This is a genomic window from Myxococcales bacterium (assembly GCA_016703425.1).
Classification (GTDB): Bacteria; Myxococcota_A; Polyangia; order Polyangiales; family Polyangiaceae; genus JADJCA01.
In genome coordinates, this window is record JADJCA010000031.1 from 173,015 (window position 1) to 288,357 (window position 115,343).

At 68.4% G+C, this 115,343-nt stretch carries 92 protein-coding genes and 3 pseudogenes (2 of these 95 running past the window's edge); 49 read left to right on the forward strand and 46 right to left on the reverse strand.

What is annotated here, in order from left to right; genetic code table 11:
- From IPG50_39175 to IPG50_39220, 10 genes are all read left to right on the forward strand, one after another.
- A protein-coding gene (locus IPG50_39175; GenBank protein MBK6698165.1) for a hypothetical protein crosses the window boundary here: on the forward strand, window positions 1-1,018 show its 3' portion. The gene continues 941 nt to the left of window position 1, outside the view; 1,018 of the gene's 1,959 nt are visible here — the last part of the coding sequence; its start codon lies beyond the left edge, outside the window; it ends in the stop codon at window positions 1,016-1,018.
- Window positions 1,015-2,856, forward strand: a complete 1,842-nt coding sequence (locus IPG50_39180; GenBank protein ID MBK6698166.1) for a transglutaminase domain-containing protein — start codon at window positions 1,015-1,017, stop codon at window positions 2,854-2,856. Before IPG50_39175 ends, IPG50_39180 begins: the two co-directional genes overlap by 4 nt.
- Window positions 2,853-6,620, forward strand: coding sequence for a hypothetical protein (locus IPG50_39185; GenBank protein ID MBK6698167.1), 3,768 nt, complete (start codon window positions 2,853-2,855; stop codon window positions 6,618-6,620). The genes IPG50_39180 and IPG50_39185 overlap by 4 nt, the downstream gene beginning before the upstream one ends.
- A 51-nt stretch (window positions 6,621-6,671) precedes the next feature.
- Complete coding sequence (locus tag IPG50_39190) at window positions 6,672-7,601, forward strand: hypothetical protein (GenBank protein ID MBK6698168.1); 930 nt, start codon at window positions 6,672-6,674, stop codon at window positions 7,599-7,601.
- 148 nt (window positions 7,602-7,749) lie between these two features.
- A complete protein-coding gene (locus IPG50_39195) occupies window positions 7,750-8,508 on the forward strand; it encodes a YebC/PmpR family DNA-binding transcriptional regulator (GenBank protein MBK6698169.1) in 759 nt (252 codons plus the stop codon).
- A complete protein-coding gene (gene ruvC, locus IPG50_39200; GenBank protein ID MBK6698170.1) occupies window positions 8,505-9,062 on the forward strand; it encodes a crossover junction endodeoxyribonuclease RuvC in 558 nt (185 codons plus the stop codon). The genes IPG50_39195 and ruvC overlap by 4 nt, the downstream gene beginning before the upstream one ends.
- A 92-nt stretch (window positions 9,063-9,154) precedes the next feature.
- On the forward strand, window positions 9,155-9,871 hold the full coding sequence (locus tag IPG50_39205; GenBank protein MBK6698171.1) for an outer membrane lipoprotein carrier protein LolA: 717 nt from the start codon (window positions 9,155-9,157) through the stop codon (window positions 9,869-9,871).
- A 50-nt stretch (window positions 9,872-9,921) separates the two neighbouring features.
- Complete coding sequence (locus IPG50_39210; protein ID MBK6698172.1) at window positions 9,922-11,310, forward strand: hypothetical protein; 1,389 nt, start codon at window positions 9,922-9,924, stop codon at window positions 11,308-11,310.
- Between the two features lie 46 nt (window positions 11,311-11,356).
- Window positions 11,357-11,668, forward strand: coding sequence for a (2Fe-2S)-binding protein (locus IPG50_39215; GenBank protein MBK6698173.1), 312 nt, complete (start codon window positions 11,357-11,359; stop codon window positions 11,666-11,668).
- A 202-nt stretch (window positions 11,669-11,870) separates the two neighbouring features.
- Complete coding sequence (locus IPG50_39220; protein MBK6698174.1) at window positions 11,871-12,554, forward strand: hypothetical protein; 684 nt, start codon at window positions 11,871-11,873, stop codon at window positions 12,552-12,554.
- Between the two features lie 100 nt (window positions 12,555-12,654).
- Here the strand turns inward: IPG50_39220 and IPG50_39225 are convergent, their stop codons facing one another.
- From IPG50_39225 to IPG50_39240, 4 genes are all read right to left on the reverse strand, one after another.
- Window positions 12,655-14,052 (reverse strand): hypothetical protein, encoded by a 1,398-nt coding sequence (locus IPG50_39225; protein ID MBK6698175.1) that lies wholly within the window; start codon window positions 14,050-14,052, stop codon window positions 12,655-12,657.
- Between the two features lie 463 nt (window positions 14,053-14,515).
- A complete protein-coding gene (locus tag IPG50_39230; GenBank protein MBK6698176.1) occupies window positions 14,516-14,653 on the reverse strand; it encodes a hypothetical protein in 138 nt (45 codons plus the stop codon).
- Window positions 14,654-15,585: 932 nt separating this feature from the next.
- Window positions 15,586-16,764, reverse strand: coding sequence for a hypothetical protein (locus IPG50_39235; GenBank protein MBK6698177.1), 1,179 nt, complete (start codon window positions 16,762-16,764; stop codon window positions 15,586-15,588).
- 122 nt (window positions 16,765-16,886) lie between these two features.
- Window positions 16,887-17,729 (reverse strand): alpha/beta hydrolase, encoded by an 843-nt coding sequence (locus IPG50_39240; protein ID MBK6698178.1) that lies wholly within the window; start codon window positions 17,727-17,729, stop codon window positions 16,887-16,889.
- Between the two features lie 28 nt (window positions 17,730-17,757).
- On the opposite strand from IPG50_39240, the gene IPG50_39245 reads away from it, so the two are divergent.
- Window positions 17,758-18,435, forward strand: a complete 678-nt coding sequence (locus IPG50_39245) for a DUF882 domain-containing protein (GenBank protein MBK6698179.1) — start codon at window positions 17,758-17,760, stop codon at window positions 18,433-18,435.
- 47 nt (window positions 18,436-18,482) lie between these two features.
- Here IPG50_39245 and IPG50_39250 read toward each other — a convergent pair whose 3' ends face one another.
- Together IPG50_39250 and IPG50_39255 are read right to left on the reverse strand one after the other, a co-directional pair.
- The gene (locus IPG50_39250; protein ID MBK6698180.1) at window positions 18,483-19,889 is read right to left on the reverse strand and encodes an alginate export family protein; all 1,407 of its coding nucleotides are present in this window, start codon (window positions 19,887-19,889) and stop codon (window positions 18,483-18,485) included.
- A gap of 54 nt (window positions 19,890-19,943) precedes the next feature.
- The gene (locus IPG50_39255) at window positions 19,944-21,332 is read right to left on the reverse strand and encodes an HD domain-containing protein (GenBank protein MBK6698181.1); all 1,389 of its coding nucleotides are present in this window, start codon (window positions 21,330-21,332) and stop codon (window positions 19,944-19,946) included.
- Between the two features lie 20 nt (window positions 21,333-21,352).
- Between IPG50_39255 and IPG50_39260 the strand changes: the two genes are divergently transcribed.
- Together IPG50_39260 and IPG50_39265 are read left to right on the forward strand one after the other, a co-directional pair.
- Entirely contained in the window at window positions 21,353-22,546 is a 1,194-nt protein-coding gene (locus IPG50_39260) for an acyl-CoA dehydrogenase family protein (GenBank protein ID MBK6698182.1), read from the forward strand.
- On the forward strand, window positions 22,543-23,094 hold the full coding sequence (locus IPG50_39265) for a hypothetical protein (protein ID MBK6698183.1): 552 nt from the start codon (window positions 22,543-22,545) through the stop codon (window positions 23,092-23,094). The genes IPG50_39260 and IPG50_39265 overlap by 4 nt, the downstream gene beginning before the upstream one ends.
- Window positions 23,095-23,123: 29 nt before the next feature.
- Here IPG50_39265 and IPG50_39270 read toward each other — a convergent pair whose 3' ends face one another.
- Window positions 23,124-24,773 carry a hypothetical protein gene (locus IPG50_39270; GenBank protein ID MBK6698184.1) on the reverse strand — a complete coding sequence of 550 codons (1,650 nt, stop codon included), beginning with the start codon at window positions 24,771-24,773 and terminating at the stop codon, window positions 23,124-23,126.
- A gap of 163 nt (window positions 24,774-24,936) precedes the next feature.
- Between IPG50_39270 and IPG50_39275 the strand changes: the two genes are divergently transcribed.
- On the forward strand, window positions 24,937-25,479 hold the full coding sequence (locus IPG50_39275; protein ID MBK6698185.1) for a hypothetical protein: 543 nt from the start codon (window positions 24,937-24,939) through the stop codon (window positions 25,477-25,479).
- 116 nt (window positions 25,480-25,595) lie between these two features.
- On the opposite strand, the gene IPG50_39280 is transcribed toward IPG50_39275, so the two are convergent.
- Window positions 25,596-27,461, reverse strand: a complete 1,866-nt coding sequence (locus tag IPG50_39280; protein ID MBK6698186.1) for a 2-hydroxyglutaryl-CoA dehydratase — start codon at window positions 27,459-27,461, stop codon at window positions 25,596-25,598.
- A 10-nt stretch (window positions 27,462-27,471) separates the two neighbouring features.
- Window positions 27,472-31,230 carry a CoA activase gene (locus IPG50_39285; protein MBK6698187.1) on the reverse strand — a complete coding sequence of 1,253 codons (3,759 nt, stop codon included), beginning with the start codon at window positions 31,228-31,230 and terminating at the stop codon, window positions 27,472-27,474.
- Window positions 31,231-31,740: 510 nt separating this feature from the next.
- Here IPG50_39285 and IPG50_39290 point away from each other — a divergent pair.
- The gene (locus tag IPG50_39290; GenBank protein ID MBK6698188.1) at window positions 31,741-32,628 is read left to right on the forward strand and encodes a hypothetical protein; all 888 of its coding nucleotides are present in this window, start codon (window positions 31,741-31,743) and stop codon (window positions 32,626-32,628) included.
- A gap of 64 nt (window positions 32,629-32,692) precedes the next feature.
- Entirely contained in the window at window positions 32,693-33,571 is an 879-nt protein-coding gene (locus IPG50_39295; GenBank protein MBK6698189.1) for a dienelactone hydrolase family protein, read from the forward strand.
- 31 nt (window positions 33,572-33,602) lie between these two features.
- Here IPG50_39295 and IPG50_39300 read toward each other — a convergent pair whose 3' ends face one another.
- A complete protein-coding gene (locus tag IPG50_39300; GenBank protein MBK6698190.1) occupies window positions 33,603-34,328 on the reverse strand; it encodes a hypothetical protein in 726 nt (241 codons plus the stop codon).
- Between the two features lie 469 nt (window positions 34,329-34,797).
- On the opposite strand from IPG50_39300, the gene IPG50_39305 reads away from it, so the two are divergent.
- Window positions 34,798-36,849: a hypothetical protein gene (locus tag IPG50_39305; GenBank protein MBK6698191.1), complete on the forward strand. Its 2,052-nt coding sequence runs from the start codon at window positions 34,798-34,800 to the stop codon at window positions 36,847-36,849.
- 87 nt (window positions 36,850-36,936) lie between these two features.
- Window positions 36,937-37,530, forward strand: coding sequence for a TetR/AcrR family transcriptional regulator (locus IPG50_39310; GenBank protein ID MBK6698192.1), 594 nt, complete (start codon window positions 36,937-36,939; stop codon window positions 37,528-37,530).
- Between the two features lie 325 nt (window positions 37,531-37,855).
- On the opposite strand, the gene IPG50_39315 is transcribed toward IPG50_39310, so the two are convergent.
- Complete coding sequence (locus tag IPG50_39315; protein MBK6698193.1) at window positions 37,856-38,014, reverse strand: hypothetical protein; 159 nt, start codon at window positions 38,012-38,014, stop codon at window positions 37,856-37,858.
- A 461-nt stretch (window positions 38,015-38,475) separates the two neighbouring features.
- On the opposite strand from IPG50_39315, the pseudogene IPG50_39320 reads away from it, so the two are divergent.
- The 7 genes and pseudogenes from IPG50_39320 to IPG50_39350 all read left to right on the forward strand — a co-directional run bounded on the left by IPG50_39320 (window position 38,476) and on the right by IPG50_39350 (window position 44,860).
- Window positions 38,476-39,961, forward strand: a pseudogene (locus IPG50_39320) (HAD-IG family 5'-nucleotidase).
- Window positions 39,962-40,064: 103 nt separating this feature from the next.
- Window positions 40,065-40,793: a hypothetical protein gene (locus IPG50_39325; protein MBK6698194.1), complete on the forward strand. Its 729-nt coding sequence runs from the start codon at window positions 40,065-40,067 to the stop codon at window positions 40,791-40,793.
- Window positions 40,688-41,911, forward strand: a complete 1,224-nt coding sequence (locus IPG50_39330; GenBank protein MBK6698195.1) for a tRNA pseudouridine(13) synthase TruD — start codon at window positions 40,688-40,690, stop codon at window positions 41,909-41,911. The genes IPG50_39325 and IPG50_39330 overlap by 106 nt, the downstream gene beginning before the upstream one ends.
- Entirely contained in the window at window positions 41,908-42,657 is a 750-nt protein-coding gene (locus IPG50_39335; GenBank protein MBK6698196.1) for a MotA/TolQ/ExbB proton channel family protein, read from the forward strand. The genes IPG50_39330 and IPG50_39335 overlap by 4 nt, the downstream gene beginning before the upstream one ends.
- Entirely contained in the window at window positions 42,657-43,130 is a 474-nt protein-coding gene (locus IPG50_39340) for a biopolymer transporter ExbD (protein ID MBK6698197.1), read from the forward strand. The genes IPG50_39335 and IPG50_39340 overlap by 1 nt, the downstream gene beginning before the upstream one ends.
- Window positions 43,131-43,142: 12 nt before the next feature.
- Window positions 43,143-44,021 (forward strand): energy transducer TonB, encoded by an 879-nt coding sequence (locus tag IPG50_39345; GenBank protein MBK6698198.1) that lies wholly within the window; start codon window positions 43,143-43,145, stop codon window positions 44,019-44,021.
- Complete coding sequence (locus IPG50_39350; GenBank protein ID MBK6698199.1) at window positions 44,018-44,860, forward strand: uracil-DNA glycosylase; 843 nt, start codon at window positions 44,018-44,020, stop codon at window positions 44,858-44,860. The genes IPG50_39345 and IPG50_39350 overlap by 4 nt, the downstream gene beginning before the upstream one ends.
- Window positions 44,861-44,883: 23 nt before the next feature.
- Here the strand turns inward: IPG50_39350 and IPG50_39355 are convergent, their stop codons facing one another.
- Window positions 44,884-46,686 (reverse strand): DUF3570 domain-containing protein, encoded by a 1,803-nt coding sequence (locus IPG50_39355; protein ID MBK6698200.1) that lies wholly within the window; start codon window positions 46,684-46,686, stop codon window positions 44,884-44,886.
- A 198-nt stretch (window positions 46,687-46,884) separates the two neighbouring features.
- Between IPG50_39355 and IPG50_39360 the strand changes: the two genes are divergently transcribed.
- The gene (locus tag IPG50_39360) at window positions 46,885-47,778 is read left to right on the forward strand and encodes a methyltransferase domain-containing protein (protein ID MBK6698201.1); all 894 of its coding nucleotides are present in this window, start codon (window positions 46,885-46,887) and stop codon (window positions 47,776-47,778) included.
- 35 nt (window positions 47,779-47,813) lie between these two features.
- Here IPG50_39360 and IPG50_39365 read toward each other — a convergent pair whose 3' ends face one another.
- From IPG50_39365 to IPG50_39380, 4 genes are all read right to left on the reverse strand, one after another.
- Entirely contained in the window at window positions 47,814-48,683 is an 870-nt protein-coding gene (locus IPG50_39365; protein ID MBK6698202.1) for a trypsin-like serine protease, read from the reverse strand.
- Between the two features lie 243 nt (window positions 48,684-48,926).
- Window positions 48,927-49,283: a hypothetical protein gene (locus IPG50_39370; GenBank protein ID MBK6698203.1), complete on the reverse strand. Its 357-nt coding sequence runs from the start codon at window positions 49,281-49,283 to the stop codon at window positions 48,927-48,929.
- Between the two features lie 75 nt (window positions 49,284-49,358).
- Entirely contained in the window at window positions 49,359-51,530 is a 2,172-nt protein-coding gene (locus tag IPG50_39375) for a diguanylate cyclase (protein MBK6698204.1), read from the reverse strand.
- Between the two features lie 68 nt (window positions 51,531-51,598).
- Window positions 51,599-52,051, reverse strand: coding sequence for a hypothetical protein (locus IPG50_39380; GenBank protein ID MBK6698205.1), 453 nt, complete (start codon window positions 52,049-52,051; stop codon window positions 51,599-51,601).
- A gap of 91 nt (window positions 52,052-52,142) precedes the next feature.
- Here IPG50_39380 and IPG50_39385 point away from each other — a divergent pair, with 91 nt between their 5' ends.
- Window positions 52,143-53,090, forward strand: a complete 948-nt coding sequence (locus IPG50_39385) for a rhomboid family intramembrane serine protease (GenBank protein MBK6698206.1) — start codon at window positions 52,143-52,145, stop codon at window positions 53,088-53,090.
- Window positions 53,091-53,117: 27 nt separating this feature from the next.
- On the forward strand, window positions 53,118-54,746 hold the full coding sequence (pruA, locus tag IPG50_39390) for an L-glutamate gamma-semialdehyde dehydrogenase (GenBank protein MBK6698207.1): 1,629 nt from the start codon (window positions 53,118-53,120) through the stop codon (window positions 54,744-54,746).
- A 16-nt stretch (window positions 54,747-54,762) separates the two neighbouring features.
- On the opposite strand, the gene IPG50_39395 is transcribed toward pruA, so the two are convergent.
- The 11 genes and pseudogenes from IPG50_39395 to larB all read right to left on the reverse strand — a co-directional run bounded on the left by IPG50_39395 (window position 54,763) and on the right by larB (window position 70,358).
- On the reverse strand, window positions 54,763-55,620 hold the full coding sequence (locus tag IPG50_39395) for a hypothetical protein (protein MBK6698208.1): 858 nt from the start codon (window positions 55,618-55,620) through the stop codon (window positions 54,763-54,765).
- A 227-nt stretch (window positions 55,621-55,847) separates the two neighbouring features.
- Window positions 55,848-58,202, reverse strand: coding sequence for a hypothetical protein (locus IPG50_39400; protein ID MBK6698209.1), 2,355 nt, complete (start codon window positions 58,200-58,202; stop codon window positions 55,848-55,850).
- Between the two features lie 134 nt (window positions 58,203-58,336).
- Window positions 58,337-59,749: a carboxypeptidase regulatory-like domain-containing protein gene (locus tag IPG50_39405; GenBank protein ID MBK6698210.1), complete on the reverse strand. Its 1,413-nt coding sequence runs from the start codon at window positions 59,747-59,749 to the stop codon at window positions 58,337-58,339.
- Window positions 59,750-59,841: 92 nt separating this feature from the next.
- The gene (locus tag IPG50_39410) at window positions 59,842-60,222 is read right to left on the reverse strand and encodes a hypothetical protein (GenBank protein MBK6698211.1); all 381 of its coding nucleotides are present in this window, start codon (window positions 60,220-60,222) and stop codon (window positions 59,842-59,844) included.
- Window positions 60,219-62,643 (reverse strand): annotated as a pseudogene (locus IPG50_39415) (ATP-binding cassette domain-containing protein). The gene IPG50_39410 and the pseudogene IPG50_39415 overlap by 4 nt, the downstream one beginning before the upstream one ends.
- Window positions 62,540-63,181, reverse strand: a pseudogene (locus tag IPG50_39420) (FHA domain-containing protein). Before IPG50_39420 ends, IPG50_39415 begins: the two co-directional pseudogenes overlap by 104 nt.
- A gap of 30 nt (window positions 63,182-63,211) precedes the next feature.
- On the reverse strand, window positions 63,212-64,414 hold the full coding sequence (locus IPG50_39425; GenBank protein ID MBK6698212.1) for a serine/threonine-protein phosphatase: 1,203 nt from the start codon (window positions 64,412-64,414) through the stop codon (window positions 63,212-63,214).
- Window positions 64,415-64,430: 16 nt separating this feature from the next.
- Window positions 64,431-64,901: an FHA domain-containing protein gene (locus tag IPG50_39430; protein MBK6698213.1), complete on the reverse strand. Its 471-nt coding sequence runs from the start codon at window positions 64,899-64,901 to the stop codon at window positions 64,431-64,433.
- Window positions 64,902-66,864: 1,963 nt separating this feature from the next.
- Window positions 66,865-68,040: an FHA domain-containing protein gene (locus IPG50_39435; GenBank protein ID MBK6698214.1), complete on the reverse strand. Its 1,176-nt coding sequence runs from the start codon at window positions 68,038-68,040 to the stop codon at window positions 66,865-66,867.
- Between the two features lie 214 nt (window positions 68,041-68,254).
- Window positions 68,255-69,595: a nickel pincer cofactor biosynthesis protein LarC gene (gene larC / locus IPG50_39440; protein MBK6698215.1), complete on the reverse strand. Its 1,341-nt coding sequence runs from the start codon at window positions 69,593-69,595 to the stop codon at window positions 68,255-68,257.
- A 1-nt stretch (window position 69,596) separates the two neighbouring features.
- A complete protein-coding gene (larB, locus tag IPG50_39445) occupies window positions 69,597-70,358 on the reverse strand; it encodes a nickel pincer cofactor biosynthesis protein LarB (protein MBK6698216.1) in 762 nt (253 codons plus the stop codon).
- A 138-nt stretch (window positions 70,359-70,496) separates the two neighbouring features.
- Between larB and IPG50_39450 the strand changes: the two genes are divergently transcribed.
- From IPG50_39450 to IPG50_39460, 3 genes are all read left to right on the forward strand, one after another.
- A complete protein-coding gene (locus tag IPG50_39450; protein MBK6698217.1) occupies window positions 70,497-71,063 on the forward strand; it encodes a hypothetical protein in 567 nt (188 codons plus the stop codon).
- 72 nt (window positions 71,064-71,135) lie between these two features.
- Window positions 71,136-72,164, forward strand: coding sequence for a zinc-binding dehydrogenase (locus IPG50_39455; protein MBK6698218.1), 1,029 nt, complete (start codon window positions 71,136-71,138; stop codon window positions 72,162-72,164).
- Between the two features lie 44 nt (window positions 72,165-72,208).
- Window positions 72,209-72,658, forward strand: a complete 450-nt coding sequence (locus IPG50_39460; protein ID MBK6698219.1) for a hypothetical protein — start codon at window positions 72,209-72,211, stop codon at window positions 72,656-72,658.
- A 21-nt stretch (window positions 72,659-72,679) separates the two neighbouring features.
- On the opposite strand, the gene IPG50_39465 is transcribed toward IPG50_39460, so the two are convergent.
- The 3 genes from IPG50_39465 to IPG50_39475 form a co-directional block, all read right to left on the reverse strand.
- A complete protein-coding gene (locus IPG50_39465; GenBank protein ID MBK6698220.1) occupies window positions 72,680-73,108 on the reverse strand; it encodes a hypothetical protein in 429 nt (142 codons plus the stop codon).
- 48 nt (window positions 73,109-73,156) lie between these two features.
- Window positions 73,157-73,342: a hypothetical protein gene (locus IPG50_39470; GenBank protein MBK6698221.1), complete on the reverse strand. Its 186-nt coding sequence runs from the start codon at window positions 73,340-73,342 to the stop codon at window positions 73,157-73,159.
- Between the two features lie 92 nt (window positions 73,343-73,434).
- Window positions 73,435-73,986 (reverse strand): NUDIX domain-containing protein, encoded by a 552-nt coding sequence (locus tag IPG50_39475; GenBank protein MBK6698222.1) that lies wholly within the window; start codon window positions 73,984-73,986, stop codon window positions 73,435-73,437.
- A 179-nt stretch (window positions 73,987-74,165) separates the two neighbouring features.
- On the opposite strand from IPG50_39475, the gene IPG50_39480 reads away from it, so the two are divergent.
- The 9 genes from IPG50_39480 (at window position 74,166) to IPG50_39520 (ending at window position 86,997) form a co-directional block, all read left to right on the forward strand.
- Window positions 74,166-75,020 carry a VWA domain-containing protein gene (locus IPG50_39480; protein ID MBK6698223.1) on the forward strand — a complete coding sequence of 285 codons (855 nt, stop codon included), beginning with the start codon at window positions 74,166-74,168 and terminating at the stop codon, window positions 75,018-75,020.
- Window positions 75,021-75,121: 101 nt separating this feature from the next.
- Window positions 75,122-76,108 (forward strand): MoxR family ATPase, encoded by a 987-nt coding sequence (locus IPG50_39485; GenBank protein MBK6698224.1) that lies wholly within the window; start codon window positions 75,122-75,124, stop codon window positions 76,106-76,108.
- Between the two features lie 9 nt (window positions 76,109-76,117).
- The gene (locus IPG50_39490; protein MBK6698225.1) at window positions 76,118-77,089 is read left to right on the forward strand and encodes a DUF58 domain-containing protein; all 972 of its coding nucleotides are present in this window, start codon (window positions 76,118-76,120) and stop codon (window positions 77,087-77,089) included.
- Window positions 77,086-78,117, forward strand: coding sequence for a hypothetical protein (locus IPG50_39495; protein MBK6698226.1), 1,032 nt, complete (start codon window positions 77,086-77,088; stop codon window positions 78,115-78,117). The genes IPG50_39490 and IPG50_39495 overlap by 4 nt, the downstream gene beginning before the upstream one ends.
- On the forward strand, window positions 78,114-79,271 hold the full coding sequence (locus IPG50_39500) for a VWA domain-containing protein (protein MBK6698227.1): 1,158 nt from the start codon (window positions 78,114-78,116) through the stop codon (window positions 79,269-79,271). The genes IPG50_39495 and IPG50_39500 overlap by 4 nt, the downstream gene beginning before the upstream one ends.
- Before the next feature lie 32 nt (window positions 79,272-79,303).
- Window positions 79,304-80,395 carry a VWA domain-containing protein gene (locus IPG50_39505; protein MBK6698228.1) on the forward strand — a complete coding sequence of 364 codons (1,092 nt, stop codon included), beginning with the start codon at window positions 79,304-79,306 and terminating at the stop codon, window positions 80,393-80,395.
- Window positions 80,392-81,354, forward strand: a complete 963-nt coding sequence (locus tag IPG50_39510; protein ID MBK6698229.1) for a tetratricopeptide repeat protein — start codon at window positions 80,392-80,394, stop codon at window positions 81,352-81,354. The genes IPG50_39505 and IPG50_39510 overlap by 4 nt, the downstream gene beginning before the upstream one ends.
- Window positions 81,351-84,062, forward strand: a complete 2,712-nt coding sequence (locus IPG50_39515; GenBank protein ID MBK6698230.1) for a BatD family protein — start codon at window positions 81,351-81,353, stop codon at window positions 84,060-84,062. The genes IPG50_39510 and IPG50_39515 overlap by 4 nt, the downstream gene beginning before the upstream one ends.
- A 67-nt stretch (window positions 84,063-84,129) precedes the next feature.
- Window positions 84,130-86,997 (forward strand): hypothetical protein, encoded by a 2,868-nt coding sequence (locus IPG50_39520; GenBank protein ID MBK6698231.1) that lies wholly within the window; start codon window positions 84,130-84,132, stop codon window positions 86,995-86,997.
- 27 nt (window positions 86,998-87,024) lie between these two features.
- Here the strand turns inward: IPG50_39520 and IPG50_39525 are convergent, their stop codons facing one another.
- Together IPG50_39525 and pilB are read right to left on the reverse strand one after the other, a co-directional pair.
- Window positions 87,025-88,137: a type IV pilus twitching motility protein PilT gene (locus IPG50_39525; GenBank protein MBK6698232.1), complete on the reverse strand. Its 1,113-nt coding sequence runs from the start codon at window positions 88,135-88,137 to the stop codon at window positions 87,025-87,027.
- Between the two features lie 48 nt (window positions 88,138-88,185).
- Window positions 88,186-89,895, reverse strand: coding sequence for a type IV-A pilus assembly ATPase PilB (gene pilB, locus IPG50_39530; GenBank protein ID MBK6698233.1), 1,710 nt, complete (start codon window positions 89,893-89,895; stop codon window positions 88,186-88,188).
- Between the two features lie 240 nt (window positions 89,896-90,135).
- Here pilB and IPG50_39535 point away from each other — a divergent pair, with 240 nt between their 5' ends.
- Together IPG50_39535 and IPG50_39540 are read left to right on the forward strand one after the other, a co-directional pair.
- Entirely contained in the window at window positions 90,136-91,227 is a 1,092-nt protein-coding gene (locus IPG50_39535) for an FHA domain-containing protein (GenBank protein MBK6698234.1), read from the forward strand.
- The gene (locus IPG50_39540) at window positions 91,224-92,438 is read left to right on the forward strand and encodes a serine/threonine protein kinase (GenBank protein ID MBK6698235.1); all 1,215 of its coding nucleotides are present in this window, start codon (window positions 91,224-91,226) and stop codon (window positions 92,436-92,438) included. Before IPG50_39535 ends, IPG50_39540 begins: the two co-directional genes overlap by 4 nt.
- A gap of 174 nt (window positions 92,439-92,612) precedes the next feature.
- Here IPG50_39540 and IPG50_39545 read toward each other — a convergent pair whose 3' ends face one another.
- Window positions 92,613-93,869, reverse strand: coding sequence for a DUF882 domain-containing protein (locus IPG50_39545; protein ID MBK6698236.1), 1,257 nt, complete (start codon window positions 93,867-93,869; stop codon window positions 92,613-92,615).
- Window positions 93,870-93,966: 97 nt separating this feature from the next.
- Between IPG50_39545 and IPG50_39550 the strand changes: the two genes are divergently transcribed.
- The 3 genes from IPG50_39550 to IPG50_39560 are packed head-to-tail and all read left to right on the forward strand — an operon-like array spanning window position 93,967 to window position 95,320.
- Window positions 93,967-94,410 carry a hypothetical protein gene (locus IPG50_39550; GenBank protein MBK6698237.1) on the forward strand — a complete coding sequence of 148 codons (444 nt, stop codon included), beginning with the start codon at window positions 93,967-93,969 and terminating at the stop codon, window positions 94,408-94,410.
- Window positions 94,410-94,868: a D-tyrosyl-tRNA(Tyr) deacylase gene (locus tag IPG50_39555; protein ID MBK6698238.1), complete on the forward strand. Its 459-nt coding sequence runs from the start codon at window positions 94,410-94,412 to the stop codon at window positions 94,866-94,868. Before IPG50_39550 ends, IPG50_39555 begins: the two co-directional genes overlap by 1 nt.
- On the forward strand, window positions 94,865-95,320 hold the full coding sequence (locus tag IPG50_39560; GenBank protein ID MBK6698239.1) for a hypothetical protein: 456 nt from the start codon (window positions 94,865-94,867) through the stop codon (window positions 95,318-95,320). Before IPG50_39555 ends, IPG50_39560 begins: the two co-directional genes overlap by 4 nt.
- A 9-nt stretch (window positions 95,321-95,329) precedes the next feature.
- Here the strand turns inward: IPG50_39560 and pdxA are convergent, their stop codons facing one another.
- The 3 genes from pdxA to tldD all read right to left on the reverse strand — a co-directional run bounded on the left by pdxA (window position 95,330) and on the right by tldD (window position 98,672).
- Window positions 95,330-96,370: a 4-hydroxythreonine-4-phosphate dehydrogenase PdxA gene (gene pdxA, locus IPG50_39565; protein ID MBK6698240.1), complete on the reverse strand. Its 1,041-nt coding sequence runs from the start codon at window positions 96,368-96,370 to the stop codon at window positions 95,330-95,332.
- Complete coding sequence (locus IPG50_39570; GenBank protein ID MBK6698241.1) at window positions 96,345-96,797, reverse strand: winged helix-turn-helix transcriptional regulator; 453 nt, start codon at window positions 96,795-96,797, stop codon at window positions 96,345-96,347. The genes pdxA and IPG50_39570 overlap by 26 nt, the downstream gene beginning before the upstream one ends.
- A gap of 426 nt (window positions 96,798-97,223) precedes the next feature.
- A complete protein-coding gene (gene tldD / locus IPG50_39575) occupies window positions 97,224-98,672 on the reverse strand; it encodes a metalloprotease TldD (protein MBK6698242.1) in 1,449 nt (482 codons plus the stop codon).
- A gap of 308 nt (window positions 98,673-98,980) precedes the next feature.
- On the opposite strand from tldD, the gene IPG50_39580 reads away from it, so the two are divergent.
- On the forward strand, window positions 98,981-101,461 hold the full coding sequence (locus IPG50_39580; protein MBK6698243.1) for a tetratricopeptide repeat protein: 2,481 nt from the start codon (window positions 98,981-98,983) through the stop codon (window positions 101,459-101,461).
- Here IPG50_39580 and lpxA read toward each other — a convergent pair.
- The 3 genes from lpxA to IPG50_39595 form a co-directional block, all read right to left on the reverse strand.
- Window positions 101,442-102,194 (reverse strand): acyl-ACP--UDP-N-acetylglucosamine O-acyltransferase, encoded by a 753-nt coding sequence (lpxA, locus tag IPG50_39585; GenBank protein MBK6698244.1) that lies wholly within the window; start codon window positions 102,192-102,194, stop codon window positions 101,442-101,444. The genes IPG50_39580 and lpxA overlap by 20 nt on opposite strands.
- Window positions 102,191-102,763, reverse strand: a complete 573-nt coding sequence (locus IPG50_39590; protein ID MBK6698245.1) for a hypothetical protein — start codon at window positions 102,761-102,763, stop codon at window positions 102,191-102,193. Before IPG50_39590 ends, lpxA begins: the two co-directional genes overlap by 4 nt.
- Window positions 102,764-103,068: 305 nt before the next feature.
- A complete protein-coding gene (locus IPG50_39595) occupies window positions 103,069-103,632 on the reverse strand; it encodes an OmpH family outer membrane protein (GenBank protein MBK6698246.1) in 564 nt (187 codons plus the stop codon).
- Window positions 103,633-103,855: 223 nt separating this feature from the next.
- On the opposite strand from IPG50_39595, the gene IPG50_39600 reads away from it, so the two are divergent.
- Window positions 103,856-104,875 (forward strand): hypothetical protein, encoded by a 1,020-nt coding sequence (locus tag IPG50_39600; GenBank protein ID MBK6698247.1) that lies wholly within the window; start codon window positions 103,856-103,858, stop codon window positions 104,873-104,875.
- 18 nt (window positions 104,876-104,893) lie between these two features.
- Here the strand turns inward: IPG50_39600 and IPG50_39605 are convergent, their stop codons facing one another.
- The 7 genes from IPG50_39605 to IPG50_39635 all read right to left on the reverse strand — a co-directional run bounded on the left by IPG50_39605 (window position 104,894) and on the right by IPG50_39635 (window position 114,134).
- Entirely contained in the window at window positions 104,894-106,045 is a 1,152-nt protein-coding gene (locus IPG50_39605; GenBank protein MBK6698248.1) for a hypothetical protein, read from the reverse strand.
- A 68-nt stretch (window positions 106,046-106,113) separates the two neighbouring features.
- Window positions 106,114-106,935, reverse strand: coding sequence for an outer membrane lipoprotein-sorting protein (locus IPG50_39610; GenBank protein ID MBK6698249.1), 822 nt, complete (start codon window positions 106,933-106,935; stop codon window positions 106,114-106,116).
- Window positions 106,932-109,343, reverse strand: coding sequence for an MMPL family transporter (locus IPG50_39615; protein ID MBK6698250.1), 2,412 nt, complete (start codon window positions 109,341-109,343; stop codon window positions 106,932-106,934). Before IPG50_39615 ends, IPG50_39610 begins: the two co-directional genes overlap by 4 nt.
- On the reverse strand, window positions 109,340-109,615 hold the full coding sequence (locus tag IPG50_39620) for a hypothetical protein (GenBank protein MBK6698251.1): 276 nt from the start codon (window positions 109,613-109,615) through the stop codon (window positions 109,340-109,342). Before IPG50_39620 ends, IPG50_39615 begins: the two co-directional genes overlap by 4 nt.
- A gap of 129 nt (window positions 109,616-109,744) precedes the next feature.
- Entirely contained in the window at window positions 109,745-110,974 is a 1,230-nt protein-coding gene (locus IPG50_39625; protein MBK6698252.1) for a hypothetical protein, read from the reverse strand.
- On the reverse strand, window positions 110,974-112,212 hold the full coding sequence (locus IPG50_39630) for a hypothetical protein (protein MBK6698253.1): 1,239 nt from the start codon (window positions 112,210-112,212) through the stop codon (window positions 110,974-110,976). The genes IPG50_39625 and IPG50_39630 overlap by 1 nt, the downstream gene beginning before the upstream one ends.
- Complete coding sequence (locus tag IPG50_39635) at window positions 112,209-114,134, reverse strand: GMC family oxidoreductase (GenBank protein ID MBK6698254.1); 1,926 nt, start codon at window positions 114,132-114,134, stop codon at window positions 112,209-112,211. The genes IPG50_39630 and IPG50_39635 overlap by 4 nt, the downstream gene beginning before the upstream one ends.
- Before the next feature lie 110 nt (window positions 114,135-114,244).
- Here IPG50_39635 and IPG50_39640 point away from each other — a divergent pair, with 110 nt between their 5' ends.
- Together IPG50_39640 and IPG50_39645 are read left to right on the forward strand one after the other, a co-directional pair.
- On the forward strand, window positions 114,245-115,060 hold the full coding sequence (locus tag IPG50_39640; GenBank protein MBK6698255.1) for a hypothetical protein: 816 nt from the start codon (window positions 114,245-114,247) through the stop codon (window positions 115,058-115,060).
- Window positions 115,057-115,343: the 5' portion of a GMC family oxidoreductase gene (locus IPG50_39645; protein ID MBK6698256.1), read on the forward strand. It continues 1,363 nt past the right edge of the window; 287 of the gene's 1,650 nt are visible here — the first part of the coding sequence; it begins with the start codon at window positions 115,057-115,059; its stop codon lies beyond the right edge, outside the window. The genes IPG50_39640 and IPG50_39645 overlap by 4 nt, the downstream gene beginning before the upstream one ends.

Consider the following 115,343-nt stretch of genomic DNA (forward strand, 5'->3'; position numbering starts at 1 on the left):
GCTGGCGCGGACGCTCCTCAAGACGGCGAAAGACGCGAAAGCGGGTGGCGACGGGGTCAGCCTCGCAGCCATCGCCGTGCGCACGCTCGCGGGCGCCGACGACAAGAAGAGCCCAAGCGCGGCGGGGTTCCTCGACGCGCTCACGCAAGACAAGACACTCGACGCGGACCGCCTCGCCTTCTTGGCGTGGCTGACGCCCAAGGGGGCGAACCGCACCGGCCGCTACGGACGCGCCCGTGAGCGGGCGACGCAAGACGCCGAGACGCGGGACTTCGTCGACCGACAGCTCGTTGGCGAACGACTCTCAGCGCAGCTCGTCGACTGGGCGAAGCTCGGCGCGAAGAGCGCCGGGCTCGACACCGCGAAGGACGACGCCGCGATGATCCTCATGGCCCGCATCGACATGCGGCTCGGCATCGACGCGGCCAAGCTCGGCGCCCTGCGCGCGCTCGTGGCGCGCTTTCCCAAGCTCGAAGAGGCGCCTTCGCACGCCCTGGAGCTCATCGCGAGCGCCGCCGCGCAATTCGACCAACCGCTCGCGCGCCGGGCGCGGGCCGCGCAAGCGGCTCGCGGCGAGATCGATCGGTCGACGGTTGCATCGCTCCTCACGGTCGACGGGAGCGCGGCCGACGCGGCGGCTCGCAGGCTCGTCGGCGGGTCTCTTGAAGACGCCGATGGCGGCGCCGAGGCGGCTCGCATGCTCATCCGCATCAACCGCATCGCGGCCGCGCGCGAGCTCTTGCGAGACTTGTTCGCCTGGGCCCCCAACGACGCCGACGTGACGCGCGCGTTCGCCGAAGCGTTGCTGGCGCCCGACGACGGCGCGCCTAAGGGTGCGGCGAGGGAGCGGGAGGATGACAGCGCGCGACGACGCGACGTGGCGCTCTCGCTCTTGGCGCGTGCGCGCGAGCTCGCGCCCGGTGACGCGCGGGTGCGCGCCGAGCTCGGGCTCCGAAACCCAAGCCGGCGGGCCCGCAAGCCGATGAGCGTCACCTCGCCGCGTCCGAGACCATCTTGAAGCGACGCGGCGGCGCGCCGAAGCCCGGCGAGGCCCCCGACGTGCGCGAGCGCCAGCTCCATTGGCTGAGGGCCGTTCGCATGATGCCCGACAAGCGCGTGTCGCAGCTCATCCACTACGCGCGCGAGATCGTCATCGCTCCGCGAACGCAAGACGAGCTCTACGAGAACCTCCCGCTGGAGGGCGATCTCTTCGAGATTCTGCGCGCGCGGGTGCACCGCAAGGACGGCAGCCTCGCGTTCCCGCTCGAGGAGCACAACGAAGGCCGAAGGCCCCGCGTCCGCTGGCCCGACCTCGTGCCCGGCGACACCGTTGAGGTCGCCATTCGAACCTGGACCGACGGCCCCGTCGGCGGCCGGGGCGATCCGCCGTTCTACTTCCTCGACTACGCCGGCTCCGTCGCGACCAATCCGCTCCTCTACAACGAGGTCATCGTGGAGTCGCAGCCCCAGAACCCCATCCACGTGGACGTGGTGGGCGGCGCCGCCGACAAGCGCGAGGAGAACGACGAAAACGGCATGCACGTGGTCCGCCTCGTGTGGACGAAGCCGAAGACCGTCCCCGACGAGCCCCTCTCGCCGCAGTTGACCGAGATCGTCCCCGTGGTGGTGGCCTCGACGTTCCGGACGTGGGCCGACTTCCGTGCATGGTACAGCGAAGCCATTCGAGGTTTCACCGAACCCGACGCCGAGGTCCGGCGCCTGGCCGCCGAGCTCACCAAGGGAAAGACGACGCGGGAGGCAAAGCTGAAGGCCCTCTTTGAGTTCGTCGCTGACCAAATTCGCTACGTCAACTTCACGAGCGGCGAGTTCTGGCTTCCCAACCGGCCTCACGAGCTCTTGGCGCGGCGCGAAGGCGACTGCGACGACAAGGCCATCTTGCTCATCACGCTCCTGCGCGCCGTCGGCATCGAAGCCGAAGAGGTCTTGGTGCAAACGCGCGAGACGGGCCAGCCGTCGGTGCTGCGTGCGAAGAACGCCGCGGCGCCGCTCTTCGACCACGGCATCGCGTTCTTGCCGGGCCCCGGCGGCGGAACGTACCTCGACGCGACGAGCCCCCAGTCGCGGCTCGGGCCCCTGCCCGCGATGGACGCCCGCGGGTCGGCGCTCCCGCTTCGAAAGAACGGCGCGTCGGAGATCGTGGAGCTGCCGGCCGGTTCGCCCGACGAACACGGCAGCGACGTCGACTGGACCTTGACGCTCACGGCCGACGGCGCCGGCGATCTCAAGGGCCAAGAGCTCCACTCGGGCGACAGCGCGTTCTTCCTCCGCTCGTACCTCGGGCAAGAGGGCGCGCGCACGTCGTACGTGGAGAGCAACCTGCTCTCGCCGTGGCTCCCCAACGTCGAGGTCAGCGGCAAGGTCGGCTTCGACGGCGCCCTCTCGGCGGGCCGCGCGAAGGTCGACTACACGGCCCACTCTGGCGCCATCGCGCGCCGCGAAGGCATCGAGCTCGTGGTGCCGCTGGCTCCGAGCCGCACGATGACCTCCCAGCTCGCTCCGCTCGTGAAGCGCACGCTGCCGGTCTCGCTTCCGTCGGCCATGGCGCCGAGCCGCATGCGCCGCTCGGTGCGGATCGTCGCGCCCGACGGCTTCGCCTTCGGTGATCTGCCCTCCGGCGGAAAGGTCGACGGCGGGGAGTTCGGTCGCGCCGAGCTCAGCGTCTCGCTCGACCCGAAGAACCCTCGCGCGGTCGTCGCCAAACGCACCGTCGTGCTCGACCGAAGCATCATCCCCGTCGGTCAATACGAGGCCTGGCGCGGCTTCTTGCGCCGTGTCGATACGCTCATGCAGAAGGGCGTTCGCCTCGTCCCCAGCGCCGAGCGAGGTGCACGATGAACCGCGCTCTCTTGCTCGCTCTCTCGGTGGTCCTCTTCGCCGCTTGCGGCGGGCCCCCAAAGGCCGCCGTCCCTGACGCCGTCGTCGCGCGCGAACTCTCGGCGCTGACGGTCACGGCGTTTCGCGCCGAGGCGCTCGAAGCACCGGAGAAGGCCTTCCGCGCGTACGCCGACCTCATCTTTGCCGCGAAGGCTGGCGAGAGCGCATGGCACCTCGCCGCCGCGCGGGCCGCAGTGGATGCCCTGGTCCTGAGACAGGTCGCGTCGCTCGAGCGCGTCACCGATCGCTCGGCGCTCGCCTTTCGCATGGCGAAGACGCGAGAGGCCGACCCGGAGCGCGATGCGGAACGACTCTTCACGTCTTCCCTCGAAGGCGCGAGCCCCGTCGTGCGTCGTGAACTCCTTCGCGGGCTCGTGGCCGTCGCCACGCGCCGCGGCGACGCCGCCGCCGCATCGCGCGCACGAGCGGCCAGCGGCTGCGCGACCGCGGCCACGGTCCTTGGTCCCGTCGACTGGAAGACGCTCACGGCACTCGATGCGCCGTCGCCGCTCGACGCCTACGACGCGCCCATGCCAGCCGAGTTCACGACGCCGGGAGCCTTCGGCCGACGCGTCGCCCCGGCGCGCATCGAAGAGCGCGGCTGCCATTTGCCGCTCGCGGCGGTGACCGCGGAGGCGGGCCTCCGCGAGGTCGTCGTCGATGTCACCGTTCCGAAGGCGCAATCGCTCGTCGTCGAACTGCAATCGACCTCGGCGGCGCGGCTGCGCATCGGAGGCCTCGTGGCCCTCGAACGAGCTCATGAGCTCGGCGGCCGCGACGTCGCGCTGGTGGCGCGCGCCTCCGTCGACGAAGGCCGCGTTCGCCTCGTCGCGCGCGTCGCCGACGCGGCCACGCTCGCCCTCTCGGTCCTCTCGGAGGACGGCGAACCGCTGACGCTTGCCGCTCCCAAGGCCGGCGAGCGAGCCACCGCACGAGCGACGCGCGTCCAGGCGCTTCGCATCGGCGACGAGCGGTCGAACGTCTACCAGAAGCTCACCATGCCGGAGCGGTTGCTCACAGCGCTCGGCGCCCTCGCTGCCGATGACGCGCGAAGTGCGGAGCGCGTCGTCGCTGCGTCGTTCTTGCAGAGCGGCGATCCCGAGCTGGGACTTGTCTATGTGCGCGCCCTGAACCACACGCCCGACATCCCGTACGTGCAGCGGCAAGAGCGCGCCCGCGGCGCCGTCACGCGCATCCTCGACAAGTGGCCCACGGCCTGGGAGGCGAGCCTCCTCTCCGCGAAGTTTGCGGCGGAGCGGCGCGGCGAAGGTGAGTCGCAAATCGAGGCCATTCGCGTCCTCGATATCCAGCGCAAGAAGGGAGCGAGTTCACCGCTACTCGATGCGTCGGAGGCCGTGTGGTCCGTCGCCGCCGGCCTTCACGATCGCACCGAAGCGGCACTCGCGCGCTTCCACACGTCGCGCCCTGGGGCCGTCCTCGGCGCCGAGTTGCGCCGCGCGGCGGTGCGGGCGACGACGAGCGAGCAACTGCCGCTCACGTGCGGCGGCGACACAGATCGCATGAGCTTCGCCTGCTACTGGGCGCAAGCTGCCGTTTCGGGTCAGGCCCGCGCGAAGGAAGAGCTCCAGCGCTTGCGCGCGCTCGCTGGCGCACCGCGGGGCTTCATCGCGCTCGCGATGCGCACGGCCATTGGCGCGGGCGATCTGGCCACGGCGCGCGCCGAGTATCAGGCGACCTTGCCCGGCGAGCGAAACGCCGCGGCGGTGCTGGCCATGGAGCCGGGCCCGGGCATTCGCGACCGCCTGGTGGCGACGCTCATCACCTCGCGCGAGCCACCAAGCCTGCTCGGCGTGGCCCTGACGTCGCTCGGCGACGAGCGCTTCAAGGCCTTCGAGGGCGTCGCCGAACGCGTCCTCGCCGAAGACAAAGCCAAGCGCGCCATGCCCGAGGCGGCCACCGTCGTGCTCTCGCACACGGAGCGCTACACCGTCGAGCCGTCGGGGCTCCTCCACGTCTTGCTGCACGACGTCAGGCGCGTCGGCGGAACGACCGACGTGGAGTCGAACGCGCAAGCCGCGCCGCCCACCATCCACGGTCGTGGCGGCATGCGTGCCGTCGTGCGCCGCGTCTTCAAGAGCGACGGGCGCATCCTCCTCCCCGATCCGACGCCCGGCGCCGCCCAGAGCCACGCCGACCTCTCGCAGCTCAGCCCCGGCGACGCCGTTGAGGCACTCTACGAGGGCTTCGCCCTGCCAAGCGACGCCTTCGACCTCGGCTTCGACACGCCGGATTTGCTCCCCGAGCGAACGGCCGTCGTCAAAGCCACCGTCGAGCTCCGCTTGCCGCGCGACTTCAAGCCCTCGATGCGTGCACATCGCATGTTGGGCGCGGCGACCACCAAAGACGACGGCCTCTACCGGCTGACGACGTACACGGTTCAAAACCAAGCGGCGCGACGCCTCGAGAGTGACGTACCGCGGATGGACAACGACGTCGGCGTCACGCTCACGACCTCAACCTGGGACAAGGTGGGTCGCTCCCTCGCGGAGGCGCTCCGCGATCTCGACGAACAAGATCCGGAGGTCGGCGCATGGGCGCGTCAGGCCGGCGGCGGCGGCTCGCCGCACGGCGCGGTGGCGACGATGCCGCTGCTCGCTCGCGTCGTCACGGCGGCCGGAGAGGCGCTCAAGGAGCCTCGCGGCGCGATCCTCTCGGACACGGCGCTCGTCCTCGGGCACGGCCCAAGCGAGCAAACTCGCACGGCGCGCACCTTCCTCGCGGAGCGCGAGGGCAACCGCACCTGGCTCATCGGGCGCGCGCTCCGCGAGCTCGGGATCGCCACCGAGACGGTCATCGCCGAGGAGCAGCCCTACAGCTCCGACCCGGACTTCCCCGCGGGCTTCGGCCGGTTCATCCATCCGCTGCTGGTCGCCAAGGTCATGAGCGCAGAAGGCAAGCCCGAGGAGGTCGTCATCGACGCCGACGTCCCCGGCCCGCCATTGCCTCCGGGCCGCTTTTCGCCGGAGATGCGCGGTCGCAAGGTGCTGCACGCCGACGGTCGCATCACGGCGCTTGCCGAAGGCGACGCGACCGAGCGCGACGAGATCGATCTTCGACTCGTGCTCGACAAAAAGGGCGACGCACGCGGCTCCTTCACCGCCGTCCTCCGCGGCCGGGCGGCGCAAGAGCTCGCTGACGCCTTCACGCGCATCGTCGGCGACGAGCGCACGCGCGCCCTCCGCAACGTCGTCCTGGCCTTCGTGCCGGCGGCCAACGTGGAGGTCGTGGCGCTCTCGTCCTCGGAGGGCAGTTGGCAGATCGCGCTCCGCGCCGACATCACCATCGGTGGCTACGCGCAGGAGGAGAAGAGTAAGAAGGGCGACGTCACCTGGGTGATCCCGGGCGTCGATCCGATTCACTTCGTCTACCCACGCCCCTTCGTGACGACCGTCACCTCGGAATACGCGAGCCAGGGCGCGCGGCAAAACGCCCTCGCCGTCGCGCGCGCCGTTCAGTATCACCTGCGGCGACGCGTCGACCTGCCCGACGGCGCCAAGGTCGTGCGCGCGCCGGGCCCCCTCCGAAAGGAAGCCCCGTTGCTCTTCGGCGAGCGCGCTGTCTCCGGCAGCGCGAAGTTCCTCGAAGACAACTTCGTCCTCAGCGTGCGCACCGGGACGGTAGGCAAGGACGCCTACGGCACCTTCGTCGAGACGGCGCGGCGCATCGACGAGGGATTCCTCGCGAGCACACGCCTGAAGCTCTAGTCCTCCCCTCGCCCCGCTCGCGCGGGGCTTAATTTGCGCTATACGTGGCCCGTGGGGGCCTCCCGGCGAATCTCGGAATACGCGCCGCGCAGCGCGAAGCGCGCGGGGGTCGCTGCCGCCATTGGCGCGTGGCCGCTCCTGTCGATGGCCCTCGCCGGCAGCGGCTGCTCCGCGGAAGGCACGCCCGACGGCCCGATAGACGCCGCCACCCACGAGACCGACGGCGCGGCCGGCCTGGGCGCCGAGGCGGGCGATGCCTCGCCCATCGAGGCCTCATCCGAGCGCGACGCGGCGCTCGAGGCAGCCGTCGCGCTTGACGTGCCTGCGTCGCTCGTCGCCGCGCTCGGCGACAAGACCTACGTCGAAGGGTCGTGCGTCCCCGTGACGTACGCCGGCTGGCCTTACGCGGCGCAGCGCTGCACGTACATGAACGGCCTCGCGGTCACCATCGCCAACCCTCCGCCCGATCGCGTCGCGCGCTGGATCGTCGACGCCTCCTCGCTCATCGAGGCCCTCGACGCGCTCCACCAGAGCGACCGACCCAACTGGGAGAAGGGCCTGCTCGTCATCGCGAAGCACACCATCGGTCAGTCTTCGCGCATCTTCCCCCTCGACGGGCAAGTCTGGGAAAACGGCGTGGCCTACGTCTTCGAGCGGGGCGTCACCAAGACGTGTTCGTCGGGGTGTTATTGCCGCGTCAATTCCATGAGCCGTCAGGGCTACTGCGCCTACGCCAGTCAGGTGCTCGGCACGGAGACAGAGAGCGCGTGCCTGGCGAAGTTCGGCCAGACCACGTCGACGCTAACGGAGCCGTGGCTCGCCCACTGTTTCGACAACCACAAGGCGGCCTTCACGGCGGACAGGAACGAGCACTATCGCGCCGCGGCCTACGCCGCGAACAAGACCGTCAAGGCCGCGCTCGCCGACGCGGGGGCGCCAACGGCAGCGGCGATTTTGGCGGCGCTGTCCAAGGCCTACTGACGCTGCCCGAGGTCGCCACGGGCGGTGCCTCGACGAACCGCGCCGAGAACCACAGTGGATGACCGCGGCCCGGTCTTCGAGTAGCGTTTCTCGCTCGTTCACGCGGTGGCGGCACACCTCCACCATCAGACTTCCGTCGGAGATCATCATGAGCGGCCATTCAAAGTGGGCGACGATCAAGCACAAAAAGGGCAAGGAAGACGCCAAGCGCGGCAAGATGTTCACCAAGCTCATCAAAGAGCTCACGGTGGCGGCCCGACTTGGTGGCGGGGATCCGAGCGGCAACCCTCGCCTTCGCAAGGCCATCGCCGACGCCAAGGGCTACTCGATGCCCAACGACACGATCACGCGAGCCGTCAAGCGCGGCACCGGCGAGATCGAAGGCGCAGCGTACGAAGAGATCGTCTACGAGGGGACGGGCCCCGGCGGAACGCTCTTCCTCGTGGAAGCGACCACCGACAACCGAAACCGCACCGTGGCCGAGATCAGGAAGGTCTTCGAGAAGAACAACGGCGTCCTGGGCGCCGCCGGCACGGCCGCATGGGCCTTCGATCGCAAGGGGCTCATCACGCTCGCCAAGACAGCGGCCACCGAAGATCAGCTGATGGACTCGGCCGTTGGGGCCGGCGCCGAGGACTACACAGACATCGGCGACGACTGGCTCGTCACGACGCCGCCCGACGCCCTCACGATCATCCTCGACGCGCTCGAGGCTGCCAAGATCGCCACCAAGACCTCGGCGCTCGGCTACGTCCCCAAGACGAAGAAGCCCCTTGAGGGTCGCGACGCCGAGGTCGCGCTCCAGCTCGCCGATGTGCTCGACGATCACGACGACGTGCAGAACGTCTATGGCGACTTCGACATCTCCGACGCGGAGATGGAGCGCATCTCCAAGTCGGACGAATGACGCCGATCCCCGGCGGCCCGCGACCGGTGGCGGCAAGCGCGCGGCCCACGCGCGTCCTCGGAATCGATCCTGGCACGCGGCGCCTCGGCTGGGGCGTCGTGCACCGCGTCGGGACCAAGCTGGTCCACGTGGCCCACGACGTGATTCACGCGCCCGAGACGCTGACGCTCGGCGAGCGACTCGTGATCCTGGAGCGTGAGCTCGTGCGCGTGGTCGAGGCCCACGAGGTCGACGCGGCGAGCATCGAGGCGCTCTTCTTCGCGAAGGACGCGCAGGCGGCGGCCAAGCTCGGGCACGCGCGCGGGGTCGCCCTGTTGGTATGCGCGCGCGCCGGTCTAGCGACGTTCGAGTATCCGCCGGCCCGGGTGAAGCGCACCACGACGGGGCACGGCCGCGCCGACAAGAAGCAGGTCGCCGAGATGATGCGCGTGGTGCTCGGTCTCGGTCACGCGCCTCCGAGCGACGCGGCCGACGCCCTGGCGCTTGCGGTGACGCACCTTCAGTCGATGCCCATCTTCGTCGCCCGCCCGCCGGCCCCGCGCCTCAACCGCTAGCGGCGGCGGGTATTCCCAGAAGTTCGCGCCAATCCGGGCACTTGCACCTTTGCTTGCTCTTGCCGGGATTCACGTCTAACCCTCATTCCACCATGCGCGCCCATCTTGCCTTCAGCGTTCTGGTTGCCTGCGTCGCTTCCGCCGGCCTTTTCACGCCCACCGTCTCTCGCGCACAAGACGGAGGCGGCCGCGCTCCCGAAGCCGCGCCGCCGGCGCCGCCACCGGCCAACGTCGACGACGCCGTGAGCCGCGTGCAGAAGTTCTACGACCAGTCGACGACCTTCCAGAGCGACTTCGTCCAGGAGTTCGTGGTGAAGGCCTACAAGGCCACCAAGTCGTCGGCGGGCACAGTCACCTTCTCGAAGCCCGGCCGCATGGATTGGGTCTACACGAACCCGAAAGACAACCGGGTCGTGTCCGACGGCAACGAGCTGAAGGTCTACGACGCCGCCAACAAGCAGCTCTACCAGCAGCAGGTCGACAAGTCGCAGTACCCCGCGGCGCTCGCCTTCCTAACGGGCCAGGGCAAACTCGCCGATCACTTCAACTTCGAGCTTCACCAGGGCGCCGCCGCCAACTTCAGCGGTGGCTTCGTGCTCGCGGGCACGCCGAAGCAACCTCATCCCGCTTACAGCAAGGTCTTCTTCTACGTCGACGCGGCGACGTCGCAGGTGCGCCGCGTGCTCATCGTCGACGGCCAAGGCAACAAGAACCGCTTCGACTTCACCACGCCGCGCGTGAACCTCCCCGTCAGCGAGCAGCGCTTCAAGTTCACGCCGCCGGCCGGCACCACCGTCGTCAAGCCCTAATCTTCGTCCCTCGCCGGCGCCGCCGACGGCGCGCGGAGCCGAGCCCCCTCGTGTCCTCACGCTTTCGAACCGACGATCCCAAGCGCCGCCGTCAGGGCGCGCCGCCGCCGCGCGAAGCAAGGCAGCCCGTCGTCACCGGGAGCGTCGTCAGCGGCGGTTCCAGCGACCGCCAGCCGGGAGCGCGACGCTCGCTCACGCACGTGGGCGGAGTCGTGGAGACCGGCGGCGACGCGAAGCGCGCGGAGATGCTGTCGCGCGCACTGCAGGTAGCCGGCGCCCTCGACGTCGCTGACGGTGATGGCGGACGCGACGGGGAAGCCGCCACGCGCGCGCACGTGCACGGCTTTCACACCTACCCCGCGCGGCTTCATCCCGACACGGCGTCGCGCCTCGTCCGGGACTTTGCGCCCGCTGGCGGCCGCGTGCTCGATCCCTTTTGCGGCTCGGGCACCGTGCTCGTCGAAGGAATGCTCGCGGGCCGGAACGTCGTCGGCACCGATCTCAACCCGATCGCGGTGCTCCTCGCGCGCCTTAAGAGCGCGCCTCAATCGGAGGACGAAGCCGCTCGCATCATGAGCGCAGCGCGCGGCGCCGCCGCGTCGGCCGACGCGCGCCGCCAGGCTCGCGCGGGAGCCACGAGGCGACTGCCCGCGGAGGACGTCGAGCTCTTCGATCCGCACGTGCTCCTCGAGCTCGACAGCCTACGCGCCGCCATCGAAGGCGAGCCCGCCGGCGTCGTGCGCGACGCGCTCTTCGCCGTCTTGGCCGCGCTGCTCGTGAAGGTCAGCAAGAAGCGCGGCGACACGGCCACGGGAAACCAAGGCAAGCGCATCGCCAGCGGCTTCGTCTCGCGCTTCTTCGTCAAGAAGGCCGACGATCTCACGACGCGGCGACGCGACCTTGTCGCGCTCCTTCCTAAGCCGCCGCCGCGCTCCGAGGTCCGCATCGACGACGCCGCCGAGCTGCGAAGTGTGCCAGCGGGAAGCATCGACGCCATCATCAGCTCGCCGCCGTACGCCGCTACCTACGACTACCTCGAGCATCATGCGCTTCGCCTTCGCTGGCTCGGTCTCGACGAGCGCCCGCTCGCGCGGCGCGAGTTCGGCGCGCGGCGCTCGTACGTTCGCCTCGATCCCGACGCGGCCAACGCGAAGTGGCAGGGCGAGCTCTCCGCGTTCCTCCGCGCGGCCCGCCGCGTCGTGCGGCCCGGCGGATGCGTCGTCTTGGTGCTGGGCGACTCGGCCATCCGCGCGCCGCGCGGCGGAGCCATCGCGCTTCGGGCCGAGGACGTCGTCGCCGCCGCTGCGCGCGACGTGGGCCTCGTGCCCCTGGCCCGGGCCTCGCAGCCGCGGCCGCATTTTCACGGCCCCACGTTGAGCGCCTTTCGTTCGCGCGCTCGCCACGAGCACGCCCTTTTGCTCGGACGCGACCGCGAGTAGGCTGCGGGGCCCCGGACGCGGGGGACGCCCGCCCTCGAGGAGTTTCATGCCGACCGTCGTGTTCGAAGCCAAAGGCGCCAAGTCCGTCACCGTCGAAGCGCCGGAGGGCGGAGCGTTGGGCGACATGTGCGATCGCTCGGACGCGCCGATCCCGTTCTCTTGCCGGAGCGCAAACTGCGGCACCTGCCGCGTGGCCATCGAAGAAGGCGCCGAGCTCCTCCTGCCCCCCGAAGACGAGGAGCTCGACATCCTCGACGTCTTCAACGTGACGCCCGATAGGCATCGCCTCGCGTGCCAGGCAAAGACGCGAGCGGGAGCCGGTAGGCTGCGCCTCCGCGCCGTCGAAGACGACGAGTGACGCTTGCGCGACACTTGGGTGACGGCCGAAAGCGGCCCAAGCACGCAAAAAGATAGGGAACTGCGCTCCGCCAGGTGACTCTGCTCCGGCGCGTGCTATTCCGTCCTCCGCCAGGCGAAGTTCCGCGCGCGCCAGTCGTTGACGTCGCGGGGAAAGCATGGCTCTTTGCGCCCGCTAGTCGGGGGCCACCAGGAGGCACGGAATGAAGCGGAAGAGTCTTGCTTGGGTGTTGGTCGGCGGCGCGGCGTTTGGCCTCGCGGCGATGGATCTCGCGGCCTGTTCGTCGACGAGCACGGGAACGGGGCTCCCCTCCGGCGCCACGGAAACCGACGGCGCTACTGGTAAGGATGGCAGCAGCGCCACAGGCGAAGGCGGCACCACGAAGACCGACGGCGGCGGCGGCAGCACGGACGCGGGCAAGGAGTGCGGTACGCCCGATGAGCTCCGGCCCCGCCCGAAGGACGACGCAGGCAACCCGTTCAAGAACTTCCTCTGCCCCTTCAGCGCCCCGGCGGGCCAGAAGTGGGACTACTGCGACAGCGGCACGCACTGCTGCGTTCCTCCGGCCAACGCCGGCCTCGAGTCGACGTGTGAAGCAACCTGCCCGACGGCCGCTGACGGCGGCCCCTTCGACGGTCGCGACATCGAGTGCCTCGACCCGATCGACTGCTCGGGCGGCAAGATCTGCTGCGGCATCGGTCAGATGCTTCAAGACCCCGTGTGCTTGAACCGCTTCGGCAAGGGCTTCCGCGGCACCAAGTGCGCGGCGTCCTGCGACGACAGCGCGGGCGAGTTCACCTTGTGCCAGCAGGCGTCGCACTGCAGCGGCGGCAAGACCTGCGAGCCGGGCTCGGCTTCCGGCGCGGACTTCGGCGTCTGCCTCTGAGCCGCTGAGCGAACCGACAAAGTGCGGACGGGCGACGTCGAGAGACGCCGCCCGTTTTGCGCTTTGTGCCGCGTTCGTCAGCGCCGCCGCGTCAGACCGATCAGAACGGGTAGAGAAACTCGCCGGTGCTCACGCCCTTTCCGAGGGCCGGGTTGTCGGCGTCCCGCGTGAAGGCGTACACGGTGAAGCGGCCCGCCGAAAATGCCATGCACTGGGTCACGAGGCTCGCGTCGACGCGGGACGGGTAGCAGGGGCGAGTCGTTCCGCTCTCGGTGATGATCCCGCGCCCGCCCTCGAAGACGTCGATGCGCTTGCCGGTGGCGTTCGTGACCAAATAGGAGCCGGTGGGCGTGACGCCAGTGCTCGCCGCGACGCCGCCTTGTGGCGAATAGGTGCAGCCCTGCGGCGAGCACTTGAGCACGTGCATGACGTTGCCGAGCTTGACCGCGTAGCCAAAGGGGAACGGCGTCATGGTCGGCGGCGGCGCGGGCGCTACGTCGAACTCCGCGATGCGCGCTCCCCCGGTCCAGACCTCGACGCGGGTGTCGACCGCGCCGGTGTACAAGGGCCCTCCGTTTCTGCCGAGCTCCGCGGCGCCAGTGCTCTTGTTCAGGATGATGACCGTTGTGGCCGTCGTCGCGAGCGAGAGCGTGTTGCTGACGACCATGCGAAGTTGCGGCAACTGCCCGCCGGCGGCCGGGTTGGTGCCGAGGCCGTAGGTGCCGGCGATGGCGAGCGTGGCGGTCATCTCTCCTTTGGCGCCCGCCTTGTCGAAGAGCACGCCCTTGGTTGAGGGAGCTGTCGAGACCTCGATGCGCTGCGTCTCCGCCGGCAGGCGCGGCGACGCCGCCGAGATCTCCTGAAGGATGGGCCCGAGTGATTGAATCTCCCCGGGGAGATAGGAGCCGCGGTCGGCGTAGGCCTCGGCGACATCCGCCCCGCTGATGGTCTGGTCGTCGCCGTCGCTGTTCGCGCTCAGTTGAATGCGCCTCGCCAGCGTCTGCAGGCCCGCGCTCAGGGACGCGATGGGGTGTTGAATGGCTTGAGGCGTGTAGGCGTCGACCACGTTGAACTGGACCGACGGTGCCGTCGACTGGGCGGGCGCGGCCGGCCCGATCTCAAGGATGGCCCACAGCTTCGGGAGCATGGCCCGCTCCGCAGGAAAGAGCGTGTGCACGTGCGCCGGCGACTCGAGCGCCGCGAGCTCGTCGACACCGAGGGCGCCGTTTGGCGGCGAGTTCGCGATGATGCCGTCGGCGCGCTTCGCGAGCTGTGCTTCGTCGGGCTTGAGGTAGCCCACCTTCACGAGCATCTCGATGCTCCGCGCACCCCAGTAGTCCTTGGCCGGGCTTACGCTCGGCGACTGGATGGTGTTGCCCTTGCGCGGTGTGGCGGCCTCGCTGAGCGCGTCCGCCGTCTCGCCTTGTTCCTCTCCATCGCGAGTTCCGCCGCACGCGGCGAGACACATCGCAAGCCCAACAACCGATTTAAGTTTCATGGTGTGTGGGTGAGCAACCGTCGTGCCCCTAACGCGGTGGGACCTTTAGGGGACGCCCGTCGCACAGTTCGAGATCGCTGTCGGCGCAACGCAGCGTTCGGCCGCAGCTGGCTCGCACCTGTCGGAACGACCGTTCGCGTTCGTCGGGCGCCCCCGCGCGAAGGCCGCTTGCCGCAAATTGCGGCTCTGCGAACGCTGCGCGCCCCGACTTTGCGCCACGGGGCCCGAAGCAGACCCGCGTGAGTGCGAGGCGTTCCGATCCGGGCGCGGACCATGAACGGCGACACAGAAGACGTCCTGGGCGAAACGTTCACCACGCCGGGAGCCGAGAGCGATCGACGCGAGCGCGGACCGCTGCTTTCGTGGACGACTGCTCGCTGAGCCGCAGTGCGAACCGACAAAGACGAAACGGGCGACGTCGAAAGACGCCGCCCGTTCTTGCTTCGTCCGGAAGCGGTGGAGCTCAGGGAAGGACCAGGCCGGTGGACTCCTTCGTCACCGTGATCGCACCAACGGTGGCCTTGAGGCGCACCGTCGTGGCGCCGCCCGCGGGCGTAACGGCGGCGGGGTTCGTGAGCGTGGCCTTCACGAAACTATTCACGTTTGGCCAGTTATAGAAGACCGTCTTTGCGACGCAGATGGCGGACTTGCTGGTTCCCGAGGTGATGCACTCGGAGTCGCCAGAACGGGTGCACGAGCAGCCGCTCGAAGTCCCATCCCGTAGCCGTCGACGAACCCGCTGGTGATGCCGAAGGTGACATTGCGCCCCGACGCCGGCGCCACGACCTGGGCGACCAGCGAGGCGGCCGGTCCAGCAACCGAATTGAGCTGGAAGTCGAGGAAGCGCCGCTGAACTCACGCGTCGCCCCGATGCCCACGTCGGCAAAGCTGGGAGAGGGAACGTGGAATAGACGTCGCTGGGGATGTCCGTAAGAGGACCCTCGTCTCGATCCAGATCAATGTGTTCTGGTCCCACTTTCCGTTGGGACCGTCCCACTTTGTTGGGTCGCCGTCGGGCAGACCCGTGTCTTGATAGTCTTCACCGGCGTCGCGAACGCCATTGTCGTTTGCGTCCACGAACGGCTCCGCCTGGTCGAAGAACTGCTCGCCAGGGTCCCATGTGCCATTGCCGTTGTCGTCGAGAAGTACTCCTCGCGCCTTGCACATACGCGATGATGGTGACCGAGCCGTCGCGCGGATTGCGCACCAACGCGCCATCGGGATGACCGAGGCTCTGGTTGACGGGCATTGGGGAACTGGAGCGCATCCGCGGGCAACGGCGTCGTGTTGACTGGCATCGCGCCGAGAGTGCTGAAGTTGGGCAGAGCCACCCCTTCGTCGAGGGTGTTGCCCGGCGAAAACGGCTTGAGGGCTTTGCTCGCGTCGGGCGTGCCAGCCTCGGCCTTGAAACCTGCCGGGACCCCGGTTCCCACGGCGTTGCCGAAGCGGTCTACCACTTTCAGCCGGCACGTGACGTCAATGCTCTTTGGCGGGGACGGGGCGTTGTAGGCATCCAGATTGACGCGCGCGCAGCTAAACGTGGTGCTCTTGTTCGAGGGGATCGCTCCCCGCACGCCGAGCGGGGCGGCGGCCGAGAGCCCGGCCGCGGTTGCCTTGAATCCCGACGTCTAGCGCCGCGCCGGACTTCACGTTGGCCACGACCAAGCCTTGCAAGTCCGTCACACCTGAGGTCGTCACCAACTGCGGAATGCCGATCCCCGCGGCGCCCACAAGCTCGAAGCTCACCAACGCATTGGCAACGGCCGCATTGGTTGAGTCAGCCAGTTTGAAGGTGACATCAGCCGTCTCGTTGAAGCCCGAATTCTTGACGCCCATGATGGTGCACGCGATACCGCCGCACTTCGTCGACACGTACGTCAAGGTCTGAGCGGCCTGAATCGGGACGGCCACCTGGGCCGTTGCGCCGTTCGAGGTGCGCGTCACGCTAACGTTCGCCGTGCCCACGGAGCCGGTGTCACGCAGCACCACTTGCGCTTGGCCGTTGGAGCCGGTGACCGCCGGGAGTGACCCGGCCGTGCCGGCGTCGGCCGCCGACGTGGCCGCCAAGGTGCCGAAGTCTGTCGCGAAGGTGACCGCTTCGTTGGCGACGGGCCCGCCATCGGGAAGCTTCACGGAGGCGGTCATCGTCGCGAAGTCGCCCACTTGAGCGAACATCTTCGGCTTCGAAGACGTGATGGTCAGTGCTCCACCCCCGGTCGAGCCGTCGCTCCCAGCATCGACGACCGGCGCCGCGTCGGCCCCGCCGTCGCCGACCGCCCCGCCCTCGGTGAACGTCACCTTCACCTGCGCACTGCGGTCGTTCCAGTTGGCCGTGAGCGTCTGCGTTCCGCGACAGCCGGCGCTCTTCGCCTCGTCGCACGCCCACTTTACCGAGAACTGGCCGTTGGCGAGCGTCCCCGAGGCCTGGGTACCGCCGCCGTTCAGGCTTCCGTTGGTGACCTGGAAGGTGACCTCACCTTTGCCGATCGTGCCGTCGGCCGTCGTGGCGAGGGCCGTGACGTCGCTCGTGCTGCCGTCCGCGGGCACCGACGGCGGCGAGGCCGAAAGGTTGAGCTTCGAAATCCCGCCGGACGTGTCGGCGGTGTTCTCCTTCTTGTCGCCCGAGCACATCGAGAGGCTCACGGCGAGCACGGCCCCTACCAAGACGGTCCCTGCAGCCTTAAGGCGCGAATTCGAAAGAATGGAAAGCATGAGCACCCCTTGTGACGAAGCGTGACGAAGCAGAAGGCTACGGCATTTTCGCGGAAATCACGCGCGACTCGTCGTGCGCCGGCGCGAGTTGTGACACTCGCCCATACATCGCTGCGTGGCGCTCAACCGTGAGCCAACAGGAAGTCCGCGATGCGCGCGGCGATGCGCGGGCCGTGCTCGGGTTCGTTGAGCGGCTCGTGGCGCAGCCCCTCGAGCGACTCCCAGGTCTTGTCGGACGAGCCGCACCCGTCGAAGAAGCGGCGCGCCGTCTCCCGCTTGGCGACGGGATCGTCGGTGGCAAACAGCAGAAGCAGCGGCAACGTGATCTCACGGGCCCGCGCCTCAATCTCCGCTTGGGCCGCCAACGTCTCGGTGAACCACCGCGCTCGCGCCTCGCCGAAGATGAGCGGATCGGTGTCGTGGGCCTGCGCCGCGACGCTGCTCGTCGTCATTTGCGCGCCCGTGAGACCGGACGGCAGACCGAGTGACGGGAAGAGCTTGGAGGCGACCTCGCCGGCAAACTTCTTGATGCCCGGCACCTCCAAGGCGAGGCCGAGGTAAGGCTCCGAGAGCGCCAGCGCCTTCCACGAACCGATGCCCGCGAGCAGCCCCTTCAGCGACACGACGGCGCCAAAGCTGTGGGCAAAGAGGAGCCGGGGCAGCCCCTTGGCCTCCGCGTCGAGCATCGCGTCCAGCTCGCGAAAGTCGTCGAGGTACTCCTGAAACGAGAGCACATGACCCCGCGTTCCCTCGGAGCGCCCATGGCCGCGCAGATCAAAGCAGACGCTCGTGAGGCCGCGCTCCGCCCACAGGGCCATCGTCGGCGCGTAACGCTCGCCGTATTCGGCGTAGCCGTGCACGATGCCGACGGCGGCCTTCGGCGCGGCGGCCCGTGAGACGGCGTAGCTCAGCTGGGGCCCCGAGGGACCGGTTCGTTTCCAAGTTCTGCGCTCGAGTGTGCCCACGGTGATGCGGCACGATACGCTCCTTTCCGTGACCGCGAAACCGAACCCATCGACGCGCCTACGAGAAGCGGGCCGCCCCTTCAGCCACGTCGCAGAAGCGGCCGCGGCGAAGGCCCTCTTGGCGCTGGCGGTCGCCGCGCTCTCGACGTTCGTCGTCTCGCCCCTTGGTGCCGACGCCGCGATCCCACGCGGCGAAGGCCGCGCCATTCGCAAAGCGAGCGCTGCCGCCGCCCACGACCACGGCCCCGCGCCGCCTCTCGCGACGCTGGTGCAGGTGCACACCGACGAGCGTGTCGTGCTCGACGACGCGAGCCCGGCCGGAAGTCGCTTCGATGAACTTCTCTCGGATCGCTCGACGGGAGAGACGAAGGCTCTCGACCCAAGACTCCTCGCGCTCCTGCGGCAGCTCACCGCGAAGGTCCCCAGCGTGCGCATCGAGCTCGTGAGCGGCTACCGGAGCGCGAAGCTCAACGAGCGTCTCCGCAAGAAGGGCCGCAACGTCGCATCAAGCAGCCAACACAGCCTGGGGCACGCCGTCGACTTTCGTCTCTTCCCAGAGGGTGCCGACGAGCCGCTCGAACCGGCGGCCGTTGAGAAGCTCGTCCGCGAGCTCGGCTGGAGCGGCGGCGTCGGCATCTACCCCGGCAAGAACGACCGCTTCGTTCATTGCGACGTCGGTCCCAACCGCCGCTGGCTTGGAAAATAGCAACACCGGCCTGTGCGTCCGCGGCGACGCCACGGCGAGGCGCCCCGCTACGGCAACCGCAGCCGCGCCTGCAAAAAGCCGTAGTGTGACGTGTCGGAAGGCACGTACGCGCCACCGAAGGCGTCGAAGCTTCCGCGGCCGGCACCTTGGAGGATGGCCCGCGCGCCGTCGCCCCAGAGCGCCAACGCGTAACCAGCGCCGACATCGAAGGCCGGCCACGGCGCGTAATTGAACAACACGTCGACCTCGTGACCGAGCTCGGCGCTGGCGGCCAGCGGATCGCGCCCGACCGATGCGAGGTTGCCGCTCAGCCATTCGCCGTTCGCCTCAGCGAGGCGCGCGTAGCGGTATTCGAGCAAAAGCTCCGCCTCGGCGAAGGGCTCGACCTTGGCGCGGGCGTGCGCCTGCATCGTGTTCGACCACGCGAAGGCGTTCATCGCGCCGAAGTGGACGTGGACGTCCGGCAAGAGCGGATCGAATTGCCCGTAGGTCGCGCCAGAGCCATCGTCACCGCTGGCGTACGACGCGCCGAGCCGAAAGGCCGGCGCGAGACGTAGCGCGTCGAAGGCCTTCGACACGTGCGCGAAGGCCGCCCAAGCGCGGCGCGAGCCACCGATGCGATCGGCCTGCCCGAACTGAAACGCCCCCTCGGCGCCGTAGGCGAAGCCGCTCTCCGTGCCTTTGGCGCGGAGCGACACCGTGGTCGTCTCGCCGAGGCCGCGCGCCGTCTCGAAGGGGCTCCCCACTTCACCGGTCCGCGAGATGCGCGTGAGGCCTCCAAGCTCGAGCGCCAAGAGAGGCGCTACGGGCCAAGCGACGCGGAGACCGTAGAGCTGTGCGCCCGAGCTCCAGACGCCGCCGCTCGGGCCAAACGTCGGCGTCGAGGGTCGCGGTGCGGCCAAGAGCGACGCCAAAGCCTCGAGCTCGAGGGGCCCGACCGGGAGAATCCCTCGAACGGCGTCGAGCGCGCGCCCGCGCACGCCGAAGTCAGCGGCGCCGAGGAGCAGTCCCTCGCCCCAGACCACCGGCTGACGACCCACCCGGAGGAGCGTCGGTTTCGCCCCGCTCGAATGCACCTCGAGCCACGTCTCATAGGGCCCCAGCGCGCCTTCGCTCGCGGCCGTACCCCACAGGCGCGCGTCTTCGACGACCACGCGCGCGCGCACCGCCGCAACGTCGACCTGCGCACCAAGCCGCGCGCGTTCGAGCCCGGCGACGGCGACACGCACCCGCGAGCCGAGGCCTGTCGCCCGATCGTGACCGCCCATGTCGGGCGGATCGTGACGCGCCTCGGCGCGAAGGCGCAGCTCCAGCACCGGCGTGAGCGAGGCGTCGCCCAAGGCAATCGACGTCGGGGCGCGAGGCGTCGTCTGCGCGCTGGCCGCTCCCGCTACGAAGCAGGCGACGAGCGAGACCGACAGCGCCGCCACGACCGATGCCTTGAGTCGAATCACGGAGGGAACCTTATCGTCAATCGCGGCGCGGGCGGGACTACGAACGACGACGCACTACGACGTGCCGTCGTTGCGCGCCTTCAAGAGCTCGGCGGCGCGCGCCAGAAGCTTCTCGCGCTCGTTGAGCGTGGGGTCGCCGAGGACCTCCTCGAGGAGCGCCGCCAAGAGCTCCCCAACAACACGCCCCGGCGCGAGGCCGAGCTCCTTGATGAGGTCGTGCCCGCTGATCTTGAGGTCCTTCGCGCTGAGGGCCGCGCCCTCGGCGAGCAGACGCGCCACGTGCTCGCGAAGGCCCGACAGTGCGACGAGATCGGCCTCCGTCGCCGGCGTTCCCTTACCGAGGACGTCGGCGCGGTTGATGGCGTAGAGATCCTCGAGCCGGTCGGGCCCCACGCGACGAATCCACCGGCGTACCGCCGCGTCGGTCCACTTGTCGTAGTGGAAGAGGTGGTGACGCACGAGCGAGACGATGCGCGTCTGCTCGTCGTTCGAGAAGCGCAGTCGCTTAACGATGGGCTCGGCGATTTCCGCGCCGATGCGGTCGTGGTCGTAGAACGTGTAGTCGTTGGTCTTGTCGCTGAAGGCCCGTGAACGCGGCTTGCCCACGTCGTGAAGCAGCGCCGCGATGCGCAAGACGGGGTCGCCCTCGCACGCGTCGAGGCACGCCATCGCGTGGCCCCAGACGTCGAAGGCGTGGTAGCGATTTTGCTCCACGCCGTAGCTCTCGAGCAACTCCGGGCAGCTGACGCCCAAGATGCCCGTCTCGCGCATCACCTCGAAGGCCCGCGAAGGGCGCTTGGCCTTCATGGCCTTGACCCACTCGTCGCGCACGCGCTCGGCGCTGACCTTTCGGTACGTGCCGAGGGTCGGCTCGATGGCGCGCTTGGTCGCTTCGTCGAGCTCCAGTTCGAGGGTGGCCACGAAGCGCGCGGCGCGAAGGACGCGCAGACCGTCCTCCGCGAATCGCTCCATCGGGTTGCCGACGGCGCGCAAGAGACGCCGCGCCAGATCCGCGCGACCGCCGTGGGGGTCGATGACGTGCCCCGACGTCGGGTCGATGGCGATGGCGTTGACGGTGAAGTCGCGGCGCGCGAGGTCGGCGGCGATCTCATCGACGAAGTGCACCGCATCGGGCCGGCGACCGTCGCTGTAGCTCGTCTCGCCGCGCAGCGTCGTCACCTCGTAGGGCGTGTGATGGAGGAGCACGGTGACGGTCCCGTGGGCGATCCCTGTGGGGATCGTCTTCGGGAAGATCTTCATGACCTCCTCGGGGCGCGCGTCGGTGGCGACGTCCCAGTCGGCCACCTGCCGCCCCAAGAGCAAGTCGCGAACGCATCCGCCAACGACCCAGCCGCGCTTGCCCTTCTCGGCGAGGCGCGCGCAGAGGGAACGAACGTCAGGGGGGATCGCGCCGAGGGCGACGTCTGTGTCGGTGAGCGTCACGGGAGCGCTAGAGTAGCAGGATGATCGACCTCTCCGAGGAGGACAAGCTGGTCCGCGGCGCCGTCCGCTCCTGGTGCACCGAGCTGCTCGACCCGGCGGTCGACGAGCTCGAACGTGGCGTCGCCCTCCCCTACCCGCTCATGCGCGATTTCGCCGAGACGTTCGCCCTCGGCGAGTTGCTCACGGCGAAGAAGCGTGACGCGGGCGGCGCGCTTGGCGAGGGCGGCGGCGGCGGCGGCGAGGCTGACCGTCCTCGCATGTCCAGCAAGAAGGCCAGGATGCTGGCGCTCGTGATGCTCGAGCTCTCGCGCTCCTGCCCCGGCTTTGCGCTCGCGTTCGGCGCCACCGTCGGCCTCTTTGGCGCGGCCGTCCTTGCGTCAGGAACACCCGAGCAACGCGAACGCTGGGCGCTCCCCGTCTTGCGCTTCGAGAAAGTCGGCGCGTGGGCCCTCACTGAGCCAGGCGCCGGGAGCGACGCCTTCGGGGCCATGGCCACGCGCGCGGAGCGCCTCGGGAGCAACTTCCGAATCCATGGCGAGAAGACCTTCATCACCAACGCCCCCTTCGCCGACGTGTTCGTGGTTTACGCCAAAGACGAGGGGCGCGTCCGCGCCTTCCTTGTGAGCCGAAACGACGCCGGCGTCACGACGGGGCCTGCGATGCGCAAGATGGGCATGCACGCCTCGCCGACGGGGTCACTGTTCCTGGACGGCGTCGTTGTGCCGAGCGATCGGCTCCTCGGAGGTGAGGCCGCTGCCACATCGAGGAGCGAGGCGAAGAGCTCGCTGACGGCGGAGCGATTTGCAATGGTGCCCATGGCGCTCGGCATCATCGAGCGTTGCCTCGACGAGAGCGTGCGCTACGCGAAGGAGCGAACCCAGTTTGGCAAGGCCATCGCCGAGTTCCAGCTCATCCAAGAGAAGCTCGCGCGGATGCACGTGGCCAAGACCAACCTGTGGGCGCTCCTCTTGCGGCAGCTCGAGGCGGACGCGAGCAAGACGCCCTTGCCGCCGGTCGACGCGAGCGCGGCCAAGCTCTACGCGGCGCGCGCCGCCACCGAATGCGCCCTCGAAGCGGTGCAGATCATGGGAGGCGCTGGGTACATGGCAGGCAGCGTCGTCGAGATGATGGCGCGCGACGCGAAGCTCTTGCAAATCGGCGGAGGCACCGACGAAGTGCAAATCGGCCACATCGCGCGGGCGCTGCTCGCATGAGCGCGCGACGGAGCATCTTGGGCGTCGTGCTCTTCGTGGGACTTTGGGCGTGCACCAACACGGAAGGCGGCCGGGCCGCAGCTCCACCGACCTCGACCTCGACCTCGACCTCGACCTCGACCTCGACCTCGACCCCGACCCCGACCCCGACCTCGACCTCGACCTCGACCTCGACCTCGAAGGTGCTGGTAGAGATCGCGCGGGAGCTCGAGACGCTCGGGTCGCGCTGTCCGCGCCTCGCGCAATTCCGCGCGGCGTCACACCTCCACGGCGACGAGATCCGCTACGAGTACCGCGTCCACCGAAGCACCGGCCGTGGCGGGTGGAGCAGCGGCGTCCCCGAGCCCGACGCCGACGGCCTCTGGCTTCACATCGACGTGCACGACAAGGCGTCGACGCGCCAACTGCACACGCAGCCGATGGTCCCGCTCACCGAGCTACGCGACGGCAGAGTCCTGATGTTGCTCCTGCTCGAAGGGGACGCGACAGCGGGCTCCTGCGGCGCGGCGATCCGAGAAATCGTCTCGCGCCGCGGCCGCGATGGCTAACGAACCGACCGGCCCTCAGCGAACCACGCTCAGCGAACCACGATGGGCTTCGCGGCGGCGCTGTACTCGTTGTCGAGCTCGCCGTCGATCAGGCGGAGCGCGTCCGCACCCCAATCGTAGGCATCCCAGTCGAACTCCGCGGCCTTGAGCAACTCGGTGTAGTTCGCCTGCTTGCCATCAACAAGCCGACCGACGAACCGCCCCATGGCCTCACCGCTGCCATCGACCCAGCTCTCGAGGCCGTTGGTGATGATGTCGAGGTCCTTCGACTTGTTGGTCTTCAGGGCGAAGTAGTCCTTCTCGTAGTAGTTGTACGAGACGCAGCCGTTGACGAAAAAGAGTTGATACGACTGCGGCAAGTCACCCTGTCGGTAGCGGCTCGGATCGAGGGGCCCGTAGCCGATGTACGAGTGACCGTTGTAGATGAAGACGTCGCTCTCCTTGAAGGCGCGGCGGTGCGGTGTGTCCTGGCTCTCGGCCTCGACGTACGTGTTGAGCTCAATGACGACGTCCTTCTCGGCCTCGCCCCCGATCTTCACCTTCACGGGCGCTTCGAACTTGATCCAGTGCTTCGCGAGCTTCTTGCCGGCCGCGACGCGCAGCGCCCGCCGATCGCGAGTGCCCGCGGGGAAGCCTGTCTGCTGCGTTTCCCACTTGAAGATGTCGTCGAAGCCACCCGGCACATTGACCGTCTGGCCGCTGACCTGAAGCTTCGTCAGATCTTCAGCCGGCTCGGTGCCGACGAACTTGAACTTACGCGACTTGAAGATCTCCGCGAGGCCCCCGAAGTACATCGGGTACCCGTCGTCGTCGATCGACTCCTTCTGCTCGCCGACGGCCCAGTCGGCCATTTTGCCGTTGACCATCGAGATGACGAGACGGCCGGGCTTCACGCCCCCCTTGTAGAGCCGGTCGTATTCGGGCGCTTGTTTGCCATCACCCTCGTTGGCACGCGCGAGCTTCACGCTGATGGGCACATAGAGGCGCTCGAGCTCACTCTTCGTGACCTGCGTGCGCTTGTTGGTGAGGCTGCGACGTTCGGCGGTGATCTTCTCCTGCTCCGTCTTCATGGCTGCCTTGCAGCTCTCGAGCGAGGGGTTGAAGACGTACCAAATGGAATTCTGGAAGTCGCGGTCGTGGTGCCCGTTCTCGGTGCACTCGGTCAGGATGCGTTCCGACTGCGACTGGTAGTTGCCAGCCAAGACGGCGGCGGACACCGCAGAGCGAATCTTCCGGTCGGCAGGGACCGTGTCGGGGACGACGGCGTCGTCCTCGTAGGTGTAGCGAACGCGCAGCATGTCGCGACCCGGGTCGTTGGGCACCGCCGGATCGATCACCTTGACGTTTTCACGGCGCACGCGCGCCGGGTCGCGCACGAACGCGACCGGGTCGGGCCGCCCCCCGCCAGGCGCCAGCTCACGCGTGTTCACACCGATGTCCGCCGTGCGCAAGGCGCCGAAGGCCGACTGGTTCATCCGCTTGATCGCCGCGTAGATGTCGTAGTCGCTCGCGCCCGGCTCGACGAAGACGTAGCTCGTGAACTTCAGCTTTCGCGGCTCACCGGTGATGCTGAAGAGGTTGTCCTCAGTCGTGTCCTCGGAGGCGTCGCTCGAGGAGCAAGCGGGCGCCAAGGCCGACAGCGCGAGCAGCGAGAGAGCGGAGATGCGTGAGCGGATCATGCCGCCCGTCCCAGCACGAACGATGCCAAGACCTACATCGACTGACACCGGCTCTTTCCAGGGGTTCGCCGCAGGCCTTGGTTCCCAGTGGGCTAGGCCGGATCCACGTTGTTCGATCTTGGGAGTCGCTCACGTGGAGCGCTGTTTCGGTTACCCTCGCACGATGAAATTGACTCGGGGGATCTTCATTCCGCTGGTGGGTCTCGTGCCCGCCCTGGCCGCAACACCAAGCTGCACGAACAGCGATGACACGGCCGTCGCGTTCGACGCCTCCACGCCCGACGTGCGGATCGAAGGCGGCGCAGCGGCCGACGCGAGCGGCGCGGCCGACGCCCCGTCGCAGGTCGTCGACGGCGGCCCGAACGACGCGGGCGTAAGCGACACCGGTGTCACCTCCGACGCGCAGGCCGACTCGGGCGAAACCCCCTGCGATCGGGCTGTCGACGCGGGCGGCGCGGTGGGGTGCTCCTGGCTCAAGGTAACCGCGTGCGGTGGAAGCACGGACTTCCACGCGTTCTGCGGCGCGAACCGACGCGCCAACCACGCGTGGCGCTGCAACGACTCGCCGTTCCAACTCGATGCTGGCGCAGGCCCCGTCGGGAGCCCCGACTACCGCGACTACTTGGTGCATCGCTGCCCCGACGAAGCGTGCCCCACGGACCTGCAGCACGTCTCCTGGCGCTGCATCGAGTGCTGCCCGAAGTAGCGTTGCGTCGCGGGCCGGCGCAGCGCGCGCCTTGCCCGCAGCGCAACAAATGCGAAAACGCCACCGACGGGTGAGCCCCGCGGTGGCGTTCGCGCTGCGCGTTGCGCGACAGTCGACTACTCGGCGGCGACGGCCTCTTGCGGCGCGCTCTTGGCCGCCTGCTTCTTCGCCGCGCGCTCCTCGCGCAGCGCGGCGATGTCCTCCTTGGCCCGCGCCGCGAGGCCCGGCGCCGCGGCGACGGCCGACGACACGAACTTAACGACCATGTGCGGCGAGACCTTCGCCGCCGTGGCGATGGCGACCACGCGATCCTTCATGCGCTCGGTGCGCGTCTTGGTGATGAGCGGCGCGACCTCGGCGACGAGGTCGGCGGCGGAGCCCGCGTAACGGTGCGGCGGCTTGTGCAGCGGGCTCGCGTAGCGGCGGTTCGCCTTCAAGAACGCTTCCACCTGCTCGCGCGTCACGCCGTTCTCTTCGAAGGCCTTCTCGAGCTCGGCGGCCGCCGACTGCTTCGCCTTGAAGAGGAACATCTGCACGCGCGAGTAGAAGTTCACGCGGCCGTCGCCGCTGGTCTCGACGGGGCAGAAGATGGTGCCGGGGAACTTCTCCGCGATGGCCGTCTGCACGCCGTCGGACACGCCGGCGCTCGGCATGCAGCCGAACGGCTTCACGCTCAACGTCATGTGCGCCTTCTGGTGCACGACGTTTTGGATCAGCTTGCCGACCTCCATGTGGCCTTCGCCGCCGCGGAGATCGTTCGAGTAGTACTTGTCCGAGACCTCGGCGAGCGCGTCCATGTCGGAGAGCTTGTAGCCGTAGAGGCCTCCCGAGATCGCGAAGGTGTGGAAGAGCACGCGGACGGCCTTGTCGGCGGCGACCATCATGGCCCACAGCTTGAGCGGTCCAAACGTGCCCTGCCCCTTCAGGCCGTACTTGCCGCCGTCCTGAGCCTTCAGATCCTTGCGGACCCACGTGTCGCGGCGGACTTCCCAGACCGTGTAGAGGATCCACGCGGTCACGAGCTGGATGTCGTCCTCAGCGCCTTCGCCCTCGAGGAAGCGCTGCAGCTGGTAGTTGCCGTCGCCCTCCGTTGTCATGGCCCAGAACTCACCAATGATGCTGATCTTCGGCTTCGCTTGCAGGCGGTTGACGGGGACGGCGTCGAAGAGCGGCTTCGCCTTCCAGAGGGCGCGGAGCACGTTGGTCCGCTCGTAGAGCGCCTTGTAGATGATCGACTTCGCCTGCTCGAGGGCCTTGTCGGTGTCGCCCGCGTTCACCTCGTAGGGGCGAATGCGGTAGCCGATGGCGTTGATGACGTCGCCAGCCACGAGCGCCTTCACGATGGCCGTGAAGAAGGTCGCGTTGAGCTCAAGGCCCGACGCCTCGCCGGTCGCTTGCTCGAGGCCGCCCTTCTGTTGGAACAAGACGACCCGGAAGCCGTCGAAGCCGGCGTCGCGGAGCGCCTTTCGGTATTCGGTCACGTACATACCGAAGCGGCACGGCCCGCAGGCGCCGGCCGTCAGGAAGACGTACTTGGCGATGACCTCCTCCGCCGTCATGCCCTTCTCGTCGCGAAGGTGGCAGAGGAACTTCACCAGGTTGCCGACGGTGAAGTACGTCGGGTTGCACTGGCCGCGGTTGCCGAACTCTTTGCCGAACTGGAGCGCCGCGTTGTCGGGCGGGTCCATCATCTGCACGTTGTAGCCAACGCCGCGGAGCGCGCCTTCGACGAAGTAGTCGTGCGCGATGGTGAGACCGCAGACGAGCATCGTGATGTGCGCCTTCTCGCTCTTCGTGAAGGTGCGGTTGGCCATCTCCTCGATCCATTGCTCGGTCTTCTGATCGAGCCCGAGGCGCGCGCGCTCTTCCGCCTCGAAGGCCGAAAGGGCATCTTCGACGCTGGCGCTCGGCGCCGACGCGCCGCTCCCCATAACCGGCAGCTTGCGGAGATTCGTCTTCGTCGTCGTGTCGTTCGTGTTCATCGTGAGCTCCTCACTCCGCTGCGCCAACTTCGGCGATGACGTTTTCTGCATGACTGCCGGCGTGACCGCTGGTGTGGGCCGTTCGCTGGGCCCGTGGTGCGTCGATGCGAACGATGCCTTCGGCGGTCTTCTTCCCGAGGCGGACCATGCCGCTCGCGGGCGCTTCGCTCGCCAGCTGCGCCTTCTGCGGGGGCGCATAAGCCGCGACGCGCTCGCCGAGCTCGGCGATCTCGCGGAGCAACACGGGGTCTTGCTGCTTGCGCGCGGCAAGCTGCGCGTCCTTCGCGACCAAGAGCTCGAGGCGCTTCTGGTCAATCGAGTGGGCGAGCTGCGACTTGCGATTCGCGACGTCCTCGAGGCGCTCCTGGTGGAGCTTGAGGGCGTGGGCGTAGGTCTTCACGCGAATCTTGATGGAGCCGCCCGGCTTGTTGGCGTCGATGTCGTGGAGCGCCGCGTAAGGCGTCTTGCTCTTCTCGATGATCGAGTCGACGAGGCCGTAGGTCGGCGCGTCGTGACCACACTTGAACGACGAGAGGTCGAGCACCACGACGTTCGGGTGGTGCGCCGCGAAGGCCGCGGCCCACACCTTCTGCGCGCTGTTGACCGAGTAGTTCTCGGGCCACACGTGGTTGAGCTCGAGGGGCGTCTTGATGAGGCCCTTCTGAAGCTCCTCTTGGTAGAAGCGGTCGAGGTATTCGCGGCTCTTGGGGATCGAGCGGATGCTCAAGATCGGGTACCCCAGGAGTTGAAACTCGTCCGGGATGCCATGGTTGAGGCCCGGATCCGAGTGGTACGGCCGGCCGAGGAGCAGGATCGCGATGCGATTCTCGTGCTCCACCGTCTCGAGGATCGCGCGGCCCTTGTCCTCGACATCTTGGTCAAAGGCGCGGAGGGCGCGCCAAGCTTCCTTGCAGGCGTGATCGTTCTCGTCTTCCGTGATTCCTAGGCGCGGGCCCCAGACCTCGAACATGCGCCGCGCCAGGAGCGCCGGCTCCTCGAACGACAGCGCCGTGTCGATGTATTCGATGCCGCGCGTGGCGAAGAAGTCGACCTCCTTCGTGAAGGCCGCCTTCATGACGTTCGGCGCGCCCGCCACGATGGGGCACGAGGCGTTGTCCATCGTATCGGCGACGAACGACGAGACGTGGGTGAGGCACGGGAAGAAGATGTACTTGAGGGCGCGCTTCGGCGGCTCGTGTTGGTGGAAGAGCAGGTTGTGGATGTGCGCCTGCGCGACCTTTGACGGGTAGCAAGGATCGATGGAGCCGTATTTCCCGCCCTCGACCCACAGCTCTTCAGTGGTCTCGTCGGAGAACACGACGTTCGTCTTCGGGAGGCCGACGGCCTCGAAGTACGTCCGGAAGAACGGCCCCGTCGAGTAGAGGTTCAAGACGCGCGGGATGCCCACGCGGACGCTCTTGCGCTTCTGCCAGGCCTCGTCGCTCGAGCGCTCGAAGGCGCGAAAAACCTCAACGCGCCGGATGCCGAAGAGCCCTTTGCGCACTTCGACGGTCTTGACCGGCGTGCCGCGCGCCGGCATCGGCTCGAACTTGAAGAAGTGCGCGAAGGCCTTGTTGGCCTCGTAGGCCACCATGTTCGGGTACTGCTTGGCGACCTGCTTGCGCTCCTCCACGAGGTTGAGCATCGCCTCCTTCGACTCGACGGTGCCCTTCTCGCAGGAGAAGCCCGCGATGTAGCGGCTCGTCGAGCCGTCGGGGCGCTTGGTGTCGATGAACGTGCGCTTGCACTCGTTGGGGCAGAAGTGACAGACGGTCTCCTCGTCGTTCTTCGTCGTGTATTCGAGGTCGAGCGTCGCCTGGAGGCCGATGTACGTGGAGCTTCCCTTGCGCTTGACCACACGCAACGTCTCCATCGCCGCGCCAATGGCGCCAGCTTCGCCGGTGTGCGGGTGCACGAAGACCTCGGCGTTGGGCACGCGCTCCTTGATGTAGTCGACCTGCGCCTTAACGGCGGCGAGGTTGTATTGCGTGCCGCCTTGCAGCACGAACTTGGTGCCGAGGGCCGCCATGCGCGGGATCTGAACGACGTATTGCCAGACGTTCTTTGGGAGCACCTGCGCGAGGCCCGCGAGCATCTCTTCCTTGGAGAAGCCCTCCTTCTGGAAGTTGACGCGGTCGGTGTCGAGGAAGACGGCGCAGCCGTAGGAGAACTTCGGCGCCAGCTCGGCCTTGAAGGCCGTATCGGCGAACTCCGTCACTCCGACGCCGAACTGCGCCGCCGTCGCTTGAAGGAGCATGCCGTTGCCAGCGGAGCAGCTGTTGGAGAGGCGGAAGTTGGCGATGTCGCCGTTCTTCATGAACAGGACCTTGATGTCCTGGCCGCCGATGTCGCAGATGACGTCGACGTCGCCGAAGAAGTGCACCGCGCTCATCATGTGAGCCACGGTCTCGACGATGTTCACGTCACTCTGCACACACTCTTGGAGCACGTCGGCCGCGTAGCCGGTGGCGCCAAAGCCCATGACCTCAAGCTTCGCGCCCTGATCGGTCTCGACGTAGTCGCGGAGCTGCGTGAGCAGGCGCTTCGCGTCCACGATGGGGTTGCCCTCGGAGAGCATGTACGCCTTCTGGATGATCTTCCCGCTCGCGTAGTCGACGAGCACGGCCTTGCTCGACGTGCTGCCGCCGTCGAGGCCGATGACGCCGCGCACGGTCTCGCCCTTCTCGAAGCGCGTCGGTTCGAACTTGGGAATCTTGTAGAGCTCACGGAAGGCGTCGAGCTCGCCTTCGTTCTTGGAGAGCGGCGGGCCCGCCGACTCACCGAGGCGCGCCTTGCGGCCATTGGTCATGTATTGGCGCAGGCCGTCGAGGGTTGTGTCGAGGACGCCGACGGAGGCCTCTTCGTGCATGCCGAACATGACGGCGCCGAAGGCCGCGTAGTACTGGGCGTTCTCGGGGACGAAGACGAGCTCCTCGATGGGGACGTCTTTCGGGTAAGCGTAGCCGCGCTCGTCCCAGGTCTGCGGGATGCGAAGGCGCCAGCAGTCGACGAGGAACGGGAGGTACGTGTTGGGGCCGCCGAGCAAGAGCACGCGGTGGCGGAGCGTGCTGCCTCGCGTGAGGACGCTGAGGTTCTGGAGGACGATCGCGTCGGCGAGCGAGCAGAGGATCTCGTTCGCCGGGATGCCGCTCTTCACGAGGTTGACGATGTCGGTCTCGGCGAAGACGCCGCACTTCGCCGCGACGTGATGCAGCTTCGACGCGTCGAAGCGGAGCGTTGTCACGAGCTCCGGCGGCGCGTTGACCTTGAGAAAGCATTTGTCGATGGTGGCGCCGGTGCCCGACGCGCACTTGTCGTTCATCGACGCAATGGCAGTCTTCTGGCCAGCCTTGATCTCCGTCTCGCCGTCGTCGCCTTCTTTGGGCGCGGCCGCGGCGGCCTCCTTGAACATGATGATCTTCGCGTCTTGCCCGCCGAGCTCGATGACCGAGCCCACGTCGGGATGCTTGTGCTCCACGGCGAGCGTGACGGCGTTGACCTCCTGAACGAACTTGCCACCGGTCGGAGTGCAGAGCGGGCCGGCGCCGGAGCCCGTGAGGAACATGCGGAAGGAGCCCGGACGCTTCGCGTTCTCGGGGAACGACGCGAGGATCTGCTCGAGCATCGAGAGGACGAACTCGGGCTGCTTGGTGTTGTGCCGCTGGTAGTCGCTCCAGAGAATCTCGTTCGACTTCGGGTCGACGACGACAGCCTTCACGGTCGTAGAGCCGACGTCCATGCCGATGGCGAGCGAGCGAACCTCGGACATGCGGAACTCCTCTGCGCGGGTGCCCCGGGCGCCGGGGCGACTAGACGCGCGTGTCAGTCGGGAAGTCGTACCGGCTTTCTGAAGGTGCGCAAAGGCAAATCGACCCCGCTGCGGCGAGCCCGAACGCCCATGACATCATGCATTTACGTTAGCCGACCGGCGCAACCTGTTGGGACCCTGGGAGAATCCAGGCGGACGAGGGAACTGACACGCATGTCAGTTTCGGGCGAAGCTCATCCGTGCGCGCCCCGCCGATGGCGTGCTGATGCGGACGCTTCGGCGCAAGACGGCGGGGTTCCCGTGAGCGGCCCGGAGGCGACAGAACCATGGCCCGGGCGCCACATGGTTCGCATCTTCGCCGGCGGACGCGTCCGGTCCCGATCGACGAACGGGCGCAAGGAAAGCGCGACCGGCGGCGTAATTCACCGTCTCGCGGTGCCGGACCGGGGCGCCCGACCAGGTTCGGCGACGGCGAACGACGATGGCACTGCGCGTGAATTGATCGCGGGCATGACCTCGACCCCCTTCGCTCGCACCACGCGCTCCGTCGTAAGAACCTTCTCCGCCCTGCTCGCGCTGATGCTCGTCGCCTGCGCGGCGCCGGCGGGCGACGCCCCGTCCGATGAGCTCGAGGATGATGACGAGGCTGCGCTAACGACCACCGCCGACGCGGTGCTCTATCTCGGCGTCAACTCCGCTTCCATCGCGCACGAGACAGGCGGGCTCGGCGCCGAAGCGCCGCTCATCCTCGCGACGGGGCGCAAGCCCAACGCCACCGCATCCATCGGCGACGCGATCGTCGATCTCACAACGGACGAAGGGCGCGACGCCTTCGTCGCGTCACTCGGGGCCATCGACGCGAGCGCCCGCGACTGGCTCCTCCGCTTCCTCCGTTACGCGCCGGCGACGGGTCGGGACGAACTGGCGCAGCTCGTGATGTTGCTTCGCGACGCCGACCAGGGTCGCATCCGCATTCGCCGCGTCGTCTTCTCAGGGCACAGCGGCGGCCTCGGCCTCACGGGCGAAGCGCCCGACGACGCGACGCTCCAGTTTGACACGCTCCCCTTGCTTCAGCGGCTCTACCCACGGGCGCTCGGGGCCGTCGAGCACCTCGCCATCTCGGCGTGCAATACCGCGCGCAGCATCAACGACGGCACCTGGCTGTTCCAAACCTACCGCGACATCTTTCCCCAGGCGCGCACCATTTGGGCGTACCGCGGCACCTCTCCGACGATTCCCGGCTCGACCGAGCACCTCCGCGCATGGGAGCGCGCGACGCGGCCCGGGGCAGACGCCACGCAGACCTTGGAGAGGGCGCGACGCTCGCTCGCCGCAAGGGGCGGCAACTACGGTCACGTGCGCGTGTGGCTCGAAGGCGGGCGCATCCTCGGCGAGTGATCCCTCAGCGCGCCCCACTGGGGCGACGCTGCGTCGCCAGCCTGGATCGCGCTATAAGCGCCCCATGATTGACCTCTCGCGCCGCACGTTCGTCTCGTCTTCGCTGACCGCAGGCTTCGCGCTCGCCGTCCAACCGGTCCGGGCCGACGCGATCCGCACCGACGACAAGGGCCTTTCCACGCAAGTCGTGCAGCTCAAGACCACGAACGGCCCGATGCCAGCGTTCGTGGCCATGCCCGACGGAAAGGGGCCCTTTCCTCTCGTGCTCGTGGTGCAAGAGATCTTCGGCGTCCACGAGTACATCAAGGACGTCTGCCGGCGCTTCGCCAAGCTCGGAGCCATGGCCATCGCGCCGGAGCTCTTCGTGCGCCACGCCGACGTCAGCAAGATGAGCGACATCCAAGGCATCATCAAGGAGGTCGTGTCGAAGGTATCGGACGCACAGGTCATGAGCGACCTCGACGCCGCCGTCGCGTGGGCCATGACGTCGGGCAAGCTGAAGGCACCGAGCACGTCGGAGAAGAACAAGCCCGTCGCGCCCGACCCCGTCATCGGCATCACGGGCTTCTGCTGGGGCGGGCGCATCACCTGGCTCTACGCCGCGCACAACCCGAGGGTGCGCGCCGGCGTCGCCTGGTACGGCCGCCTCACGAGCGACGTCACCGGCAACCAGCCGAAACATCCGCTCGACGTCGCCAAGGATTTGAAGGTGCCGGTGCTCGGTCTCTACGGCGGCAAGGATCAAGGCATTCCCCTCGAGGCCGTCGAGAAGATGAAGGCCGCGCTCCGCGACGCGAAGTCGGCTTCCGACATCCACGTTTATCCGGAGGCAGGGCACGCCTTCCACGCCGATTACCGGCCGAGCTACGCCAAGGACGCAGCCGAAGACGGTTGGCGAAAGCTCACCGCGTGGTTTAAGAAGAACGGCGTCCTCAAGGCGTAGCCGCAGGCCGGCGTAACGCCGGGGGCGTAGGTCAGCCGGGCCCGCAGAACTTGGGCGCCACGACGAGGTACGCGTCCTTGGGCGCGCTCGATCCGGACGGCGGCAGGCAATCGCCTCCAGGCGCGCCGACCTTGATGTTCCCGCACGCCGACAATTGCTCGCTCACGGCCGACTTGCACACGGAGCCGGCCGCGGACTTCTGGCAATCGGAGAACGGCTGAAACGAGACGGTCCCTCCGCCGATGCAGGAGCTGCAGGCGGCGCGCTGGCATTGGAGTGCCGCCTCGTAGGCGTACCCGCAGCCGGTCGGCGCCATGTCGTTCGCGACGGCCGCAATGCAACCGGGGATGTTGACCGTGAAGTACGCGCGATTCGCGCGCCAGACGATGGGGCCCTGCTGGGCGTCGGCCTCCGTCGACTCCACGCACGCAGCGCACTTCCCATGGGCTGCCTTGAAGTCGTCGCACTTGCGTTGGTCAACCGCGCCGGCGAGGCACGCGTCGAAGAAGCCGGAGAGCTCCGCCGCGCTGCACGCGTTCTGGGCGAGCTTCGCGGGCTTGGCGACGGCGGGCTTGAACGCGTCCACGGCGGCCATCTCGCACTTGGGCCCCTGCGTCGCGCCGGGGTCGAAGCTCGCCGCCGGCCCCGACTCCGCTTGCCGCTCCGGCGCCGGCGCAAAGACGCTCTCCTCTGGCCCGCCGCCGCTGCATGCGACGAGCCCCGCCACGAGCGCACCGATCACCACGACCGAGGGCACCGCTGCCAGCCCGCGCTGCGCTCGACGTTGATCCAGATGCGGCGCGCTCGGCAGGGCGGCAGGGTTTGCGGGAGGGTTGTGCATTTGGGCTAGGGCGCGAAGTGCACGAACAAGACCATGCTGCACTTGGCGGTCCCAACGCAGGTTTCTGACGGGGCGGTAACGGGAGCCCGGATTGGGCTGAGGATGAAATGTCGCTGTGGGTGAACATTGATCCACCGCCGCGATCCACCCACTGGTCGAAAAACTGGTCTCACCGGAATTCCTATGATGCCCGCGGACTTGCACGGAAGTGGGGAGGATCGCGAATGATTCGTCGCCCCCAGGCGACGACCCGTGGTGTGAATTTCCATCCGGTGCGAACAAGTGGGTCCCCAGCCCCGTTGGCCCCCTCCGTGCACGTTGAGCGGCGTCGGGCCTGCCCTCCCGACACAAGCGATCTCCCCTCACCCCCCCTTTGCGAGGCACCATGCGTCGACGCCGCCAGCTCCTTCTCCCCGCGAGCGCCATCGGAACGATTGCCCTTCTCGCCGCCTGCTCTGCAGATGGCTCGAAGGACGACTCCATCCAGTCGGCGCATGTTGAGCTCTCGCTCTTCAAGGCCGACGGGTCTGCCGCTGGGAAGTGCTCGGCCGTCTTGATCACGCCAACGCGCGCCCTCACGGCGGCGCACTGCGTCGTGGGCAAGGCTTCGTGGCGCGTCATGTCGCCCAAGGCGCAAGTCAGCGCCACGGCCAGCCGCGCGTACGCCTTCGACTGGCAGAACACGACGCTCGCGCAACCTCAGTTGCACGACCTCGCGGTCGTGATCCTCGACGCGCCGATTCAACTTCGTGAGTACCCGAGCATCGCGGCCAAGGGCGTGGACGCGGCGTCGGCGGTCCGCATGCGTCGCGTGAACGGGGAGTTCGAGGGCGTGACGACCTCCGCGACGTCGGGCAAGGCGACGGGGTTCGCGAACCACTACGCGATGAAAATCGCGAAGGGCGAGAAGATCGATACGGGTGGCGCGCTCATGTCGGCCGACGGCCGGACCATTCTGGGCATCGTTCACGCGCAGGGCGTCGAGACAGGGACGCTCTACGCGACGCGTACCGACGTGGTGGGAAGCTGGCTCGTCGGCCGGGCCACTTGCTACACGAAGATGGCGGCGGTGTCGGCCGGCGTCGCTTGCTACCAGAGCGGCTCGGGCGTCTGCTTGGAGCACGGTCCCGACTGCCCCAACTCGAAGCGTGACGCCGAAGGCTCGCGCGGCGACGCCGGCAACAACACCGGTACGGGTACTGGAACGGGCGGCTCCACCGGCAGCGGCGGAACGACCGGCGGCGGCTCGGCCGGCGGCACGGGCGGCGGCACGGGTGGTGGTGCGGGCGGCGGAACGGGCGGGGGCACGGGCGGTGGAACCGGCGCGGCTGGCGGGGCGAGCGGCTCTGCGGGCACCGGCAACGGCGGCGGCGCCGGCAGCGGCGGAACGCCGATCTCCAACACCGGCGGCCAGTACTGCGACGGCAACGGCGGCAACGGCCACCTGATTGGCGTCGGCGGTTCCAGCGGCGCGCCCGGCACGGTCGGCGCGGGCGGCGCGGGCGGAGCCGGTGGCAGCACCGGCGGAGCGGGCGGCGCGGGCAGCACTGGAGGAAGCTCCGGCGGGCCCGGGACGATCGCGGGCGGTGGCGCAGGCGCTCCGTCCGGCTCGGCGGGCGGCTCGTCAGGCGCGGCGTTCATCGGCTCGAGCGGCGGCGTCGGCAGCGGCTTCAGCAACCGCGGCGAATGGATCGGCATCTGCTATGGCAACTGCCTTCCGTCGTCACGGGACGGGTCGGGCGTGACGGGCGGCGGCGGGGCGGGCGCGCCCGGGGTCGCGGGTACAGGGGGAACCGGCGCTGGAGGCGGTTCAGGCTCGCCGGGCACGCCTGGCGGGGGCGGCTCCGGAACGGGCGCGGGCGGCAGCGCCGGCGGCGGGACCGGTGCGGCGGGCGGCACGAGCGGTTCGCCGGGCACGGTGGGCGGCGGTGCGGCGGGCGGCTCCGGCAGCGGCTCGGGCGCTGGTAACGGAGCCGGCACTGCGGGCGGTGCGAGCGGCTCACCGGGCACCATCGGCGGCTTCGGCTTCGGCGCTGGCTCCGGTCCCGGCGGCTTCGGCTTCGGGGCGGGCGCCGGCGGCTCGGCCGACGGGTTCGGCCTCGGCGGTAGCGCCGGTGCCGGCGGGAGCGCGGGCGGCTTCGGCTTCGGCGCTGGGTCCAACTCGGCGTCGCCGGGGACCCCGGCTGGTGGCGGGGCGGGCGGCGCGACGGGCTCGGGCGACGGAACGAGCGGCGCCGGCGGAGCGGGCGCCGCGGGCGGCACCGGCGTCGGTGCTCAACTGCCCATCGGCGGAGGCCTCGCGGTCGCCGCACCGGGCTCCTTCGACGGCCTCGGATGCCAGGCGTGCACCGACCGCCACATGTTCTTCGGCGACCTCGACCTCGGCCTGGGCGATGTCGGCGGCACCGGGGCGGGTGGCGGTACGATCATCAAGTGACGACTTGCTGACGACGCTGCTGACGTGACAGCAGTCGTGTTACGTGTCGCCCAGTCCGCGGAACCGCGGGCTGGGCGAACGGCTTTTGTGGACAAGACCGAACGGCGACAGCGACTGCTGAACCACGCGCGAGACGTCTTCGCGCGGCGCGGCTACCACGCGACCAAGATCGAAGACATCGTCTCCGCGGCGGGCGTTGCCCGTGGGACGTTTTATCTCTACTTCGAAGACAAGCGCACGGTCTTTGAGGAGATTGTCGATCGAACGCTCGCGCGAATCGCGATGGCGATCCTTCGCGTAGATCCTCAAGATTCGGCGCGCTCCGTAGCCGATCAAGTACGTGAGAACATCCGGCGTATCGTCCGAATCTTACTGGACGATCGCGCCACCACTAAGATTCTGCTTACGGGTGCGCTCGGCGTGGACGAGGCGTTCGACCGCAAGCTCCACTCGTTTACGGACGAGATCGCGAAGCTGCTCGCCGAAAGCCTCGCCGACGGTCAGGCGCTGGGCCTCATTGTGCCCGGTGACGTCTCGCTCCTTGCCTGCATGACTCTCGGCTCGCTGAAGGAGCTTCTCTACCAACTCGTGCTCCGCGAGTGGGCGATGCCCGAGGAAGTCGTCGTCAACAGCCTATTCGCGTTTCTCGAGGGCGGCCTGCTGCGGATGCGCCTCTCATAGGCCGATTTCGTAGGCCCGATTTCACAGCTGAAACCTCTGCGCAACTCGTCCTTGCAGTTCTGCACGCATGGCCTCGGCAACCGCGTGAGATCGCGACCGGCGGCCGTTGGCCCGGCAGGTGCATTAGTTCACAACGCGGCGCTCGGGGCTTCCCCCCGGCCCTGGGCGCCGCGATTCTTTCTGCATGCAGCCACGCCTGGCCGCCAGCTCGCCAATTCACGGCTTGAGCCGGCAGGCCGGCCGGAGCCGGTGCACCGCACAAAACAAAGCGAGCCGCGCCCAGTAGGGCTGCGGCTCGCGACAACGCGACGTGGCTGCGGACGACTCAGGCGGAGCGACGCGCCTTCATGTCTTGCTCGTAGCGGAGGATGTCGCCGAGCGCGTCGACCATGGCGAGGGCCAGTTCGCGACGAATCGGGGCGCCCTTGCCGCGCGTCTTGATGTCGCGCTGGGGAGCCTTCCGGGCGGGGGACTTTTGGGCCACTCGATAGCTCGTTCGCATAGTGGGAAATCGGTACTCGACTTTTGCTCAAGAGGCCCATTTTTCTTCGCTCCGAACCTCACTTAGGTGGGATACGCGGCGCGTCACGCTCCTGAGATTCAAGGCGCACGACGGGCAGCAACGATTGAAAACCAGATAAGAAATACGGCTCGCCCGCTGCGGGGGGCGTCGATCGCGGCCCTCCGCCTTGGCCTCCGATTCCGTCGTCGAGCAAGATTTGGGATAAGCTGACGGCTCGCCTTCCGCCGCACCCATCTCCTTCGTGAGGGCGCCCGAACACGTTGAGCTCCGAGGAATCGACCCCCGACACGCGCGAGCCCGAGCCCGCTCCGAGCGAACCGTCTCTAGAGCAGCTCGCTCTCCCGCTCGACGAATTCCTCTCCCGCGGCGCCGGCCCCGGGATCGCGCGCGCCCAGCGCGTCTTCTGCAACCGCGACCTCCGCATGTCGCAGATCGCGGGCCGGCTTCGACATGGACTACACGCTGGCGATCTACGACCAGCCTGAGATGGACCGCCTCAGCATCGAGGCGACGATCAAGAAGCTCATTGGTCGTGGGTATCCGGATTTCATCGCCGAGGTCCCTCACGCGCTGCACTTCCCCGTGCGCGGCCTGCTCATTGACAAGCGCTACGGCCACATCCTCAAGATGGACCGCCCAAGCACGTCTGTAAGGGCTTTCGCCGGGTTTCGCGAGCTGTCGAAGGACGAGATCCGGGCGCTCTATCACTCGAAGAAAATCCGCCCCGCAACGCCGCGCTACCACTGGATCGATACGCTCTACGCCCTTAGCGAAGCGTCGCTCTACGCAGCCCTCGTGGACGCCCTCGAGAAGCGAGGCCACGCCATCGACTTCGCGCGAGCCTTCTCGGACATCCGCGAGTGCATCGACGAGGCGCACCGCGACGGAACGATTCTCGATGCCGTCGCGTCGGACCTGCCGCGCTTCGTGAAGCGTGACGACGAGCTTGCGCCTACGCTTCACAAGCTTCGCAGCGCGGGAAAGAAGCTGTTTCTGCTCACAAACTCTCGCTGGTCGTACACCGATCGGATGATGAACTACCTGCTCGGCGGCGCCATGAGCGAATACCCGTCGTGGCGAAACTTCTTCGACGTCGTGGTTGTGGCGGCGACGAAGCCCGCGTTCTTCCAAGAGCGCAGGCCGCTGCTCGAAATCGACGGCGTCGCCTCGAGGCCGGCCACGTTCCCGCTCGAGCGAGGCAAAGTCTACCAGGGCGGCAACCTGCCCGACTTCGAGCGCGCGCTGGGCGTGTCCGGCGATCAGGTGCTCTACGTCGGCGACCACATCTACGGCGACATCTTGCGGTCCAAGAAGGACAGCGCGTGGCGCACGGTCATGATCATGCAGGAGCTCGCGACGGAGATCTCGGCGTACGAGTCGTGCCGGGAAGACTCCGAACGCATCCAAGAGCTCGAAGACCAGCGGGAGCGGCTTGAAGACGAGCTCCGGTTCTACCAAGGCCGCTTCAAGGAGGTTTCTCGAGCCATCGGCGGGCGCTCGAGCTCGCTCGCCGACGCTCCTTCGGTGACCAACCTCGATGCGCTGCGCGACCGACCGAGCGACAGCTCCTTGCGCGTGGCCAACGGCAAGTCGGCCTCGACGCCACTTGTGGAGCTTGAAGCCGAACGCCTCAGAGCGAAGCGCGCCGTCGATCAGGTGCGGGGCCGCCTGCGCCAGGTTGACGCCGAGATCGAGATCCGCGCCCGACGGGTGGACGCTCGCTTCCACAATTTTTGGGGCTCACTGCTCAAAGAAGGCAACGAACAGTCGAGCTTTGGCGCGCAGGTCGAGGAGTACGCTTGCCTCTACACCTCGCGCGTCTCCAACCTCCTCGCGTATTCGCCCCAGCAACATTACCGGAGTCCCCGTGACGTGATGGCGCACGAGATCGAGCCCGGCGAAGGCTGATTCGCCGGCTTTTTCCAGGCGCGCGGCCGCTCGGCGGGGCTCGCCTGCGAGGGGACCCCAACGAGACGCAGACGCCGCGGCCCCCTCGGCTACTGAACAAGGCATGAAGGTTCAGTTGTCGCCTCGGTTGTCTTGGGGTTGGACCCGACTCGTCCGCGCCCGAGCTCTCAACGTGGGCGCGCTCGCTGCGGGGGCCCTCTTGACCGCGTGCGGCGGGAGCGTGCAGCTCGATGACCTGCCCGTCGGCGCGACCGGCAGCATCGACGGCGGTTTGATAAGCACGGGCGGCGGGTCGGGCTCGGGCGGCGCGACCGGGAGTGGCTCAAGCAGCGGCGGGGGGGCTGGGGCCAGCCCGGGCTCGCCCGGCTCGACTTCGCCCGGCCTGTCGACGCCCGTCGACGCCGGGGCGCCCTCGGTCATCGACTGCGATGGCACCAAGTGCAACAGCGCGACACAAGACTGCTGCGTCACGCAGCAGGGCGCTTCCTGCGTAGCCAAGAACGGAAGCTGCGCGGGGGTCCCGCTGTCTTGTTCGAGCGGAGCAAGCTGCGGCTCAGGCAATGTGTGCTGCTTCGATCTTCAGGATCAGGCGGCGAGCTGCGTGCCGAAGGCCCAATGCGGCGGCGGCGGTGGTGGGCCAGGCGGCGGACCGGGCGGTGGGCCCGGCATACCTCCGAGCAACGTGGTGCTGTGCGCGAGCGACGCGGAGTGCCCCCAGGGAACACGTTGTCGCGAGGCCCCGGGCGGCCTCGGCTTCAGCATCTGCCGGCCGCGCCGTGGCGGTGGCGGTGGCGGTGGCGGCGGCGGCGGCGGCGGCGGCGGCGGCAACTGACAGCGAGATTCACGCGCGCCCGTGTGACCGTGGTACGGCACCGGCCCGTGGCGACCTTCAAGAGCACCCCCGAGGACTTCCTCGTTGACGAGATTCCCGCCTACGCCCCCTCGGGCGAAGGCGACCACCTCTTCGTGCGCTTCCGTAAGCGCGGCCGCACCACAGACGAGATCGTCACGGCCCTCGCGCGCGGCCTCAACGTCCAGTCACGAGACATCGGCGTCGCGGGACTGAAGGACAAGGTCGCGGTGACCACGCAGACAGTCTCGGTTCCGCGTCGACCGGAGCTGGAGGCGCGCCTCCGCGATCTGGTGATCCCGGGCTTTGAGCTCCTCGAGGCGGCGTGGCACAAGAACAAGCTGAAGACCGGCCATCTGCGAGGCAACCGGTTCACGGTCGTCGTTCGAGACATCGACGACGTCGACGGCGCCGAGCGCCGGTTTTCCGAGATCGCCAAGAAGGGCGTCCCCAATGCCTTTGGGTCGCAACGCTTTGGGCACGGTCAGAGCAACATCGCACGGGCCCAAGCTTGGCTGCGCGGAGACGACCGCGGTCCCCGCGATCCAAAGGCGCGCCGTTTCCTGTTTTCGGCCTGGCAGTCGAGCATCTTCAACCGCGTGCTCGAACTGCGCATCGCCGACGGCTCCTGGGCCGGGGTTCTGCCCGGCGACATCCTGGTGAAGCACGACTCGGGCGGCATCTTCCTCTGCACTGACGCGGCAATTGACCAACTCCGCGCGGATGAGCTTTCCGTTTCAGCCACCGGCCCCATGATCGGCGAGAAGATGCGTTTCCCGGAGGGTGCAGCCCGCGCGATCGAAGACCGGGTCATCCGAGAAGCGCTCGAAACGCTCAAAATCGCCGATGCCACCGAATTCTTCAGCCGCCACGCGACGCTCGGTGAAGGGACGCGCCGTCCGCTTCGGCAGATCGTGTCGGACCTTCAAACCTTTCGGGAACATACGAACGCCCTCCGCGTTCAGTTTGTGCTACCCAGTGGCGCCTACGCCACGACAGTTCTGAGTCACGCTATCGCGGACCTTACCGAGGATCGGACCGACGACCGGCCGCCCGCCAGCCAGCCAAGCCAGATGTCCAGCACGGAGCTCTCTTCATGAACATGATTGAACGGGTGAAGAACGCCATGGTCGGCGCCGGCGCGACCTGGGTCCTCTGGCTGATGCTCCTCCTGAGTGTGGTTTCGCTCGCGATCATGCTCGAGCGCGCTTGGCTCTACTGGTCGCTCCGCGACGACATCGCGACACTGATGCGCGAGCTTGGTCGCCTCTTGCGCGCCAACGACTACGAAGGCGCGAAGAAGCGACTCGAGGCATCGCCGAGCGCTGAAGCGGCGGTCGTCATGGCGGGCGTCGTTGAATCGGATCTCGGGGCCTCCGCTGCCGAAGAAGCGATGGCCGGGGCCAGCGCGCTCCAGAAGCTCAAACTCGAGCGACGCCTCGCCTTCCTAGGCACGCTCGACAACAACGCGCCGTTTATTGGTCTCTTGGGCACGGTCATCGGCATCGTCGGCGCCTTCGAAGAGCTCAGCAAGGCCGGGGGGGGCGCGCCACAAGCAGGCGCCGCCGCGGCCGCGAGCCAGATCGCGCCTCAGGCCGTCATGACCAACATCGCCGAGGCGCTCGTCGCCACGGCCGTCGGACTCCTCGTCGCGATCCCGGCCGTCGCCGCCTTCAACGCGTTCCAACGCATCGTGAAGACCACGCTCGCGAACACCGATGCCCTTTCGCACGTGCTAATGGCTCACCTGAAAGCCGAGACGCCCGCCGCCGAAGGCGCCGGAGCAGGCAAGGCGCGCCCAGAGAGCAAGCGCCCAGCCCGCGACGGTGACGAGGAGCGAAACTAATGGCTGGCGGCGCCCGCGAAGGCGGCGACGACGCCATTACGGAGATCAACGTCACGCCGTTGGTCGACATCGTCCTCGTGCTCCTCATCATCTTCATGGTGACGGCGAAGCTCATCGTTTCGCAGTCGGTCCCGCTCGATTTGCCGAAAGCCGCGACGGGCAGCGAAGTGCAGGTCGTTTTCAGCGTGGTCTTGGCCGCCGACGGCCAGACGCAGGTCGACTCAAAGAGCGTTCCGAACGACGACGCCATCCTCGCCTTCGCGCGCGAAGCACGGTCCAAGAACCCCGAACTTCGCGCCGTGATCAAAGCCGACAGCGCCGTCGCCCATGGCCGGGTCATCAAGGTGCTCGATCTCCTCAAGCAAGCGCAGATCTCGAAAATCGCCTTCGGCGTCAGCCCGATTGCCCCGGCCCCTGGCGGGGCGCTCCCGTCGGTCGTCGCCCCCACTGGCCCCGGCGCCCCGCAGCGGTAATCATTGAGGGCTATGGGCGCGGAAACCAACGGCGTCGCGTACGAGCCCATCCGCGTGGGTGACGGCGAAGATCCGCTCGATCGCGTCCTCGCGATGGGCGGCCGCTCGAGCGGCTCCACGCTCGTCGCCGTCACCATCGTCGCCCTTCTCTTGCACGCCGCGCTCGCCGCCCAGGCGCTGACCATGTCAATCGAGCTACGCGAGTGGTCACGGCTCGTTCGCGATCGCGTCGCGGCGCGGCTGCAAGACCTCTACGAGGTGGAGCTCAACAAGCCACCGGAGCCGCCGCCTCCGCCGCCCGCTGAGGTCAAAGAAGACAAGCCCGCGCCGGCTCCTCCGCCAGTGGCCAAGGCCTCCGAGCCACCGCCCCCTCCGCCGGCGCCGGCGCAAGCCGGCAAGGTGATGACACAAGAGCCGGATCCCAACGACCCGGTGGATCTCACTGGCGGCGGCTTCGTCAGCGGAAACGCAGACTCCTACGCGGGGGGCATCACCGAGGCCAAGGGCACGAGCAAGACGGCGGTGACGAATCGCGCGGCGCAGGTCGGCGGCACCCCCGGCGGCACGGGGACGGCACCGGCCCCCGCGGCGCCCGCCGTCGACAAGTCACGCCAGGCAGGGCTCCTCGGGTCCACCGACTGGAACTGCTCCTCCTTCTGGCCGAGTGAGGCCGACAGCGAGCAGATCGATCAGGCGCTCGTCACCATCCAAGTGGCCGTCGGCCCCGACGGCAAGGCGGCGCGCGTCGACATCGTGAAAGATCCGGGCCACGGCTTCGGTCTCGCGGCGCGGCGCTGCGCCATGCGCGAGAGCTTTCAGCCGGGCCTCGATCGCGAAGGCACGCCCATCCCCTCGCAGACGAAGCCCTTTCGCGTACGCTTCGAGCGATGACATCCTCCGACGATCGCGCCGCGCTCGCTGATCTGGCTGCGAGCCTTCGCGCGTACCTCGAGTGGCATGGCGACGTCGGCGGCTTCGGGTTTCCGCGCAGACTGAAGGGTGATGCCACGGCAGCGCCCAAGGCGACGCCGCCCGCGGCACCGACCGGCGCGACAACGCTCCCCGAGGCGCCGCACGCGACCGCGGCCACCGCGAGCGGGGCCACGGTCTCGCACGCGGCGGCGGCGGTCGCGGCGCCAGCCGAGCGGCGCCCCCTCGAGGTCATTCAAGCCGCGGTGGCGAGCTGCCAGAAGTGCGGCCTAGGCGCGACGCGCACGAACACCGTGTTCGCGCGCGGTAACCCGTCCGCCAAGCTCTGCTTCGTCGGCGAAGCGCCGGGTGCCGACGAGGACGCCGAAGGCCTGCCCTTCGTCGGTCGCGCGGGGCAACTCTTGGACAAGATGATCGGTGCCATGGGGCTGTCGCCGGAGCGCGACGTGTACGTGTGCAACATCATCAAGTGCCGCCCGCCGGGCAATCGACGCCCGACCCCCGACGAGACGGAGACCTGCATTCCGTACCTTCATGAGCAGCTCGACATGGTTGCACCAAAGGTGATCGTCGCCTTGGGGAACACGGCCGCGGGCACGCTCCTCGGCACGACGCTGGGCATCACGAAGCTGCGCGGACAGTGGAAGCTCTACAAGGGCACCACCCTCGTCATGCCGACCTATCATCCGTCGTACCTCTTGCGACCGAGCGCGAACCAGGCGGAGTCCAAGCGTGAAGCTTGGGAGGATCTCCAGTCGGTCATGAAAGAACTCGGCCTCGCCCTGCCCAAGAAGGGCTGAGCGCTCGCCGACGCCCGCGGCTCTCAAAATTCGGCGTCGAGGCCGATGGCGCCGTAGAGGGCCGTTCGAGCCGTCACGAAGAGCGACTGGAGGTATTGCGTGTACATGGCATCGCCTGTGACCGTGATGCCGAACTGCGTGGTGGCCTCCGGCGGACTCAGCGCGAGCCGCGCCCCCAATCCGCCGGTGAAGCTGCGCAGGGGAGCGAGCTCGCGGTCGGTGGTGCGAAACGTGGGCAGGAGCACTTGCTGACCGCTCAGCTCGAAGTTGTAGGCGAGCTTGTGGAAGCTCGTCCCCGACTGCACGTGCACGCGCCCGTGGGGCCAGATGCGAAGCGTGCGCGTGGCGTCCACCATGAGCCGACCGTCGGTGGAGCTAGCGAGCAGCCCCCAGGAGTCGGTGTAGATGCGCTCCTCGATGCGAGCCGTCGCGCTCGAGAAGCGTTTTGCGAACCGAAACCCGACGGAGTAGCGGTCGCGCTCCGTGGGGAGTTGCTCCGCCGGTCGCGGCGGCGCGCGGTAGACGTTCACGAGGTCCGTTGACGCGCCCACGGGAATTCGCGGCGCGAACTGCGGCGTGAACGTCGGCACGAAGCGATAGGGCTTCGATTGGTCGCCCCGCTCGAAGGCCAACGTCGCGCCGATCAGCACGATGGACGTGGGCGTGAGGACAAAGGTGGTGCTGGCCTCGATCTCCTCGATGTTGAGCTTGCGGCTCCACGCATCAAAGGGCGTGTCGCTGCGGCCGATGGTGTCGCTCGTATGGGTAAAGCCGAGGCGCGGCGTAATGAGCTTGTCTTTGAGGTCGACGGTGATGGCGCCGCCGCCGGAAAGCGACAGGTAGTCGGGCTCCGTGGAGAGGTTGCCGTAGACCTGTCCGCCGACGTTGGCCGGCTTGTAGCCGCCGGTGAGCCCTACCACGTGGCGCCGCTCTCGATAGCGACGCGATGCCGTCGACACGATGTCGGGACTGGCGGCCGTCACGAAGTCGATGAGGTAGTTCGCGCCGACGTTCCAGCCGGACGTCGGCGAGTTGAACGACGCGCGCACCGCTGGCGAGAGCACGTGAACGTTGGTCGAGTCGCTGTAGCCCGCCACCTCCATGGCGGCCCTCGCCACGAGCGTTCGGACGTCTTGCGGGAGACACTCGGCGATCTCCTTCTGCGTCTTCGCGTTCATGAGACACACGATCTGCGGCTGCGTGAGGACGCCCGGCGCGACCGGCGCGTTGAGGCGAATCTCGACGGAGCGGACCTCGCCCTCTTTCACCTCGAAGGTCTCCTCGTAGGTGAGCGGCAGCTTGTTGGTCGTTCCTTCGGCCTTGACCGTGTGTTTGCCGGGGTCGACAGAGAACTTCTTGGTGAGGTTCGCTTGATCGACGGGACGGTCGTCGAAGGTGACCTTGAGGTCGGTCACGTTGGTCGGCGGCACGAAGGTGACCTTCGCGATGCGCGCGGGAATGTTGAGCTCGGGGTTCCCGGTGATGCTCATCACGCGTTCACGCGCGACCTTCATGAGCAGCTCGTCGTTCGTCGCGAGCCCCTTCTTGAGGGCTTCGCTGGCATTCTTGAGCGCATCGAGGAGCTTGCCGGCCTTGTCGAGGCACGCCGCGAGGTGGAGCCGCGTGCGGGCGTTGTCTTCGAGCTCGAGGGACGCGCGGTCCTTTGCGATGCAGGCGTCCCATTGCCCTTCGCGACCGGCGCTGACGGCGTCGCGGGCGAGCTGCATCGCCTCGGCGTTGGCGAGCGGCTGGCCTTGCGCGAAGGCGCGCGGCCCGGCCGTGACGAGCAGTAGGAGGACGGCGAGGCTGAGGTAGACGGTTCTCACGAAGCCTGGCTCCGAAGCTCCCGAACGAAGAGCCCCAAGCGCCAGAGTGCCCAGAAAGGCAGCGTTCCGCTAGTGCCTCGTGAGGGCTCTGGGCCACAAAGCGACCAAAGTGCCAGGCTTCTTGGCGGGCGCGGGCCAGGGTACGCTGGGCCGATGACGCACACGACGGATGATGTTCGGAACGGGGACCGTCCGCGCGTGCACTCGGAAGATTACTTCGGCGACGCCCGGGATTTTTGGTGGAATGGCGATTTTCTGGCGTTGATCGCGCGACGCCTCGACCTCGCGAGCGCGCGCATGGTGCTCGATGTCGGATGCGGCTTCGGCCATTGGAGTCGAGCCCTCGGCGCGACGCTCGCTCCGGAGGCGCGCCTTTTCGGCGTCGACCGTGAGGCCACCTCGCTCAAAGAGGCCACGCTCCGTACGAGCCGGACGCCGCTGGGCGCGCGCGCGTCGTTTCGCCTCGGCGACGCCCTCGCGCTCCCGTTCCACGATGGCGTCTTCGACCTGGTCACTTGCCAGACCCTCCTGATTCACCTCGCCGACCCGGCGGGCGCGCTCCGCGAGATGATGCGGGTCCTCGCCCCGGGCGGCCGCGTTCTTGTTGTCGAACCCGACAACCTCGCCACGAGCATCGGGCACGACGCGCGGGAAAATGGCTTCGAACATCGAGAGGTCGTCGACCTCTTCCGCTTCCAGTTGCTCTGCGAGGCTGGCAAACGCGCGCTCGGCGAGGGAGACAACTCGCTCGCTGTGCGCCTCCCTTCCCTGCTTGTGGAAGCCGGCTTCGGGGCTCTCGAGAGCTTTCAGGGCGACCGTCCAGCCTTGCTCGCGCCGCCCTACGAGTCTCCCGCGCAGCGCGCGCTCATCGCGGAGACCACGCAGTTCCTTGAGGAGGGGCACGCGCTTTGGCGGCGTCCCGACACGGAGCGATACTTCCTTGCAGGCGGCGGCGAGCGCGAGGAGCTCCCGAAGCTTTGGGCCCTTGCCACGGAGCACCGCAGGCGCGTCCTCGTGGCCATCAAGGCTGGCCGCTATTGCTCGTCGGGCGGCCACGTCACGACGCTGATGACCGGTACAAAGCCGCGCTGAAACGGCGCCGGAGCGCAGCCGGCGGAGTCCGCGAGCTACTCGCCCACGTGGGTCGTCCGACGCGCCGCCTGAGCCGTCGATTCTTCGGCCGCGCGGGAGGCCGCGCGAAAGGCGGCTGCGGCGAGGCCGGCGTACGCGTCGACCCGCGTGTAGACATGGTTTCCCTTCGCCGTGCAGCTGCCACCCCGGGAGATGACCCCGACGACGTCACCCGTGCGCAGATCAAACGCCGGCCCACCCGAGTCACCGCGACACGTGGCGACTTCGACTTCGAACTCGCTTGGGCCGAGAACCGCGCCGGTAGCGTCGTTGGCGGCGGGCCCAACAGCAAGGACCGGGCTTCGCGTGCGGGCTTTGCGCGTCCCGATGGCGTTGCTCTCGCCACCACCGAATCCGACCGGGAGCACTTCGTCACCAGACTCGACGGTCGCCTCAAGGCGCATCGTCAAGATGGGGAGGTCGGTGAGCGGGCGGTCGAGCACGAGGAAGGCGACGTCGGCGTTGCAGAGCACGTTGCCGGCGGGACGCACGGTGCGAACGGCGCGTGCGCGAGGGACATCCCGGTCGACGCGAACTTGATCGCCGACGTAGATCGCGATGGACGCAGGCTCCTCATCCTCCGAAACATGAGCCCCGTTGTGCGACCGACCGTCGGCGTCGCACGAAGGCGTCGTGGTGATGGCCTTGGATACGCAGTGGCGGGCGGTCAAGACGAGGTTCGGGGCCACAAGCGCGCCGCTGCAGAGGGTCACGTTGCCGGGCCCGCCCTCTTGGACGGTGGCCACCGCGACGACCCCAGACTTGCCCCGCTCAATCGACGTGAGGACCCGGGCGTCGGGCGCCCGGACGCAGCCGGCCCCCGCGACCGCCATCACCGCCCCCACGATTGCCAGCGCTCGAACCATAGAATGCCCAACATTGAGCATGCACGAACGCGACGCCTTGCATGGGAAAAATCTGTTTCATTACACACATTTAGGTAGCCCATCTCACGACAGGCGCGCAGCACGTGCACGCTTTTCGCTGAGACGCCCAGGAGCACCGTCGACCGACGTAAGCGTGGGACAAGCGCGGCCGTGTACCGCCACGGGCGCAGGTTCGGCGCGCGGTGAAACGGCTCCGTAAGAGCCTGCTGAAGTGGCCCGCGACTATTCGGGTTTCTTGTCGTCAGCCGCGATGCGAACGCCGCCCTCGGGCGCCGTGGGCTCCGCTGGCGCTGCTTGTGCGTTCGTCGCGGCGGGGGGCGGGCTCTCGGGCTGGCCAGCGGGCGGGGGCTCGGCCTGGTGTTCGGGCGCTGCCGTTGCGGCCTTCTTCCCGAAGACCTCGCGCTCGATGGTCGAAGCCACGGTCTCGACGGCGCGGCCGACTTCCTTCACGCCGGTGACGACCGTTTCCTCGATCTTCTGCGTCGGCAGCTCGCTGATCACGCTCTTGGCGGCGCGAAAGAGCAGGCCCAAGCCCTCGCGGACATCTTCGATGGGGTCTGGCTTTTTGGCGTCCGACATGGGCGTAACAATGGCCACGGTCGCGGCGGCTGTCGAGGCGGCTCGCGCAGTTTTCTCGAGCGCTGCGGGAGCCGCTCAGCCCACTTCCTTCTTCGGACGACTCGCCTTGAGTCCTTGCACGCCGCTCGGTCGGATCTCGGCGCGCGCATGCCACGCCGTCGAGCGATTGCGACCGGAGCGCTTCGAGACGTAGAGCGCTTCGTCGGCGGCCTTGAAGAGCGAGCTCCAGTCGCTGCCCCCTTCGGGAAACGTCGCGACGCCGACGGAGCACGTGACCGAGAGCCCGCCGTTGGGCGTCGGGAAGACGGTCCGCTCGAGTTCCTCGCGAATGCGCTCGGCGAGCAGCATGGCACCTTGCTCGCTCGTCTCTTCGCAGAGGATGACGAACTCCTCGCCGCCAAACCGCGCCACGACGTCCGTCGTGCGCTTCTGCCGCTTCAGGACTTCGCCGAGGCCGCGGATGACTTGGTCGCCCACGTCGTGACCGTAGGTGTCGTTGACCTTCTTGAAGAAGTCGATGTCGGTGATCAACACCGACAGCTTGCGACCGAAACGCGCCGCGGCCTGCACCTTCTGTTCGGCGCTCTCGAGCATCGCGCGCTTGTTGAGCAAGCCCGTCATGCCGTCGGTCGTCGCCATTTGCTCGAGCTTGTGAACCATGCGCGCGTTCGCGAGGCTGACGGCGAGGTGGCTCGCGAGCACCTCGAGCGTCGCCCGCACCGAGTCGCCGAAGGCGTGGCGACGGCGCGAACCGAGGATGAGCGTTCCGAGCGGCCGTGAGTGCAGGAGTAGGGGCAAGACCAAGAGGCTCGGGAGCTTCGGCCAACCGTGCCGCTTGCTCAAGACCACCTGGTGAGCCGGGTCGTAGTCGCCCTTGTAGGGCAACGGAAAGCGATTCTGGACCACCATGGAAACGAGACCCGCGTTGTGCTGGAAGCGGGCGCCCACGAGGCCGTCGATCTCCCCATCCTCGCTGACGGCGGCGCAGACTTCGTGGCTGCTCGTCGCCTCGTCGAAGACTGTCACGGCGGCGAGATCGAAGCTCGCGATCTCGCGAGCGGCTTTTACGCCGACGTCGAGCACGTCCTTTTCGCTCAAGGCCGCTTGCAGCGCCTGAGCGGCCCGGTAGAGCTTGCCCTGTTCGACCTTGGCGCGTTCGAGCTGCACGAACACGCGCTCGTTTTGGATGGCGCGGAGACAGTAACGGACGGCTTGGCCAGCGAGCTCCTCCTCCTGCGCCGTGAAAGCGACGTTCTCGTGCCGGTCGATGACGAGCACGCCCCGAAGGGTGTCGCCCTCGAGCACCGGCAAGGCCGAGAGCGCGCGCACGGGGCATGGCCCCGAGTAGTAGGGGACGTTGTACGAGGGCTTGAGGTTCGCGAGGCTCAACTTGTCGCGGCGCGAGGCGACAGCGCCGAGGACGCCATCGCCGACGGCGATGGGCACGTCGACGATTTCATCGGACTCGGTGGCCAGCTCGCTGATGCGAAAGTGGGTGCCCGCGTCGTTGAGCCAGAGGAGAACCGCCGTGTGCAGGTCGAGCGTTCGGCGCAGGAGATCGAGCGCGTAGTGCACCGACTCGTGGATCTCTTCGACGCTGGCCCGCGCGAGCCGATCTTCGGAGCCTTCGTCGGTCGCCGCGGTCCCGCCGGCACCGAGGAGGCGGTAGCTGCGCGCGTCCTCCTTGAGCTGCTTTAGACGACCCTCGACTTGTTTGCGAGCCGTCGCGCGTGTGCGCATCACCTCGGCACGAAGGAAGGAGAGGTTGAGCACGGCGAAGGCCGCCACAAAGACGGCGTGCGGCGCCAGCGACGTGAGGCTCGTCTCGTGAAACGTGAACCGACGAATGACGGCCTCGAGCAAGACGACGCCCGCCACGACTACGGCCCCGGCGATGGGACGGGAGAAGGCCGCGACCAACGCCACGAGGACGTAGACGGCTGGCGAAAAGGGCCCCGACAGCGTCCCCTCGAAGCGCACGAGCGCCGCCTCCAACGCGAGCGCCAAGAGGAGGCCGAGCTCGACGTCCGTGAGCATCGGCGCCTCTCCCGTCGTCGAGAGCTTCAGCTTGACGCGGCTTGCGACGAAGAGGAGCCAAATCGCGCATGCGACGCCGAGCGTCGGGCCAAAGGGCTGTGTCGCCCCGTCGAAGACAATGAAGGCGCCGAGCCCCACGACCACGACGAGACCGACGCTGCGACGCGCGGTCTTTCGGAGGCCAAGGGATAGGCGGACGAGAAGGTCCACGCTTCGCGGCTATCAGACCCCCCTAGGCGGGGCCAAATAAGCGTTGGATTTCGCGTTGTGCGTGGACGCTACGGGAGCAAGCCGTGCAGTGCCCGACGCCGGAGCGCGTCAATGCGATTCGTCAGGTCGACCCCCGCCGGCGCGCTGACGCTCGGCAGCGGCACCGTGCCTCCCTTGGCGACGAGCGCCCTGGCCGTGACGGACTCGATGTCGCCCCACGCCACGAACTCGTCGCGGCGCCCGTCGCGCACGTGCACGCCGTCGCGCGTGAAGCCGATGAAGCCGTCGTAGGCCAAAAGCCGCGCCATGCCGCCAAAGCCCAGGACGAGCCCGAAGAGGACCGTGACGGCCCCGACGAGCCCAACGGTCCCCCGCGGAGCGCTGATGGGGATGCGAGCGGCGGCGACGCAGACGAAGAGTGACCCAAAAGCGACGAGCGCCGTCGCGGGGATCAGCACGCGGCGCGACGCGCGCGACACATCGAGGCGGTAAAACTCGAGGTAGTCGCGCCCTCGCTCCATGCCGCCGCTACCGTAGCGCGAATGAACGTCTCGAACGGCGATGCATTTGGGCGCCGCCCGCGGCGCGGCTCGCTAAGCTCGGCTCCACCCCATGGCCGACGAAAGCGACCCGACAACGAGCCAGAAGCGCCCGCCGGCGCCCGTCGTCAAGGCTCTCCTCGCGGCGAACATCGCGGCCTTTCTGCTCACGTTGTTCTTCGCGCGCAGCGTCGAGGCGCTGCTGGCACCGCCCACGAACGTCATGATGACCCTCGGCGCGAACTACGCCGCCGCAACAGTGCGTGAGTGGCGTCTCGAGACGTTGGTGACGGCCTGTTTTCTCCATTTCGGAGTCCTACACATCGCGTTCAACATGGTCGCGTTGAGGCAGCTCGGTCCTCTCGTCGAGGCCACCGTCGGCAGCGGGCGCTTCGCGTTGCTCTACGTCGTCACGGGCGTGGCCGGCAGCGCGACCAGCGCCGCTTGGGGCGCGTTCATGACGACGGCGGCGGAGCGCGGCATCGTCTCGGCGAGCTCCGAGCTCGGCCAGGCGTGGGCCGGCGGCATGGACCGCCTCAGCGCCGGTGCGTCGGGCGCCATCTGCGGCATTCTCGGCGCGTTCCTCGTCGTCGGCATCCGAACGGGAGGATGGCGAAGCCCCATCGCGCGGAGCATGGCCCGGTCGCTCGGCACAGTCGTTCTTCTTGGGGCTCTCTTGCGCTTCGACAACGCGGCGCATATCGGCGGCGCTGGCGTCGGAGCCCTCGTCGCTGCGACGTGGATTCGCCGGCCTGAGTCCAAGCAAGGCCTATGGCTCCGCCTCGCCGTGGTGCTCACGATCGTTGGCGGCGCGGCGCTGCGCGTGGCCTACGTCGACGCGACCGATCCCTACGCGACGTTGCGCGTCCCCGAGCGGGCGGCGCTCCTCCAGGCGAAGGCTCGTGATGGCCATTGCGACGAGGCGCGGCGGGCTGGCGAGTCGCTCGTTCGCCTGTCCCCGACGCTCGCCGCCGCCGTGCAAGCGGAGCTCGCGCCATGCCGCGAGGCCGGTGGTCGCTGAGCTCGGCGAGAGGTATGCTGCCGCGCCATGCTCGACAGCCCCACGCCCCTGCCCTTGCCGCCCAACGAGCCTGTTCTTTCCTATGCGCCGGGGAGTCCCGAACGGGCGGCGCTCAAGGGTGCGCTTGCTCGCATCGGCGGAGAAGAGCTCGAGATCGGGCACGTCGTCGGCGGTCAAGTGCGCCACGACGGCGAGCGCTTCGACGTGCGCGCACCGCACGACCATCGCAAGGTGCTCGCGCGCGCGCGTCACGCGACGCCCGAACTCTGCCAGGAAGCCATCACCAACGCGCTCGCGGCCCAGCCGGCGTGGGCCGCGATGCCCTTCGACGAGCGCGCGCGGATCTTCCTGCGCGCCGCAGACCTGCTCGCAGGCCCTTACCGAGCCGAGCTCAACGCCGCCACGATGCACGGTCAGAGCAAGACCGCCTACCAGGCTGAGATCGACTCGGCCTGCGAGCTCATCGATTTCTTGCGCTTCAACGTGCACTTTGCGTCGCGCCTCACGGAGCAACCGGTCTCGGCTCCGGGCATCCAGAACGCCCTCGAGCTAAGGCCACTTGAAGGCTTCGTCCTCGCCGTGACGCCATTCAACTTCACGGCCATCGCGGGCAACCTGCCCACGGCGCCCGCGATGCTTGGCAATGTCGTCTTGTGGAAGCCCGCCGAGGATCAGAGCTTGGCTGCGGCCTGCATTGTGCGCCTCCTTGAGGCCGCGGGCCTTCCGCCCGGTGTGATCAACGTCGTCTATGGCAATGGCGCCACGGTGGGGCGCGCGGCGCTCGAGAGCCGCGCTCTGGCGGGCGTCCACTTCACGGGCTCGACGGCCGTGTTCCAGCAGATCTGCCGGACCGTGGGCGAGCGCATCGCGAGCTACCGCACCTATCCGCGCGTCGTCGGTGAGACCGGCGGCAAGGATTTCGTCTTCGCGCACCCGTCCGCCGAGCTCGACGCGCTCGCCGTCGCCCTCGTTCGCGGTGCGTACGAGTACCAGGGGCAGAAGTGCTCCGCGGCCTCGCGCGCGTACGTCCCCCGCTCCCTGTGGCCGGCGCTCAAGGAGCGACTCATGGCGCTCATCGCATCGATCAAAATAGGGGACGTCAACGACTTCCGCAATTTCATGGGCGCCGTCATCAACGAGCGCGCGTGGACTCGACTCGACGGCTGGCGCTCACGCCTCGCGAGCGACCCCAACGCCACCATCCTCGCGGCCGACGGTTGGAGCCGCGAGCACGGCTGGTTCTGCGGCCCCACCCTCGTGGAAGTCACCGATCCCAGGCACGCCGTGATGAACGAGGAGCTCTTCGGACCGCTGCTGTCGGTCTTCGTTTACGCCGACAAGGACGTCGACGCGGCGCTCACCCTCGTGGACACGACGAGCCCCTACGCGCTCACCGGTGCCCTCTTTGCGCGCGACCGCGCGTTCCTCAGCCGCGCGGCGCGCGCGCTCCGGCAGGCGGCCGGGAACCTCTACATCAACGACAAACCGACGGGCGCCGTCGTCGGCCAGCAACCCTTCGGCGGCGGCCGCGCGTCAGGCACCAACGACAAGGCTGGCAGCGCGTACAACTTGCTGCGCTGGGCCTCCCCTCGCGTCCTCAAGGAGACCTTCGTCCCCCCGACGTCGCTCGGTTACCCCTTCATGAACGAAGCGTGATTGCCGCAGCGCGTCGTCACGCACCGCCGCGAGAGACGAGAATGCGGCGAGGGACGTTCTCCTTGCCCAGCCCGCGCACGACGGCGCTGACGGTGCCCCCGCGCGGGGCCCACCCCTGGACGATGACCTCTTGGTCGTTCGTCGACGCGACGCGAGCCACGGCGCCCACGGCCACGCCAACGTCAAAGGTGCGCACAGAGCCCTCGGCATCGGAGAACTGAACCAAGAGCGCGAGTCCATCTCGCTCCGGCACGACGCACTCGAAGACGCGCGCATGGACCACGTCTTCGCGCTCGAGTTCGATGGTGTGGGCACCACGGATGCGGTGAAGGAAGAGCTCCGCGGGCTTCTTGCTCTTGGGAACGAGGCGCGACGTCCGCCCGTAGCGCACGCGCAGTGCGGCGTCTTTGACGAGACCACCGCCCGACGTCGCTGCGTAGCCGACCGTGATGCGGTTCGCGAGCGGTTCGTCGTCCTCCGAAAACGCGGGAACGACGACGATGTCGAGCCGACCCTTGCCCATGCACTCGATGCCGAGCACGGCCTCGACGGGGGCCCCGAGCGCCCACACGCCCAAGACTTCATCGCCGGACGAGAGCGCGAGGACAACGCCCATGAGGCCGTCGTCGGAGGACCCGTCGAAGACCTCGTAGGCGCGCGCCTCGAAGCCCTCGGTGGTGGTGGTCCGAAACACGCTCATGAGGTCGTGAAGGACGCGGAATCGCTCGTCGCTCGGGAGGAGGGCGCCGAGCTCGACGGTCTCGCGTTCGGCGCGCGCAGCGCCGAACGCTGGCGCCGAGTCGGGGATGGTGTCGCGATGCGTGTCCCGAGGTGCCTCGCGTTCGACTCGGAGCGTGCTGAAGGTGCGCGTCATGCCTGTCGCTGAAGCACGGCGCGTGCCCCTGCGCGCTCGGCCAGCGTGGTGGGTCGTCGCGACGACAGCAGGCTGTCCAGCGGGCAATTCGCCGGAAATCACGGACGGATCACCGAAGGCCACGTGTCGCGCCCGTGTGACGCGCGACGGGAGACCGCCAGGCGCGATCCGGCGTGTCTCGCGCGGGGAACGCGGCAGGGCCGTTCACGACGGAAAAAGCCGCCCGTTCAGCGCTCTACCTGCAGGACCTCGTCGAGCGGTGGCGGAGCCACCGATGCACCGCCAACGCGCGTCTGATTGTCGCGAAACACCGTGTCGAAAGACACAAGCACGCGGCCAAACTCGGGGACCGCCGGTAGCGTCGCGAGCTGCTCGAGAGTGCTTGCACTTCCCGTGACAATCCCGATGGCGTTGCCTTCGACGCGCGACCGGTCGACGGTGACGCCCGCACCGCCGAACGACAACGCAGCACGACGGTTCTCGAGCAGGTGCGCGCCGACAACACGAACCCGGGCGTGCGCATACGACACGATGCCGTCGCCGAACTCGCCCGCACCGTCGGGGACGGTCCGCGAGACGCGCACGTGGTCGAGGTGTCCCTCCGTGTCGCCGCCCAAGAACACACCGACCTGGACAGCACCGTCAATGACCGTATCGCGCACCGACGCCACCGCCCCGTTCTGGATGCCGATGCCGCGGCCGGCGCCGTTTTCCTTCGCCGGTCGTGTCCCGACGATGCTCGCTTCCGACAGGTCCAGCTTGCTGCCGGCCTGGGCGACGGAGGCTCCCGCTTCGCGGTTGGCCTCAAGCGTGATGCCCTTGGCGACGACCGAAGCCCCCTCTTGCACTTGCAAGCCTCTCCCAAAACGCCCCGACGTCGGCTCCTCACCGGTCTCGCTGACGTAGACGTTGGAGAACGTGGCCGTCGTTCCCGCTCCCGAGGCGCCGACGCCGAAGGTCAGGCTTCGCCGCGTCGCGACACGCTCAGCGCGAAGCGTCGAGCCCAAGATGGCCATGATGCCGAAGCCGTAGGTCTTGTTTCGGTTGGCCAGCGTTCCGTCGATGGAGACGCCCTCGAGGCTCACCTCGGTGCCGGCTTCCGTCGCCAGGACCGCCGCCTCGGTCACGCGCTCGATGCTCCCGTTCTTGAAGGACACATGCGCCCCGTGCCAAGCGTCAACGCCCCGTCCCTCCGCGTTCGCGCGCGGCCGCAGGTCCACGATCGACAGGCCGTCGGTGTTGACGATGGTGCCGGCGTCCTGCGCCCGAAGGCCAACGCCCGACGCGGCGTAAACGGTCGAGTCGTTCACCGTGAGGCTCGTGCGATCGAGCGCCGCCAGTGCCGCCTGCTCGCCGGACGCGAGCCCTCCACCGATTTGGCGGACCGTCGAGCCGGTGAGCGAGACCTTGGCTTGCGTCTCCGCCCATAGTCCGGCCTGCGCGCAGGCCGCGATGGTCGTTCGGCTGACGTTCGTCGTTCCTTTGATGACCTGCACGCCGCGGCCAAAGGCTCGTTTCGGTGAGCCGGTCACGCGCTCGACGACGGCATCCTCGACGGAGCAGCTTCCGCCAAAACAGCCGATGCCGAGCTCGCCGGCGCCGCTCACCACTGTCGTTCGGGCGCGAAGCGTCGCGTCGCGCTGGATGATCGCGATGCCAAAGGCGCCGATGGCATCGGCTTCGGTTTCAAGGATGACCGTCCGCGTGATGTCGAGCGTGCCACCGGTGGCTGCCGAGAGGCCATAGCCGCTCGCGAGCGCGACCGTCGTGTCTTCGAGCGTCAACGTGGCTTTGCCGTTCACTTCGGCGCCGATGCCACTCGTGCCTAGCGACACGTTGCCTGCGTAGCCCTCGCGAACAAGCGAGCCGGAGACCCGGACGCTCGTCGCGGGCCCCGAGACAAGGAGCCCTCCGAGGACGTTCTTTTCGACGATGACATCGGCGACTTCGACGGTGGCGCCACCTTGAATCGCCAGCCCATACTTGTTCGACCGCAAGGTCACGCCCTCGACACGAACGCCGGAGACACCTTCCACGTTGATGCCGTTCTCAGGCTTCGGTGTGGTGCTCCCGTCGATGACCACGTCGGCGGCGCAGCGCCCCACGAGGCGCGTGCCGGGCCGGGTAATCGTCAGTCGTTCGGCGTAGTTCCCCTTGGCGATGGCAATGACCTTCGCGCTCGCACTGGCGAGCGCATCGGTGATGGTGCGGAAGTGATTCGCGTCGACCGTCGCGAACGATGGGTCAACGAACGTGTCGGCGTCGGCGGGGGGCGCGGCGCTGCACGTGCCAACGGGCGCGCAAGAGGCGTCGCCTAGGCGCGCGCGCGTAGCCCCGAGGCACGCCGTCGCGGGGAGCGTCGCGATGCACCCCACGCCGTCGGCGCGCGGCTCGAAACCCTTTGCGCAAGTCGTCTCGATGGGGACACACGCGGGCCTCCCCAGAAGCGCGCGACTCGCGCCGGTGCACGCCTCGGCCGGCAAGACCGGCACGCAGCCAGCTCCCTCGGGGCGGGACGAGAAGCCCGAGGGACACGAGGTCCAGCCGAGCGGTCTGCACTCGCCACCGACGCAAGCGGGCACGCAATCTTGAGAGGCGCAAGGTGCGCCGCTCGGCGCGGAATCGACAGCCGAGGGCTCGCTGACGCACGCAGCCGCCGCGAACACGAGCGCCAGCACGAGGCCCCCGCGAGGCCGGCGGAAGGCCCCCCGCGAGTTCACTTGGGCGCCGGCGCCTTGGGCTCGTCGTCTTCCTTCTGCACGCATGACGAGAGGTCGAAGAACAAGAAGGCGAGCGCCTTCTCCTCCGCCGTGAGCGAGGCACTGCACGACGCCGGGAAGGCATCATTGGGAAGACCGGGCGCGGCCTGCACATCGCCGGCGTAGAGATGCATGTCAGCGAAGGTGGCCTTGCCGCACTGCTGCTCCACGGGCTTCCCGACGGGAGCATTGACCGTGAGGTACTTGGTCGTCTCCATCGACGAGATGAAGGGGATGATCGTCTTTTTGCCGTACACCCAACGTTGCGCGGAGCTCGACACCACGGGCCCCACGTTCTCTCGAACCTCGTTGATGGGCATCTGCCCTTTGGTCGTGGAAGCACCGACGACGGTGAGCCAGTCGGAGAGCGCCGCGCCCTTCGGGAACGACGTGTCGACAAAGAAGGGCTTCTCGATCTTGTCGGTTTGGGGGTTCTGCGGTGACCCGAACCACTGCGCCGTGCCGCGCATCTCCGGCGGCCCGTTCTGGAACCAGACGTAGTGAAAGTGCGACGCGAAGACTCGGCCGCCGATCGACGCGTAGCCGTAGAGCGCGTCAAGGGCCTGCTGCGGCTTCGTCTCCAGGTGTTCGCCGCACTCGCAAGACAGCATCAGCATGTCGTAGGACTTGAGCTGGTTCGGATCGCTCCAAAACGGCTGCGCGTCCGCGGTGCCTCCCGGCGCAGGAGCGGGAAGCGGCGCGGCCCCGCCCTGCGGCTTCGATTCGCTCCCGCGAAACAGGTGGAGGCGTCCCTTCGAGTGATCCAGCGAGTATTCGCTGGCATCGAGGCCGAGCTTCGGCAAGAGGCACGCGAGCTGATCGCACCAGCCGGTCGTCACGGCGATCTTCGGGATGTGGCCTTCCGTCGAGTTCTTCGGGAGGCGCGTGGCCGTGACGGGCACCGGCGTGTCGGCGCAACGCTTCACCTCCGGCACGACGAGCTCGCGGCGCCATTTGCCGACTTGGACAACGAGCGGAACATCTTTGCCGACGGGTACGCCCTTCAGGAGAAACCGACCGTGCGTGTCGGTTAGCGCGGTGGTGATGGGCTCGCCCGACACGAAGCCGCATCGGTCGCAGGACGCTCCCTCGGGCACGGCGTCGAGGGGCTTGTTGGGCACGTAGACGATGGCGTTGTAGAGAGGCAGCGTGCCGTTCGGGGCGAAGACGGTGCCGCTCAGCGACGTCGTGCCGCTGCCGCAGTCGGCGACCTCGCAGGCGAGGCCCTGGCAAGGTTCGCCGCGCGCATTCTTGGCGAAGGGGCTCGTGTCCCCGCCTCCTTCGTCCGTGCCGCAGCCGGCGCCGAGGGCGAGGCCCGCCGCCACAAGTCCGCTCGCCGAAAGGACCGAGAACCGGAGAGACAGGGTCATGGGTGGCCGGTTACCTAGCAAGGATTGGGATTTTAGCCGCTCGGAGACGGTGTCGTGCCGCGACGGAGACTCCCGCGGAACCTCCCGAAACCTCAAGGGCTTGGGGCCCCGTGGGCCGGCTGGTCCGGTACGAGGTTGCGCTTTCCATCGTGCGTCTCCCAGTGAAAGGTCACCCAGGCGAGCAGCGCGAGCGTGAGGAGCAACACGAGCTTGGCAAAGGGATCGGCTTCCGTCCGCTTGAGCAAGAGAGCGGCCGCACGGCGCTCGTCCGGCTCCCCCGTTTCCATGAGGGTCCTCGCGCCCTTCCGCAGCGACGCGTAGTCGCCGCGCTCGAAGAGGGCGAGCAGCGCATCAACCGCCGGCGTCGATGGATACGCTCGCGCGAAGGCGGGTCGCTCGGCGCGCACCGGCGCGGGCCCGTCGGCGGCGGGCGCGTCTCGTTGCGGCGGCGGCGTCGCGGGCTCCTCGTTCACACCGGATCTCGGCGCTTGAGGAAGACGAAGAGCAGCATCAACATGAACGTCGTCAGTCCGTAGAGGACCGCCAGCGGCAGCCACGTCAGTTGCCAATCGACGAAGCCCCAACCACCCGCCAATGTCTCACTCCCGATCTGCGCCGTCGCGCAGAAGAAGCGCCCGTCATGGACGTAGTCGGGCGCGCTCGTGAGGCCGGCTTTGCCCAAGTTGATGACCCACGCGGGATTGTTGGCGATGGCGGCCCGCTCCTCGCCGATGGCTCCCTGAAAGCCCCAGCGCGCCGGCATGAGCATCATGAGGGGCTTGAGGAGCGGATTGGTGGTCATGGGCACCATCAGGCCGCCGAGAACGACCTGCGGAATCAGCGCGATGGGCGTGAGCGCCATGGCCGCTTCCGCCGACGCCACGATGCTCGACAAGAGGAGTCCCAGCGCCGTCGCGTTCATCGAGACGGCGATCATCATCACGAGCTCGATGAGAAACGCGCTGATGCCGCCGTTGAAGCCGAGGGTAAAAAAGACGATGGCGAGGAGCATCGTGCACTGGATGACGCACACCAGCGAGAGCACGATGTACTTCGAGATGACGTAGTTGAAGAGCGACAGGTTGACCATGCGCTCGCGCACGTAGATGGCCCGCTCGGTAACGATCTCGCGCGCGGCGTTGCTCGTCCCGAACCAGACGCAGCTCACGACGACGAAGAACATCGCCGGCGCGTGGTCGGGCGTCGGCTTCATCTGCTTCAAGAAGTCGACGGAGTTGCCGACCTCGGCCGTGCGACTCGCGAGATCCTGCATGGCGCCGAGGCACCAGAACGGGATCGCCTGCTTTTGCCCGCCAAAAACGAACGCGAGCATGAGCCCTATGATGGGCGCCTGGAGGAACATGATGACGGCGCCGACGGTGTCGCGGATCTTCACCTTCCAGTAGCGCGACATGAGCAGAAACATCTGCCGTACGAGCGCGACGTCGGGTCGATGCGGCACGCCGCGGCGGGGGGCCTCGGTGCCGACGGCCCGCGGCCCCGAAAACATCGTCTGAAAGACGGGGTTCTGATTCTGAAAGAACTCGGCGCGCCACGCTCGTGCCGCGTCCATGCGGGCGCGGCCCCGCGCAACGTTTGGGTCGCTCCGCTTCATCTCCTCATGCACGCGCCGCTCACGCACGTTGAGCATGTCGAACATGTCGCGCGGGTTGTCGATGTGCCGTTGGCCGTCGATGGTGCCGAAGAAGCGATACGCGGCGTTTCCCGTGGGACCGAAATACGTCGGGATGCCGCCGTAGCCCATGATGAAGGCCAGGTTGAACTTCTCGAACTCGTCCTTCGCCGGCTGGTGGATCGTCATGACGATCGTCTTGCCGGTCTTCTTGGTGAGGTCGTGGAGGAGCGTGATGAGCGCCGCCGTGTCGTCGGCGGCGAGGCCGCTTGTTGGCTCGTCAAGGAAGAGAATGACCGGATCGGTGACGAGCTCGAGGGCGATGTTGACGCGCTTTCGCTGACCGCCCGAGAGGACCTTCTTCTCGGGCTTGCCGATCTGGAGGTTCTGTACGGCCTCGAGGCCCAGCGACCGGAGCGTCTCCTCCACGAGCCGATCGATCTCGGCGTCCGAGTAGTCGGGCGGCAGGCGAAACTTCGCCGAGTACTTCACAGCCTCAAAGACCGTGAGCTCGGGATGGACGATGTCGTCTTGCGGGACGTAGCCGATGGACCCGCGCAGCGCGTCGTAGATCGAGTAGAGGTCTTCGCCGTTGATGCGGACCTGCCCCGACGTCGGCGGCATGTAGCCGTTCAGCGTCATGAGGAGCGTCGTCTTGCCGGCGCCCGACGGCCCCATGAGCGCGATCATGTCGCCCGGCAACGCCTTGAACGACACGTGGTCGAGGAGCGTCTTCATGGCGCCCTTGTTGTCGCGGTCGGGCACCTCGAGGAAGAGGTCCCACGCCTCGATCTCGTAGAGCGGCTTGCCGGCCCACTGCGCTTGCTGGTCTTCGACGACGACGTTGACCTGTTGACCCGCGATGTGGATCAAGAGGGGCATCGGGCCGATGTAGACCTTCTCACCATGCGAGACGGGCACCCGCTGGTTCGGCGGGATGCGCGCGCCGCGAACGAAGGTGCCGTTGGCGGAGCGAAGATCTTCGATGAAAAGGTCGTTGCCCTGCTTGACGATCTGCGCGTGGCGAGATGAGACCTGCGGGTGCGGGGACGACGATCTTGTTTTCGTCGGTGCGGCCGATGGTCACGACGTTTTGCGAGAGCGCCCTCCATCGACAGCTCGCCGATGATGGTGCGGTGCTTCTTCTGCGGCTGGGGCGGCGCCTGATCGGGCGCCGAGCCTGCGGGCCCGCGGGGAGCGCCGCCGGCGGCGCCGGGCATCGCGATGGGCGCCGACGCGCCCTGGGCCATGGCCTGCGCAAGCTGCACCAAGAGCGCGACGGGGACGGGCACCGGGCCGAACGCGATGACGCCGTTCGGATCGAAGGGCACCGGCGTGTTCTGCGGGATCGGCTGCGGGCCCACGTAGGTGCCGCTCGTTGAGCCATGGTCGACGACGGACATGCGGTCGAGCATCACCGTCGCGTGATGGCTGCTCACGGCCGAGTGGCCCACGACGAGGGAGGCGCGCTGCGCGTCGCGGCCGACGATGAGCTGTCCGCGCGGTGACGGCGCCGAGCCCATGGATAGAATCGCGAGGACGATGGCCCGATGCCCCATGGGCACGGGCACGCCCGCGAGCGCGAACTGCGTCCGAAAGTCGTAGGGCACCGGCTGGCCCGGCGATACGGGAGCGCCGTTGGCCGTCGAGGGCCCCACACCGGCGTCTACGAACGTGAGCTGACCCGCCTGTTTGACGAGGCGAGCGTGGAGCGGTGCGACACCGGGGCCGTGCAGCTGAACGTCGCAGTCGGGTGCGCTGCCGAGGGTGAGGGTCTCCTTGCCGAGTCCGGGGATCACGAGGGGGGCTTTCGGGGTCGAGGGGCGAGGTTAGGGAGAGCTCGACGCGGGAGCGGCTCCCGCGTCGATGGCGAAGGCGGGAGTCTGGCCGCGCGACTTCGCCGTGAGGATGCCGATGAATGCGGCGAGGACCGCGAGCAAGAGAAACGCCAAGACGAGGCCGACGATGAGGATGACGCGCTCGCCGCCGCTCCGACTCGAGCTTCCATCGAGCGTCGTCCGAGGGCCTGGAGCGGCAGGAGCGCCAGGACCCGGATACGGCGGAGGGAGCGGTGGCAGCGTCCCGCCCGATTGGGGCGGCGGCGGCACCTGGCCCATCGGCGGCGCCATCATGGGAGGCGCGGGCGCCGCGTACCCGGGCGGCGCTTGATACGGAGCCGGCGCATACGCGTACGGCGGCGGCCCGGCTGGCTGCGCGTGGGGCGCGGTCGCCACGACCGTCGGCTGCGGTTGCGACGTGACATCGTCGAGGAAGCGCGCCGCCAGCACCGTGATGTTGTCGTGACCACCGCGCTCGTTTGCCATGTCGACGAGTCGTGACGCACCGGCCGCCGGCGAGCCCGCTTCGAGAACGGCTCGCGCAATCTCGGGACCCGTGACGAGATCCGTCAACCCGTCGGTGCACAAGACGATGGTGTCGCCTTGCGCAAAGGGCACCGCGTCGATGCGCACCTCGACGTCGACAGCGGCCGCAACACCCAGCGCGCGGAGGATTCGGTTCGCGTCGGGATGACCGACGGCTTGCTCCGGAGTCAACATGCCCGCGTCGACCATTTGTTGGACGACGGAGTGATCGCGTGTGAGCGCTAACGCGTGCCCCTGGCGCAAGAGGTAGGCGCGACTGTCGCCGACGTGAGCCACGACGATGCCCGACGATTGAAGGAGGGCGGCGACGATGGTTGACCCTGGTCGGCCCGCGGCGTCGGGCGGCGCGAGGCCATAGACGCGGTCGTTCGCCGTGCGCACCGCTTGATCAAGGGCTGCGCGCACCGGAGCGTCGAGGGCCATGCCTTCGAGCGTCTCCACAACAGTTCTTAGCGCGAGGTTCGAGGCCTCTTCGCCGGAGTTGTGCCCGCCCATCCCGTCGCAGACGACAAGCAAGTGGCCGAACGGGGTCGGTCGGTACGCGAAGGCGTCCTCGTTGACCTGCTTGTCGGGGTCTCGCCCGGCGTCGGTCCGCGACGCGACGTCGACGCGGGGGCGCAGCGAGGAAGCCTGAACGAGGGTCGCCATGGCCGCCACAGGTCAATCAGGCGACGCGTACCGAGAACTCAACGGGCCCGAAGCGGAGCGGTCCACCGACTGGGACCGGAGTCCAGACGCCGGGCAGAATGCGAGAGCCCGCGACGTAGGTGCCGTTGTTGCTCGTCTCGTCACGGACCCAGAGCTGAGCCCCTTCGAACTTCAGCGTGGCGTGCACACCGCTAATGCGCGGCTCGGGCAACATGACGGGGCACATCGCTGGATCGCGGCCCACCTTGACCTCTTGCCCATTGGGGATCGTGAAGTCGCCAACGCCGCCGCTCAAGATCGCCTGCGATGCTCCGATGAAGCCGCCGCTGCCGGCGTAGGGGTTCGGCGGCGGTACCGGCTGCGCAGGCATGCCTCCTGTCAGTGGAAACATGGGGGCGCTTGCGCCCCCACCTCCTTCCCCGGGGGCGAAGAGGGGCTGACCGCATGAGAAACAAACCGACGGCTGGCCCGTCGTGGCCATCGTCATGGCGCTGCACTTGTCGCAGCGCACCTGAATGACGGCTGGCGGAGCGGCCGGTCGGGCCGCCTCGACAGGCGCGGCGCCATAGCCACCACCGCCGCCTCCGTAGCCCCCGGGCGGTCCGCCGCCTCCTGGCGGCGCACCGTACCCACCGCCCGCGGGCGGGCCGCCGTAGCCGCCGCCGGCCGGCGGACTTCCATAGGGCGGCGGTGCGCCCGCGACGACCGGCGCGAGCGGTTGCCCGCCACCGCCGCCACCTTTGGAACGCTTGCCCTTTCCGCCGCCACCGCCGCGCAGGAGCACGAGGAAGAGGAGGAGGATGACGATGACGGCCCCCGCGATGCCGAGGATCAGCAGCAGGTTGAACGGCTTCTTCTTCGCCTTCAGGGTGAGGATCGTCTGAGCGTCTCGGCCGCTCGCTCGGCGCGCGCCGTTGTCGTAAATGAGAATCCGCGCGACCGTCGCTTCGCCAGCCCCCTCGAGGAGCTTCTCTTCGTCGGGGACCTCGAAGACGGCGAAGGAGTCGTTCACTTCCTTCGCCCCGCCGCGCATGTTCTGAGCGATGAGGTTCTGTTGCACGCGGCGTATGGCCGCGAGATCGGAGCTGGAGAAATTTGGGTCGGGCTGCGTGCCGGCGGGCACGAAGTAGGCTTCGGCCCGCTTCGAGTCGCCGCCCCAGCAGAACGTCCCGTAGATTTTCATGGTGCCGCCGGGATAGAGCGGATTGGCTTCCGCCTCGGCGCGCGTCCGCGCGATGTCGACGTCGAGCGGCCACTGGGACGGATCAACGCCGATGGGCACGTTCTGGAAGGTCGCGTCGCCCTTGATGGGAGGCTGGACGTTCGCGAACTCTAGCTGGAACGACTGGGAGACCGTCGGGTTGAGGCAGGAGAGGCGCCACTTCGCGACGTACATCGCGTTGAAGCGCGCGCGGACGAGCTCGATGATCTTGCGACCCTTCGCCTCGCCTTGGCCTTCCCGGACGATGTTGAAGAAGCCGCCGATCTCCGGATTCGCCAGTTCCTGCATGAACTGCTGGTCGTTGTTGCGGAAGACGTCGTTCACGAGGCCGCCGGCGTTGGGCATCCACACGCTGATGATCGGCAGCGGCGTCTTGGGGACCGATTGGTTGTCGTCGGGGAAGCGGCCCTTGGTGGCAAACTGGCGGAACAGCGCCGCCGTCGCGGAGACGCCGGCGGCGTCGTTGCGACTGGCACCGTTGGAAAGTACGACCATCGCTTGATGGAGCGGGATCTCTTGCGGCCCCTGCGTGTTGCCGATGCTCCCAAAGGCGTCGGCGGTCATCTTCTTGAGCAGGTCAAAGAGCGGCCGATCGCGGCCTCGCGAGGGCGCCGGCGCCGGCTGCGCGTTGAGCACGTTCACCAGGTCGTTGCGCTGAGGAAACGTCTTCCAGTTGGAGTCGTGGAGCACCAGTCGATCATCGAAGATCATGAGGCGCATGTGGTCCGCCGGCTGCATCGCCTCGATGAACTGGCGAGCGATGGCGCGACCTTCCGCGTAGCGGCTGCCCATGCTGGCGGCGGCGTCGACGACGACGAGCCACGCGGTGCCGAAGCCCTTCTCGCGCCGCTTGACGGCGTCGCCCCAACGCTCGACGGTGCCTTCAAGCGTAGCCAGCGTGTCGGCGCCTTCCACCTTGACGAGCAGGCGAGCGTTCGCCTGCGGGAAAGGCATCGGACTCCACACGGCGTTGGGCTTCTCGAGTTCCGACGAAATGCAATCGATGGTGGCGTTGCCGCCGCCGACGTTCGCACACGGCGTCATGACCTTCGAGACGGCGTTGAACTGCACCACTTCCACGATGCTGGTGAGCAGCGGGGCGCCGCTCACCACGGCGGCTCGCGGGTCGATGCGAAGAATGTGGGTCTCCGGCGCGGCGTAACCGAGCGACGACACCACGAAGACGACCGCGCCCAGGAGAAACGCGAAGGCTCTCGACACTTGCATATTACACACGCCCCACGATCTTCACGATCGTGGTGAAGCCCCCGAAGCGCACGCGATCGCCGTCCTTCAATTCGCGGCGCCCGTTGAAGCCAAGGTGCTCATCGTTGACGTAGGTGCCGTTGGTGGAGCCCGTGTCTTCGACGTGAACGGCCCCCGAGACGTTGTCGACGAGCAACGCCGCGTGTTTCGACGAGATGGTCGGGTCCGGCAGCTGGATGTCGAGGGTTTCACCGCTGTTGGCGCGCCCTAGGGTGACGCGACCGCCGGCGAGGGGCCAGAACTCACCCTGCGCGTTGGCCTGGTAGGCGACGAGGAAGCCGCGGAGCGTGCGGTTTCCCGGCGCCGGGGCCGCGTCGGCTTGCGTTGGCGCGGAGCCGGGACTCGGTTGTTGCGCGTAGGGTGAAGGTGGCGCCGCCGAGGCGCCCGGTGCGACGCCGAACGGCGGCGGCTGGCCCTGCGGAGCATACCCTTGCTGCGCGCCTTGTGGGCCGCCGGGGGCGGCGCCGGGCGGGGCACCAAAGCCACCGAAGCCAGGGCTCGGTTGCGGCGATTGCTGCGGAGGGCCGCCCTGCGGTCCGCCGGGCGCACCGAACGGTGGCGGCGCACCTTGCGGAGCGTAGCCCGGCGCACCGTAAGGCGACGCTTGCGGGGGTGCACCAAAAGGCGGCGGCGCGTACGCGTCGGCGCCGTAGCCCTGAGCCGGCGGCGCTTCGGGCGCCCCGTACCCCTGAGCGGGCGGCGGGCCATAAGGCCCTTGCGGCTGAGCCGGCGGCGCCCCGAAAGGCGCGGGCGCGCCGTACGGGGGTTGAGCGCCGTAGGGCGACGCCTGCTGCGGCGGAGGGGCGCCGAACGGCTGCGGGGTCGGACCGTATCCGGGCCCCCCGCCGGCTGGTCCGCCTGGTCCTCCGCCGGGCGGCCCGAACGCGGGGGCTGGCGTCGTTTGCGGCGACCCTTGCGGAGCGAAGCCTTGAGGAGGCGCCCCCGGCGGTGCACCGAAGGCTGGCGGCGGAGCCCCGAACGCCGGCGGCGGCGCTCCAAACGGAGCACCCGGCGGCGGCCCTTGTGGCGCGCCTGGCGGCGGACCGGCGGGAGCTGGTGCACCAAGCGCGAACCCACAGGAGTTACAAAATTTGTCGGTGGGGAGGACGGGTGAGCCGCACTTCGGGCAAGCGCTCATCGCGAACCTTTCGGGCGCGTGGGGTGATCGGCGCCCGCCGAGCCACGCGCGGGCGGAGCATAACGAAGAACAAGGGGGAATTGTGCGGAAACTGGTGCCCCCGACTCCGCGAAAATCGCCGGCTCGATCGCGGCAAGGGCTCGCCCATGGGAGGCGCATCGCGAGGTCAAACCAACGCACGCCGTGTTCACCCCGGCGGTTTGCCGTTCTGCGGCTAGCGCCGTACCGCTTGCCAGGCTGCCATGGTGGCCTCGCCGAGGACCTCGCGGAGAGGGACGCCGTGCGCCTTTGCCGCGGCCCGGCACGCTTCGAGTTCGGGCTTCAGCTGAGGCGGACCAAACGGGCCTTCGGCGATCTTGACCGCGACTCGACCGAAGCGCGTGTCGACCTCGATCATTCGTCGCGGTCGCTCGAGCCTTGCGACGGAGTAGCTGCGCACACCGAGAGTCGTCGTCTCGCGCATCAGGGTCGCCGCGACGTCGCCCGCTCGGGCACGCGACGCGAGCGCGCAGATCGTATACGCGGGCCGGCTCTTCTTCATGGCGATGGGCACGGCCCACGCGTCGAGGGCCCCGTGCTCGAGCAGCGACTCGAGGGCGGCCCCCAGGAGCTCGCCCGTCGCGTCGTCGATGTTCGTCTCAAGGACGACGTGCTCGTCGGTTGACGCTTCGGGCGCGCCGAGGACCACGCGGAGCACGTTCGGCCGATCAGCCAGATCCTTCGTGCCGGCGCCCCAGCCGATGTTCTCGGGCGTCATCGTGGGCCAGCGGGACGAGCCGCGCGCCGTCGCAGCGACGATGGCCGCCCCCGTTGGCGTCACGAACTCGAAGTCCGCACCGCCGTCGTAGGTGGGCAGACCACGCAAGCACTCGACGGTCGCCGGTGGTGGCAGCGGAAGAATGCCGTGCCGAGCGCGAACGAAGCCACGCCCCATCGGCAACGGCGAAACGAGGACGTGAGCCCCGAGGTAGTCGAGGGCCGCCGAGGCGCCCACCACGTCGACGAGCGCGTCGACTGCGCCGACCTCGTGAAAGTGCACGTCATCGAGCGCGCTCCGGTGAACCTTCGCCTCCGCGTGAGCGAGTCGCTCGAAGATCGCGAGGGCGCGACCCTTCACGTCGGCCTCGAGCGCTGCGCGCTCGACCAAGGCTCGAACCTCTCGGTAGGTGCGCTCGGGCTGCGCCGCGTCGACGTGGACGTCGAAGCTCGTGGCGACGATGCCACTACGGACGCGCGTACCGAAGTGAACGTGAAAACCCTCAAGCCCCAAGGCTTGCGTCGCATCGAGCACGACAGCCTCCGGCACCCCGAGGTCCACCAGCGCCGCGATGATCATGTCGCCCGCGAGCCCACTCGGCGCGTCGAGAAAGAGGGTCTTTCCGACCCCTACGCCCCGCGCAAGCTCGGCGCGCGGTTCCCGATGCGTGTGCTCGTGCTCGCCGTGCCCGTGCCCATGCCCATGCCCATGCCCATGCCCATGCCCATGCCCATGGTCGTGGTCGTGGTCGTGGTCGTGGTCGTGACCATGCCCATGCCCGTCGCCTCCGTGCGCCATTTCACTCGCCTCCGCGAAGGATGCGCGCCGTAGCGAAGGCAGCCCCGAAGCCGTTGTCGATGTTCACCACGGTGATGCCCGACGCGCAGCTCGTGAGCATGCACATGAGCGCGGTGAAGCCCTCAAGCGCAGCGCCATAGCCGACGGAGGTCGGAACCGCGATGACGGGCACACGGACGAGGCCGCCGACGACGCTCGGCAGCGCCCCCTCCATCCCCGCCACGACCACCACGACGGAGGCACGCTCGAGTGTCTCTCGCTTGTGGAGCAGTCGGTGGATGCCGGCCACGCCGACGTCGTAGACGCGCTCAATCCGGCCACCGAGCAAGCGCAGCGTCTCGCCGCATTCTTCCGCGACCGGTAGGTCGCTCGTGCCGGCGCTGATAAGCACGACGGGCCCTGCCTTCGGGGCCAGCGCGGGAATCGGAGCTTGCTCGAGGATGCACAGCCGCGGGAGCTCTACGTGGCGAAACCCGGGAATCGCCGCGACGAGCGCCTTGGCCTTCTCGCCGTCGATCCGCGTCACGAGGACGTTTTGGCCGCTCGTCGCGAGCTCACGGCTGATGCCAATGATCTGTTCGGCGGTCTTTCCCTGGCCAAGGACGACCTCGGGCACGCCCTGGCGGAGAGCGCGATGGTGATCGACGGTCGCGTAGCCGAGGTCGGCGAAGGGAAGCGCGCGCAGCTCGGAGGCCGCGTCATCGACGGAGGCCGAGCCATCGCGGACGCGTTCGAGGAGCTGGCGCAGCCGAGGGAGATCCATGAGGCGGCGGACTATAGCGCGTGAAAGGGCTCGCGACTCGTCTGATGAGGACCGCTTCGGTCCTCTCGCCGGCGGCGGAACCGGATTTTGCTCCAGCTTTGCGGTAACCTCGCCGGCGTGTGGGCTCGCCCCATTGCCATGCGGCCCGTGCCGCCCTTCGCGGTCGTCGATCGAGCGGTCCTCGATGGCATCGAGAACGAGCTGTCGCGCGCCGGGGAGCGCGCCGATGCCATCCTCGATGCAGCCTTCGATCGCTTCGAGGAGCGCCAGGTCGAGCTGGCGCGTCACGTGGGCGACGTCTTGGATCGCCCCCTCGACGAGACCGCCACGGCGTTGGGCTCCTTTCTGTCGATCGTGATCTTCATGGCCTTCGAGCGGGCCTTCGGGGAGCGGCTCGAGGCCGTCAGCACGGACGCGCTCAAGGCGACCGTCGATTCGTTGTCGCTTGAGGAAGAGCTTCGCGCACGGGCTCCCACCGAACCGCTCGATCTTGAAGACGTCGTCGCCCATGAGCAGCCGGGCATCATGGCGTTCGTTCACTTGCACTTGGAGGCGGCCTTAGAAGAGGCCGCTAGCGGCGAAGACGTGGACGTCGATGACGTGCACCTCGTCTACCAGACCATGCTGGTTCAAACGCTGGCGCTGTCCCACGCGGTCGCGCCCGACGAGCGCTCGAAGGCGGGCGGAACCGAGCTTTTGGCCTAGTCGCCCGATTCTCGTTTCAACGCTCAAGCAGCACGCAGGCCCGCGAGACAAGGACCCATGAAAACCGAAGTGATGGCGCTGTCGAAACACGGCGGCCCGGAAGTCTTGGAGCGCCAGACCGTCGACCTGCCAGAGCCGGGGCCGCGCGAGGTGCGGGTTCGCGTACGCGCCGTCGCGCTGAACCGGCTCGACCTGTGGGTTCGGAAAGGTCTGCCCAACCTCAAGCTCACGTACCCGCATCGGCTCGGCTCGGACATCGTGGGAGAGGTTGACGCACTGGGGCCCGGTGCGCGCGGCGTCTCCGCGGTGCTCGGGCAGCGCGTCGTCGTCAACCCTGGCGTCTCCTGCGGCGCATGCGCGCGCTGTTTGAGCGGCCAAGACAACCTGTGCCCGCGCTACGCCATCCTCGGCGAGAACACGCAAGGCGGCTACGGGCGCCACCTCAACGTCCCCGATGCGAACCTCCTCCCCTTCCCCGACGGCCTCACCTTTGAAGAAGCGAGCGCCGTCCCCTTGGTCTTCCTCACGGCCTGGCAAATGGTCGTGCGCAAGGCAGAGGTCTCGGCGGGCCAAACGGTCCTGGTTCAGGCCGGCGGCAGCGGCGTCGGGAGCGCCGCCATCCAGATCGCCAAGCTCATGGGGGCGCGCGTCATCGCGACGGCCGGCTCCGACGAGAAGTGCCGGCGCGCCAAGGCGCTCGGCGCCGACGAGGTCATCAACTACCGCGAGCAAGACTTCCTTGCAGAGTGCAAGTCGCTCACGAGCAAGCGGGGCGTCGACGTCGTCATCGAGCACGTTGGCGGCGAGGTTTTCGAGAAGAGCATCTTGGCAGCCCGATGGGGCGGCCGCGTCATCACGTGCGGGGCCACCGCTGGCTTCACGCCGACGATGGACCTTCGCCAGATCTTCTTCCGCCAGGTCTCGGTCCTCGGATCGACGATGGGCCCAAAGGGCGATCTCTTTCCGATCTTGGAGCTGGTAGCGGCGCGGAGGCTGCGTCCCGTCGTCGGAGAGACACTGTCCTTGTGGGAGGCGCCAAAGGCGCACGCCGCGCTCGAGAGCCGAGACGTCTTCGGAAAGGTCGTCTTGAGCGTCGACTGACGGGGCTGGTGACGGATCGGACGAGCCGCGGCCATAGGCGGGGGATGGTGCGACGGCTGCTGCTCCTCGCCATAAGCGTCAGCTCTTGTGGCGGCCGGATCTTGTCCGAATCCGAGCCGCCCGCGGCGCGCGCGGCCACTGATGCCGAAGCCGACGGCGGTGCTTCGCCGGCCAGCCCCGCGCCCTCGCTCGCGGCCGGAGCGACGTGCGACCTCGGCGCCGAGCCGAGCCTCGTCGCCATCGACACCGTCGACGCAAAGCGATGTCGCTCTCGCCCGTGCGCCGCCGAGGGGTGGCTCGCCGCGGCGACGGAACGCTGCACGCCCGGCGAATACCGCATTCGATTGAGCGGCCAAGGGTGCCCCTTGGCGGTTCACGCAGCGAGTCCAAGTCCGCGCGGTGGCGCGTGCATCGCGGAAGCCCTCTCCGAGGCGCGGCTTTGCGAGGCCGACGACTGCGTGGCACTCGAGATTCGGGGCGACCCGCTGCGCTAAGTCGCGACAGACGCGAAAGAGTCAGTTCTTCACGTCCCAACGGCCCGTGGCGATGACCTTGCCGCCGCGCACGACCGACACCGTGGCGCTCTGCGAGGCGTAGCCTTCACCGAAGGGACTCGAGCCGCCTTCTCCCACGAGGAACGTCTCTCCCACGTCGAGCTTCTGGTTCTTGTTGGCGTCGTCGACGAAGGACAGCTCTGTGAAGGTGGCCGGCGTGCCGGGACCAAACTGAATCGTCACGGAAAGCTCCGAGAGAACGAAAGGTCCGCCGGCTGTCAGTTTGATGCGACAGAGATCGTCACCGGGGTTCGTCGAGAGGGGCTTCGGGTCATCGCTGACTTCGATCTTGGCTCCCACGCCCTGTTCGGCGGCGGCCGCGCTTGGCTCGGTGGTTTCGGAGCTGCACCCAACGACGAGCCAGAGAAGCGCAACGCTCAACCGCGGCATGGGCCGATCATACATGCGCCACGCGCCGCGCGGCGGTATGAACCGCGCCTACGCAGCGTGCACGTCTTTTGCGGCGTCTCGCGGGTCCACGACGTCGACCTGCGAAGGGGCGCGGTGCTGACCAAAACGCAAGAGCTCGCGAGCGAGGTCACGCGAGGAGGGCGCCTCGCACTCTCGAGCGTCGTCCGATGAACCGGCGTCGATGGCGTAGAGGAAGATCCGATGCTGCGGCATGGGTACGCGAGCCGCTCTGGCACGCCCTGACCTCGGCGCTAGCCTCGGCCGAAATTAGTCCCCTCGGTTCCCGTTCTCACCGGCGCGCAATTCTAGCGGCGGCGTAGAAATCGCTCGAGAGCCACCACGGCGATGGCGTGGCGCACGGTGCCCTCGTCGATGAGGCGCGCCGTGTAGGCCTCCGGAACGAGCGCGACCTCGAGCTCCTCGAGCTCGTCGAAGTCGGTCTCGCTCGTCTTGCGACATCCCGTCGCCAAGAACAGGTGGCAGCGATTTCCCTGAATCGCGGGGTTCGGTGAAACGACCCCCAAAGACTCGATACGCTCGGCCTCGTACCCCGTTTCTTCACGCAGCTCGCGGGCCGCCGTGGTGGCCGGGTCTTCGCCCTCGTCAACCGTGCCGCCGGGCGTCTCGAGCTCGAGCACTTCGGTCCCGAAGCGATACTGCCAAACGAGCACGAGCTCACGCTCGGGCGTCACCGCAACCACGTTGCACCAATCGGCGCAGGCGAAGGTGAACACGTCGCGAAGCGGCAAGCCGTCGGCCGAGTGAACGTCCTGCTGCTCGACGCGGAAGATCCGATGCTGTCCTACGACGCGCTTGTTCGAAAGCCGGTAGGGGCGGAGTTTCGGCGGCGTGAGCATGGGTTCCTTCCTTCGGTCGCTGTTGGGAGAGCGAGAGTCGCTTTTATCGACGAGACAACTGTCTCTCGCAGGTCTCGTTGCACCACAACATTGCACGGGGGGGCCTTCAGCCCGTACGCCAATCCGCGCTCGCGGTCCGTTTCGTACCGCCACGCTCATCACTCCGCGAGGACCCGCCCATGAACCGTCGACGCTGGCCCCTCTTCGCTGCACTCTCGCTCCTCGCCGCCTGCTCGGGGACGGAGCGCACCGGCCCCGGTGCCTTAGGGGGCGCGACCGGTGGCGCACCGACCATCGAACGCCCAGAGACCGTGTCCACCGCGCCGACGACTGGCGCGGCGTGCGTTCAGAACATCGACATCGTTTTTGTCATGGACGTCTCCAGCTCGATGGGACCGTTCCTGACGAAGCTGGCGCAGGAGATCTCCGTCGTCGACAGCGCCCTGATGGCCATGAGCCCCGGCGCCGCGCCGTATTACGGACTCGCCGTCTTCGTCGACGAGACCAAGATCCTGAACAACGGGCAGCCCTTCGCCAACGTGCCCACGCTCCGCGCCGAGTTTGAGCGCTGGGCGAAGCTCACGTATCAGAACAGCCAGCTCGACAATCCCGAACAGAACAGCACGTGGCCCGAAAACAGCCTCGACGCCATCTACGGCGCGGCGTCGACGTTTGCCTGGCGTCCGGGCAGCCTTCGGGTGGTCATCCACACGACCGACGACACCTTCTGGGAAGGGCCGACGACGGCTGATGGTATCGCGGTCCAGCGGAACTACGCCGAGACGGTGACGAAGCTGAAGAACGAGCAGGTGCGAGTCTTCTCCTTCGCGGCACAGCGCGGCGGGCCCAACGAAGCCGATGACGTCTCGGCGGGCTGGTTCGTACCCTACAAGGGGGCCGACCCGATCCCGAAGGCGACCTTCGGCGGCGTCTTCGAGATCGAAAAGGTCGTCGCCGGCCAGCTCTCGCTCTCCGACAGCATCAAGGGTGCGGTCCAATCGGTGCTCTGTGCTCCGTACCCGAAAGTGAACTGAGAGACGGCGAGAGGGGTGGGCCCCCGCGATCCCGCCGGCGCGGGCGCTTCGCGCGAGGGCCTCCTCGCTCCCGGCTAGCTGTGTTACACGGGGAGCCCGTCATGTACGACGTTCGGTCCCTCAACGAGCTTGTGGCGCGGGAGAGCGCCTTCATCGATCGGCTCTTCGCCGAGGTCGGCCGCGTCATCGTCGGCCAGACCTACATGATCGAGCGCATCTTGATCGGCATGCTGACGGGCGGTCACGTGCTGCTCGAAGGCGTCCCCGGTCTCGCGAAAACGCTGACGGTTCGAACGCTGTGCGACGCCATTTCGGCCAAGTTTGCCCGCGTTCAATTCACGCCTGACCTGCTCCCCGCCGACGTGATTGGCACGGTGATCTACAACCCGCAGAAGGCCGAGTTCTCGTCGAAGCTCGGCCCGATCTTCGCGAACCTCGTCCTCGCCGACGAGATCAACCGCGCCCCCGCCAAGGTCCAAAGCGCGCTCCTCGAGGCGATGCAGGAGCGGCAGGTCACCATCGGCGAGAAGACCTATCCGCTGCCAGCGCCGTTCATCGTCATGGCGACCCAGAATCCCATCGAGCAGGAGGGCACGTACCCGCTACCGGAAGCGCAGATCGATCGCTTCATGCTCATGGTGAAGGTCACATACCCGTCGCGCGAAGAAGAGCGACGCATCATGGACCGCACCGCCGGCACCGAACCGCCGCGCGCGACCGCCGTCGTCAAGCCGCAAGACCTCACGAACGCCGCGAAGGTCATCAGCCAGATGTACGTCGACGATCGCGTGAAGGACTACATCGTGGACGTCGTCTTCGCGACGCGCGATCCGAAGTCCTTCGGCATGAAAGAGATCGCGCCGCTCGTCGAGTACGGCGCCTCCCCACGCGCCACCATCGCGCTCAACATGGCGGCTCGCGCCCACGCGTTCCTCCGACACCGCGGGTACGTGACGCCCGATGACGTCAAGGCCATCGGCCTCGACGTGTTGCGCCACCGTGTCGTTTTGACCTACGAGGCCGACGCCGAGCAGATCACGGCGGAGCAGGTGGTGCGGCGGGTGTTCGAGGTCGTTCCGGTGCCCTGAGGTCTTCTGATGATCCCGAAGGAGCTGCTCGCCCAGCTACGATCCATCGAGATCCACACCGCTCGTCTTGCGAACGAGAACCTCACGGGCAACTACGCCTCGAGCTTCAAGGGTCAAGGGCTCGCGTTCCGCGAGGTGCGCCCCTATCAGCGCGGCGACGACGTTCGCACCATCGACTGGAACGTCTCGGCGCGCATGAACGAGCCGTTCGTGAAGGTCTTCTCGGAAGAGCGAGAGATGACGGTGATGCTCGTCGTCGACATGTCGGCGAGCGAACGTTTTGGCTCGAAGCGCGCCGACAAGGCGCGCGTCGCGTCAGAGGTCTCCGCGCTCGTCGCCTTCAGCGCCATTCACAACGGGGACCGCGTCGGTCTCATCTTGTCGACTGACAAGGTCGAACGAATGGTGCCCCCGAAACGTGGCGAGAAGCACGTGATGCGCGTGGTCCGTGAGATCTTGGGCTTCGACGTCGCGGGGAGCGGAGAGACCGAAGGCATTCCCGCGGTGCACAAGGAGCGGAGGGCCGCGCGCCGTCACGCGGTCGATGTCGGCCACGTGCCGCTTGGGGCACGAACGGATCTCTCGTCGGCTCTTGAAGCGCTCGTTCGCGTAGCGCGCCGCCGCAGCGTCGCCTTCCTCATCAGCGACTTCTTTGCCGAGGGCTACGAGCAGGCGCTGGCGCTGGCGGCCTTGAAGCACGACCTCATCGCCGTCGTGTTGACCGACGTCCGCGACACCGAGATGCCCGACGTCGGCCTCGCGACCTTCGAAGATCTCGAAACGGGCATGAGCGTCGTCGTCGACACGAGCGACGCCCGAGTACGCGCGGCCTACGCGGCCGAGATGCGCAAGCTCGTCGAGCGTCGCAACCAGACGATTCGCCGACTCGGCATCGACTCGGTCGAAATTCGCACCGACGGCGTGCCGGTGAAGCCACTCCGCGAGCTCTTCCAAAGGCGCGCACGAAGGGCCGCGCGATGACGACCTGTGCGGACGCCGTCCCCGAGGGCGCGACGCGCCCGCTCCTCAAGGACTCGCTGCCGGACCGGGGCACGAGCGGTCACGAGGCCGTGCTCCGCATCAAGGTCGAACACGGCAAAGGCGAGGTCGTCGTCACCGGCTCGCTCCGGACGGAGGCGGCGGACAAGGCCCTCGCCGACCTTCGCGCGGCGGGTTTTGCGCTACCCGACCAAGATGGCGGAGCGCCCATCCGCGTTGGCACCGCGTCGTTCGACGCCGCGAGGGACCGCTCCGAGACGCTCGTAGAGATCCCGCTCGTCCTCTTGCCTCCAGCACCAGGCCGCGCCGCGTTGGTGCTTCCGCCGCTGCCGGTCTCCATCGCGCGAGCCAGCGGCGAGCTGATGACGGTCTGCACGGCGCCGCATCCGATCATCGTCGAGGATCCCATTGCCAACGTCGCCGAAGCCAAGCCGCAACCGAACCCGGCGCCCTTGCCGCAACGGGAAGACTTCACGGCGCTCCGCATCTTCCTCTTCGTGCTCGCCGTCATCGTCGTCGTCGCCGCCATCGCCGCCTACGTGGCCACGCGTTTGGCGAAGCGCGCCCGGTTGCAGGCACCGCCCCCGCCGCGACGTCCTCCGTGGGAATCCGCCCTCGCCCATTTCGCCGAACTCAAGGCCAGTGGCCTCTTGGAGCGCGGGCAGCGCCGCGAATACGTGGACCGCGTCAGCGACGTCCTGCGTGAGTACTTGGGCGCGCGCTACGGCTTCGAGGGCATCGAGTCGACGACGGCAGAGATTCGGCACTCGTTGACTTTGCTCCGGATGGACTCGATCCCCATCCCTGAGATCGACCGGCTCCTCGAGACCACTGACCTCGTCAAGTTCGCCAACGTTCTGCCACCGCCCGACGACTGCGTCCGGATGTTGGACGTCGCGGAGGCCATCGTGCGGTCCACGATGATGGCGCCCATGCCCGCGCCCGCGCCACCGCGGGCCGCGGCACACACGAGCTCGCCACCTACGCCGCCGGGGAGCCACGCGCGATGAAGGCGCCGACGTCCACCTCGCATCGAGCTGCCCTCGCGCTGCGCATCCTTGGGGTCATCGGCGGGACGTCGGGGTTCTTGTTGCTCGGCGCGGCGGTTCCCGTCGTCGCGCGCGGCGCCGACTGGCAGTCGCTCCGCTTCGCCAACCCGCTGTGGCTCCTTCTGCTGGTCGCGATTCCCTTTGCGCTCTACGCGGCGACCCTCGGCGCCGAGCAGCGGAGCCCACGCCTACGCGTCCCACTCCTCTTGCCCCTCCTTGCGGGGCCGCGAGGGCTTCGGGCTCGCCTCCGCGACGTTCCTGGCATGGTGCGTGCGGCCGCGCTGATCTTTGCCATCGTCGCGCTCGCCCGCCCGCAGAACCTCGAGCGCGTCGACACCGCCGACGAGCTCGGCATCGACATCGCCATCGTGCTCGACCTCTCGGGCTCGATGCGCGCCGTCATGGACGGAACGCCGGCGACGCAGAAAGGCGCCAAGCGCCCGACGCGCCTCTCGACCGCCAAGGACGTCATCCTCGATTTCATCGCCAAGCGGAAGACCGATCGCATCGGCGTCGTCGTCTTCGGCAAGGCCGCCTATGTGCTTTCGCCGCCGACGCTCGACTACTCGCTCTTGTCGACGCTCGTCTCGCGCATGGAGCTCGACCTCATCGATGGGAATGGAACCGCCATCGGCGACGCGGTGGGCGCCGGGGTCGCGCGGCTCCGGCGCTCGACGGCTCGCTCGAAGGTCGCCATCCTGCTCACCGACGGCGACTCGAACGCCGGCTCCGTGTCGCCGGAGTATGCGGCGGAGCTCGCCTCGAAGCATGGCGTACTCATCTACACCGTGCAGATCGGAAACGGCGACGACGTCGAGGTCGAGGAGGGCTCGGACCTCTTCGGTCAGCCGCGGTACGTGCGACGTCGCTACCCTGTGAACCCGGCGCTCCTCAAGAAGATGAGCACCGACACGGGCGGCGAGTCGTTCGTGGCCAACGATCGCAAGGGCCTTGAAGAGAGCATGCACGCGATCCTGAATCGTCTTGAGAAGACGCGCATCGAAGCCGCGCAGACGAACACCGAGGAGCTCTTTCCGTTCTTCCTCTGGCCCGCCGCGCTCCTCGTGGTCTTCGAGGCCGCGCTCCGGGCGCTCGTCCTCCGGAGGTTCCCGTGAGGTTCGGTCACGATCTCCTGTCGTTTCCGTGGATTCTCCTCCCTCTCGTGGCGGTGCTGCTGGTGGCCGGTCTCATCGCGGCGCTCGTGCTTGCCTCCGTCCGGCGAACGCGCGCCGAGCGCCGCTTCGGGGAGCCGGCCCTCGTCTCGAAGCTCGTCACTTTCGACGCCGCGGGACGCCGCGCCGCCAAGGGCGCGCTTCTGGTTCTCGCCATGGCCCTCGTGCTGTTCGCGGTGGCGCGTCCTCAATACGGACGGGGCACGCGACTCATTCCCGCTCGAGCGCTCGACGTCATCGTGGTCCTGGACTTCTCCAAGAGCATGTACGCCCGCGACGTAGCGCCGAGTCGCATCGTGCGCGCCAAAGCCGAGGTGAGCCGTTTGGTCACGTCACTTCCCGGCGCGCGCTTCGGCGCCGTCGCCTTCGCTGGCGAGCCCATCAGCTTCCCGCTCACGGGCGACGGCGCGGCCATCGCACAGTTCTTCCGACAGCTCGAGCCTAACGACATGCCCGTCGGCGGCACGGCGACGGCCCGCGCCATCGAGCGAGCGCGCGAGATCCTCGCCCGCGACACGCGCGCGAAGGGACACGCGCGCGTTATCGTGCTGGTGACCGATGGCGAAGATCTCGAGGGCGATCCGGTCGTCGCCGCGCGCGCCGCGGCGGCCGATGGCACGCGCGTCGACGTGGTGCAGATCGGCGGGCGGGCCCCCGAAGTGATCCCCGACGTCGGCCCCGATGGTCGCGTCGTCGGCCCGCGACGCGACGAGAGCGGCAAGCCTCTCGTCACGCAGCTTTCGGCGGCCGGCGAGGCGCAGCTCGAGTCCATCGCTCGGGAGGGAGGCGGCGTTCTCATTCGCGCCGAGCGTGGTCAAACGGGCATCGACAAGATCGCGCGCAATCTGTCACGTTCCGTGAAGGAAGAGCTCTCGGAGCGCGTCGAGACGGTCTACGGCGAGGCCTACACGACGCCGCTCGCCTTGGCGCTGCTCCTGCTGCTGGCGGAGGTCGTGATCTTCGAGACGCCTCGCCGCCGGCGCTCGCCGCGAAGCGACGACGGGAAGAAGAAGCCCGCGCCGCCGGTTGACGCGCCTGTGCAGCCACGCGCGGAGGTCACGTCGTGAGCCGGCGTCATCGGCAGCTCGTCGCCGTCGGCACGGCCATCGTGACCTTGGGCCTCGTGGCTTGCTCGCGTTGGGATCCGAGCGCGCCCTTCGAGCGCGACTCACCGACGGTTCAGCGCGCCATCGAGTCGTACGACGCGGGTGATGCGCGCGCCGCAACGGAAGGGCTCGCCAAGTACCTCGGGACCGGCGTGTGCAACGAGGGCGCCATCGGCACGCCGCCCTTGCTCCTCGAGCGGCGCGAGGCGACCTTCGACTTGAGCCTCGCCCTCTTCGCCATCGCCGAACAGTTCGGCGGGCGTCTCGACGAGACTGGCGTCAGGCCCCGCGACAACGTGCCCAAGCCGTTTGGTGAAGCCACGTCGTGCGCGAGCCTCGTGCTCCGGGCCGTCATCGACGGCAAGGACACGAGCGTGATGCTTCGGGCACGTGCGCACTACCTCCAGGGCAATCTCCATTTCTTCGCTGAAAACTACGCCGAGGCCGTGAAGAGCTACGAGCAGGCGCTTTTGCTCGTGCCCGGAGTGCCGGATGGAGGCGACTCCATCGGCCGCGACGCCGCGTGGAACCGCGCCGTCGCGCTGCGTCGCATCGAGGAGAAGAAGGACGCCGGCCCCCCTGGTGACGCCGACGGCGGCGGCGGCGCGCCGGAGGCGGGCGGCAAGGACGGCGGCAGCGACGCAGGCAATGACAGCGGCGGCTCGTCCAAGGACGGTGGCGGCGGAAAAGACAGCGGCTCGGGGCAAGGCGGCGACGCCGGCGGCAAGGACGAGAACGAGGAGCCAAAGCCCCCGGAAAGCGACGGAGGGAGCTCGGGAGCGCCCGAGAAGCCGGAGCCAACGACCGCTACGCCCGACGAGCGTGTGCTCGACGCCCTCGAGCGAGCGCCCCTCTTGCAGCACGAGCTCTCGCGACGCGCGGCGCAGAGTCGAAAAGTGCGAGGCTCGGCTGACAAATGAAGCCCGCGTCGACGCGCCGGACCGTCTTCGCCTTCCTTCGATGGATGAACGTCGTGGCGTGCCTTTTGGTGTCGCCCTGGGCTCTCGCCGGCCCCGAGCTTCGCGCCGAGCTCAGCCAAGACATCGTCGGCCTTGGGAGCCCCGTGCGCCTGTCGTTGATGGCAAGCTCCGACGGCGCGGCCGTCGAGCAGGCCGAGCCGGGCGCTCCGGCGAGCGTGCGCGCGGAGAAAGTCACCGAGAGGCCCACCCACTCGATCCGCATCGTCAACGGCGTCAAGTCGGAGAAGCGTGGCCTGACGGTCGAGTGGACTCTCACACCGGAGAAGCTGGGCACCAAGACGATTCGTCCCAGCGCGATGGTCGCTGGACTCCGCGTCTCGGCGAAACCGCTCACGCTGCGCGTCGTCCCGCCCAGCAAGGCGCCGCCGCCGCCGCCCCCCCGACGCCAGCCGCTCGATCCCTTCGGCGATCCGTTCAAGGACTTCAAGGATCCCTTCAAGGGGCTCATGGACGACTTTGACGCCGACGACTTCATGCGGGGCGGACGACCGATGTTCCGAAGCGATCCGTCGCTCGCGTTCGTGACGGCGCCGCGCGGGAAGCTCGAGTTCCTTCACGCTCGCGTCGACAAGCCCAAGGCTGTGGTCGGCGAACAGCTCACCTACTCCGTCTATCTCTTCGTCGACGCTGAGCAACAAGAGCCGCGCTACGACGACGTGCACGAGGCCGGGACCAAGGACTTCCTCCGCATCCCCGTCTTGCCCGAAGAGCTGGCGCCCAAGGCCCTCGGACACACGACCCTCGAGGGGCACCTCTACACCGTCAAGCTCCTGCGGCGACACGCGCTCTTTCCGTTGCGAAGCGGACGGTTGACGATTCAACCGATGCATTTGCGCGTGGCGAACGGACGCTCCACGCCGAGCCCCAGGGAGAGCGAGCGGCTGACGATCGACGTCACCGAGCCACCGGCCACCGGCAGGCCACCGGGCTACGCACTCGGGGACGTGGGGCGCATGCGCCTCTCGGCCACGGTGACGCCGCGGGAGACCGAGGTCGGCGGCGTCGTCACCGTCGAGGTCACACTGGAAGGCACCGGCAATCTCCCGGGCGCCCTCGTGCCTCCACCGCGCAAGGCCGTCGAGTGGCTGCCGCCGGAGCAACGCGCCGCTGTCGCCGCGAACGCCGAGGGCGTCGTGGGCGGCTCGCGGACGTTCACGTGGGTTGTCCGCGCGCGCGAGCCGGGCCAGGTCGATCTCGGCGAAATTTCGTTGCCGTTCTTCGACGCCGAGGCGGGAAAATACGAGACCGCGCGCGCCGCCCTCGGGGCGTTGACCATCCGCGGCGCGGCGTCGAAGGACGATGCGCCGCGAGCGCTCTTGGAGGGGCTGCCGAAGCCTCTGACGTCAGGCGCGCCCGCGAGCGCGGGGCACGCCGGCTCGCGGCGCGGCCTCTTCTACTCGTTGTGGCTCGGCCCGCCGGCCTTGGGGCTCGTCGTCGCCGGGGCGCTTCGCGCGCGAAGGCGCCTCACGGCCCACCGTGAAGCGACCAAGGATGACCCGAAAACGCGCGAGCGCGCAGCCCGCGCCGAGGTCGATCGTGCGCTGAAGGATGGCGACGCCCGCGCTGCCGATGCGGCCATGCGGCGCCAAGTGGAGTTGGCCCTTGAGCTGCGTACCGGCACGCGCCTCGCAGGCGTAGACCTCGACCGCTTCGAGTCGACGTTGGCCGCGGGCGGCGTCGACGCGCAGGCGGCGAAGACCATCGTAGCGCTGCTCCGGGAAGCCGAGGTCGCGCGCTTTTCGCCGGGCGGTGCCTCAGCGGAGGCGACCGCGGAGCGCATCAGGGCGCTGCGCTCCCTCGTCGAGGGCCTACCGCGAGCGCGGACCAGCGGCGGTCCGGGGCCAGTGGCGGTGTCGGTCTTGCTTTTGGCCCTCGTGACTCCCGCGTCGGCGAGAGCGGAGGCCGTGAGGGCGGAGGGCTTCGACGCTGCCGCAAAGGCCCTCGACCAGGGAAAGCCCGAGATCGCCATTTCGGAGCTCGAGAAGCTCGCCGATCGCGGCGTCGTGGATGCGAACGCGAGCTTCAATCGCGGGCTCGCCTACGCCGAACGTGTTCGCCTCGGCGGCGCCCAACCGGGCGATCTGGGACGAGCCATCCACGGCTTCGAGGAGGCCCGACGACTCACGACCGACGCGACCGTTCGCGCCAGCGCGCGTGACGCCATCCAGGTCGTTCGCGCGGAAATCGCCCGGCAGCGTGCGCGCGCCGAGGCCGTCGAGCTCGAGAGTCGCTCCTTCGGCGAAACCCTCGTTGGGCTCTTCGAAGAACGCACCTGGGCGACGCTCGCGATCCTGTTGTCGCTCATGGCCACCGGGGCGGGCGCCGCGACGGCCCGGCGCAGCGGCCATAGCGACAGCGTCTCGCGACGATTCCGCATCGCCGGCGTCGTGCTGGTCTCGGCCTTCGTTCCGCTCTCGGTCGTGGCGGCGGCGTGCGCGCGCGAGCGCTCGGAAGCCGCGGCGCGCACCTGGGCCGTCGTCCTGAGCGGTGAGTCGACGGCCTTGACGCGTGGACGGCAGGGCGGGCCCATCCCTGAGGGCGCCATCGTCGAGGTCCTCGGGACCGATGGGGGCCGAACGGCCATTCGATTCGGTGGCGACCGCACCACGATGCCGCGACCGAACCTCAGGTTTTTAGCCACCCGGTAGGGTCGCACCGAAACACCGGTTTCAAGGTGATTCCTGCGCGAATGCGATACACTTCGAGCCCTTCCGCATGTCGGCCCCTGTCACCGAGCTTTCCCTCCGCTGGAAGCGTGACCCCGACGCGGCTAACACGGTCGCGCTGGCGAACGCTGTGCGTGGGCCCCTCTATGCCACCCTGATTCAGGAAGTCGGAGCCTTCGCCACCCACAAGCTCGGGAGCGACCTCACGGTTTTGCTGGCGGTGGCGCGCATGTACATGAGCGCGCAGCTCCACGCCGACGCGCAGACCCTGCTGGTGACCGCAGGCCGCGTCGCGCCGCGCGAGCCGCTCGTCTATCGGCTCCTCGGTGAAGTCCTTCTGCGCCGCGGCGACGCGGACCGCGCGGAGAAGGTCTTGGAGCGCGCCATGCAGCTCGGCGCGACGGACGCGGCGACGCGCCTCTGGCTCGACCGCGCGCGCGTGTACAAGGCGATGCAGGGCAAGCTCGGCCCGCGCGCCGTCGCGGCGGAAGTTGAGCGGAGCGAGCCGGCGGCTTCCAGCGAGATCGGCGAGCGGGTCGAACCCGCGAGCGAGCCCACAATGCCGGTCGCAGAGCGCGATCCGCAGGCCCTGCGACTCGATTCCAGCGATGTGCTGGACGACGATCCGCCGACCTCCGTTCGCCTCCCGCCGGTCGCGCAGCGAACGGCCGCCATGAGGCCTCCGTCTGGCCCCGCCACCGCGGCGCTCCCGGTGCGGCCCGGCTCGCTGCCGCCGCCTCCGGTGCGCCGAGGCCCACCACCGTCGCTCGCCACCGGCGACAACCTCGTTCGAAGCGCGCCCCCTGCGGCGGGACGTACCCCCGACGGCATGCCCAAGGCGCCCGCCGCGTTCATGTTCGACGAGCCGCTCGCGGGCCCCGGGCCCGGTGTCGAGGAGTCGCTCACGTTCGACCTCGCGATGGGGCCTCGCAAAGATCGCGGCGCAGCCTTCGAGTCGCCCACGACGACGACGCGCACCGCCGCACCGCCAAAACCTCGCGAGCTGCTCGACGCCTTGGCGCTGACGGGCGTCTTCGAACGCAGCCACGACCCAAACGCGAAGGCTGAATGGACGAAGCCCCCGCGCGCCGGGAGCAAGCGCGGAACCTGGCTCCTCGCCGTCGCCACGGTCCTCTTCGTCGGTGGCGCGGCCTTCACCTATCGATACGTCGAGCAGCAGCGCACCATGCGCAAGGCAGCCGCCGAGGCGCTCATGGCGGAGATCGAGAATGGCTTGCTGGACGGCCGTCCGTCGCGCTTGCCGGACCTCGAAAAATCCTTCGCGAAGGCCTTCGAGCTCGATTCGCGCTCACCGCGCGCGGCGCTCGCCTGGGCGCGCGAGCGCGCCATGGTCGGAGTCTTGCGCGGCGGTCAGGACGTGACCTTTGAGGATGCCACCTCGCGGGCCCGCGCCGTGGGCATCCCCGACCGCGACTTAGCGTTCACGCAGCTCGCGTCTTACCTCTTCCAGAACGACAACGCGGGCGCAGTCTCCCTCTTGGCGAAACACGACGAGGCGTCGAAGAAGGATCCGTATTACGAGCTGCTCGCGGGCGTTTGCCTCGAACGACTCGGCGACGCGAGGGCGCGCGAGCGCTACTCGGCGGCCGTCAAACTCGCCCCGGAGCTCGTCCCGGCGCAAGTGGCCCTCATTCGCTACGAGATCGTCGAGGGCGAGCGGGGACGGGCGGCCGAGCTCGTGGCGCAGTTTCGCGCCCGTCACCAGGACCGACCGGAAGGCGTCGCCTTGGCAGCGCTGCTTTGGGCGAGAGACCCATCCAAACCCAAGGTGCCCCCGGAAGTGGTCGCCCTCGGCTCCATCACCGAGGCGCTCCCGCTCACGCTACTCGCCGTTCCGCACGCCGTCGCCGCCCGCGTTGCCCTCGAGAAGCCGGCCCTCCCGGAAGCTCGTGACGCCATCAAGAAGGGGCTCGCGGCCAGCGACGGTCCGGGCGTGGCGAGTTGGCTCGGCTTCCTCGCCTTGGAAGCGGAGGACGACGCGCTCGCGCGCAAAGGGGCGCTCACGGCCGTCGCATATTCGGCGCTCTACCCGCGAGCGCGCGTGCTGGCGGCGCGCGTCGCGCTTCAAGGCGGTCGCCTCGACGAAGCCCTCAAGGCTACCGAGGAGCTCGACGCTAGCTCCGTCGACGTCGCCGTGGCGCGCGCCGTGGTGAGCTACGAACGCGCCGACGCCGACGGCTTGGCGAGGGCCCGCGAGGCGCTGCCGGCGGACCGGCGCGCGCTACCCGGGCTCTCGGCGGTGACGCTCGCGCAAGGTGCGCTCGCAGGTCGTGCCGATCTGCCGGCGGCGAAGATCGTCGCGCGCGCCACCGCCGAGGATCTGTGGAGCGACATTGTCGCCATGGACGTGGCGCTCGACACGGGCAACCTCGACGCAGCCTCCGCCATCGGCAACCGCTGGCTCGCGCAGACCAGCGCCGACAAGGTTCCCGCGCTGCGGGCCCTGCGCCTCGCGCGGCTCGCGCGTTACCAGGCGCGGCTCGACGACGCGGAAGCGCTGAGCCTGTTGGCGCTGAGCGGCGCGACGCCGACCCTGCGCTCGATCACCGAACGCGCATTTGTGCTGGCCGCGCGTGGCCACGCCGCCGACGTAGGCCCGATGTTGGGCAAGGCGGGCCCCGCGGCGGGTCCCCTCGCCAGCTGGCTCGGCGCCTTCGCCGTCGCCACGAGTGGGAAGGTCGATGAAGCGAGGGGCCGCGCCGCGAGCCTCGAGCCAGCACCCGAGTCGTCGCCGGCGCCGATGCGCATCCCCATCGCCGCTGCGCTCGGCGCCATGAAGGACAAGAAGCGCGGGGGGCCTTTTGTGGAACCACTCCTCAAGCAGGGCCTGATGAACCCCGACGTCGTCACGGCGGCGCAAGCGCTCGGCCTCAAGGGCGCGCCGAAAGCCAAGTAGCCGCGGCGCGCACTCAGACGCCGACGCCTACTTTCGCAACGTGCCCATAGCCGTGCGCCCCTCGATCATCATCTTGAGCTCGTCGACCTCGGCGGAGCGACTCAGCGCTTCCTCGACGGAGATCATGCGCCGCGAGTAGAGCGAGTAGAGCGACTGGTTGAGCGTCTGCATGCCCGAGGTGCCCTGGCCGACCTGCATGACGGAGTAGACCTGGTGAACCTTGTCCTCGCGGATGAGGTTTCGAATGGCCGCGTTGGGGATCATGACCTCCAGCGCCAGGGCGCGCCCCGGTTGGCCCATGCGCGGGATCAGCTGCTGGCTCAATACGCCCTGAAGGACGAAGGACAGCTTTGTCCGGACCTGCTGCTGCTGGTGCGGCGGAAACACGTCGATGACGCGGTTGACGGTCGAGATGCAGCTGTTGGTGTGGAGCGTCGCGAAGACGAGGTGACCCGTCTCGCTGATGGTCATGGCGGCCTCGATGGTCTCGAGGTCACGCATTTCTCCGATGAGCACCACGTCCGGGTCCTGCCGGAGGACGTACTTCAGGGCGACCTTGAAGGACTCGGTATCGGCGCCGACCTCACGCTGATTCACCACGCTCAGCTTGTGGTGGTGCATGTACTCGATAGGGTCCTCGATGGTCATGATGTGAAGGCGCTGCTCGCTGTTGATCTTGTCGATCATGGAGGCGAGCGTCGTTGACTTCCCGGAGCCCGTCGGACCGGTCACGAGGACGAGGCCGCTGGGCTTGTTGGACAGGTCGGAGACCACCTGCGGGAGGCCCAGCTCATCGAAGGTGAGGATCTTGAAGGGAATGGTGCGGAAGGCGCCCGCCACCGTGTCGCGTTGCGTGAAGACGTTGGCGCGGAAGCGAGAGAGGCCCTTCACAGCGAAGGAGAGGTCGATCTCGTTGTGCTTCTCGAAGGTCGTCTTCTGCTCCTCCGTGAGGCTCTCGTAGCAGAGTTGTTTCGTGTCCTGGCCCGAGAGCGGCGGCAGCTTCAGCGGCACGACGGAGCCATCGATGCGCAGGAGCGGCGGCGCCCCCGTCGTGATGTGCATGTCGCTCGCGCCCTTCTCGATCATGGCCTTGAGCAGCTGGTGGAGGTTGACCTTGAGCTGGCTCTGCGGTTCCGACATGGCGAGTTCTCCGTGAGAAAGGACGGCGCTGGTTCAGGTCACGAGGCGTCAATCGGCCATGGTCACACGGACGATCTCTTCCGTGGTCGTCGTCCCCTCGAGGACCTTCTTGATGCCGCTCATGCGCAGCGATGACATGCCGCCCTTGATGGCGGCGAGCTTGAGCTCGGCGGTGGGCGCCCCCTGGAGGACCATCTGCTTCAAGTCGTCGCCGAAGCGCATGACCTCGTAGAGTGCGACGCGGCCCTTGTACCCGGTGCCGTTGCACGTCTTGCAGCCGGTCCCCTTCATGAGCTTCGACGGCGCCTCGGCGATCTGCTCTTCCGTGAAGCCGATGTCGCGCAGCGTCTTGATGTCGACCTCGTGCGGCGCCGGGCAGTCCTTGCAGATCTTCCGGGCGAGGCGCTGCGCCAACACGAGGTTCACGCTCGCTGTAATGAGGAAGGGCTCGATGCCCATGTTGAGCAGACGAGAGATCGTCGCTGGCGCGTCGTTGGTGTGGAGCGTCGAGAGCACCATGTGGCCGGTGAGCGCGGCCTTGACGGCAATTTCACCGGTTTCGAAGTCTCGAATCTCGCCGACCATGATGACGTCGGGGTCCTGCCGCAGGAACGCGCGGAGCGACATGGCGAAGTTGAGACCGATGTCGTCGTGCATCTGCACCTGGTTGATGCCGTGGAGGTTGTACTCGACGGGATCTTCCGCGGTGCTGATGTTGTGAGCGATCTTGTTGAGGTCCGAGAGCGCGGAGTAGAGCGTCGTCGTCTTTCCCGAACCGGTGGGCCCCGTGACGAGGACCATGCCCCACGGTTGGTGGATGGCCCACATGAAGTCTTCGAGCGGCTTCGGGTCGAAGCCGAGCTTGACCATGTCGAGCTGCAGGTTCCCCTTGTCGAGGAGGCGCATGACGATCTTCTCGCCCCAGAGCGTCGGAAGGACGCTGACGCGGAAGTCCATCTCTCGGCCCTTGCCGAGCTTCAGCTTGATACGACCGTCTTGCGGGAGCCGTCGCTCGGCAATGTCGAGCGACGACATGATCTTGAGACGGCTGACGATCGCGTTCTTGAGCTTGAGCGGCGGCGTCATCTCTTCCTGGAGGACGCCGTCGATGCGGTAGCGGACGCGGAGCTTCTTTTCGTAGGGTTCGATGTGAATGTCGCTGGCGCCCTTCTTGATGGCGTTCAGCAAGATCATGTTCACGAGCCGAACGACGGGAGCGTCTTCGCTCGCCTTCTCGAGCTCGAGGATGTTGAGGTCGCCCTCGTCCTCACCGGTGAACTCGATCTCGGTTTCGTCGAAACCGGCCATCACCTCGTCGTAGGAAGGGCCCGCGTTGTAATACTTCTCGATGGCGGCCGCGATGGCCGTCTCGCTGGCGATGACCGGGTCGATGTTGTAGCCCGTGAGGAACTTCAGGTCGTCGATGGCGTTGAGGTTCGTCGGATCCGCCATGGCGACGACGAGCGAGCCGCCGGCGCGCGAGATCGGGAGCACGCGGTGCTTCTCACACTGATCGCGGCTGACGAGCTTCAGGATCTCGGCGTCGACCTCGTACTCCTCAAGCTGAATCGTGGGAACGCGGTATTGCTGGGAGAGGAAGTTCGTGATCTCCCCGTCGGAGATGTACCCGAGCTTCTGCAGCGTGTAGCCGAGGTTTTGACCCGAGCGCTGCTGCTCCTCTTGAGCTTTGCGGAGCTGAGCAAGACTGATGAGCTTCTCGCGGACGAGGAGCTCGCCGAGGCGATTCTGGTTGGCCATGAGGTAGGCCGATCGTCTTGAAATCAATGGGACCCGTCAAGCGGCCGGTGAGGGCACCGCCCGCTTTGTCAGGCCGCTGCTCTCGTCTCCGCGGCCGCCGCCGTGCCGTGATACCGTCCCGTCGTTGGCCTTGGGGCCCGAGCGCAGCCGATTGTGGGCCTCCTTGACTTCCTCCTGGGCAACGAACGACGTGCTCGCACCGCGCGGCGGGCCGAGCTGGCCGGCGATCTCCCGCGTGCGGTGGAACTCTTCCTTGAGGCGGGACGACGAGACGACGCGGCTCGCGTGCTCCTTCTGCGCGTCGACGCGGAGCTTTCGCCGCAGACGCGCCTCATCCTCTTAGGCCGCGCCGTCGACGTCGCGCCTAAGGAGAGCGCCGTCGGCATCGAGGCAAGGCGACGCCGCGCGTTGCTCATCGTCGAGCTCGCCAAGAGCGGAGCCATCGCTGCAGCGTTGCGGCACGACGTGCGCGCCGCCGGTGAAGAGCTCCTCTCGCTCGGCGACGCGGCCGCCGCCGCCGTCGCCTTCGGGCTCGCCGACGACGAGGACGGGCGGGCGCGCGCCCTGGTCGCCGCTGGCGCCGTCGACGAGCTGGAGGAGCTCCTGGGAAAGGATGCCGACGCGGCGCGACGATCGCTGGACCGCCAGGGCGACGAGGCGCGCGTCCTATCGCTCGTAGCGAGCGGCGAGCGTCGGGAGGCGCTCCGCCTCGCCGAAGCGCTCGCGGGAAACGAGCCGGTCGACTCCGACGCCGCCGATCGGGCGCGCGCGCTGGCGGCTCGGCGGCTACTCGGCCCGACGGTCCGCGTCACCGTCGGCGAGGCCCCGGCGCGCAAGCTCGTTCTTGGCGATTCCGTTCGCGTCGGGCGCAACGAGGGCGAGATCTTGATCGCCCACGCGGCGGTGAGTCGAGTCCACCTGACACTCTTTCGCCGGGACGGCGTGGCCTTCGTCAAAGACAGCGGGAGTCGCAACGGCACGACGTTGCGCGGAGCGAGGCTCGGCGTCGAGCTCGCCATCCACGAGCGCATCGATCTCATGCTCGGCGGCGAGGTGCCACTCACGGTGTCGAGTTCGCCTCGCGGTGACGCGCCGACCATCATTCTAGAGATCGCCGGTGAGGTCTACGAGGCGCCCTTGGGGCCCTTTCGCGTGGGCATCGGTGACTGGGCGCTCGAGGTGGACTCGGACCGATGGCTGGTCTTGAAGCGCGGCGAGACGCCGGCCTACTTCGGGGAGGTCGCACTCGGGGCGGCCACCGAACTCTTGGCAGGCGACGGTGTTGCGGAGCATCGCGGTGAGAAGCCGTCGTTGCGCGTGGACCGCGCATGAGCCTTTGGCGACGGCTCTTCGGTCAGCCGCCGGAACGCGAGGCAGAGGCGCCCGGGCCCACCGCGAGCTCGTTGGATGCAACGCCGCGCGCGGCCGATCCCACAGAGGCGCAGCTGGCACGTCTCGGCCGACTTGGCGCGCCTGACGGCCCTGACGCCGCGGAGGCGTTGGCGATCTTTGCGCGACTCCGAACGACGCCGCGCGAGGGCGCGGCCCTCGCCGCTCTAGCCGACGCGGGTGCCCAAATCCCGTTGCCCGACGCGTTGGCGACAGCCGCCGCCAAGGCGAGCCTGGACCGCGGCGAGCTTCCCGCGGCGCGGCACTTTCTCCGTACGGCGACGAGTCCCGCTGCGCTCCTCCTCGCGGCCGATCTCGCCGAACAAGCCGGCGAGCCGGCGCTCGCGCTCGCGCTCACGGAACGCGTGCTGGCCCGCGACTTCGGCATGCCCGGCGCGAAGGAGCGGCACGCACGGCTGGCGCTGTCGCTGGGCCACGAGACCAAGACGGCCGCGACGGTGAGCCGCGATGTCACGGCGCTATCGGCGAGCGTCCGTACGCCCTACGTGCTCCGTCGTGAGCTGGCCCGTGGCGGTGCGGCGGCGGTCTACGAGGCGGAGGACCGAGAGCTCGGCCGCCGCATCGCCCTCAAGGTCTACCACGACGCGGCGTTCGGACGAGCGCAGCTCCTGCACGAGGCGCGCGTCGCGACCGAGCTGTCGCACCCGGGCGTCGTTCGCGTCTTCGATGTGGACGTGGCCGGCGGTTGGTTGGTGCTCGAGCTCTTCGACCGCGGCTCGCTCCGAGAGCGCCTTCGTGACGCTCCGGGAGACCTCGCTTGGCTCCCGGGCCTCTTGCGTGTGGTCTCCCACGTGCACGCCCACGGCTACGCGCATCTCGACGTCAAGCCCGGCAACGTGCTCGTTCGTGACCAAGGCGTCGTGTTGACCGACTTCGGAACGGCAAGGCGCCTCGGGGAACCGAGCCCACCGGGCAGCCTCGGCTACGTCTCGCCGGAGCGCCTCGCCGGGGCGCTCGCCAGCGTGGCCGACGACGTCTATGGAGTTGGACGCATGGTGGAAGACGCGCTGCGCTCCGGCGCCGACGCGACCGCGCGGTGGCGACGGCTCGCCGACGTCATGACGGGCCCCGCCGAGGCGCGGCCACGCGACCTTCTCGCGTTGGCGGAAGAGGTCGAGGAGGCTGGCGCCTAACCCAGCGCTCGACCGCTGGGGTTAGTACCCGGACACTCTGAAGTCGACGGGTTCGAGTAGGCCCGCGACGAGCGAGAGGCCTACTCGAACCGCCTCGTTTCCACAGGTTTGTGTTCCGGGAGTCTCGTTCTCGCTTTGCCGTACTCGACCCATCAAAATCGATGGGTCGAGGTACTAGTTCTCTTTAGAGTCGTCGGCGGACACGGTGAGCGCCGCGGCCGGTGCGTCGGCGGCGCGGTCGCTCGTCGTTTCGAGCGCTCCCAAGAGCTGCGCCGCCGCGCCCTTCATGTTGCGCTCCGTGGGCGAGGGCTCGGCGGTGCCATCGAGCTTCGCGATGGCGTCTTCGACGGCCTCCAGGAAGCGCGGCTTCTGGCCCTTCGGCGGCGGCCAGGCCTCGACGTAACGCGGGGACTCGCCGGGCCCGCTCGCGTCGATCCACGAGACGTGGCCGGTGCCGGCGGTGCGCACGTCCATGTGCACGAACGTGCTGTTCGGGTAGTAGCCGCAGCCCACGTCGTCGAGGGTCTTGCAGAAGGCCACGATGGCGGTGTTGTCGACGCCGTCGATGCGAAAGTCGAGGGCGCGACCGTTCGCGTGAAAGCTGCCTTCGGCGTTCGGGCGAAAGCCCGAGACGAGGTGGACCTTGATGGGCTTCTTCGCTGCCTGCGCTTGTTTGCCAAAGTGATCCACGACGAGCTGCATCTGTTCGACGAGGCGTCCATCGAGGCGGCGCACGCCCGGCGCGAGAACGTCGCCCTGCTTCTTCGCGAGCTCCGGCAACGTGAGGGCCGGACGCTCGGCGCCGGCCCGCGCGAGGACGGAGAGCCGCTCGGCGGCCAGCGGCGCGCCGCTTCCGTCGCAGCGCGTGAGAATGATCGCCTCCTCCTCCTTGCCGCGGACGAAGCTAACGGGAGGGCGCAGGCACGACGGCTTCATGGCGCCTTTGGCGGCCGGCTCGCGAACGAGCGGAGCTTCGGCGCGCAGCGGCGGGAGCGTGCGGCCGAGCTTCAAGCTTGCGGCGAGGCTAGCGGGAAGGCTTGCAGGAAGAGACGGCAGGTTCTCCGTGGGCTCCGCGTGATGCACCGGCTCAGCGTGCTTGGCGGCCCTCGCGTGCCCGACGACCTTGGCCACCTTCGCGGGCTCGCGCTTCTTGCCGTGGGCGGGCTTCGCCTTCCCAAGCTCGTGCTTGGCGAGCAGCGACGCGGGCACAGCCACGACCTTGCTCGCCTTCGCCTTCGCGGCTTTGGGGGTTCCGCCCTTCGTGCTCGGCTTCGTGCTCGCCTTGTTGCTTGCCTTCGCGCCGCGGTCGGCGCTTGCCACCGACGAGTCCTTCCCGTGCGTGGCGGCAGCGTCTGTCTTCGCCGGCGCTGCCGAGGCGACGGAAACGGAAAGGAGAAGGGTGGCGAGGACGCTGACGGCTCGAATCTTCATGGGAGAACCTCCGGCCACACCTACATGCGCCTACTCCCCCTCACCCGCCAAGTTTTCGGCATCAAAATTCGTCCGAGACGAGGTTAAGGTCGTCGCGATGAGCGATCGGCCCCCGCCTCTCTCCAAACGCGACTTTGAGGCTCGACTTCAGGCACTGCAGAGAGGAGCCGCCGGCAACGACAACGTCGGATGCGTCGCCATGGACCGATGCGAGCGCTGCACCGATTGCACCTTTTGCGCCTTGGGCCACGAGCTCCTCCGCTGCCACCACACCACGAACTGCGCACGGTGCACCGACTGCTCCAACTGCGCCGACTGCCGTTCGTGTGTACAGTGCACGCGTTGCGAAGCTTCCGAAAACTGCACGAAGAGCGCCTACCTGGTCCGCTCTTACGGCTGCTCGGGCTGCACGTATTGCTTCGGATGCGTGGGCCTCCGAGGTCGCGACTTTCACATTCTGAACGAGCCCTATGATCGAGAGAGCTACTTCCGAATCACGGCGGCGCTCTCGCGCGAGCTTGGTCTCGGCAAGGTCGTTTGATGCGGGCGGTGATCCAGCGCGTCAACTGGGCCCGCGTCGTCGTGGGCGGTGAGGTCACGGGCGCGATCGAGCGCGGCTTGCTCGTCTACCTCGGCATCGGCCGGGGCGATGGCGAGCGCGAACGTCGCTTCGTCGTCGACAAGCTCGTCAACCTCAGGATCTTTGAAAACGACGCGGGCAAGCTCGACAAGAGCGTCCTCGACCTCGGCGGCTCGGTGCTCATTGTTAGCCAGTTCACGCTCTACGCGGACGTGACGCGAGGCCGTCGCCCGGGCTTTGGTGCCGCCATGCGCTCCGAGGAGGCGGAGGCCGAATACGACGCCTTCGTGGCCCTCGCGCGGAGCGTCGTGCCGGTGGCGACGGGGCGGTTTCGCGCCGACATGGCCGTCTCCAGCGAGAACGCGGGGCCCATCACGATCTGGATCGACACGGCCAAATCTGGCGAAATGCTCCCGTGAGTTCCCTGCCTCCCGACGACCCGAACCACGTGGCAAAGCCCGTCGAGGCCATTTCGTCACCGGCCCTCGAGCCCGAATTGCCCGCGCCGGCGCGGCGCGATCCGGCGCCGGAGCCCGACGAGGACGTGGACGTCGGCCTTGAGGCCCTGTGGGCCAAGGTCCTGAGCGATTGGGCCGACGCCAAGCCTCACAACGCGGCGCTGGAGTACGCAGCGGCCCGTGAGCAATTGCCCGAGCTCGCGGGACGCTACCGTGCGCTCAAGGACGATCCGGACAAGGGCGCCTTCGCCAGGAAGCGGCTCGAGGCCATCGTGACGTTGGCCACGTCGATGCTGATGGCCACGGCATCGGCGCGTCCCGCGAGGCGCGTCCCCCCGGTCGTGACGGCGCTCGCCGTCGCCGTCTCGTTCGGTCTCATGTTCTGGCTCGCGCGCGCGCTCCTCGGGCGCTAGCGCGCGGCTTCACGAGTTCCCTACGAGCCTGCCGGCGAGCGCGAGCGCGGCCACCATGCCCGCCGCGTCGGCGATGCCCCGACCGGCGATGTCGTATCCGGTCCCGTGATCCACGCTCGTCCGCACGATGGGGAGGCCCAACGTGACGTTGACGGCATCGCCAAAGGCCAGGAGCTTCATCGGGATCGTCGCCTGGTCGTGGTACATCGCGACGACGCCTTCGTAGGCGCCGCTCGCGGCTCGACGAAACGCGGTCTCCGCGGGCACCGGCCCTGCGATGGCGCAGCGCGACGAAGCCACGACACGACGCGCCGCCCGAATCCCCGGCGCGAGCACCGTCGCTTCTTCGTGGCCGAGGAGGCCTCCCTCCCCCGCGTGAGGGTTCAGACTCGCCACGGCCACCCGGAGCGCGCGCCGCCGGTCGCGCGAGAGCCGCAGGAGGAATCGGCACAGGAGCACGGTGGCGCGTGTGACGCCCTTCGCGTCGATGGCGCGAGGCACCTTCGAGAGCGGCAGGTGCGTCGTCACGAGCGCCGTCGTAAGGCGTTCCGTCCAAAATGCCATGACGACGTGCGGCACGAGGAGGCGCCGTGCGAGGTGCTCCGTGTGGCCAAGAAAGCGAGCAGCGCCGCGCGCGCCCGAGCGCACGATCGCCTCTTTGCTGACGGGTCCCGTTATCAAAGCGTCGGCCCCCTTCGCGAAGACCAGGTCGCAGGCCGCGTCGATCCACGCGAGCTGCGCGGCGCCGCCGGCCTTCGTGGGCGAGCCCGGCGTCCGATCGCGCGACGCGAGCGTCTCCGTCGGTTGCCAAACGTAGAGCACCCCGCGCCGTCGCGGGCCGAAGGCCTCGTCTGGCTCGGCGACGCGTCGCACTTCGCGAGCCAGGCCGCGCGCCAAGGCTGCGCGCTCCACCACGGCCACGTCGCCCACGAGAAGAACGTTAGCCTTGGCCCCCGCGGCAGCGACGACGGACACCTCGGGGCCGATGCCCGACGGACAGCCGATGCTTACGACAAGCCGCGGCTCACTTCGCACGGGGTCCCGACGCATGGGGCACCCGCCGGAGCGTGCTGCCGGCGAGGACGACGGCCCGGGCCACGTGAGGACCTTCGCTGGAAGTGTCTCCGTAGTCCGCGTCCGACGGAGCCTCCGACGGCGTCCGCAACTTGTAACCAGCCCCCCGCACCGTCTCGAGTGGCAGCGCGTCGCCGAGCTTCGCGCGCAGGCGACGAACGTGGATGTCTACGGTCCGCGCGCCGCCTTCGTAGCGCGCGCCCCAAACGCGAGCGAGGAGCGCCTCGCGGGAAAACACACGCCCGCGATTGCCAACAAGAAACGCGAGCAAGGAGAACTCCCGCGCCGTGGTGACGACGGCGCGACCTTGCACGCGCACCTCGTGGGCCACGAGGTCCACGACGAGTTCGCCCATTTTCACGAGCTCCTCGCCTAGAAATTCGCTGGCTCGCCACTCGAGCATGCGCACGCGGGCGTAGAGCTCGGCAGCAAAATAAGGGACGACGATAAAGTCGTCGAAGCCGGCTCCGGGATCGAGCCGCGCGACCTGTCGCTCTGGCACAGCGACCAAGATGGGCGCCTCGCGGAGTCGCTCTTCGCGTCGCACGCCGCCGATGACGAGGGCCGCGATGTCGGGCCGGTTGCCGGCCTCGACGACGACAGCGCGGCAAGGTGCGTCGTCGTCGTCGTCACCGCAGCCCTCGAAGGGACCGAAGAGCTCCGCTGTCTGCACGCTCGCGCCGAGCCGAGCGAGCTCTTTCGCCGCGCCGTCTTCCGCCTCGAGCGACGCGCTGTCGCCCACGACAAGGATGAACTTCCGCGCGCGCGAGGGCGCGCTTCTGCCAATCGAGTTCGTGGAGGTGCGCCGTTCGGTCACGAGAGGTCTCTTCTAGCCGAGCTTGGTGCCGCCAACGGTGATGGCGGAGATCTTCACCGTGGGGCAGCCCACGCCTACGGGGACGCTCTGGCCGTCCTTGCCGCACGTCCAGATGCCGTCGGACACTTGCACGTCGTTGCCCAGCATCGTCACCTTGCGAAGCACGTCGGGGCCGTTGCCAATGAGCTGCACGCCCTTGAGCGGCGCGGTGATCTTTCCGTCTTCGACGAGGTACCCCTCGGTGAGGGAAAAGACGAAGTCGCCGTTCGAGATGTCGACCTGTCCGCCGCCGAACTTCTTGGCGAAGATGCCGCGCTTGACGGTCTTGATGATCTCCTCGGGGTCGTGGGGCCCGGCCATCAGGATGGTGTTGGTCATGCGCGGCATCGGCGCGCACGCGAAGCTCTCGCGGCGGCCGTTGCCCGTGGGGCGCACCTTGAAGTGTTTGGCGCTCAAACGGTCCTGCATGTAGGCCGCGAGCTTTCCCTTTTCGATGAGCACCGTGCTTGTTGGCTCGTTGCCCTCGTCGTCGACGTTGATGGAGCCGCGTGATTGGAGCAGCGTGGCGTCGTCGATGACGGTGCAGAGCTCGCTGGCGACGGGCTTGCCGATGGCGTCGCTGTAGTTGCTCGTACCTTTCCGGTTGAAGTCGGCCTCGAGGCCATGCCCCACGGCCTCGTGAAGCAGGATGCCGCTGTCGCCGGGCGCGAGGACGACCTCCATGGTGCCTGCCGGTGCCTCTTGCGCGTCGAGCATGCGCAGCGCCTGCTCAGCGGCGAGGCGCGCGTGCCCCTCCGGCGTGTGGCCCTCGAAGTAGCCCATCGTCGTGCGACCGCCACCGCCCGACGAGCCTTCCTGCCGCTTGCCGTCGCGCTCCGCGATGGTGCGGATGCCGAAGCGCACGAGCGGCTGGACGTCGTGGGCCATGGCGCCGTCGCTCGTGATGACGAGGATCTCGCGAATCTCCTCGGAGAACGAGGCCTCGACTTTGACGATGCGCGCATCGTTCTCGTGCGCCGCCTTGGCGGCGCGCTCGAGCAACAGACGCTTCTCCATGCCGGGCACATCAAGCGTGACGCGATCGAGCTCGTAGCGGCTCGGCAGGTCGCGCATCTTTCCGAGCACCGCGGTGTGACCGCCGCCGGAGGTTGCGATCTGGGCGGCCGTCTCCGCGGCCCGCTTCATGACGTCCCAGTCGAACTCCTCGACGTAGGCGTACCCGGTGGCGTCGCCCTTCACGACGCGCACCCCCATGCCCATGGAGACACCGCGGGACGCGCTCTTCAATATGCCCTCATCGAAGACCAGGCCGCCGGCGGCTCGGTACTCGAAGAAGAGATCGGCGTAGTCGCCGCCAGCTCCGAGCGCCACCGAGAGGAGCCTCTGGCCCAGTTCGGCGTCGATGGGGGCTGACCCGGAGGGGCCGAAAGGAGCGCGATAAAGGGCTGAATGGGTGGGCATCGAAGGCCGGAAGGCTAGCCGACTTCGCAAGGAAAGGCGCCAGGGCAACGCGGTCCGCGGGTGGGAGCGCCACCCCTCTTGGGCGATTTTTCCTCCTCCGCCCGTCCGGAAGGGCCCGGAAGGGCTCGCGGAAGTATGCAATTCACCACGGGCACCCGTATGATAGCGGGGTCGGTGTCGTCGGTCCCTCCCGGCGCCCCGCGCTTTCGTGATCGCTCGGTGACGCTCTCCGGAGCCAAGCCAGGCGATCAGCCCGCCGCGGTGGGGGGCAGATCCGGGTCAACCCCGGGAAGGAGCAACTCGAGTCCGTGGCGATCGACCGAGAAAAGGTGCTCCAGGCCGCTCAGAAGCTGGTCGAGAAGAAGAAGTACGACAAGGCGGTACTGGAGTATCAAAAAGTCATTCAGGAGGATCCGAACGACGCCCGGACCTTGCTGAAAATCGGCGACCTCCAACTGAAGATGGAGGCGTTCGCCGAGGCTATTGCCACCTACGAGCGAGTTGGGCGCTTCTACGCGAGCCAGGGCTTCGCCCTGAAGGCCATCGCGGTCTACAAGCAGATCCGCGAGATCATCAACAAGCACGTCCCGCAGCTCGAGGAGCGCTACGGCCACATCGCGCCCAAGCTCGCTGAGCTTTACCAGCAGCTGGGCCTCACGAGCGACGCGCTCGCGGCCTTGGACGAGGTCGCCACTCGCCTGCAACGGCAAGGGCGTGATCCCGAGGCCATCGAGGTCTTCCGGCGAATCGTCGAGCTCGATCCCACCAATCCCCTGCCCCACCTGAGGCTCGCCGAGGCGCTCTCCCGCGCCCGCGACCCGGAGAGCGCGGCGGCGGAGTTTGCCATTGCTGCCGGTCAGCTCTTGAAGCACGGCCGCCGCGACGACGCTCTCAAGATCATCGAGCGACTCCTCCACCACCGGCAGGACGTCGGCCAAGCGCGCATCGCCTCCGAGCTCTACCTCCAGCGCGGCCAGCCCAACGACGGCCTGCTCGCCCTCGCGAAGCTGCAGCTTTGTTTCCAAGCCAACCCCAAGGATCTCGACACGCTGGCGCTCCTCGCCCGCGCCTTCGTCGCCATTGGTCAGGCGAGCAAAGGCGTTGAAGTTCAGAAGGAGATGGCGCGCATTGCCCGCGAACAGGGCAAGCTCGACCTCTTCCGGCAGCTCGTCGAGAAGCTCGAGCGCCTCGCTCCCCACGACGATCAGGTTCAGCAGCTCTCGATCCTCGCGCGCAGCGCGCCGCCACCGCCCGCGAGCGCGGCGGCCGCCGCCGGCAGCCTCGACGACTTCGACGACGTCGAAATGCTCGAGACGGGCGACATCGAGGCCTACGAGCTTGAGGAGATCGAGGAGGCGGCGGCCGCCGTGTCGCGCGCGCCGGCGCCCCAGGAGCCAGCGCCGTATGTCGACGACTCGGAGGAGGCGGCCTACGCAGAACACGCACGCCGCGTTGTCGCCAGGGCCACGTCGCTGCGGGAGCGAGACGCCAACGCCGAGGCCGTCGTCGTCTTGCGCGCCGGCCTCGAGACCGACCCGCGTTCGCTCGAGATTCGCTACGCGCTGCGCGACGCCCTGATGGACCTCGGTGAGGCCGGTGAGGCCGTCGACGAGATGCTGTTCATCGCCAGCATCCAGCTCGACTCGCTCGACGGCGAGGCGGCCGCTCGCACGTTGCAGGACGTGCTCGGCATCGATCCGTCGAACGCGCGCGCCATCCACACGTTGCGAGAGCTTGGCTTCGACATCCCTGAGCCAGAGCCCGTCTACGCCGGCGAGGAGCTGCCCGGCTACGGAATGGAGGAGACGGCCGGCCCCGTGGCCGCGAGCCCACGCCTCGAAGACTCGATGGCGGGCGACGGCCCCTTGCCGAGCTTCCCCCTCGACGCGCCCGAGAGTGAGCCCTTCGAGCTGACGTCGAAGGGCGAAGCGGCGGAGACCTATGAGGGACCGGGGCCGTCCCCCTCCGCGCCACCAGGCCCGAACCCGGAGCTGGAAGAAGCCTTGGAAGAGGCCGACTTCTTTGCGTCGCGCGGCCTCTTCGAAGACGCTCGCGCGGTCCTTCTCGAGCAGCTCCATCGGCTGCCCAACCATCCGCTCCTCCGGGAGCGCATCGACGAGCTGGACGCCCAGGAGAGCGCGTCGCAACCCTCCGGCGCCCGCGCGCGCCCGACCAACGAAGAAGACCGGAGCTTCGCCATCGCCGCGTCGCTCGACGCGCTCGAAGCCACCGACCCGCGCGCCGCTGTCGCGCAGCCGGCCATGGCCCCGCAGGGGCAGGTCGACGTCGAGGAGGTCTTCCAGAAATTCAAGGAAGGCGTCTCGAAGCAAATTGGCGCCGACGACTCGCAGTCGCACTACGACTTGGGCGTCGCCTACAAAGAGATGGGCCTCTACGAGGACGCCGTTCGGGAGTTCGCCATCGCGGCGCGCGATCGCGCCCGCACTTGCATGTGCGAGACGATGATCGGCCTCTTGCACATGGATCACGGCGACGTCGACAAGGCGATCGACGCTTTCCGCCGCGGCCTCGACTCGCGCGACAAGGTGCCGGCGCACCAGACCGCCGTCGCCTTCGAGCTCGGCGTGGCCTACGAGGCCAAGAACCTCGTCACCGAAGCGCTCAACCAGTACCAACACGTGGCGGAGCGCGAGCCGAACTACCGCGACGTGCAAGAACGCATCAAGCGGTTGTCCAGGGCGGAACCTTCAAAGCCGATGCTCGCCGCCGCCGTCGGCGACGACGAGTTCGACCGCGCGTTCGCCGACATCATCGGTCCCGACAAGTAGACCCGAGCATCGCCCGCGCCAGCCGCGCGACACGCTCGTCGCTCGAGTGGAGCAGCGGCTCGGCGCGCACCGACAACGTCTCCTTCCCGAAGAGGAGGCGCCGCAAGGCGCGCTCGAGGGACGTGATGGCCGCCGCGTCGAAGCCGCGCCGACGAAGGCCGACCTTGTTCAGGCCGCGAACGCGCGCGCGGTCGCCTTGCACGACGACGAAGGGAGGGACGTCGCGCTCGACCATCGCGCCACCTGCCACGAAGGCGCTCTCGCCGAGGACCACGTGTTGCGCCACCGCCGCACCACCGCCGAGCGTCACGTAGTCCTCCACGCTCACGTGGCCGGCCAAGAGCACGGCGTTCGAGACCGTCACGGCGTTGCCTACGGTCGTGTCGTGACCGACGTGACTAGCGACCATGAACAGGTTGTCATTTCCGATGACGGTGGGGCCACTGGTCCCGCGGTGAACGGTCACGTGTTCACGAAAGGTGTTGCCGTCACCGACGCGAAGGACGCCCGCTTCCGATGAGCCGCGCTTGTCTTGGGCGAGCGCACCGATGACGGCAAAGGAGCCCACGACGTTCTTTCGTCCGAGGGTCGTGCCGCCGAGGATGACGGCGTGCGGAGCGAGAGTCGTGCCCGCCCCCAAGCGAACGCCGGCACCGACGATCGCGTAGGGTCCCACGTCGACGTCGGCGTCACACTCTGCCGTGGGGTCGATGATCGCCGTAGGGTGAATCAAGGGGCGCCCCCCGCGCGACGTCGCGCCAGCGCTCGAAGCGTCGCGACGCCGCGCAGCCAGGAGGCGCGATCGCGAGCCGGATACCCGCCCACCGTGGCGCCGGCCGCGACATCGCCGATGACGCCGCTCTTCGCCGCGACGCGCGCGTCGTCACCCACGCTCACGTGGTCCGCAAAGCCCGCCTGACCGCCGACCTGGACGCGATGGCCGAGCCGCACCGAGCCGGCGAGGCCGACCTGCGCCGCGAGGAGGCAGTCGTCGCCGATCTCACCGTTGTGCCCAACGTGCACCTGCGCGTCGAGCTTGGAGCGCCGCCCGATGCGCGTCGCCGTGAGCACGCCTTGGTGCACGGTGGTGCCGGCGCCGATGAACACGTCGTCGCCGACGACGACGCCCCCGCGGTGGGGCATGGCGCGGAGGCCCGCCGGGCCCTTTACCCAACCGAAGCCGTCGCCACCGATCACCGCGTGCGCCTCCACGCGCACGCGCGAGCCGAGGACGACGCCGGGAAAGAGGACCGCCGTGGGGTGCACGAAGGAGTCGGCGCCCACAACGGGAGCCTCCGCCAACGGCGGCACCTCGTCGAGCAGGAGCGCCAGCGCATAGGACGCCCACGGATGAAGCCAGTCGGCGAACGCGCCGGGCCCCGAAGGGTCGGTCAGCGCTTCGTCGAGGAGGACCGTCGCACCGCGCGCCTTGGCGCGCGCGCCGTCGCCGAGGGCCGAACGGCGCGTGACGACGCAGAGCGCCCCCGGGCCCGCGAGGTCCGGCGACTCGACGCGGTCGACGACAGCGGACGCGCGGACGGTGCCGCCGCAGCGCGCGGCGAGGTCTTCGAGCGATCGGGGGAGAGAAAACCGGGGCGTGTGAGGCTCTACTTCTTCGGGGCCGCGGGCGCGGCCGGCGTCACCGCTCCGCCGCCGTTGTACGCCTGGATGCAGCGATCCGTCAGGTCGAGGTCGCCGCGGAAGTAGTGTGCGAACTGTCGCTCGATCACCACGTCGTAGCCGTCGGTCGAGGCGAGGCGCTTCACGATGCCGAGGATCTTCTCGACGATCGGGTCCGTCAGCTCCTTCTGCTTCTTCTCGAGCTCCTTGTTGTAGTCGACGAACACCGTCTGGAGCTCAACCATGGCCTTTTGCCAGTCTTCGACGCGCTTCTGCATGGCGCCGGCCGACAGGACCTTGGCCTGCTTGTCGATGTCTTCCTTCTGCTTGGCGAGCTCGTTCTGCTTCCGGTTGAGCTCTTGCTGGCGGCTGTCGAAGACCTTCTTGAGCGTGGCCTGGGCGCGAAGGCCGTCCTCGGTCTGCATCACGGCCCGCTGAACATCGACAACGGCGATCTTCATCTGGGCCTTCGCAGCGGGCGCGATGGCCAAGACCAAGAGAGCCGCGACGAGGGACGCGGCAAGCCGACGGACCGTGGAGGAAACGCTCATGGGCTTCGGGTACCGAAGCTCAAGGACCGGGTCAAGGAATACATTCCCCGACGTGCCGAAGGTTTGCAGAATCGCCCCGCTTGCTTCGAACCGCGGGCGGGGCCGTGAACGTGGGTTCTCGGGCGGCCCGCCACCGATGCCGCACAGTGGGCAAGGCCCTTGCCCCAGCCCCCCACGAAACGCGTCGGTTGTGGCCTGGCACGGGCCGTGGATACTGAGAACAATGCTTCGCCCCGCCGCTGGCCTTCGCGCCACCCTCACTCGCTTCGCTGGCCTCGTCTTTGGCCTGTCCGTGGTCGCCTTGAGCAGCGCCGCCGGGTGCAGCTCGAGCGAGAACCGATACTACTGCGACGATACCGGCTGCTACTCGTGCGACGGCTACGGGTGCACGACGGTCGCCGCGGCCGCGCCCACCGTCTGCTCAGGCCAAGCGAGCTGCCCATCGGGCACGACTTGCACAGAGAGCGGTTGCCTAAAGAACTGCGCCGCCGAGGCCGACTGCGAGCGCGGCCTCGTCTGCAAGGCCGGCTTCTGTACCTCGCCCACGACGACACCCGGCAAGGCCAAGGAGTGTTCGAGCAAGGCCGACTGCGGCGCCGGGAAGATCTGCGTCGAGAACTCCTGCCAAGGCTGCGGCGGCGAGAGTGGCCCCTGCCCTTGCGCCGGCGCGAGCGACTGCGCGGCCGACCAGACCTGCAGCGCCGGTCAATGCGTCGCGAAGACGAACGTGTGTCGCTACGCCAGCGAGTGCGCGAGCGGCCAATCCTGCGTCAACGGCCAATGCGTGAAGCCCTGCGCCGACGACGCCGCGTGCGCCGCCGGGAGCGCCTGCAAGGCCGGATATTGCCAACCGAAACCGCCGACCGGCTCCTGCACGTCCGACGCGCAATGCGGCGGCACGACGCCCAAGTGCCTCGCCGGTCGGTGCGCGGCTCCCTGCTCGAGCGATGGCCAGTGCGGCGCCGGCAACTACTGCAACCAAGGCTCGTGCGCGCCTGACACGCGACCGAAGCCGATCTGCTCGGCGGGCAACATGACGTCGTGCGCCGCGAGTCAGTCCTGCGTCGACGGCTACTGCAAGTACCCGTGCCAGAAGGACGACGACTGCCGGATCATCGACGCTCGCATCGGCTACTGCGGCACCGACAAGGTCTGCCGCTCGCCGGATGAAGCCAAGCCGCAGTGCACCTCGCAAGCCGAGTGTTCCGCGAGCCAGAGCTGCGTCGACAACCGTTGCAAGTAACGCCGCGGCCGGGCCCGTTCAGAAGTGATACGCGAGCTCGAGGCGCCCGAAGTGATCGCGGGCGAAGCCGCCTTCGAGCTTCCGCGAAGAGGCGAAGTAGGCGTTGGCGTCGACCTTCAGGCGCCAGTGTTCACCGAAACGGCGGCTTGACTCGAGGTGGCCGAAGGTCGTGCCGTCGAGCACGTCGACGAACGCGCCGCCGGTGACCTCCGTGGACGCCTCGTCTTCGAAGCTGAGGCGCAAGCCGCCGAAAGCATCGTGCTCGAAAAATGTCGGCGCCGCCTCGACGGGGCGCGTGTCATAGAGAAACTCCGCCGCCAGGGTGAGCTGCGTGCCGGCGATAAACGGCCCTGGGGTGAAGTCGAGGCCACCGCCGCCGGCGAAGAACACACTGCCGGGTCGCCACACGCGCGCGAGCGATTCCGCCTTGAAGACGAACGCGCCGACGGCCCACTGAAGGTCCGCCGAGCCTTGGTGCATGGGCTCGTAGCGCGGCGCGACGTTGCCGGTCGTCAGCTCGGCGACGAAACGCGGCTCCCGCGACAAGCCGGTGAAGAGCCCCAAGCCCAAGTCGGCGGCGCCCAAGTCGAAGGTGACGCGGGCGGCGCCACTCGGGTGCCATCGCCCAAAGCGCGAATCGAACTCCGGCGCGTCCACGTCGACAACGGCGGGGAATCGAAGGCGCCCACGCAATCCGGGAAAGGTCCGATCACGGAAGTACGGAAGGCCGTAGGCCCGCAACGTGACCTTGTCGGACGACCAGCTCACCGACGCAAAGGGCTGACCCCGCTTGACGGTCCCCGTCGGGGTCTCGACGAAATCGATCTGGTTGAGCACGTCGGTGGGCCTGTGAGACTCGAGCACCCCCCAGCTGAAGGTGCCCACGCCGGCTGCGAGTTCGACGGCATCGACGGAGAGCTTGTAGCTTGCGTCGTGCAGGTCGGCGTGGGAGCGCCGCTCATCGACGGGGTCGAGTCGATAGAAGGGCCGGAGTGTCGCCGTATGAGCCGCGCTCTCGGACTTCAGCTTGAACTCCGGTTCGGCAACGAGCGACACGGCGTCGCCGAAGGCTTGGCCCGCGTATTTGGGGGTCTGCACGAAGGCGCGACCGTCAGCGGCCACCTTCCCCGCCGTCGCCAGCGACGAGCCGCAGCCCGCGAGCGGCGCCATCGTCGCGACCAGTGCGAGAGCCGAGCAAAAGCGCAACATCGGAACCGGGCCCTGCCTGCAACCGCGCGTCAGCGGCCGTCGCCGAGCTTGCCAGCGGAGAACTCGGAGGGCGAAAGGCCCGTCTGCATGGCCAGCTTGGAGAATGCCAAGACAGTGCTCTTCTGCGTCTGGTGGTTCTTCATGGTCCACGTCTGAGCGCGCCAGTACTTGCCTGAGAGCTTGGTGTACCCGTCGTAGGCGAGGGTCTTCGCTTTGGCGCCCGCGCGGTCGAAGAACTCCGTCGAGACGACGCGGAGCTCGGCGGTATCGAGGGCCAGGACGCGCTTCGAGTAGGCGGAGTTCTTGTCCTTCGGGAGCGCCTCGAGGCGAAAACACGTGGCCTCTCCGCACGGCGCCGTGCCAAGGAAGCGCCACTCGTACTTTCGCACTTCGCTGCCCGACAGATCTTCGTAGCTGAACTCGCTACCGGCGAAGGCGCTCGTCTTGTTCGACGCGGCGATGCGCTTGGTGCGCTTCGTGCCCGGCAGGTAGACCCACTGCTCGTCCTCCTCGTCGACCTTGGCGTGCGACAAGAGCGCCGTACCCTTCACGTCGGCGGGGGCCTCGAAGACGATCAGCACCTGATCGCCCACGACGGCCGTCGGGCGTTCGAGCACTTTGAGGGAGAAGCGCCTTCGCGCCTCGGCGCCCGTCGCATCCTTGAGGGTCATGTCCACGGCGCCGGAAAAGTCGTGGTAGCCGCTGTTTCGGGCCGCGAGCTCGCGAACGAGGGCCTCCGCCTTGTCGCGCTCGCTGCCTTGCTTGACGAGCTCGGTCGCGTCGCGAGCGTCGCTCGCCGAGGTCACAGCCAAGAGTCCCAGAACGCCGACCACTCCAATTTTCATCTTCACGTTGCACCTGCCTTTGCCGAATCGAGAACCGAACCAACGTCGTCTTGCGAGTCATCGTCGAAGGGCGCGAGCGTGCGCGAGCGCGCGCGCGCGCGCCGGGGAGCGCCCACGAACACCAGCACCAGCGCCGGTACGAGCACGAGGTCCGCGACAGGCGCGATGGCAACGACGAGGAGGCTTAGCCACCCAAGGTGACTGACCATCTGAAAGGAGCTGAGCCCAAGGACACCGAAACCCAAGGCGAGAATGCCGCTCGTCGCGAGCATCGCCGGGGCCACGTGGGCGAGCGTCTTCTTCATGGCCTCCTCGGGGCTCCGCTCGGTCGTCAGGGCCGACTTGAACTTCGTCAAGAAGTGGATCGTGTCGTCGACGATGACGCCGAGGCTGATGGACCCGGCCACCGACGCCACGATGTTCATTTGCCCGACGGCGAGGCGCCACACGCCGTACCCCACGATGATGGGCACCACGTTGGGGACAACCGAGAGCAGCCCGAGGCGCCCGCTCCGCAAGACGAGCATCATGCAGAGCGAGATGAGCGCGAGCGAGACGAAGTCGCCCTGGACCATGTTGCGGGCGTTCTTGCTGCTGAGTTCGGAGAAGATCACGACGGGCCCCGTCGCTTCCGTCCACATCGAAGGCGGCGTGTGGGCGCGAAGCCACGCGGCGCTCCGCTCCTTGAAGGCCGTCATCTCGCGCGTCGACATGTCCTTCACCGTCACGCTGAGACGCGTCGCGGCCTTCTCGACGTCGATGCGGTCTCTAAGGTCGAGGCCCGGCGGTAGCCCCATTTCGTAGAGGAAAAGCTCTTCGCGCCCCTCCTCCACGGTAGCCGGCAACCGATACTCGCCGGCGCCGCCGCCGTGCGACGCCTGATGCACCCGCTTCATCACGTCGGAGAGGGCGTAGACGTGGTCGACCTCGCTCTGGGCCCGGAGCCAGCCCGAAAACGCGTCGACGCGTTCGAGGTAGGCAGGCTCAACGACCCCGCCCGCCGCGCCGCTCCCGAGCTGAAACTCGAGTCGATAGATGCCCGAGAGGTTCTTCATGGTGAAGTCGACGTCGCGACGAAAGGCCATCGACTCGCCGAAGTACCGGATGAATTGATCGTTGTTCTCGAGCTGTGCCGCGAGCGTGCCGGCGCCCAGCGTCACCGCGGAGGCGACGGCGAGGACGAGGACCTTTCGCTTGAGAACGAAGGCCGATAGCGCGTCGACGAGGCGAAACGAGCGCTCGGCTTCCGGCCGACTGGGCGACAAGACCGCAAGAGACAGAAGCGCGGGCAGAAGGACCACGGACAACAAGAACGCCACCGTCACGCCGAAGGACGTCATGTTGGCGAGGTGTCGAACCGGCGGCGCGACGGAATAGTTGAGGCACAAGAAGCCGACGACCGTCGTGAGGCACGTGTACGTCACGGCCTCGAGGTTCGTGGCGACCGCGAAGACGATGGCGTCATGCTGAGAGCGGCCATCGCGAAGCGCGTCGCGGGCGCTCAGTACGATGTGGATGCCGTCCGCGACCGCCACGGTCATGACCATCAGCGGCGCCGCGACGGCCGGTGGGGTGAGCGGGTAGCCGAGCCAACCGGCAAACGCCATCGACAACGTCGACGACAGGCCGATGACGAGCCCCACGGCCAACGTGGCGGCGAGGCCGCGCAACATCCAGAACATGGCGCCGAGCATCACGAGCACCATCGCCGGGACGAGAACCGCGAGATCCGACACGGACGCCTGCATCAGCGCGTCGTTCATGAGCGCCATGCCACAAGGCCTGATGACGAGGCCCGGGTAGCGTGGCGCAACCTTGTCGACGAGCGCGTGGGCGGCGTTGGCCGTGAGAGACACCTCCTCGGGGGCCTTGCCCGGGAGGCGGAGCGTCACGTTGACGGCGCCGGAGCGGCCGTCTTTCGCGATCAGCGCACCCGCGAGGAGCGGCTCTCCGAGCGCGCGCGCGCGAATGCCTCGAAGCGCCGCGTCATCCAGATCGGCGGCCCTTCCGGGCACGAGCGCGTGTTGCACCATGTCGTCGCCGACAGCGTCGACGACACCGAAGTTCGTGAGCGAGTCGACGCGGGCCGCAAAGGGCAGCTTCCACCCCTCCTCCGTCAGCTCCTGAATCGCCGCGAGGGCGTCGCGAGAGACCACGTCGCCGCTCTCGGCGCGCACCACGAAAAGGACGTTGTCGGTCTTCGTGAAGGCCTTCTCCAGCCGCTCGAAGCTGGCGAGGCCCGGGTCGTCGGCGGAGAAGAAGATGCGGTAGTCGGTGGAGAAGGCGGCCCGAGGCACACCCAAGGCGAAGAGGCCCGAGAGCACGAGACTCGCGACGATGGCCAAGAGGGGCCTCGTCGTCGCGAACCTCCCAAGGGCCTCGCCCAAACGTTCGAATCGGTTTCTGGTGATCATGGCTCTCCTCCGTCCAACGCCGCAGCGCTCGCCTCGCGGCGCGCGTCAAAGCCCGCATCTCCGGCCAACGCATCCCCACGCGACGCGTCGTGCGCCACGATCGCGATGCCTTCGGGCGCGATGTCGCCGCCGTCGTCCTGCTGATCTTCGAGGCACGCGTCCACGCGCTGAAAAATCGTCGCCAGCTCATCGCAACCATCGGCGTGCGCGTTGACGCATTCGGAGGCAACCCGACGCAAGCCCACACAACCGCTCGACACGAGCGGCAGCATGACCCCGCACGCGCGCAGCTTGTGGTCGGCGCGCGTCGCACGCGTCGCCGGCGACGGTCGCGTCGTCCTCGCGGCAGCCGACGACGACGACGGCGACCGAGAGGAGGCAGAGGAGCCATCCGAGGCGCATCAGAACCCTCGCTCCGCAAGATCAGCCGCCACGGCCGCGTAGAAGCGCGCCACGTCGAAGCCCGTTCGAACGTTGGCGTCGGGGAGGTTGCGCTGGCCGAGCTGCTCCATGTGATCGGCGGGGACGCAGCCGCGAAACTCGCCCCACCGAGCGCTCGCCACGCTGACCAAGCCATCGCTGGGCACTGCCGTCTCACCGGCCCCCTTGCCGACGACGTCGGCGAAAGGGACGAGCGGAAGCGCCATGTAGTCGTGCTCGACGACGCTCGCGTTGCATTCGCGGACAACGGCCGCGTCGTGCTCGGCGCTGGCGGCTCCAAAGGGCCGACTGTAGCCGGCCCACGACTGATAGAAGACCCCCTCGGCGTCGACGATGGTCGCCGCAAACCGAGCCGCGTCGTCGGTGCTGATGGCTTGGAGGCTTTCACGAAGCTTCGGCTCGAAGTCCGGCGAAGCGCTTCCGAGGCCGGCGCCTGTGAGCGAGAGGAACGCGTCCACGAGCTTCTGCCGATCGCCGTCGGGAGCGAGACCGAGCATGACGTCGGCCACGCGCGTGCCGCGATGGGCCGTCGCCACCGTCGTGATGCTCGCCACGGCATCAGCGGGCCGCGCGGCGCCGAGGCCGGCGTCCAAGACAAGGCCCGCGGGACTGACGAGGTAGCGGCAATCGAGGCCGCCGAGCGAGTGACAAATCAAGTTCACCTTGGGCGCCTTCGTCTCGGCGCGCACCGCTTCGACGCGTGCAAGGAGCGCCGCTGCGCGCGTTTGGACCGTGGACCACGGTGGCAACGTCGCGAGCTCCACGCGATGCCCACCTTGAACGCGCATCGTCTTCACGATGCGGTCGCTGAAACGAAAGAGCGGCGAGTCGTCGATGCCATTGACCAACACGACGGGGTATCGTGTCGGATGATGCGCGGGCGCCTCGAGGGAGCTCGGAACGCAGCCCACACCGTAGAGGCGACAGCTCGCGCTTTTCGGGTCGCCGTCGAGCGTCACGCCTTGGCCAAGGGCGACGCACGAGAATGTATCCATCGCTCCCTGAATGCGAGCGACGTCGCTCGGCGCGAGCGTCTTGCAATCGAGGAGCGGCGCCGCCCCTCCGAGGCACGCGACGAGGTTCTCCTTCGCCGTCTCACATCGAGTCGCATCGCGCTCGCCATTCTCGGCAACGCACGCGCCGCTGCCAGCGAAGACGACGGCGAGGGCAAGAAGGCGGGAGCGAACCATCACATACCCTCCCGCGCGAGATCCGCCGCGACCCACCGGTAGAGGTCCACCGGATCGAACCCCGTCTGCACGTCCCGCGTGAAGTGCCCCACTTGGCCGATGACGTCGTAGTGATCGGCCGGCACGCAGCCGCGAAAGCGTCCCCACTTGGCGCTCTCGACGGAGACCATGCCGTCGTTCGGGCTCACCACGTTGCGACCGTCGTCGCCCAGCGTCGAGCCGGCAAAGGGCGCCGTCGCCCAGAGCAGCTCGCCTAGCGTGTCGTTGGTCCCGTCGTGGCGATAGAAGCGCGACGCGCCGCCGTCGCAGTGGACCCACGCGTCGCCGTCGTTCTTGGTCTTGCCGAGGAGACGGCTCACGCCAGCGAAGGACTGGTACAAGACGCCCTCGGCGTCGTCGACGCGGAGATTCCACGAAGCGAGCGCCGTTGGCGTGAGGCCCTCTAGCGTCGTCGCCAAGGCGCCGTGGTCGAGCGAGCGGGGCGTCTCGGCGGTCCCCGACAGGGCGGAGACGATCGCCGCCGCGTCGCCATTGCCGAGCGCCTCGAGCGCGGCGTCGGCGACCCGTGTCCCGCGGTGGGGTGTCGCGACGGTCGTGACGGACGCGACGAGCGACGTGATGCGGGAGCGGGCGGCCTCATCCTTTTCGTAGAGGCCGTGCGGGCTCAGGAGGAAGCGACAGTCGAGGCCGGCCACCGCGTAACACACGAGGTTGACCTTCGAATAGCCGTACGCTCCGGCCATCGACTCGATGGTCGCGGCGAGGTCCGCCGCGCGCTCGGCGATGGGCGCCCAAGAGAGCGGGTGAACGAGGCCGGTGGGAATCCGGTATTCGTCGCGAAGCGTCGCGAGAATGCGCGGATTCCAATCGAAGCTCGGCGTCCCGTCGATGCCGCTCACGAACACGAGCGGGTAGCGGGGCACCTTCGCGCCGGTCGTTGGCATGGGCAAAGGCGACGCGGGGCACGCCCACCCGCCGAGCTTGCAGAGGCGCGGGTCGACGGTGCCGCTCTTGTCCGTCGCCAAGGTCGGGCACCCGCCGTAGCTCACCGCATCGGCCAGCGCCTCGCGGTCGGCCCGCTCGATGCGCGAGCAGTCGATGTCCCGCGCCACGACGCCGCACTTGGCGAGGCCATGCTGCAGCGACTCGCAGGAGCCCGCCTCGTCGCGGCACGCGAGGGTCGCCGGCGCGAGCGCCGCGAGACCGCCAAGGACCATGAGCCGACGAAGGAGCCTCACCGGCGCGCCTCCCGTCCTTCGAGGATCACGTCGGCGGCTTTCTCCGCCATCATGTAGATCGGCATCGCGATGAACGTGCCGGGGATGGTCGGAAAGACCGAGGCGTCGACGACGCGGAGCCCGGTCGCGCCGATGACGCGAAACGTCGAGTCGACGACCGCCTCGCCATCGTCCACCGCGCCCATGCGGCTCGTGCAGCAGGCGTGGTGCCCCCACGATTCTTTTCGCACGAAGCGAGCGATGGCTTCGTCGGACGCGACGGACGCGCCGGGCCACACCTCTTCCATCGACGTCGGCGCCAGCGTCGCGCGAGCGCGCTTGGCCACGTCGCGAGCGAACTTCACGCCCTCCACGAGGGCCAAGAGATCCGGGTCGGTGAGCGGCTTTTTCTCGTCGAAGGAGTGGAAGTGGATGCGCGGACGTTTAAACGGGCTCGCGTCCACGAGCTCGACGACGCCGTCACGGTTCTGCGTGTGGCCCTTGAGGAGCAGCCACGTGAACCTCGTTCGCGCCTTGGCTGCGTCAGCGGAGTAGCCAGGGTAGTAACCTCGTGCGTCGGTGGGGACGGCGAAGATCTGAAGGTCTGACAAGGGCGCGCCGCTCGAGCGGCGGAGGACCGTCGCCAGAAATCCCGGGGTCGTGTACACGCCGACGCCCTCTCGCCACGACGCGAGGCAGGGGTCCTTGTCCTCATCGACGGCGTCGAGGCGGCACGGCGCGACGACGTCGAGCGGCGTATCGAATTCGCTGACGACGGCGGCTTCGTAGCGATCCTGGAGATTCTTTCCGACGCCGGGCCGTTCGAGCACCGGCTCGACGCCGACCTTCGCGAGCTCTGCGCCGTTGCCCACGCCCGACAGGGCCAAGAGCTGCGGTGTGTTGAAGGTGCCCGCTGCCAGGATGACCTCGCCGCCATCGACGGCGCGGATCACCTCGGCTTCCGCGGTCACCGCCTTTTGCGCGAGGCTCGCTCCGTACACGTGAGGTTGGCGCACGACCTCGACCCCAATGGCCGTCGGCGTCGCGCGTTTCGAATCCCAGAGGACGCGCGTCACGAAGGTCCCCGTTTGAATCGTCAGCGGGAACCCCTCGGCGACCGTGCGAAGCAAGTGCTCGCGAGGGCCGTTGCGTGTGCCGCTGGCGGTCGCCAACGGGAGGCGAAAGAGCCCCGTGGCCTCGCCGTGACGGAGCGCCTCGTTCACGTCGTGCGAAAGCAGCGTCGCCAAGGCCGCGCCCTCGCTGGAGACGACCGGCGCGAGGCCGTCGGTCGTGGAGGCCGCGGCGGCCGCAGCCCGAAGAACACCGGTCAACTTGCTGTCGCCGAGCGCCAAGGACGGCGCGGGCACGGTGATCGAGAGCCACTCGCGAACGCGGTCCTCGTAGCGGAGCATGTTCGAGGCGCGAAACGAGCCGTCGAGCGTTGCCAACGCGAGCGCGTCCCAATCGGCCGGTGAAGGGAGCACCGTCACCATGGCGTTGACGGCGGTGGAGCCTCCGAGGGCGCTGCCGCGCGGGTAAAGGACCCCGTCCTTCGTCACCTTGGAGTTCGATGCCTCCACGGCCGGATCGCTGTGGTGCTTCACGAAGTACCACCAGGCCATCGCCGGATCTTCGGTCGCCAAGCCGTGCATCGCCGGCACGCGGTAGTGGTTCCCGTCGCCCACGTCGTCGCCGGCCTCGAGCAAGAGGACGCGCTTGCCGGCGCGCGCGAGGCGAGCGGCGACGGGTCCGCCACCGGCGCCAGAGCCAACGACGATGTACTCGTAGCCAGCGGCCGCTCCCGACGCCCGGGGTGCGCATCGGGCGCCCTCGCACGACTCTGCGCTCGGCCCGCCGCAGTGGCTCATGGCCAGCGGTGCCGCGAGGGCGACGAGGCCCAGCGCTGCCCGTGAGCGGGCCGATCGAATCGCGTTGAAGTGCACTCGAAGCGTCTGACATGTGGGCAACGGTCACGCCCTGTCCAAATTGGAAAGGCTCGTTGTCCCAAGTGAGCGTGGCCCCGCGCGCGTGCGCTTCGTAGACCTGCCTTCCCATGACACAGCCTCGCGTCACCGTCGCCGCGCGCGCCTTTGGCCGGCGAGAAGCGCTCCGGCTCTTGGGTGCGCTCGGCGCCCTCGGCTGCAGCGCCCCCGACGATTGGACGGCGCAGCCATGGCAAGCGCCGAAATCCACCTCGCCCGAGGGCGCGACGGCGCCGCTGGTGTTTGTCGACAGCGTCGACGCGGCGTTCGAGACCCTGCTCCCCGCGGAGCGCGACGCGAACGGGGTCGTCGTGAGCCCGGGTGCGCGTGAGGCCGGGGCCGATCGCGTTCTCGGGACCGAGGGCTTCGGCTTGTTGGCGCTCGCGCAGGGCTACGCGCCGGGCGTCCCCGAACGCGTCATCACCTTGCTCAAGCGCTCTGGGAACGCCTTTCGGGTGGCGGCCAACGCGGAGCTGGACGCGCTCGCGTCGCTCCGTCGGCCGCTCGTCCCCTTTCGCGATCTGTCGGCGTCGCAGCGCCACGAGATCGCCCTGGCCGCGCTCGACGACCCGGCGCACGACCCAGCGCACAGAGCCACGCTGCTCATCCTGCGCGCTGCGTGTTTCTCCGCGTACCTGGGCGCCGTCACCTCGGACGTGGGCCTCCACGCTGTGGGCTTTCCCAAGTTCGAAGACTGGGAGACTCGCCTCGCCGTGTCCGGCTACCCGCGAACCAAGAGCGGTCGGCTCCTCGACGCCGAGCGCGACGACCTTGCAGCCCTCGCCGCCAAGGGAGACCTGGACGACTACACGTTCAACCGCGAGCCCGCGGCCACCGTGGGCGATGATCTCAGCGCCGTCGTCGACGCGAACGGAGATCTCGTATGACGCTCGCCGGCTTTCGTGACGTCGTCGTCCTGGGCTCCGGCTTCGGCGGCGCGGTGATGGCGGCGCGACTGGGCGCCGAGGCCCAGGCCCTCGGCAAGCAGGTGCTCGTCATTGAGAAGGGCAAAGATCACACGGGGCGCTTCGACGACGCGGCCAACGACGGGCCCTTCAACGGGCAAGGCAACCGCTTCCGCCACAGCTTGGGCCCCGACTACCTCTCTACGATCCTCGACGTCGTGTCGGATCCCTCGGGCGCGTTTCGCACCGGCGTCTCGAGCATGAA

Bases quoted from the DNA above. Each gene is read 5' to 3' on its own strand.
- IPG50_39185 (MBK6698167.1), top strand. From the start codon at position 2,853: ATGAACCGCGCTCTCTTGCTCGCTCTCTCGGTGGTCCTCTTCGCCGCT.
- IPG50_39195 (MBK6698169.1), top strand. From the start codon at position 7,750: ATGAGCGGCCATTCAAAGTGGGCGACGATCAAGCACAAAAAGGGCAAG.
- ruvC (MBK6698170.1), top strand. From the start codon at position 8,505: ATGACGCCGATCCCCGGCGGCCCGCGACCGGTGGCGGCAAGCGCGCGG.
- IPG50_39205 (MBK6698171.1), top strand. From the start codon at position 9,155: ATGCGCGCCCATCTTGCCTTCAGCGTTCTGGTTGCCTGCGTCGCTTCC.
- IPG50_39215 (MBK6698173.1), top strand. From the start codon at position 11,357: ATGCCGACCGTCGTGTTCGAAGCCAAAGGCGCCAAGTCCGTCACCGTC.
- IPG50_39220 (MBK6698174.1), top strand. From the start codon at position 11,871: ATGAAGCGGAAGAGTCTTGCTTGGGTGTTGGTCGGCGGCGCGGCGTTT.
- IPG50_39225 (MBK6698175.1), bottom strand. From the start codon at position 14,052: ATGAAACTTAAATCGGTTGTTGGGCTTGCGATGTGTCTCGCCGCGTGC.
- IPG50_39235 (MBK6698177.1), bottom strand. From the start codon at position 16,764: ATGCTTTCCATTCTTTCGAATTCGCGCCTTAAGGCTGCAGGGACCGTC.
- IPG50_39260 (MBK6698182.1), top strand. From the start codon at position 21,353: ATGATCGACCTCTCCGAGGAGGACAAGCTGGTCCGCGGCGCCGTCCGC.
- IPG50_39265 (MBK6698183.1), top strand. From the start codon at position 22,543: ATGAGCGCGCGACGGAGCATCTTGGGCGTCGTGCTCTTCGTGGGACTT.
- IPG50_39270 (MBK6698184.1), bottom strand. From the start codon at position 24,773: ATGATCCGCTCACGCATCTCCGCTCTCTCGCTGCTCGCGCTGTCGGCC.
- IPG50_39275 (MBK6698185.1), top strand. From the start codon at position 24,937: ATGAAATTGACTCGGGGGATCTTCATTCCGCTGGTGGGTCTCGTGCCC.
- IPG50_39280 (MBK6698186.1), bottom strand. From the start codon at position 27,461: ATGAACACGAACGACACGACGACGAAGACGAATCTCCGCAAGCTGCCG.
- IPG50_39285 (MBK6698187.1), bottom strand. From the start codon at position 31,230: ATGTCCGAGGTTCGCTCGCTCGCCATCGGCATGGACGTCGGCTCTACG.
- IPG50_39290 (MBK6698188.1), top strand. From the start codon at position 31,741: ATGACCTCGACCCCCTTCGCTCGCACCACGCGCTCCGTCGTAAGAACC.
- IPG50_39295 (MBK6698189.1), top strand. From the start codon at position 32,693: ATGATTGACCTCTCGCGCCGCACGTTCGTCTCGTCTTCGCTGACCGCA.
- IPG50_39305 (MBK6698191.1), top strand. From the start codon at position 34,798: ATGCGTCGACGCCGCCAGCTCCTTCTCCCCGCGAGCGCCATCGGAACG.
- IPG50_39325 (MBK6698194.1), top strand. From the start codon at position 40,065: ATGAAGGTTCAGTTGTCGCCTCGGTTGTCTTGGGGTTGGACCCGACTC.
- IPG50_39335 (MBK6698196.1), top strand. From the start codon at position 41,908: ATGAACATGATTGAACGGGTGAAGAACGCCATGGTCGGCGCCGGCGCG.
- IPG50_39340 (MBK6698197.1), top strand. From the start codon at position 42,657: ATGGCTGGCGGCGCCCGCGAAGGCGGCGACGACGCCATTACGGAGATC.
- IPG50_39345 (MBK6698198.1), top strand. From the start codon at position 43,143: ATGGGCGCGGAAACCAACGGCGTCGCGTACGAGCCCATCCGCGTGGGT.
- IPG50_39350 (MBK6698199.1), top strand. From the start codon at position 44,018: ATGACATCCTCCGACGATCGCGCCGCGCTCGCTGATCTGGCTGCGAGC.
- IPG50_39365 (MBK6698202.1), bottom strand. From the start codon at position 48,683: ATGGTTCGAGCGCTGGCAATCGTGGGGGCGGTGATGGCGGTCGCGGGG.
- IPG50_39370 (MBK6698203.1), bottom strand. From the start codon at position 49,283: ATGTCGGACGCCAAAAAGCCAGACCCCATCGAAGATGTCCGCGAGGGC.
- IPG50_39380 (MBK6698205.1), bottom strand. From the start codon at position 52,051: ATGGAGCGAGGGCGCGACTACCTCGAGTTTTACCGCCTCGATGTGTCG.
- IPG50_39385 (MBK6698206.1), top strand. From the start codon at position 52,143: ATGGCCGACGAAAGCGACCCGACAACGAGCCAGAAGCGCCCGCCGGCG.
- pruA (MBK6698207.1), top strand. From the start codon at position 53,118: ATGCTCGACAGCCCCACGCCCCTGCCCTTGCCGCCCAACGAGCCTGTT.
- IPG50_39395 (MBK6698208.1), bottom strand. From the start codon at position 55,620: ATGACGCGCACCTTCAGCACGCTCCGAGTCGAACGCGAGGCACCTCGG.
- IPG50_39405 (MBK6698210.1), bottom strand. From the start codon at position 59,749: ATGACCCTGTCTCTCCGGTTCTCGGTCCTTTCGGCGAGCGGACTTGTG.
- IPG50_39425 (MBK6698212.1), bottom strand. From the start codon at position 64,414: ATGGCGACCCTCGTTCAGGCTTCCTCGCTGCGCCCCCGCGTCGACGTC.
- IPG50_39430 (MBK6698213.1), bottom strand. From the start codon at position 64,901: ATGACGATGGCCACGACGGGCCAGCCGTCGGTTTGTTTCTCATGCGGT.
- IPG50_39435 (MBK6698214.1), bottom strand. From the start codon at position 68,040: ATGAGCGCTTGCCCGAAGTGCGGCTCACCCGTCCTCCCCACCGACAAA.
- larC (MBK6698215.1), bottom strand. From the start codon at position 69,595: ATGGCGCACGGAGGCGACGGGCATGGGCATGGTCACGACCACGACCAC.
- larB (MBK6698216.1), bottom strand. From the start codon at position 70,358: ATGGATCTCCCTCGGCTGCGCCAGCTCCTCGAACGCGTCCGCGATGGC.
- IPG50_39450 (MBK6698217.1), top strand. From the start codon at position 70,497: ATGCGGCCCGTGCCGCCCTTCGCGGTCGTCGATCGAGCGGTCCTCGAT.
- IPG50_39455 (MBK6698218.1), top strand. From the start codon at position 71,136: ATGGCGCTGTCGAAACACGGCGGCCCGGAAGTCTTGGAGCGCCAGACC.
- IPG50_39460 (MBK6698219.1), top strand. From the start codon at position 72,209: ATGGTGCGACGGCTGCTGCTCCTCGCCATAAGCGTCAGCTCTTGTGGC.
- IPG50_39465 (MBK6698220.1), bottom strand. From the start codon at position 73,108: ATGCCGCGGTTGAGCGTTGCGCTTCTCTGGCTCGTCGTTGGGTGCAGC.
- IPG50_39470 (MBK6698221.1), bottom strand. From the start codon at position 73,342: ATGCCGCAGCATCGGATCTTCCTCTACGCCATCGACGCCGGTTCATCG.
- IPG50_39475 (MBK6698222.1), bottom strand. From the start codon at position 73,986: ATGCTCACGCCGCCGAAACTCCGCCCCTACCGGCTTTCGAACAAGCGC.
- IPG50_39480 (MBK6698223.1), top strand. From the start codon at position 74,166: ATGAACCGTCGACGCTGGCCCCTCTTCGCTGCACTCTCGCTCCTCGCC.
- IPG50_39485 (MBK6698224.1), top strand. From the start codon at position 75,122: ATGTACGACGTTCGGTCCCTCAACGAGCTTGTGGCGCGGGAGAGCGCC.
- IPG50_39490 (MBK6698225.1), top strand. From the start codon at position 76,118: ATGATCCCGAAGGAGCTGCTCGCCCAGCTACGATCCATCGAGATCCAC.
- IPG50_39495 (MBK6698226.1), top strand. From the start codon at position 77,086: ATGACGACCTGTGCGGACGCCGTCCCCGAGGGCGCGACGCGCCCGCTC.
- IPG50_39500 (MBK6698227.1), top strand. From the start codon at position 78,114: ATGAAGGCGCCGACGTCCACCTCGCATCGAGCTGCCCTCGCGCTGCGC.
- IPG50_39515 (MBK6698230.1), top strand. From the start codon at position 81,351: ATGAAGCCCGCGTCGACGCGCCGGACCGTCTTCGCCTTCCTTCGATGG.
- IPG50_39520 (MBK6698231.1), top strand. From the start codon at position 84,130: ATGTCGGCCCCTGTCACCGAGCTTTCCCTCCGCTGGAAGCGTGACCCC.
- IPG50_39525 (MBK6698232.1), bottom strand. From the start codon at position 88,137: ATGTCGGAACCGCAGAGCCAGCTCAAGGTCAACCTCCACCAGCTGCTC.
- pilB (MBK6698233.1), bottom strand. From the start codon at position 89,895: ATGGCCAACCAGAATCGCCTCGGCGAGCTCCTCGTCCGCGAGAAGCTC.
- IPG50_39540 (MBK6698235.1), top strand. From the start codon at position 91,224: ATGAGCCTTTGGCGACGGCTCTTCGGTCAGCCGCCGGAACGCGAGGCA.
- IPG50_39545 (MBK6698236.1), bottom strand. From the start codon at position 93,869: ATGAAGATTCGAGCCGTCAGCGTCCTCGCCACCCTTCTCCTTTCCGTT.
- IPG50_39550 (MBK6698237.1), top strand. From the start codon at position 93,967: ATGAGCGATCGGCCCCCGCCTCTCTCCAAACGCGACTTTGAGGCTCGA.
- IPG50_39555 (MBK6698238.1), top strand. From the start codon at position 94,410: ATGCGGGCGGTGATCCAGCGCGTCAACTGGGCCCGCGTCGTCGTGGGC.
- pdxA (MBK6698240.1), bottom strand. From the start codon at position 96,370: ATGCGTCGGGACCCCGTGCGAAGTGAGCCGCGGCTTGTCGTAAGCATC.
- IPG50_39570 (MBK6698241.1), bottom strand. From the start codon at position 96,797: ATGCTCGAGTGGCGAGCCAGCGAATTTCTAGGCGAGGAGCTCGTGAAA.
- tldD (MBK6698242.1), bottom strand. From the start codon at position 98,672: ATGCCCACCCATTCAGCCCTTTATCGCGCTCCTTTCGGCCCCTCCGGG.
- IPG50_39595 (MBK6698246.1), bottom strand. From the start codon at position 103,632: ATGAGCGTTTCCTCCACGGTCCGTCGGCTTGCCGCGTCCCTCGTCGCG.
- IPG50_39600 (MBK6698247.1), top strand. From the start codon at position 103,856: ATGCTTCGCCCCGCCGCTGGCCTTCGCGCCACCCTCACTCGCTTCGCT.
- IPG50_39605 (MBK6698248.1), bottom strand. From the start codon at position 106,045: ATGGCGCCGCTCGCGGGCTGCGGCTCGTCGCTGGCGACGGCGGGGAAG.
- IPG50_39615 (MBK6698250.1), bottom strand. From the start codon at position 109,343: ATGATCACCAGAAACCGATTCGAACGTTTGGGCGAGGCCCTTGGGAGG.
- IPG50_39620 (MBK6698251.1), bottom strand. From the start codon at position 109,615: ATGCTGCCGCTCGTGTCGAGCGGTTGTGTGGGCTTGCGTCGGGTTGCC.
- IPG50_39625 (MBK6698252.1), bottom strand. From the start codon at position 110,974: ATGGTTCGCTCCCGCCTTCTTGCCCTCGCCGTCGTCTTCGCTGGCAGC.
- IPG50_39640 (MBK6698255.1), top strand. From the start codon at position 114,245: ATGACACAGCCTCGCGTCACCGTCGCCGCGCGCGCCTTTGGCCGGCGA.